This is a genomic window from Pseudomonas oplopanacis (assembly GCF_057128725.1).
Window position 1 is genome coordinate 114,278 of record NZ_JBSKHV010000012.1, and the last position, 99,533, is coordinate 213,810.

The 99,533-nt window shown below is 60.2% G+C and carries 100 protein-coding genes (1 of these 100 cut by a window edge); 42 read left to right on the forward strand and 58 right to left on the reverse strand.

What is annotated here, in order from left to right; all coding sequences use genetic code 11:
- Positions 1-250: the 3' portion of a large-conductance mechanosensitive channel protein MscL gene (gene mscL / locus ACWKV5_RS22185; RefSeq protein WP_483842989.1), read on the forward strand. The gene continues 164 nt to the left of window position 1, outside the view; only the last 250 of its 414 coding nucleotides appear in the window; its start codon lies off the left edge, out of view; its stop codon occupies positions 248-250.
- 44 nt (positions 251-294) lie between these two features.
- Here the strand turns inward: mscL and ACWKV5_RS22190 are convergent, their stop codons facing one another.
- Positions 295-1,071: a ferredoxin--NADP reductase gene (locus ACWKV5_RS22190; protein ID WP_483842990.1), complete on the reverse strand. Its 777-nt coding sequence runs from the start codon at positions 1,069-1,071 to the stop codon at positions 295-297.
- Positions 1,072-1,426: 355 nt separating this feature from the next.
- On the opposite strand from ACWKV5_RS22190, the gene ACWKV5_RS22195 reads away from it, so the two are divergent.
- Together ACWKV5_RS22195 and ACWKV5_RS22200 are read left to right on the forward strand one after the other, a co-directional pair.
- Entirely contained in the window at positions 1,427-2,137 is a 711-nt protein-coding gene (locus ACWKV5_RS22195; protein ID WP_483842991.1) for an autoinducer binding domain-containing protein, read from the forward strand.
- Positions 2,138-2,314: 177 nt separating this feature from the next.
- Positions 2,315-3,439 carry a methyltransferase gene (locus ACWKV5_RS22200; RefSeq protein ID WP_483842992.1) on the forward strand — a complete coding sequence of 375 codons (1,125 nt, stop codon included), beginning with the start codon at positions 2,315-2,317 and terminating at the stop codon, positions 3,437-3,439.
- A 71-nt stretch (positions 3,440-3,510) separates the two neighbouring features.
- On the opposite strand, the gene ACWKV5_RS22205 is transcribed toward ACWKV5_RS22200, so the two are convergent.
- From ACWKV5_RS22205 to ACWKV5_RS22215, 3 genes are all read right to left on the reverse strand, one after another.
- A complete protein-coding gene (locus ACWKV5_RS22205; protein WP_123433487.1) occupies positions 3,511-3,678 on the reverse strand; it encodes a DUF2474 domain-containing protein in 168 nt (55 codons plus the stop codon).
- Between the two features lie 70 nt (positions 3,679-3,748).
- Complete coding sequence (cydB, locus tag ACWKV5_RS22210) at positions 3,749-4,756, reverse strand: cytochrome d ubiquinol oxidase subunit II (protein WP_109786316.1); 1,008 nt, start codon at positions 4,754-4,756, stop codon at positions 3,749-3,751.
- A gap of 3 nt (positions 4,757-4,759) precedes the next feature.
- Positions 4,760-6,196 carry a cytochrome ubiquinol oxidase subunit I gene (locus ACWKV5_RS22215; protein ID WP_483842993.1) on the reverse strand — a complete coding sequence of 479 codons (1,437 nt, stop codon included), beginning with the start codon at positions 6,194-6,196 and terminating at the stop codon, positions 4,760-4,762.
- Positions 6,197-6,678: 482 nt separating this feature from the next.
- Between ACWKV5_RS22215 and ACWKV5_RS22220 the strand changes: the two genes are divergently transcribed.
- Positions 6,679-7,917 carry an MFS transporter gene (locus tag ACWKV5_RS22220; RefSeq protein WP_123433484.1) on the forward strand — a complete coding sequence of 413 codons (1,239 nt, stop codon included), beginning with the start codon at positions 6,679-6,681 and terminating at the stop codon, positions 7,915-7,917.
- Between the two features lie 7 nt (positions 7,918-7,924).
- On the opposite strand, the gene ACWKV5_RS22225 is transcribed toward ACWKV5_RS22220, so the two are convergent.
- On the reverse strand, positions 7,925-8,476 hold the full coding sequence (locus ACWKV5_RS22225; protein ID WP_483842994.1) for a DJ-1 family glyoxalase III: 552 nt from the start codon (positions 8,474-8,476) through the stop codon (positions 7,925-7,927).
- 80 nt (positions 8,477-8,556) lie between these two features.
- Positions 8,557-9,003 carry a DUF4879 domain-containing protein gene (locus ACWKV5_RS22230; protein WP_483842995.1) on the reverse strand — a complete coding sequence of 149 codons (447 nt, stop codon included), beginning with the start codon at positions 9,001-9,003 and terminating at the stop codon, positions 8,557-8,559.
- Between the two features lie 223 nt (positions 9,004-9,226).
- Between ACWKV5_RS22230 and ACWKV5_RS22235 the strand changes: the two genes are divergently transcribed.
- Both ACWKV5_RS22235 and trmA read left to right on the forward strand, forming a co-directional pair.
- Positions 9,227-10,522 carry an NCS2 family permease gene (locus ACWKV5_RS22235; RefSeq protein WP_483842996.1) on the forward strand — a complete coding sequence of 432 codons (1,296 nt, stop codon included), beginning with the start codon at positions 9,227-9,229 and terminating at the stop codon, positions 10,520-10,522.
- Positions 10,519-11,598, forward strand: coding sequence for a tRNA (uridine(54)-C5)-methyltransferase TrmA (gene trmA, locus ACWKV5_RS22240; RefSeq protein ID WP_483842997.1), 1,080 nt, complete (start codon positions 10,519-10,521; stop codon positions 11,596-11,598). Before ACWKV5_RS22235 ends, trmA begins: the two co-directional genes overlap by 4 nt.
- Before the next feature lie 54 nt (positions 11,599-11,652).
- Here the strand turns inward: trmA and ACWKV5_RS22245 are convergent, their stop codons facing one another.
- The 3 genes from ACWKV5_RS22245 to ACWKV5_RS22255 form a co-directional block, all read right to left on the reverse strand.
- On the reverse strand, positions 11,653-12,099 hold the full coding sequence (locus tag ACWKV5_RS22245) for a DUF2442 domain-containing protein (RefSeq protein WP_483842998.1): 447 nt from the start codon (positions 12,097-12,099) through the stop codon (positions 11,653-11,655).
- On the reverse strand, positions 12,096-12,524 hold the full coding sequence (locus ACWKV5_RS22250; protein ID WP_483842999.1) for a DUF4160 domain-containing protein: 429 nt from the start codon (positions 12,522-12,524) through the stop codon (positions 12,096-12,098). Before ACWKV5_RS22250 ends, ACWKV5_RS22245 begins: the two co-directional genes overlap by 4 nt.
- Before the next feature lie 214 nt (positions 12,525-12,738).
- Positions 12,739-12,942, reverse strand: a complete 204-nt coding sequence (locus tag ACWKV5_RS22255; protein WP_123433476.1) for a tautomerase family protein — start codon at positions 12,940-12,942, stop codon at positions 12,739-12,741.
- A 116-nt stretch (positions 12,943-13,058) separates the two neighbouring features.
- Between ACWKV5_RS22255 and ACWKV5_RS22260 the strand changes: the two genes are divergently transcribed.
- The 3 genes from ACWKV5_RS22260 (at position 13,059) to ACWKV5_RS22270 (ending at position 15,412) form a co-directional block, all read left to right on the forward strand.
- Positions 13,059-13,970 carry a LysR family transcriptional regulator gene (locus ACWKV5_RS22260; RefSeq protein ID WP_483843000.1) on the forward strand — a complete coding sequence of 304 codons (912 nt, stop codon included), beginning with the start codon at positions 13,059-13,061 and terminating at the stop codon, positions 13,968-13,970.
- A 141-nt stretch (positions 13,971-14,111) separates the two neighbouring features.
- Entirely contained in the window at positions 14,112-14,552 is a 441-nt protein-coding gene (aroQ, locus tag ACWKV5_RS22265; RefSeq protein WP_483843001.1) for a type II 3-dehydroquinate dehydratase, read from the forward strand.
- A gap of 5 nt (positions 14,553-14,557) precedes the next feature.
- Positions 14,558-15,412, forward strand: a complete 855-nt coding sequence (locus tag ACWKV5_RS22270) for a shikimate dehydrogenase (RefSeq protein ID WP_483843002.1) — start codon at positions 14,558-14,560, stop codon at positions 15,410-15,412.
- Positions 15,413-15,460: 48 nt separating this feature from the next.
- Here the strand turns inward: ACWKV5_RS22270 and ACWKV5_RS22275 are convergent, their stop codons facing one another.
- Both ACWKV5_RS22275 and quiC read right to left on the reverse strand, forming a co-directional pair.
- Positions 15,461-16,138 carry a TetR/AcrR family transcriptional regulator gene (locus tag ACWKV5_RS22275; protein WP_483843003.1) on the reverse strand — a complete coding sequence of 226 codons (678 nt, stop codon included), beginning with the start codon at positions 16,136-16,138 and terminating at the stop codon, positions 15,461-15,463.
- 102 nt (positions 16,139-16,240) lie between these two features.
- Positions 16,241-18,142, reverse strand: coding sequence for a 3-dehydroshikimate dehydratase QuiC (gene quiC / locus ACWKV5_RS22280; RefSeq protein ID WP_483843004.1), 1,902 nt, complete (start codon positions 18,140-18,142; stop codon positions 16,241-16,243).
- Positions 18,143-18,461: 319 nt separating this feature from the next.
- Between quiC and ACWKV5_RS22285 the strand changes: the two genes are divergently transcribed.
- Positions 18,462-19,763 carry an MFS transporter gene (locus ACWKV5_RS22285; RefSeq protein WP_483843005.1) on the forward strand — a complete coding sequence of 434 codons (1,302 nt, stop codon included), beginning with the start codon at positions 18,462-18,464 and terminating at the stop codon, positions 19,761-19,763.
- Positions 19,764-19,812: 49 nt separating this feature from the next.
- Here ACWKV5_RS22285 and ACWKV5_RS22290 read toward each other — a convergent pair whose 3' ends face one another.
- The 3 genes from ACWKV5_RS22290 to ACWKV5_RS22300 all read right to left on the reverse strand — a co-directional run bounded on the left by ACWKV5_RS22290 (position 19,813) and on the right by ACWKV5_RS22300 (position 21,825).
- Positions 19,813-20,691: a DMT family transporter gene (locus ACWKV5_RS22290; RefSeq protein WP_483843006.1), complete on the reverse strand. Its 879-nt coding sequence runs from the start codon at positions 20,689-20,691 to the stop codon at positions 19,813-19,815.
- 123 nt (positions 20,692-20,814) lie between these two features.
- The gene (locus ACWKV5_RS22295; protein ID WP_483843007.1) at positions 20,815-21,591 is read right to left on the reverse strand and encodes an IclR family transcriptional regulator; all 777 of its coding nucleotides are present in this window, start codon (positions 21,589-21,591) and stop codon (positions 20,815-20,817) included.
- Positions 21,592-21,636: 45 nt separating this feature from the next.
- A complete protein-coding gene (locus tag ACWKV5_RS22300; RefSeq protein ID WP_483843008.1) occupies positions 21,637-21,825 on the reverse strand; it encodes a hypothetical protein in 189 nt (62 codons plus the stop codon).
- A gap of 27 nt (positions 21,826-21,852) precedes the next feature.
- On the opposite strand from ACWKV5_RS22300, the gene ypfJ reads away from it, so the two are divergent.
- Both ypfJ and ACWKV5_RS22310 read left to right on the forward strand, forming a co-directional pair.
- Positions 21,853-22,746 carry a KPN_02809 family neutral zinc metallopeptidase gene (ypfJ, locus tag ACWKV5_RS22305; protein ID WP_027924247.1) on the forward strand — a complete coding sequence of 298 codons (894 nt, stop codon included), beginning with the start codon at positions 21,853-21,855 and terminating at the stop codon, positions 22,744-22,746.
- Positions 22,747-23,694, forward strand: a complete 948-nt coding sequence (locus ACWKV5_RS22310; RefSeq protein ID WP_483843009.1) for an alpha/beta hydrolase — start codon at positions 22,747-22,749, stop codon at positions 23,692-23,694. It begins immediately after the preceding gene.
- 114 nt (positions 23,695-23,808) lie between these two features.
- Here the strand turns inward: ACWKV5_RS22310 and ACWKV5_RS22315 are convergent, their stop codons facing one another.
- From ACWKV5_RS22315 to ACWKV5_RS22325, 3 genes are all read right to left on the reverse strand, one after another.
- Positions 23,809-24,402 (reverse strand): HAD family hydrolase, encoded by a 594-nt coding sequence (locus ACWKV5_RS22315; protein WP_483843010.1) that lies wholly within the window; start codon positions 24,400-24,402, stop codon positions 23,809-23,811.
- Positions 24,399-25,268, reverse strand: coding sequence for an acyl-CoA thioesterase II (gene tesB / locus ACWKV5_RS22320; RefSeq protein ID WP_483843011.1), 870 nt, complete (start codon positions 25,266-25,268; stop codon positions 24,399-24,401). Before tesB ends, ACWKV5_RS22315 begins: the two co-directional genes overlap by 4 nt.
- A gap of 109 nt (positions 25,269-25,377) precedes the next feature.
- A complete protein-coding gene (locus tag ACWKV5_RS22325; RefSeq protein ID WP_483843012.1) occupies positions 25,378-25,947 on the reverse strand; it encodes a GNAT family N-acetyltransferase in 570 nt (189 codons plus the stop codon).
- 74 nt (positions 25,948-26,021) lie between these two features.
- On the opposite strand from ACWKV5_RS22325, the gene ACWKV5_RS22330 reads away from it, so the two are divergent.
- Together ACWKV5_RS22330 and ACWKV5_RS22335 are read left to right on the forward strand one after the other, a co-directional pair.
- Complete coding sequence (locus ACWKV5_RS22330) at positions 26,022-26,942, forward strand: histone deacetylase family protein (protein ID WP_483843013.1); 921 nt, start codon at positions 26,022-26,024, stop codon at positions 26,940-26,942.
- A 194-nt stretch (positions 26,943-27,136) separates the two neighbouring features.
- Positions 27,137-28,378 carry a TIGR03862 family flavoprotein gene (locus tag ACWKV5_RS22335; protein ID WP_483843014.1) on the forward strand — a complete coding sequence of 414 codons (1,242 nt, stop codon included), beginning with the start codon at positions 27,137-27,139 and terminating at the stop codon, positions 28,376-28,378.
- A 117-nt stretch (positions 28,379-28,495) separates the two neighbouring features.
- On the opposite strand, the gene rhlE1 is transcribed toward ACWKV5_RS22335, so the two are convergent.
- Both rhlE1 and yedA read right to left on the reverse strand, forming a co-directional pair.
- Positions 28,496-29,830: an RNA helicase RhlE1 gene (gene rhlE1, locus ACWKV5_RS22340; RefSeq protein WP_483843015.1), complete on the reverse strand. Its 1,335-nt coding sequence runs from the start codon at positions 29,828-29,830 to the stop codon at positions 28,496-28,498.
- 78 nt (positions 29,831-29,908) lie between these two features.
- A complete protein-coding gene (yedA, locus tag ACWKV5_RS22345) occupies positions 29,909-30,835 on the reverse strand; it encodes a drug/metabolite exporter YedA (protein WP_483843016.1) in 927 nt (308 codons plus the stop codon).
- Between the two features lie 163 nt (positions 30,836-30,998).
- On the opposite strand from yedA, the gene ACWKV5_RS22350 reads away from it, so the two are divergent.
- Positions 30,999-31,457 (forward strand): Lrp/AsnC family transcriptional regulator, encoded by a 459-nt coding sequence (locus tag ACWKV5_RS22350; RefSeq protein WP_483843017.1) that lies wholly within the window; start codon positions 30,999-31,001, stop codon positions 31,455-31,457.
- A 124-nt stretch (positions 31,458-31,581) separates the two neighbouring features.
- Here ACWKV5_RS22350 and ACWKV5_RS22355 read toward each other — a convergent pair whose 3' ends face one another.
- The 3 genes from ACWKV5_RS22355 to ACWKV5_RS22365 form a co-directional block, all read right to left on the reverse strand.
- Entirely contained in the window at positions 31,582-32,193 is a 612-nt protein-coding gene (locus ACWKV5_RS22355; protein WP_483843018.1) for a 3'-5' exonuclease, read from the reverse strand.
- A 22-nt stretch (positions 32,194-32,215) separates the two neighbouring features.
- Positions 32,216-32,695, reverse strand: coding sequence for a LabA-like NYN domain-containing protein (locus ACWKV5_RS22360; protein WP_483843019.1), 480 nt, complete (start codon positions 32,693-32,695; stop codon positions 32,216-32,218).
- Between the two features lie 138 nt (positions 32,696-32,833).
- Entirely contained in the window at positions 32,834-33,595 is a 762-nt protein-coding gene (locus tag ACWKV5_RS22365; protein ID WP_483843020.1) for a DUF2076 domain-containing protein, read from the reverse strand.
- Positions 33,596-33,773: 178 nt separating this feature from the next.
- Between ACWKV5_RS22365 and ACWKV5_RS22370 the strand changes: the two genes are divergently transcribed.
- Positions 33,774-34,448 (forward strand): YciC family protein, encoded by a 675-nt coding sequence (locus tag ACWKV5_RS22370; RefSeq protein WP_027924259.1) that lies wholly within the window; start codon positions 33,774-33,776, stop codon positions 34,446-34,448.
- 66 nt (positions 34,449-34,514) lie between these two features.
- Positions 34,515-35,591, forward strand: coding sequence for an endonuclease/exonuclease/phosphatase family protein (locus ACWKV5_RS22375; RefSeq protein WP_483843021.1), 1,077 nt, complete (start codon positions 34,515-34,517; stop codon positions 35,589-35,591).
- A 129-nt stretch (positions 35,592-35,720) separates the two neighbouring features.
- Here ACWKV5_RS22375 and ACWKV5_RS22380 read toward each other — a convergent pair whose 3' ends face one another.
- The 5 genes from ACWKV5_RS22380 to ACWKV5_RS22400 all read right to left on the reverse strand — a co-directional run bounded on the left by ACWKV5_RS22380 (position 35,721) and on the right by ACWKV5_RS22400 (position 41,617).
- Entirely contained in the window at positions 35,721-36,557 is an 837-nt protein-coding gene (locus ACWKV5_RS22380; RefSeq protein ID WP_027924261.1) for an ABC transporter ATP-binding protein, read from the reverse strand.
- Positions 36,545-37,348 (reverse strand): ABC transporter permease, encoded by an 804-nt coding sequence (locus ACWKV5_RS22385; RefSeq protein WP_483843022.1) that lies wholly within the window; start codon positions 37,346-37,348, stop codon positions 36,545-36,547. The genes ACWKV5_RS22380 and ACWKV5_RS22385 overlap by 13 nt, the downstream gene beginning before the upstream one ends.
- A 9-nt stretch (positions 37,349-37,357) precedes the next feature.
- The gene (locus ACWKV5_RS22390; protein WP_483843023.1) at positions 37,358-38,344 is read right to left on the reverse strand and encodes an ABC transporter substrate-binding protein; all 987 of its coding nucleotides are present in this window, start codon (positions 38,342-38,344) and stop codon (positions 37,358-37,360) included.
- Between the two features lie 378 nt (positions 38,345-38,722).
- A complete protein-coding gene (locus tag ACWKV5_RS22395; RefSeq protein WP_483843024.1) occupies positions 38,723-40,093 on the reverse strand; it encodes an aspartate aminotransferase family protein in 1,371 nt (456 codons plus the stop codon).
- Positions 40,094-40,126: 33 nt separating this feature from the next.
- Positions 40,127-41,617 carry an aldehyde dehydrogenase gene (locus ACWKV5_RS22400; protein ID WP_483843025.1) on the reverse strand — a complete coding sequence of 497 codons (1,491 nt, stop codon included), beginning with the start codon at positions 41,615-41,617 and terminating at the stop codon, positions 40,127-40,129.
- Between the two features lie 225 nt (positions 41,618-41,842).
- Here ACWKV5_RS22400 and ACWKV5_RS22405 point away from each other — a divergent pair, with 225 nt between their 5' ends.
- Entirely contained in the window at positions 41,843-42,763 is a 921-nt protein-coding gene (locus ACWKV5_RS22405; protein WP_483843026.1) for a LysR substrate-binding domain-containing protein, read from the forward strand.
- 189 nt (positions 42,764-42,952) lie between these two features.
- Here ACWKV5_RS22405 and hrpB read toward each other — a convergent pair whose 3' ends face one another.
- On the reverse strand, positions 42,953-45,469 hold the full coding sequence (gene hrpB, locus ACWKV5_RS22410) for an ATP-dependent helicase HrpB (RefSeq protein WP_483843027.1): 2,517 nt from the start codon (positions 45,467-45,469) through the stop codon (positions 42,953-42,955).
- A 110-nt stretch (positions 45,470-45,579) separates the two neighbouring features.
- Between hrpB and ACWKV5_RS22415 the strand changes: the two genes are divergently transcribed.
- On the forward strand, positions 45,580-45,999 hold the full coding sequence (locus tag ACWKV5_RS22415) for a hypothetical protein (protein ID WP_027924268.1): 420 nt from the start codon (positions 45,580-45,582) through the stop codon (positions 45,997-45,999).
- A 29-nt stretch (positions 46,000-46,028) separates the two neighbouring features.
- Positions 46,029-46,934, forward strand: a complete 906-nt coding sequence (locus ACWKV5_RS22420; protein ID WP_483843028.1) for a cation diffusion facilitator family transporter — start codon at positions 46,029-46,031, stop codon at positions 46,932-46,934.
- On the opposite strand, the gene ACWKV5_RS22425 is transcribed toward ACWKV5_RS22420, so the two are convergent.
- A complete protein-coding gene (locus ACWKV5_RS22425) occupies positions 46,919-47,983 on the reverse strand; it encodes a DUF6515 family protein (RefSeq protein ID WP_483843029.1) in 1,065 nt (354 codons plus the stop codon). The genes ACWKV5_RS22420 and ACWKV5_RS22425 overlap by 16 nt on opposite strands.
- A gap of 435 nt (positions 47,984-48,418) precedes the next feature.
- Here ACWKV5_RS22425 and ACWKV5_RS22430 point away from each other — a divergent pair, with 435 nt between their 5' ends.
- Positions 48,419-48,898, forward strand: coding sequence for an Lrp/AsnC family transcriptional regulator (locus tag ACWKV5_RS22430; protein WP_007894448.1), 480 nt, complete (start codon positions 48,419-48,421; stop codon positions 48,896-48,898).
- Between the two features lie 199 nt (positions 48,899-49,097).
- On the forward strand, positions 49,098-49,307 hold the full coding sequence (locus ACWKV5_RS22435; protein ID WP_027924271.1) for a DUF2788 domain-containing protein: 210 nt from the start codon (positions 49,098-49,100) through the stop codon (positions 49,305-49,307).
- On the opposite strand, the gene ACWKV5_RS22440 is transcribed toward ACWKV5_RS22435, so the two are convergent.
- The 4 genes from ACWKV5_RS22440 to ACWKV5_RS22455 form a co-directional block, all read right to left on the reverse strand.
- Positions 49,302-49,943, reverse strand: a complete 642-nt coding sequence (locus tag ACWKV5_RS22440; protein ID WP_483843030.1) for a pseudouridine synthase — start codon at positions 49,941-49,943, stop codon at positions 49,302-49,304. The genes ACWKV5_RS22435 and ACWKV5_RS22440 overlap by 6 nt on opposite strands.
- 75 nt (positions 49,944-50,018) lie before the next feature.
- Positions 50,019-51,518, reverse strand: a complete 1,500-nt coding sequence (gene amn, locus ACWKV5_RS22445) for an AMP nucleosidase (protein WP_185045067.1) — start codon at positions 51,516-51,518, stop codon at positions 50,019-50,021.
- A 172-nt stretch (positions 51,519-51,690) separates the two neighbouring features.
- Positions 51,691-53,337 (reverse strand): acyl-CoA dehydrogenase family protein, encoded by a 1,647-nt coding sequence (locus ACWKV5_RS22450; RefSeq protein ID WP_483843031.1) that lies wholly within the window; start codon positions 53,335-53,337, stop codon positions 51,691-51,693.
- Between the two features lie 74 nt (positions 53,338-53,411).
- Positions 53,412-55,796, reverse strand: coding sequence for a 7TM diverse intracellular signaling domain-containing protein (locus tag ACWKV5_RS22455; RefSeq protein WP_483843032.1), 2,385 nt, complete (start codon positions 55,794-55,796; stop codon positions 53,412-53,414).
- A gap of 326 nt (positions 55,797-56,122) precedes the next feature.
- On the opposite strand from ACWKV5_RS22455, the gene ACWKV5_RS22460 reads away from it, so the two are divergent.
- The 4 genes from ACWKV5_RS22460 (at position 56,123) to ACWKV5_RS22475 (ending at position 59,655) form a co-directional block, all read left to right on the forward strand.
- Positions 56,123-56,920 (forward strand): hydroxymethylpyrimidine/phosphomethylpyrimidine kinase, encoded by a 798-nt coding sequence (locus ACWKV5_RS22460; protein WP_027924276.1) that lies wholly within the window; start codon positions 56,123-56,125, stop codon positions 56,918-56,920.
- Between the two features lie 32 nt (positions 56,921-56,952).
- Positions 56,953-57,576: a thiamine phosphate synthase gene (gene thiE, locus ACWKV5_RS22465; protein WP_483843033.1), complete on the forward strand. Its 624-nt coding sequence runs from the start codon at positions 56,953-56,955 to the stop codon at positions 57,574-57,576.
- 15 nt (positions 57,577-57,591) lie between these two features.
- Positions 57,592-58,875 carry a glutamate-1-semialdehyde 2,1-aminomutase gene (gene hemL / locus ACWKV5_RS22470; RefSeq protein ID WP_483843034.1) on the forward strand — a complete coding sequence of 428 codons (1,284 nt, stop codon included), beginning with the start codon at positions 57,592-57,594 and terminating at the stop codon, positions 58,873-58,875.
- A gap of 225 nt (positions 58,876-59,100) precedes the next feature.
- Positions 59,101-59,655, forward strand: coding sequence for a tetratricopeptide repeat protein (locus tag ACWKV5_RS22475; RefSeq protein WP_123433439.1), 555 nt, complete (start codon positions 59,101-59,103; stop codon positions 59,653-59,655).
- A gap of 160 nt (positions 59,656-59,815) precedes the next feature.
- On the opposite strand, the gene ACWKV5_RS22480 is transcribed toward ACWKV5_RS22475, so the two are convergent.
- Positions 59,816-60,145 (reverse strand): DUF1820 family protein, encoded by a 330-nt coding sequence (locus ACWKV5_RS22480; protein WP_007894425.1) that lies wholly within the window; start codon positions 60,143-60,145, stop codon positions 59,816-59,818.
- Between the two features lie 134 nt (positions 60,146-60,279).
- Between ACWKV5_RS22480 and miaB the strand changes: the two genes are divergently transcribed.
- The 5 genes from miaB (at position 60,280) to lnt (ending at position 65,705) form a co-directional block, all read left to right on the forward strand.
- Positions 60,280-61,608 carry a tRNA (N6-isopentenyl adenosine(37)-C2)-methylthiotransferase MiaB gene (gene miaB / locus ACWKV5_RS22485; RefSeq protein ID WP_483843035.1) on the forward strand — a complete coding sequence of 443 codons (1,329 nt, stop codon included), beginning with the start codon at positions 60,280-60,282 and terminating at the stop codon, positions 61,606-61,608.
- Positions 61,609-61,836: 228 nt separating this feature from the next.
- Positions 61,837-62,841 carry a PhoH family protein gene (locus tag ACWKV5_RS22490; protein ID WP_483843036.1) on the forward strand — a complete coding sequence of 335 codons (1,005 nt, stop codon included), beginning with the start codon at positions 61,837-61,839 and terminating at the stop codon, positions 62,839-62,841.
- A complete protein-coding gene (ybeY, locus tag ACWKV5_RS22495; RefSeq protein WP_123433436.1) occupies positions 62,834-63,328 on the forward strand; it encodes an rRNA maturation RNase YbeY in 495 nt (164 codons plus the stop codon). The genes ACWKV5_RS22490 and ybeY overlap by 8 nt, the downstream gene beginning before the upstream one ends.
- Before the next feature lie 5 nt (positions 63,329-63,333).
- Positions 63,334-64,173: a CorC family transporter gene (locus ACWKV5_RS22500; RefSeq protein ID WP_027924283.1), complete on the forward strand. Its 840-nt coding sequence runs from the start codon at positions 63,334-63,336 to the stop codon at positions 64,171-64,173.
- An 8-nt stretch (positions 64,174-64,181) separates the two neighbouring features.
- Complete coding sequence (lnt, locus tag ACWKV5_RS22505; RefSeq protein ID WP_483843037.1) at positions 64,182-65,705, forward strand: apolipoprotein N-acyltransferase; 1,524 nt, start codon at positions 64,182-64,184, stop codon at positions 65,703-65,705.
- A 48-nt stretch (positions 65,706-65,753) separates the two neighbouring features.
- Here lnt and ACWKV5_RS22510 read toward each other — a convergent pair whose 3' ends face one another.
- Complete coding sequence (locus ACWKV5_RS22510; protein ID WP_483843038.1) at positions 65,754-66,515, reverse strand: YdcF family protein; 762 nt, start codon at positions 66,513-66,515, stop codon at positions 65,754-65,756.
- Between the two features lie 116 nt (positions 66,516-66,631).
- Positions 66,632-66,952 carry a hypothetical protein gene (locus ACWKV5_RS22515; RefSeq protein WP_483843039.1) on the reverse strand — a complete coding sequence of 107 codons (321 nt, stop codon included), beginning with the start codon at positions 66,950-66,952 and terminating at the stop codon, positions 66,632-66,634.
- 279 nt (positions 66,953-67,231) lie between these two features.
- Between ACWKV5_RS22515 and leuS the strand changes: the two genes are divergently transcribed.
- The 5 genes from leuS to ACWKV5_RS22540 all read left to right on the forward strand — a co-directional run bounded on the left by leuS (position 67,232) and on the right by ACWKV5_RS22540 (position 73,418).
- A complete protein-coding gene (gene leuS / locus ACWKV5_RS22520; protein WP_483843040.1) occupies positions 67,232-69,838 on the forward strand; it encodes a leucine--tRNA ligase in 2,607 nt (868 codons plus the stop codon).
- Positions 69,839-69,926: 88 nt separating this feature from the next.
- The gene (locus tag ACWKV5_RS22525) at positions 69,927-70,532 is read left to right on the forward strand and encodes an LPS-assembly lipoprotein LptE (protein WP_483843041.1); all 606 of its coding nucleotides are present in this window, start codon (positions 69,927-69,929) and stop codon (positions 70,530-70,532) included.
- A 39-nt stretch (positions 70,533-70,571) separates the two neighbouring features.
- Positions 70,572-71,609, forward strand: a complete 1,038-nt coding sequence (holA, locus tag ACWKV5_RS22530; protein ID WP_483843042.1) for a DNA polymerase III subunit delta — start codon at positions 70,572-70,574, stop codon at positions 71,607-71,609.
- Positions 71,610-71,869: 260 nt separating this feature from the next.
- Complete coding sequence (arfA, locus tag ACWKV5_RS22535) at positions 71,870-72,034, forward strand: alternative ribosome rescue factor ArfA (RefSeq protein ID WP_003176285.1); 165 nt, start codon at positions 71,870-71,872, stop codon at positions 72,032-72,034.
- 61 nt (positions 72,035-72,095) lie between these two features.
- Positions 72,096-73,418, forward strand: a complete 1,323-nt coding sequence (locus ACWKV5_RS22540) for a lytic murein transglycosylase (protein ID WP_483843043.1) — start codon at positions 72,096-72,098, stop codon at positions 73,416-73,418.
- A 115-nt stretch (positions 73,419-73,533) separates the two neighbouring features.
- Here the strand turns inward: ACWKV5_RS22540 and ACWKV5_RS22545 are convergent, their stop codons facing one another.
- From ACWKV5_RS22545 to ACWKV5_RS22605, 13 genes are all read right to left on the reverse strand, one after another.
- Positions 73,534-74,484: a S66 peptidase family protein gene (locus tag ACWKV5_RS22545; protein WP_483843044.1), complete on the reverse strand. Its 951-nt coding sequence runs from the start codon at positions 74,482-74,484 to the stop codon at positions 73,534-73,536.
- 175 nt (positions 74,485-74,659) lie between these two features.
- Positions 74,660-75,685, reverse strand: a complete 1,026-nt coding sequence (gene lipA / locus ACWKV5_RS22550; protein ID WP_483843045.1) for a lipoyl synthase — start codon at positions 75,683-75,685, stop codon at positions 74,660-74,662.
- A 1-nt stretch (position 75,686) separates the two neighbouring features.
- Positions 75,687-76,334 carry a lipoyl(octanoyl) transferase LipB gene (gene lipB / locus ACWKV5_RS22555; protein ID WP_483843046.1) on the reverse strand — a complete coding sequence of 216 codons (648 nt, stop codon included), beginning with the start codon at positions 76,332-76,334 and terminating at the stop codon, positions 75,687-75,689.
- The gene (locus ACWKV5_RS22560) at positions 76,334-76,609 is read right to left on the reverse strand and encodes a DUF493 domain-containing protein (protein ID WP_483843047.1); all 276 of its coding nucleotides are present in this window, start codon (positions 76,607-76,609) and stop codon (positions 76,334-76,336) included. The genes lipB and ACWKV5_RS22560 overlap by 1 nt, the downstream gene beginning before the upstream one ends.
- Positions 76,610-76,696: 87 nt before the next feature.
- Entirely contained in the window at positions 76,697-77,854 is a 1,158-nt protein-coding gene (locus ACWKV5_RS22565; protein ID WP_027924295.1) for a D-alanyl-D-alanine carboxypeptidase family protein, read from the reverse strand.
- Positions 77,855-78,034: 180 nt separating this feature from the next.
- Positions 78,035-79,048, reverse strand: a complete 1,014-nt coding sequence (locus ACWKV5_RS22570) for a septal ring lytic transglycosylase RlpA family protein (RefSeq protein WP_483843048.1) — start codon at positions 79,046-79,048, stop codon at positions 78,035-78,037.
- Positions 79,048-80,058 carry a lytic murein transglycosylase B gene (mltB, locus tag ACWKV5_RS22575; RefSeq protein ID WP_483843049.1) on the reverse strand — a complete coding sequence of 337 codons (1,011 nt, stop codon included), beginning with the start codon at positions 80,056-80,058 and terminating at the stop codon, positions 79,048-79,050. The genes ACWKV5_RS22570 and mltB overlap by 1 nt, the downstream gene beginning before the upstream one ends.
- A gap of 17 nt (positions 80,059-80,075) precedes the next feature.
- Positions 80,076-81,179 carry a rod shape-determining protein RodA gene (gene rodA, locus ACWKV5_RS22580; RefSeq protein WP_046028876.1) on the reverse strand — a complete coding sequence of 368 codons (1,104 nt, stop codon included), beginning with the start codon at positions 81,177-81,179 and terminating at the stop codon, positions 80,076-80,078.
- 31 nt (positions 81,180-81,210) lie between these two features.
- A complete protein-coding gene (gene mrdA / locus ACWKV5_RS22585) occupies positions 81,211-83,106 on the reverse strand; it encodes a penicillin-binding protein 2 (protein ID WP_483843050.1) in 1,896 nt (631 codons plus the stop codon).
- A 10-nt stretch (positions 83,107-83,116) separates the two neighbouring features.
- Complete coding sequence (rlmH, locus tag ACWKV5_RS22590) at positions 83,117-83,584, reverse strand: 23S rRNA (pseudouridine(1915)-N(3))-methyltransferase RlmH (RefSeq protein WP_007937439.1); 468 nt, start codon at positions 83,582-83,584, stop codon at positions 83,117-83,119.
- 9 nt (positions 83,585-83,593) lie between these two features.
- On the reverse strand, positions 83,594-84,088 hold the full coding sequence (gene rsfS / locus ACWKV5_RS22595) for a ribosome silencing factor (protein ID WP_123433420.1): 495 nt from the start codon (positions 84,086-84,088) through the stop codon (positions 83,594-83,596).
- Between the two features lie 71 nt (positions 84,089-84,159).
- A complete protein-coding gene (gene nadD / locus ACWKV5_RS22600) occupies positions 84,160-84,849 on the reverse strand; it encodes a nicotinate-nucleotide adenylyltransferase (RefSeq protein ID WP_483843051.1) in 690 nt (229 codons plus the stop codon).
- 1 nt (position 84,850) lies between these two features.
- Positions 84,851-86,122 (reverse strand): glutamate-5-semialdehyde dehydrogenase, encoded by a 1,272-nt coding sequence (locus tag ACWKV5_RS22605; protein WP_483843052.1) that lies wholly within the window; start codon positions 86,120-86,122, stop codon positions 84,851-84,853.
- Between the two features lie 177 nt (positions 86,123-86,299).
- Here ACWKV5_RS22605 and ACWKV5_RS22610 point away from each other — a divergent pair, with 177 nt between their 5' ends.
- Positions 86,300-86,998: a DNA-3-methyladenine glycosylase gene (locus ACWKV5_RS22610; RefSeq protein ID WP_483843053.1), complete on the forward strand. Its 699-nt coding sequence runs from the start codon at positions 86,300-86,302 to the stop codon at positions 86,996-86,998.
- 92 nt (positions 86,999-87,090) lie between these two features.
- Positions 87,091-88,407, forward strand: a complete 1,317-nt coding sequence (locus ACWKV5_RS22615; protein ID WP_483843054.1) for a bifunctional DedA family/phosphatase PAP2 family protein — start codon at positions 87,091-87,093, stop codon at positions 88,405-88,407.
- A 49-nt stretch (positions 88,408-88,456) separates the two neighbouring features.
- Here the strand turns inward: ACWKV5_RS22615 and ACWKV5_RS22620 are convergent, their stop codons facing one another.
- The 5 genes from ACWKV5_RS22620 to ACWKV5_RS22640 all read right to left on the reverse strand — a co-directional run bounded on the left by ACWKV5_RS22620 (position 88,457) and on the right by ACWKV5_RS22640 (position 91,128).
- Positions 88,457-89,026: a hypothetical protein gene (locus ACWKV5_RS22620; protein WP_483843055.1), complete on the reverse strand. Its 570-nt coding sequence runs from the start codon at positions 89,024-89,026 to the stop codon at positions 88,457-88,459.
- Between the two features lie 104 nt (positions 89,027-89,130).
- The gene (locus ACWKV5_RS22625; protein WP_483843056.1) at positions 89,131-89,337 is read right to left on the reverse strand and encodes a hypothetical protein; all 207 of its coding nucleotides are present in this window, start codon (positions 89,335-89,337) and stop codon (positions 89,131-89,133) included.
- 114 nt (positions 89,338-89,451) lie between these two features.
- Positions 89,452-90,042 (reverse strand): LON peptidase substrate-binding domain-containing protein, encoded by a 591-nt coding sequence (locus ACWKV5_RS22630; RefSeq protein ID WP_483843057.1) that lies wholly within the window; start codon positions 90,040-90,042, stop codon positions 89,452-89,454.
- Positions 90,043-90,052: 10 nt separating this feature from the next.
- The gene (locus ACWKV5_RS22635) at positions 90,053-90,763 is read right to left on the reverse strand and encodes an LrgB family protein (protein ID WP_193560097.1); all 711 of its coding nucleotides are present in this window, start codon (positions 90,761-90,763) and stop codon (positions 90,053-90,055) included.
- A 2-nt stretch (positions 90,764-90,765) separates the two neighbouring features.
- Entirely contained in the window at positions 90,766-91,128 is a 363-nt protein-coding gene (locus ACWKV5_RS22640; protein WP_483843058.1) for a CidA/LrgA family protein, read from the reverse strand.
- Positions 91,129-91,323: 195 nt separating this feature from the next.
- Here ACWKV5_RS22640 and ACWKV5_RS22645 point away from each other — a divergent pair, with 195 nt between their 5' ends.
- From ACWKV5_RS22645 to ACWKV5_RS22655, 3 genes are all read left to right on the forward strand, one after another.
- Entirely contained in the window at positions 91,324-91,779 is a 456-nt protein-coding gene (locus ACWKV5_RS22645) for a MaoC family dehydratase (RefSeq protein WP_483843059.1), read from the forward strand.
- Positions 91,780-91,880: 101 nt separating this feature from the next.
- On the forward strand, positions 91,881-93,599 hold the full coding sequence (locus ACWKV5_RS22650) for a C13 family peptidase (RefSeq protein ID WP_483843060.1): 1,719 nt from the start codon (positions 91,881-91,883) through the stop codon (positions 93,597-93,599).
- Positions 93,600-93,626: 27 nt separating this feature from the next.
- Entirely contained in the window at positions 93,627-94,268 is a 642-nt protein-coding gene (locus ACWKV5_RS22655) for an oxidoreductase (RefSeq protein ID WP_123433410.1), read from the forward strand.
- A gap of 117 nt (positions 94,269-94,385) precedes the next feature.
- Here ACWKV5_RS22655 and ACWKV5_RS22660 read toward each other — a convergent pair whose 3' ends face one another.
- The 4 genes from ACWKV5_RS22660 to ACWKV5_RS22675 form a co-directional block, all read right to left on the reverse strand.
- Positions 94,386-94,670 carry a YceK/YidQ family lipoprotein gene (locus tag ACWKV5_RS22660; protein WP_483843061.1) on the reverse strand — a complete coding sequence of 95 codons (285 nt, stop codon included), beginning with the start codon at positions 94,668-94,670 and terminating at the stop codon, positions 94,386-94,388.
- The gene (gene ubiX, locus ACWKV5_RS22665; RefSeq protein ID WP_027924312.1) at positions 94,663-95,295 is read right to left on the reverse strand and encodes a flavin prenyltransferase UbiX; all 633 of its coding nucleotides are present in this window, start codon (positions 95,293-95,295) and stop codon (positions 94,663-94,665) included. Before ubiX ends, ACWKV5_RS22660 begins: the two co-directional genes overlap by 8 nt.
- Positions 95,292-96,641: a UDP-N-acetylmuramate:L-alanyl-gamma-D-glutamyl-meso-diaminopimelate ligase gene (gene mpl / locus ACWKV5_RS22670; RefSeq protein ID WP_123433408.1), complete on the reverse strand. Its 1,350-nt coding sequence runs from the start codon at positions 96,639-96,641 to the stop codon at positions 95,292-95,294. The genes ubiX and mpl overlap by 4 nt, the downstream gene beginning before the upstream one ends.
- Positions 96,642-96,829: 188 nt before the next feature.
- Positions 96,830-98,743: a sigma-54-dependent Fis family transcriptional regulator gene (locus ACWKV5_RS22675; protein ID WP_483843062.1), complete on the reverse strand. Its 1,914-nt coding sequence runs from the start codon at positions 98,741-98,743 to the stop codon at positions 96,830-96,832.
- A gap of 452 nt (positions 98,744-99,195) precedes the next feature.
- Between ACWKV5_RS22675 and ACWKV5_RS22680 the strand changes: the two genes are divergently transcribed.
- On the forward strand, positions 99,196-99,533 hold a 338-nt coding region (locus ACWKV5_RS22680; protein WP_483843063.1), incomplete at its 3' end, for an aldehyde dehydrogenase family protein.

The following is a 99,533-nucleotide window of genomic DNA, read 5'->3' on the forward strand; positions in this document are numbered from 1 at the left end:
TGACCTGGCCATTACGCTCAAGGCTGCCGAAGGCAATGCCCCGGCCGTGGTGCTGGCCTACGGCAAATTCATCCAGAGCATGATTGACTTCGTCATTGTCGCGTTCGCGATTTTCATGGGGATCAAGGCGATCAACCAACTGAAGCGCGAAGAGGCTGCGGCCCCGACGCTGCCGCCGGTTCCGACCAAGGAAGAAGAGTTGTTGAGCGAGATCCGCGATCTGCTCAAGGCCCAGAACGATCGGCCCTGAAGGCTGGTTGAACACAGAAACGGCGCCCTTGAGGCGCCGTTTTTTTACCAGAAGTTTTCCACAGCCACCTGGCCTGGACGGCGGCTGAGGCTCAGGTGCATGTCGCGCTGCTTGAGCAGTTTGCGCGTGTCATCGATCATCTGCGGGTTACCGCAGAGCATGACCCGCGAATGCTCGGGTGTCAGCGCCACGCCCGCTGCACGCTCCAGTTCGCCATTTTCGATCAGCGTGGTGATTCTTCCATTCAGCGCACCAGGATGTTGTTCGCGAGTAACGGTGGCGATGAACTGCAATTTGTGGGCGTTTTCGGCCAGATAATCGCGCCCTGCCAACCCCGCAATCAGCGCCTGATACGCCAGTTCCCGGGCTTCGCGCACACTGTAGACGAGGATGATGCGTTCGAATTTCTCCCACACTTCGAAGTCCTGCAGGATCGACAGGAACGGGGCAACGCCGGTGCCTGTGGATAACAACCAGAGGTCACGCCCATCGACGAAGCGGTCCGGGGTCAAATAACCAAAGGCTTGGCGGTCGACCAGCAAGGTATCACCGACCTCCAGTCGACTCAGCTCGCTGGTGAACTCACCGCCCGGCACCACGATAGAGAAGAACTCGAGAAATTCGTCATGGGGTGACGACACCATTGAATAGGCACGCCAGACCGTACTGCCATCGGTTTTGGTGACCCCTAGCCGGGCGAACTGACCGGCCCTGAAGCGAAAGCCCGGATCTCTTGTGGCTCGCAGCGTAAACAGGTTTGGGGTCAACGGCTGGACGTCGAGCAAGGTCTGGCGAGTGTATTTTTCGGCACTGGCGGTCATGGCACGCTCCATTGAACTGATATCACCAGTGTCGCGCAAACCAGGCGATGTAAACACCCGTGATCTGTAGTGTCTTTGGAAATGAGATCCAATGCTAGTTTGGTATTAGTTGTACAGTTACTTTTGTATTGTCGATCACCCGAATCAAAGTTGTACAACAACGTAATAAGTAGAATGACATACGCCATATGAAGTAATTTTGTGAACCTGAAAAGCTAAGAACCAGATATGCACTTTAGATAATTTTCAAGAGCAAAAAAATTGCAGCGTATTTGTAGGATTACTCCTACACTCGGGGCGTGCTGGATCTCGGATCCAATTTGCACCCCCAAGATATCCGCATGGAGCTACTGCAATGAATATGTGGAAGGAGTCACAGTTAAGACAGATATTTGAAACCAAGGAGATTAAGCCCGCCTATGAGATTTCACTCTTGCTGGCCCAAAGACTCGGCTTCAATTTCTGTGCTTTTTCAATTACATCTCCCGCGTTTATGCCTCATCACGACAACGTAAGTTTTAACAACTACCCAGTCGATTGGAATTCGACATATGAACATGACCATTTCGGCGACATAGACCCAATACTGGCTCATTGTAATCAATCAGAAATGCCGATTCTTTGGGAAGATAAGGTCTTCTCAAAGGCCCCGCAGCTGAGACAGGCGCAAAAAAAACAAGGCTTGCAGTTTGGTTGGTCACAATCGATTCATGACGGCAGTGGTCTGCGCAGCATGTTTAGCCTGGCCAGAAGCAACAACCCGATCACTGCCGATGAATGGTATGGACATCTGGGCTACGCCATTCTAATCAACCGCCATTTGAATGGGCTCGTGGCTAAAAAACTGAATCATCGCCTGCCGTCTGCCTGCACACCCCAATTGTCGACACGTGAAATCGAAATCCTGAAATTGTCGGCCGACGGCAAAACCGCCTACGAATGCTCAAGAATCCTCAGCATCAGTGAACGCACCATCAATTTTCATGTGCACAGCGCAATCCAGAAATTTGGTGTGAACAACAAAATCGCTGCAGTAATAAAGGCTGTGAGGGTTGGCGTTATCTGAATCCATTCAGTACGAAGAAAACCCACGGGTAATCAAGCCGAAAAAAACGTACCATTTGCGGCCCCCTGAGTGATGTCGTCTATAACTTCACGACGCAGTGCACTCGGCCGGTCCCGTCCGCTACAACGCCTCCGGCCGCGGGACACCACACCCGTTGACTACCCAGAGCCCCGCCTCATGCCCCTGCTCGAAACACCCTTCGCCCAACTCGACCTGATCCGCCAGCCAGAACAGCAGAACGAACCGCTGCAAGCGTTCGATGCCGCCGACGAATACCTGCTCAACCACTTGGCCGAACAACAGCCCTCGGCCGAGACTCGGGTACTGGTGTTGAACGACAGTTTTGGTGCGTTGGCCGCCAGCCTCGCGGGCAAGGTCCGGGTGATCAGCAGTGGCGACTCGTTCCTGGCCTTTCAGGGACTGGAAAAAAATCTGATTCGTAACGGCCAGGCGTTTGACGCCGTGCCGAGCGTGCCGGCCAGCGAAGCGTTCAGTGGTCCGTTCGACCGGGTGTTGATCCGCGTGCCGAAAACCCTGGCGTTGCTGGAAGAACAACTGATTCGCCTGCAGGGCCAACTGGCGCCGGGCGCGCAGGTGATTGCGACGGCGATGATCAAGCACCTGCCACGTGCTGCCGGTGATCTGCTGGAACGCTATATCGGCCCGGTACAAGCTTCCCTGGCGGTGAAAAAGGCCCGGCTATTGATCGCCACACCAGAAGCAAAAGCCCCGGTCGTGTCCCCCTACCCTTCGCGCTATCAGCTGGATGAACCAGCCATTGAACTGCTGAACCACGCCAACGTGTTCTGCCGCGAAGGACTGGACATCGGCACCCGGGCCTTTCTGCCGCACCTGCCAAAGAACCTCGGTACTGCGCGAGTGGCCGACCTCGGTTGCGGTAACGGTGTGTTGGCCATCGCCAGTGCGCTGCAAAACCCCGAGGCGCAGTACACGCTGGTGGACGAGTCGTTCATGGCAGTGCAATCAGCCGCCGAAAACTGGCGCGCTGCGCTGGGTGACAGAGCGGTGATTGTGCGGGCCGGCGACGGTCTGGCCGGGCAGGAAGCTCAATCCCTGGACGTGGTGTTGTGCAATCCACCGTTCCATCAACAACAAGTCGTCGGCGACTTTCTCGCCTGGCGCATGTTCCAGCAGGCCCGGGAAGCGCTGGTGGTGGGTGGCGCGCTGTATATCGTTGGCAACCGTCACCTGGGTTACCACAGCAAGCTCGCCCGGCTGTTCCGCGGCGTCGAACAAGTGGCCGCCACGCCAAAATTCGTAATTCTCAAAGCCCGCAAATAAACCGGGGCAAAAAAAACCCTCCGCGCGGGAGGGTTGTGAATCCGTGCCTCCAAGGCAACGGGATGAGATCTTCAGTGTGTGGTCAGGCCTGCCGCATTCATGAACATGCGCATCAGGCTGGCCACGATAAACAGGGCGCCGACGCTACCGGCCCAGATCAGGGCCAGCCATCCAAGCCGCTGCAACAGCGGTTTTTTTTCGGCTTCTTCAATGTCGTGCAGGGAATGTTTACCGGTCATTGCATCAATCCTCAGGTAGATCGATGGCGCCTGTCAGGACGCCATCGCAAGCACGCTCGCTCCCACAGTGTCAGTGATAACCGTCTTCGTGGGTGACCTTGCCGCGGAACACGTAGTAGCTCCAGAAGGTGTAGCCCAGGATGAACGGGATGATGAATAACGTGCCCACCAGCATGAAGCCCTGGCTTTGCGGAGGTGCGGCGGCGTCCCAGATCGAGATCGACGGTGGCACGATGTTCGGCCACAGGCTGATGCCCAAACCGCTGTAGCCGAGGAAGATCAGCACCAGCGTCAACAGGAACGGCGTGTAGTGCGCATTGCGAGCGACGGCGCGGATCAAGCCATACATGGTCACCAGCACCAGAATCGGCACCGGCATGAACCAGAACAGATTGGGCAGGGTGAACCAGCGGGCAGCGATTTCAGCGTGGGCCAAAGGCGTCCAGATACTGACGATACCGATCACCGCCAACACCACGAAGGCCAGCGGCCGTGCCAAGTCGTGCATCTGCTCTTGTAGCTTGCCCTCGGTCTTCATGATCAGCCACGTGCAACCCAGCAGCGCATAAGCCACCACCAGCGCCACACCGCAGAACAGGGTGAATGGGGTCAGCCAGTCCAGCGAACCACCGGCAAACTGTCGATTGACCACCGGCAATCCATCAATGAAGGCACCCAACGCCACGCCCTGGAAGAAGGTCGCGGTGACGGAGCCGCCGATAAATGCCTTGTCCCAGAGGTGGCGCTTGTCGTCGCGGGCCTTGAAGCGAAACTCAAAAGCCACGCCGCGGAAGATCAGCCCGATCAGCATCAGGATCAGCGGCAGGTACAACGCCGAAAGCACCACCGAATAGGCCAGCGGGAAGGCGCCAAACAACGCAGCGCCGCCCAGTACCAGCCAGGTTTCGTTACCGTCCCAGACCGGGGCGACGGTGTTCATCATCACATCACGGTCGGTCTTGCCCGGGATGAACGGGAAGAGAATCCCGATCCCCAGGTCGAAGCCGTCCATGACCACGTACATCATGATGCCGAAGATGATGATCACGGCCCAGATCAGCGGAAGATCAATACCCATGACTCAAATCTCCTTGGTCAGGCTGTGGTCACTGTCGGCGCCATCATCGTCAGCGGCGGACAGCGGACGGGCCGGTGTGCGTTTCTTGCCAGGCCCACCATCGTTGGTTTCCTTGCCTTCGTCGATCTTCGGCCCTTTGCGCACCAGGCGCATCATGTAGCCCAGACCCGCACCGAATAGCGCGAAATACACCACCACAAACAGAATCAACGTGATGCTCATCTGCATGAAACTATGGTTGGAGGAAGCATCCGCCGTGCGCATCAGTCCATAGACCACCCACGGCTGACGGCCGATTTCGGTGGTAAACCAACCCGCGAGGATCGCGATCAGGCCCGACGGCCCCATCCACAACGCCAGGTAAAGGAACGGTCGCGAGGTATAGAGCTTGTCGCGCTTGCGCAGCCACAGGCTCCACAACCCGGTGAAGATCATCAGGAAACCCAGGCCGACCATGATCCGGAAGGACCAGAACACGATGGTCGAATTGGGCCGGTCTTCAGGCGGGAATTCCTTGAGCGCCGGGACTTGCTTGTCCAGCGAGTGGGTGAGAATCAGGCTGCCCAGATACGGAATCTCGACGGCAAATCTGGTCTTCTCGGCTTTCATGTCCGGCCAGCCGAACAGGATCAACGGGGTCGGTTCGTCGCCGATGTTTTCCCAGTGCCCTTCGATCGCGGCAATTTTCGCCGGCTGATGCTTGAGCGTGTTGAGGCCGTGGAAGTCACCGATGACGGCTTGAATCGGCGCTACGATCAAGGCCATCCACATGGCCATCGACAGCATGGTGCGGATCGCCGGGTTGTCCTTGCCGCGCAGCAAGTGCCAGGCCGCCGAAGAGCCGACGAAGAACGCGGTGGCGACGAACGCCGCCGTCGCCATATGCATCAGGCGGTACGGGAATGAAGGGTTGAAGATCACCGCCAGCCAGTCGGTGGGAATCACCTGACCGTTAACGATTTCGAAACCCTGGGGCGTTTGCATCCAGCTGTTGGACGCCAGGATCCAGAAGGTCGAGATCAGCGTGCCGATGGCCACCATGACTGTGGCGAAGAAGTGCAGCTTGCGCCCGACCTTGTTCCAGCCAAACAGCATGACGCCAAGGAAACCGGCTTCGAGGAAGAACGCGGTCAGCACCTCGTAGGTCAGCAACGGCCCCGTCACCGATCCGGCGAAGTCCGAAAAACGGCTCCAGTTGGTGCCGAACTGATATGCCATCACCAACCCGGAGACCACCCCCATGCCGAAGTTGACGGCAAAGATCTTCGACCAGAAGTGATACAGGTCGCGGTAGGTGTCGTTATGGGTTTTCAGCCACAGACCTTCGAGTACCGCCAGGTAACTCGCCAGGCCAATGGTGATGGCCGGGAACAGAATGTGAAAAGAGATGGTAAACGCGAACTGCATTCGGGCGAGATCAAGTGCCTCTAAACCGAACATAAGTCTTCCTCTGTCAGGTAATACGGCTGCTGGCTGGAAGCCTGCACCCAACGGCCCCCACGGGTATGGAGTGCGGCGAATTCGAATTCGTTCTTTTTATTGAAAGCCTCACAACGCAGGGAGTCTGGCCTGGTGGCCGCCGGATCAATTCCTTGGGGGTTTTGATCTGGATCAATCAACGTTGAAAGAGTAGTCCCATTTCCGGGGATGAACCGCGTGGTCTTTTGCCGCGTGACAAGTTGCCTCATGGCCTTTGACATGCGTCGCAACATTTCCCCTGTGGGAGCGAGCCTGCTCGCGAAGCGGTGTGTCAGACACAGGGGTATCGATTGATACCACGCCATCGCGAGCAGGCTCATTCCTACAGGGGGAATTGGGTGTTTTTGCGATCGGTGTCTAGCTAAGTATATTTTCGGTGCCTGCAACTTCTGGTTACAGGTTGGTGATAACCTCGCCCTTCCCTCTCCCAGATTTCCCCGCAGATGCCCAGCCAAGAGCCCTTGCTGTTACGTCATCACCGTCCTTTCATCGCGTTCTGGCTGGCTCGGGTGTTCACCGCCAGTGGTTTTCAGATGCTCACCGTGGCCATTGGCTGGAACCTGTACCAGCTGACCGGCAACGTGCTCGATCTGGGCCTGGTGGGATTGGTGGAATTTGCCCCGCGCGTGCTGTTCATGCTGCACACCGGGCACGTCGCGGACCGTTATGACCGGCGCAAGGTCGCGGCGATCTGCCAGTCGCTGCAAGCGTTGATCGCCCTGTCACTGGCCATTGGCAGTGCCACCGATCACGTCACGCGGGAAATGATCTTCATCCTCGCGTTCCTGCTCGGCGCCGCGCGCTCCTTCGAAATGCCCACCACTCAGGCCCTGCTGCCGAGCATCGTGCCCAGTGCGCTGTTTCCCCGCGCGGTGGCCGCCGCCCAATCGGCGCAGCAGTCAGCCACCATCGTCGCCCCGGCGCTCGGCGGTTTGCTCTACGCCTTCGGCAGCGTCTGGGTGTATGGCCCGACCGTGATCCTCTACATCATTGCCTGCGGGTTGATGCTCAACCTGCCGGCCCGGCAGACGCCGCTGAACAAGGGCAAGGCAACGCTGGATTCGCTGCTGGCGGGCATTCGCTTCATTCGCAGTCGCCCGGACATTCTCGGGGCGATCTCGCTGGACCTGTTTGCGGTCTTGCTCGGTGGCGCGACGGCGCTGCTGCCGGTGTTTGCCAAAGACATCCTGCTGACCGGCCCGTGGGGGCTGGGCCTGCTGCGTTCTGCGCCGGCCGTCGGCGCGCTGTTGATGTCGCTGTTCCTGGCGCGGTTCGCGGTTGAACGCAACGTCGGACGGGTGATGTTCACCGCCGTCGGTGTGTTCGGCGTCGCCACAATCGCGTTCGGGCTGTCGACCTCGTTCTGGTTCTCGCTGGCGGTGTTGGTGGTACTGGGCGCGGCCGACATGATCAGCATGGTGATCCGCGCCTCGTTCGTACAACTGGAAACCCCGGACGAAATGCGCGGCCGGGTCAGCGCCGTGAATGGCCTGTTCATCGGCGCTTCAAACCAGTTGGGCGAATTCGAATCCGGCCTGACCGCCCACTGGTTCGGCACCGTGCCGGCGGTGGTCATGGGCGGGATCGGCACGCTGGTGGTCACCGGGGCCTGGGTGAAGCTGTTCCCGACGTTGGCCAATCGCGACCGCATGCATGTGCCGGTGGAGGAAGTGAAGGTCTGACCGGCTTTTAAGCCAGCAACTCCCCCGCCACCGCCAGGCGCGTGGCTTTGCCGCAGAGTTGTTCCACCAGTGTCAGGGCAAATGCCAAAGCCGCCCCGGAACCCTGGGCGGTCACGCAGTTGCCGTCGACCACCACTGGTTGGTCGACAAAGTTGCAGCCCAACAGCTGATGACTGGCCGAGGGCAGGCACGTCATGCGCCGCTGACGCAACAGACCAAACTGTTGCAGCGCAACCGCCGGCGCTTCGGCGATGCCCGCGAACAAGCGTCCGGCGGCGGCTTGATCCTTCATGAGTTGTTGCAGGGGCTGATGGGCCGCCAGGTGTTGCGCGCCGACTGCGCCGCCCGGCAAGGCGATCAGGTCGAACGGCTGGGCCAGCAAATCAACGAGCATGGCATCGGCCGTGAGCCGGGTGCCACGGGCGCAGGTGAGCATGCGCCGCCCCTCGATGCTGGCCACCACCACTTCAACGTTGGCGCGGCGCAACACATCGACCAGGGTCACTGTTTGCAGGTCATCGATGCCCTCGGCGAGGGTAATCAAAGCTCTAAAGGTCATGGGCGCAGTCCACAGGATGATCTTTAAAGCGTAGTCAGCTTTCCTGACGCTTGTTCGAGCGCAGCCGTTACTTGCTGCCGTTATTTGATATAGAGCTGCGTCGACATCGTGTTGCCCGGCGGGTTGATCGAGGTGTCGCTGAAGGTGAAGTTGCCGCTCTGCTTGCCGTCCAGGTCCAGGACATACAGATAGCCGACGGTTTTTCTCCCGACGGTACACTCCGTCAGATTACCGGTATCAAATGCACAAACCGGCGTGCGGGTGCCGTTCACTTCGAACCCGTCCAATGCGACATACGCCTGACGGCCATAGCCGACCTCCAGCACGTAGACCTTGATGTGCGGTCCGCTGTGGTCGCAGCGCGTCTGGTCCTGCCCCTCGGCGATGTCTTCAAAACCGCAACCGGGCGATTCGACCTTGAGCACTTTCAGCTGGCTCAACGCTGGCGCCATGGCCGCCGAGGCGTTCTGCGCGCCCAACAGCAAGGCAACCACGACGCCAATAGCAGCGATCCCACGCGTTTTCATGCAATACATAACTACCCCCAAAACCAGCGCGCAGTATGGCTCACTTCGCTTGACGGCAAAACATCGACGACGATCGCAGCCATAAGCAGCCATAACCCCACGCTGCTGGTATGATGCGCGGCTTTTTCCGGCCCACAGTAATTTCCCAGGCGCGTTCAGCGGTCTGTGCTTTGCTGTTGAGGTCGATACATTCACGGCGCCGGGCGCGCCACGGGGAGCAGACATGCTGGAAAGGCTGTTTCAACTCAAGGCACACAACACCAACGTGCGGACCGAGATTCTGGCGGGCGTCACGACTTTCTTGGCCATGGCCTACATTCTGTTCGTCAACCCGAGCATCCTCGGCGAGACCGGCATGGACAAGGGCGCGGTGTTCGTCGCCACCTGTCTGGCCGCGGCAATTGGCTCCACGATCATGGGCCTGATCGCCAACTACCCGATTGCGCTCGCGCCGGGCATGGGCTTGAACGCCTTCTTCACCTACACCGTGGTCCTGCACATGGGCCACACCTGGCAAGTGGCGCTGGGTGCGGTGTTTATCTCGGCAGTGTGCTTCTTCCTGCTGTCGATCTTCCGCATCCGTGAATGGATCATCAACAGCATCCCGCTGCCGCTGCGCTCGGCGATTGCCGCCGGTATCGGCCTGTTCCTGGCGCTGATCGCCCTGCACAACGCCGGTATCGTGGTCAGCAACCCGGCGACCATGGTCGGCCTAGGTGACCTGAAACAACCGGCCCCGATCCTCGCGACCCTGGGTTTTGCCCTGATCGTCGCCCTTGAAGCCCTGGCCGTACGCGGTGCCGTGCTGATCGGCATTCTGGTGGTGACCATCATTTCCATCGTGATGGGCTTCACCCCGTTCGGCGGCGTGATGTCGATGCCACCATCGCTGGCCCCGACCTTCATGCAACTGGATATCAAAGGCGCCCTGGACATCGGTCTGGTCAGCGTGATTTTCGCCTTCCTGTTTGTCGACCTGTTCGACAACTCCGGCACCCTGATCGGCGTCGCCAAGCGCGCCGGCCTGATGGGCAAGGACGGCCACATGCCGAAAATGGGCCGCGCCCTGATCGCCGACAGCACCGCGGCCATGGCCGGTTCGCTGCTGGGCACCTCGACCACCACCAGCTACATCGAATCCGCAGCTGGCGTGAGTGCGGGCGGCCGCACCGGCCTGACCGCCGTCGTGGTGGCGATCCTGTTCCTGCTGGCGCTGTTCTTCTCGCCACTGGCGGCTAGCGTTCCTGCATTTGCCACGGCACCGGCCCTGCTGTTCGTCGCCGTACTGATGACCTCCGGCCTGGCCGAAATAGACTGGGACGACATCACCGTCGCCGCACCGGTGGTGATCACCGCGCTGGCGATGCCGTTCACTTATTCGATCGCCAATGGCATCGCCTTCGGTTTCATTTCCTGGACCGCCATCAAGCTGATGTCCGGTCGTGGCCGTGAGCTGAATCCGGCGCTGGTGATTCTGTCGATCCTGTTCGTGATCAAGTTGGGTTGGTTCAACGCATGACTTTTGATTCCCAGGCCTACGCCGTTCAGCTCGAAGAAAAGGTCACGCGCCTGCGTGACCTGCTGGCCCCGTTCGATGCGCCAGAACCGGCGGTGTTCGACTCTCCGCTGAAGAACTTCCGCCTGCGCGCCGAATTCCGCCTGTGGCGTGAAGGCGGGGAGCGGCACTACGCGATGTTTTCCCAGGAAGACAAACGCACGCCGATCCTGATCGAAGAATTTCCGATTGCCAGCCTGCGCATCAATGAACTGATGCCGCAGCTCAAGGCGGCATGGAAAGCCAGTGCCGCCTTGAGCCACAAATTGTTCCAAGTGGAGTTCCTGACCACCCTGGCCGGCGATGCGATGATTACCCTGTGCTATCACCGCCCGCTGGACGAACACTGGCATGCAGCCGCGTCGAAACTGGCTGCCGACCTGAACGTCAGCATCATCGGGCGCTCGAAAGGCAAACGCGAAGTGATCGGTCACGATTACGTGGTCGAGCAGCTTGAAGTCGGCGGTCGCACCTTCAGCTATCGCCAGCCGGAAGGCGCGTTCACCCAGCCCAACGGCACCGTGAACCAGAAGATGCTGAACTGGGCTTACGACGCCCTGGGTGATCGCCCGGACGATTTGCTCGAGCTGTACTGCGGCAACGGCAACTTCACCCTGCCGCTCGGGACTCGCGTACGCAAAGTGCTGGCCACCGAAATCAGCAAGACCTCGGTCAACGCAGCGCTGAGCAACCTCAGCGAAAACGCCGTAGATAATGTCACCCTGGTGCGCCTGTCCGCCGAAGAGCTGACCGAAGCGCTGAACGAAGTCCGCCCGTTCCGTCGTCTGCACGGCATCGACCTCAAGAGCTACGAGTTCGGTAGCGTGTTCGTCGACCCGCCCCGCGCCGGCATGGACCCGGACACCTGCGAGCTGACCCGCCGCTTCGACAACATCCTCTACATTTCCTGCAACCCGGAAACGCTGGCGGCGAACATCGCCCAGTTGCACGACACACATCGCATCACTCAGTGCGCGATGTTTGACCAGTTCCCGTGGACGCATCACATGGAATCCGGGGTGTTGTTGACCCGTCGTTGATGGCTGGTGCCAATACAAACGAGCCGTCATGACGACGGCTTTTTTGTGGGCGAATCAAAGTGCCGTGTCGACCTTGCGCGGGCGCCCGCCCTTTTTGCCATTGGCCCGCGCAGCCTCGGCCTTGGCGACGCTGCTCTGACGCCCATTGCGCGAGGCGATAACGGATGAGGCCATGTCCATCAATGGCTTGCTCGCGGAAATCAAACCGGCGATAGACACCTGCAAATCACTGCCTTCATGGCAGAGCGCGGTTCCCGAAAAGCCCACTTTCAAGTCGGCGAAATCCTCATCGTCAAAGCCATCAAACTCCGGGTAATTTTTCGCCGGCAGGAGCACGCCACTGCCGTCCTCGAAGCTGATGACCAGGCAATGCCCGGTCCACGCCACGGCTCTCGCATTCAAACCGCTGCGACGGCTCAACTCGCCTCGCTGAATGGCCTGTTCCAGCGTTTCTTCGGTGACGGGGCGATCCGCCTGAATGCTCGCTTGTATGGTTTTCATAATTCGATTTCCACTCCCTCGGCAGCCCCCGTCAGGGACAACAGCGTTTTGTTTACGTCGGGCTCGTAACTGGCCGAGCCAATCAAATAAGTGGTGCTGGCGATTCGTTTCATCACGACCACTTCATTGCCCTCCCAATCCCACAACTGATTATCGAGACAGGCGGTGCGCAATTTGCTCCACCAGATGCCGCGTGCTCGCCGTAAATGCGCCGGTTGCCGCAGCGCCTGGCGCAATCCCTCGAGTACAGCTGAAGGGGGGCGCTGTGAATGAGGAACGACATCCCAGAGCTCCACGCCGTTGTGCCAGAAACTGAACTTGAAGCGTGCGCTCCACGCCTGTGTATCGACATGGACATGCGGTGGGCAATGTTCATCGAGCAACATGATGACCAATGAAAAGCCCTTGTAGCGACATACGTTCATGCTAACCCATCCGTTAGGTTATAGAGTGCAAAGATTCTCCATTCCTTGAAGAACCCGATAATTGGCGGCTGATCTGTTTGATGATCGACTGGGTTTCAGCCTAGCGCTTGAACGTTTTTTGACTCGCCCATGACGGCGCCAAAATAGTAAGCAATCCTTTCACTGCGCCCACAAAAAAGCCGCCACGAGGGCGGCTGTCTTGATCCGTAATCCATCAGTCTGCGGACTTCAGGTGCTCGGTAACGGTCAGGCCCGCATGTCCCCAGTTATCCTTGTCCACTTCCTCGATCACTATGTGGGTCAACTCTGGAGGTTTGCCGAGGACACGTTGCAACGTCTCGGTGATTTCGGCGATGACCTGGGCTTTCTGCTCTCGGGTAACACCGTCACGGGTAATACGCACGCTGACGAAAGGCATGATGCTGCTCCTGTCCGGTTATGAAAAAAGACGCCGCGCCAGTAAAGCACTGCCACGGTGATTTCATCTACAGTGACGCCATTGCGTCCCTCATTTGATCCCCGGTGTAATCAATCATGCAGCGTGTCTTTGATGATCTTCAGCTGGGCAGTATCGAGTTGTTTTGCCTCGCCGCCGAGGCCGGCAGCTTTACGGCCGCCGCACTGGTGGCGGGCGTGACGCCAGCCGCGGTCAGCCGCTCGGTATCTCGCATGGAAGAGCGCCTGGGCGTGCGGCTGTTTGCGCGCACCACCCGCAGCGTCAAGTTGACCGACAGCGGGCGCCGTTACTACGAAGAGTGTCGTCAGGCACTGGCGCAGCTGGTCGAGGCTCAGCGCGAGGTCATGGGCCAGCAGCAGCAACCGTCCGGCACCTTGCGCATCAGCATTCCCACGACTTATGCACACCACCGGATCTTGCCGTTGCTGCCGACGTTTCGGGCGCGCTTTCCTGACGTGAAGGTCGAGTCGCATATCAGCAATCGCAACATCGATTTCGTCGGCGAAGGCTATGACATGGCGATTCGCGTGCGGGCCATTCCGGACTCAGGTCTGATCGCCCGACATCTGGAGGACGCCGCGCTGGTGATGATTGCCAGTCCTGATTACCTCACGCGTGCAGGCACTCCGCAAACACTCGACGATCTCGCACAACACGAATGCATCCAGTACGAACTGCCCAGCAGCGGCCGGCGGATCGCCTGGCTGTTCAATGACAATGGCGCACCGCGGGAGATTCTCGCCGAGGGTAGTTTCAGTTGCTCTGACGATGTGCTCGGTGGCGTGACCTTGGCAAAACACGGGGCGGGGCTGTTTCAGACGTATCGGTTTATCGTCGAAAACGAATTGGCCAATGGCTCGCTGGTAGAAGTGTTGAAGCCTTACAGCGGCCGCTCGCGACCGTTCACGTTGCTGTATCCGCAAAGCCGCCATGTGCCCCTGAGGTTGCGCGCTTTTATCGACTTTCTGGTTGAGCACCTGCCTCGCTAAACAGCGAAGCCGTCCGATCACCGCACACAAATCCCCTTCGGGACGTCTCTTCAATTGACCAAACTAACCAGCTAGTACAATTTATCTCCACAGGCTGAAACCTACAGCCGATTCCAAAAATAATAAGTGGAGAGACCCTCGATGCCCCCTATCGTTCTGGTGCTCAACGGCCCGAACCTGAACCTGCTCGGCACCCGCGAACCGGCGACTTACGGCCACGAAACCCTGGCAGACATCTCGGCGCTGTGCGCACGTGCCGCTGAAGAATTCGGCCTGGCCGTGGAGTTTCGCCAGACCAACCACGAAGGCGAATTGCTCGACTGGATTCACGCCGCTCGCGGTCGCTGCGCAGGGATTGTGATTAACCCCGCCGCATGGACTCACACCTCGGTGGCGATTCGTGACGCCCTCGTCGCCAGCGAACTGCCCGTGATCGAAGTCCACCTGTCGAACGTCCATGCTCGCGAGCCTTTCCGGCATCACTCGTTTGTCTCGGCCATCGCCACTGCCGTGCTGGCTGGTTTCGGCAGCCATGGTTATCGCCTGGCGCTGGAACATTTCAGTCTGAAATTGAAGGGGTGAACACGATGACTCAGCACCACAGCGTATTGGCCGGGCTGATCGGCGCCGGAATTCAAGCCTCCCGCACACCGGCGCTGCACGAGCATGAAGGCGAAGCGCAGGGCATGCGCTACCTCTATCGCCTGATCGACCTGGATCAGCTGAAGCTCGACAGCAGCGCCCTGCCCGACTTGCTGATGGCCGCCGAACGAATGAACTTCACCGGGCTGAACATCACCTTCCCGTGCAAGCAGGCGATCATCCCGCTGCTCGACGAACTGTCGCCGGAAGCCCGCGGCATCGGCGCGGTGAACACGGTGGTGTTGAAGGACGGTAAACGCATCGGCCATAACACCGACTGCCTGGGTTTTGCCGAAGGGTTTCGCCGTGGCTTGAAGGACGCTGCCCGAGCGCGCGTCGTGCAAATGGGAGCCGGCGGCGCAGGCGCGGCAGTGGCCCACGCGCTGTTGAGCGAAGGCGTACAACTGCTGAGCATTTTTGACGTGGAGATCAGCCGCGCGCAGGCGTTGGCAGACAATCTCAATCAACATTTCGGTGTTGGCCGTGCAGTGGCCGGGCATGATCTGCAAAGCACAATGGCCCAAGCGGACGGGTTGGTGAACACCACGCCCATGGGCATGAAAAAACTGCCGGGCATGCCGGTGCCGGTCGAGTTGCTTCGCGCAGCCTTGTGGGTGGCGGAGATCGTTTACTTCCCGCTGGAAACCGAACTGCTGCGCAACGCCCGCGCGCTCGGTTGCCGCACGCTGGATGGCGGCAACATGGCGGTGTTTCAGGCGGTGAAGGCGTTTGAATTGTTCAGCGGCGTGGTGCCGGATGCGCAGCGAATGCTCGCGCACTTTCAGAGCATGAACGACTGAGGGGATGCGGTGAGGGGCTGCAGTGAGGCGAAAGCCCCTCACCTGATATCAGGCCTGCAAGTAACGCAACACCGACTCGCAAATCATCGCCCGATGGCGCTGCTTGATGGCTTCGTCCGGCAAGTCGATCTGGAAGATCTCACCGAAGGTATGACGGTTCGACACGCGATAAAAGCAGAACGAACTGATCAGCAGATGCACATCCAGCGGCACAAGCCCTGCGCGGAACAGCCCCTCTTCGGCACCACGACGCAGAATCTCGCCCAGTGCATCGAGGATCGTATTGTTCATCGCCTTGATCGCATCGGAGCGCTTCACGTATTCGGCGTTGTGAATGTTCTCGATGCTGACGATGCGCACGAAATCGACGTTGTGATCATGGTGATCGAAGGTGAATTCCACCAGACGCCGAATCGCCTCCACCGGCGCCAGCTCGGTCAGGTGCAAGCGGTTTTCCGTGTTGCGAATGTCGCCGTAGAGCTTTTCCAGCACCTCGACATAGAGCTGTTCCTTACTGCCGAAGTAGTAATAGATCATGCGTTTGGAGGTGTGGATACGCTCGGCGATTGCATCGACGCGAGCACCGGAAAGCCCCTGTTGGACGAATTCGACAATCGCCTCTTGAAGGATGTTCTCGCGGGTCTTTTCCGGGTTGTTTTTACGGCTCTTGCGGGGCTCGGCGATCGGTTCGACGGGCACTGCGGAGCGTTCTGAAGTCATTGTCATTGCGGGCTCACGGCCATCACTGCACAAGCTGGCGATTATGGGCCGCTGCGCACAGTGAAGGAAGCCGCGCGGCAGCGGTTTGTCCCGGTGTTTACGATTTTCCTACAACTTGGCCTGACGAATGGCACCGCTGCGGGATTTGGCCATCGCCGCCAGTCGAACCGCGACGTTGGCCGCGCCGTAACCGGCATAGCCGTTTTTGCGCTGAATGATCTCAAAGAAGAACCGCCCTTCGAACGGCTCGGTGTACACGTGAAACAGTTCGCCGCCCTGGGCATCTCGGTCGTACAGCACGTTGAAATACGCCAGTTCGCTGAGGAACTCATCGTCGAAGTCGAACCGCGCGGCGAGGTCATCGTAGTAATTGAGCGGGATGTCCAGCAACGGCACGCCCGCCTCTTTCGCACGGCTGACTTGCGCAAAGATGTCATCGCAATCAAACGCGATGTGATGCACACCGGAGCCGCGATAACTCGACAGCGCATGTGAGATCGCGGTGTTGCGGTTCTCGGAAATGTTCAACGGCAAGCGAATCGAACTGTCGCGGCTGCGCAGCGCACGGCTTTTAACCAGGCCATACGGGTCGGGCAGGACCACTTCGTCGTCGGCTTCAAAATCGAGCAGACTCTTGTAGAACAGCACCCAACTGTCGAGGCTGTCGGCAGGCAATGCCATGGCCATGTGGTCGATACGCTTGAGCCCGCCACTGGCAACGCCGGCCGGGTACAGGTTGAAGTCGGTGCCGTAGACATCGGCCTCCTGATCCACTAGATAGATCAGGCTACCGTCCGGTGCGCGCACAGCTGCCAATTCCAGTTCATTGGGGCCGACCAGCCCACGATACGGTTGGCCTTTGTAAGCCACGGCCCGGGCCAGTGCGCTGGTGCTGTCCTTGACCCGCACGGCGGTGGCGCAAAGCGAGGGGCCGTGCGCTTCGAAAAAGCTATGGGCAAACGAATACGGTTCGGAGTTGAGGATCAGGTTGATATCGCCCTGACGCAGCAGGCTCACGCTCTTGGACCGATGCTGCCCGGCCTTGACGAAACCCAGCCGTTCCAGCCAATGGGAGAGCTTGGCGCCGAGGCTTTCATCCACCCCAAACTCGAGAAACTCGATGCCGTTGTATTCGCTGGCGGTGGGTGTCTCGAACAGGATGTCGAGGTTGGGTGCCGGTTGAGCTTCCTGCGCCAGGCGTTGGCGGGTTTTCTCTTCCAGGTACAGCAACGAACGCAAACCGTCGGCGGCGTTGGCCCGTGGCGGCGCAGCGCGGAAACCGTCGTTGAAGATTTCCAGCGACAGCGGGCCGGTGTAGCCACTCTTGATGATCGGCGCGAGGAAACCCGCTAGATCAAATTCTCCCTGGCCGGGGAAGCAGCGGAAATGCCGGCTCCACTCCAGCACGTCCATGGCGAGGATCGGTGCGTCGGCCATTTGCACGAAGAAGATCTTGTCGCCCGGAATCTCGGCGATGGCGCTTGGGTCGCCCTTGAGTGACAGCGTGTGAAAGCTGTCCAGCAAGACACCGAGGCTCGGGTGATCGGCCTGGCGGACGATGTTCCACACCTGTTGATAAGTGTTCACATGCCGGCCCCAGGCCAGCGCTTCATAACCGATTCGCAGCCCGCGCACGCCGGCACGTTCGGCGAGCAGGCGCAGGTCGTCGACGAGGATTTGTTCATCGCCGATGGAATCGGCAGAAGCATTGCTGCACACCAGCACCAGGTCCGTGCCCAGTTCCTGCATCAAGTCGAACTTGCGCTCAGCGCGTTCCAGATTGCGCGGCAGTCGGTCACGGCGACATCCCTCGAAATCCCGAAAGGGTTGAAACAGCGTGATCGCGATCCCGAGATCGGCGCACATCTGTTTGATTTCCCGTGGGCTACCGTCGTAGTAGAGAAGGTCGTTCTCGAAAATCTCCACCCCGTCAAAACCGGCGGCGGCAATGGCTTCGAGTTTTTCCGGCAGGGTACCGCTCAAGGACACGGTGGCAATGGAACGCTGCATGTTTCGACTCCCGGTGGTGGAGACAGTCTTGTTATCGATATCGCACGCTTTATGTCTGCGTTTAACGTGGGGAGAATTATTGGCTGGACGAACTCGTACAGCAATTTAAAGTGTACTACCCGGTTAGTTTTGTGTTCGATTATCGAACACAATGGCCATTGGTGAATTGACGATTTTTTGTCCACTGCGCAACATCGACTCCACATTGAGACCGGACATGCACCGTCGGGCTCGGTTACCAAAGACCCAGAACACCACATAAAAATAATCGGTGGACTACATGACTCCTTCTCAAAGTTCTCCCGTGGAGCACGCCTCCATGACGCCTGCCAGCAGCGGCATCGGCGACAAGATCCGCGGCGCCATGGCCGTCGGCAAAACCCGTTGGGGCATGCTGGCGCTGGTGTTTTTCGCGACGACCCTGAACTACATCGACCGCGCCGCCCTCGGCGTCATGCAGCCCATCCTCGCCAAGGAAATGAGCTGGACGGCGATGGACTACGCCAACATCAACTTCTGGTTCCAGGTCGGCTACGCGATCGGTTTCGTGCTGCAGGGCCGGTTGATCGACCGGGTCGGCGTCAAGCGCGTGTTCTTCTGCGCGGTGCTGCTCTGGAGCATTGCCACCGGCGCTCACGGCCTGGCCACTTCCGCCGTCGGCTTCATGGTCTGCCGCTTCATCCTTGGCTTGACCGAAGCCGCCAACTACCCGGCCTGCGTGAAGACCACGCGTCTGTGGTTCCCGGCCGGCGAACGCGCCGTGGCCACCGGCATCTTCAACGCCGGGACCAACGTCGGTGCGATGTTCACCCCGATGTTGCTGCCGCTGATCCTCCACGTATGGGGCTGGCAGGCCGCGTTCCTGTGCATGTCGGCACTGGGCGGGATCTGGTTGCTGTTCTGGGGTTTGAAATACTTCAACCCGGAAGATCATCCGAGCGTCAAACAATCGGAACTGGACTACATCCAGAAAGAAGTCGAACCGGAACAAGCTCGCGTGCCGTTCTCGAAAATCCTGCGCATGCGTGGCACCTGGGCCTTCGCCCTCGCCTACTCGATGACCGCGCCGGTGTTCTGGTTCTACCTGTACTGGCTGCCGCCGTTCCTCAATCAGCAATACAACCTGGGGATCAACGTGACCCAGATGGGGATTCCGCTGATCATCATTTACCTGACCGCCGACTTCGGCAGCGTCGGTGGCGGGATCCTCTCCTCGTTCCTGATCGGTCGCGGGATGAATCCGATCAAGGCGCGGCTGATGTCGATGTTCCTGTTCGCCTGCTGCATCGTCGGCGTGATCATGGCGGCGGGTTCGAGCAGCCTGTGGGTCGCGGTGTTTGCCATCTCCCTGGCCATCGGCGCGCACCAGGCCTGGACCGCGAACATCTGGAGCCTGGTCATGGACTACACGCCTAAACACATGATGAGCACGGTGTTCGGTTTTGGCGGCATGTGCGCAGCCATCGGCGGGATGTTCATGACGCAGTTGGTCGGCCACATCCTGACCGTCACCAACAACAACTACACCGTGCTGTTCACCCTGATTCCAGCGATGTACTTCATTGCCCTGACCTGGATGTACTTCATGGCACCGCGCAAGATTCCTGCCGTCACCGAGTAAGTTTCCGTCCCCCGGCAGGCCTGATTCCAGGCCTGCCTTTTTGTTTGTCCTACCGGCGACTCTGTTGCCACGCCGCTGCCAACCCACTGCAGCAAATCACCGCGATCCCGACCACAGTGGTCAGGGTCGGCGTGTGGGCAAACAGCAGCCAGCCCAGCAGACCGGCAAACACAATCTGGCAATAACCGAACGGCGCCAGCAACGCCGGCGCGGCGTAGCGAAACGCCTGGGTCAGAAACAAGTGAGCCGTCATCCCGCACGCGCCCAGCGCCACCATCATCAATCCATGCCCAAGTGTCGGCACTTGCCAAAAGAACGGCACCAACGCGCTCATCACCAGGGTGTTGCACAGGCCGGCGAAGAAGTTGCTGGTGGTCGGGCTGTCGATGTTGCTGAGCTTGCGGGTGAGCAATTGATAGAAGCAGAAAAACAGCGCCGAGCAGAGCGGCAGCAGCACTGCTGGTGTGAACAGATCGCCGCCCGGGTGGACGATGATCAACACGCCGGTAAATCCACAGATCACCGCGATCCATTGGCCGCGGGTGACGTGTTCCTTCAGCAACGGCACCGACAGCGCCGTGACCAGCACCGGCGCAAGAAAGTTGACCGCCGTGGCTTCGGCCAACGGGATGTATTGCAAACCGGTGGTGAAAAACAGACTGGTGCCCAACAGGCACAACGCCCGCATCAGTTGCAGCCATGGCCGTTTGGTTCGCAGCACACGCAAACCGGATTGCGGCAGGAAAATCCCCGCCATCAACAAGGTGTGAACCACATAACGTGCCCATACCACCATGACGATCGGATAAAAACCGGAGAGGTATTTGGACAGGGCGTCGTGACTGGAGAAGAGGAAGGTGGCGACGACGATCAGCAAAATCCCTTTGAAGGGCTGGTTTACGCCGGAGAGCGGAGTGCTGACGGTCATGGGGTTCCCTTGTGCCTGGCGAATTCCAATAATTTAGAACCTGGTTCCAGATTCCCATACACGCATAGGCCGAAAGTGTTCGAACATCGCACGATTTCACTGTGGATGGGTGGTGTGTTCGAATCAGCTGAACAACTCTGAAGCAAGGCTCGCCGCCGACAACTCTTCGGTATATCGCATCAACAGCGGCGCCAACTCATGCAACCGCGCGCCCGGCATACGCGCACTGGGCCCGGCGATGCTCAGCACCCCCATCACCCGCCCCTCGCTTGGGTGGCGCACCACGGCAGCAATCGCCGAGGTGCCCACCGCCGAACTCTCTTCAACCCAGGCATAACCCTGCTCGCGCGCCAGACGCAGGCGTTCCAGCAGTTCAATGTTGGAACGCGGCGCGTTCGGTCCCAGGTCTTTGGGGCGCTCACCGCCCTGGCGTTCTACCAGCGACAACGCCTCGGCATCGCTCATGCACGCCAGCCATGCGTGGCCCGATGCGGTGTAGAACAACGGCGCATCGCGGCCCATGTCCGGGTCGTAACGCAGGCCGGACCGGGCACCTTGGGACTTGGCGATCCAGATCTGCCGCTCGCCTTCAATGACGCCCAGGCGCACCAGTTCGCCGGTCTCCTGCGCGAGGCGATCCAGCACTGGCTGTACGATATCGGCGCCGCTGCCCGAAAGATAACGAAACCCCATCGCCACCAGTTTGGTGGTCAGGTGGTAGCGCAGGTTCTCTTGATTCTGTCGCACATAGCCCAGCCGGATCAGCTCGGCGAGCAAGCGATGGGTCGCGCTTTTCGGGATCTCCAGTTGTTCCGCCAGCGTCTGCATCGGCAGACCACGCGGGTCACTGGTAAGGCTTTCCAGCACACTGAAAACACGTTCGATCTGACTGCCGGCCATAGGAGGTTCCACACACAATTTGCCTGATTCTAGAAGACGAACCCGTTAATGCGAAATCTGGAACTCGACGAACGACAGGCTCATTCGATAAAAACCCGGCGCCTGACGGAATTCGATGAGGAGTCCACGTTCATACAAGTCTGGAATACTGCTGGCGAACGCCGGCGATTGCCGGGAATAGCCGAAACCCGGACGACCGGACTGGCGCCGCTCCCCCACACCAGCAACACTCATCCCCACGGACAATCAGAGGATTCCCACATGCTATGGAAAAAAGGCCGACGCAGCGACAACGTGGTGGACGCCCGTGGTGATGATGTCGGCGGCGGTGGTGGCGGGATGCGTTTTGGTGGCGGCAAGGGCCTGAGCCTGACCGCGATCATCCTGATTGTCGGGATCGGCTGGATCACCGGCCAGGATCCGATGCAGATCCTCGGACAACTCACCGGGCAAATGAGCGAGCAGTCGGCGCCCGCCACCAATCAAACGCGCAAGGCACCACCGGCCAATGATGAAGGGGCCGAATTCGTGCGCTCGATCCTTGGCGATACCGAAGACACCTGGGGCCAGATTTTCCAGCAGGCCGGCAAGCAATATAAGAACCCGACCCTGGTGCTGTTCAGCAATCGCGTCAATTCCGCCTGCGGTCTGGCGACCTCGGCGACCGGTCCGTTCTATTGCCCGGCCGACCAGAAGGTCTATCTGGACATGGCGTTCTTCCAGGAAATGTCGCAACGTTTCTCCGCCGCCGGTGACTTCGCGCAGGCCTACGTGATTGCTCACGAAGTCGGACACCACGTTCAGACCTTGCTCGGTGTTTCCGCGAAAATTCAGACCGCCCGCGCCCAAGGCCGGCAGATGGAAGGCGACGGCGGTTTACTTGTGCGTCAGGAACTTCAGGCCGATTGCCTGGCCGGAGTCTGGGCCAACAATGCACAAAAGCGTCTGAACTGGCTGGAACCGGGGGACATCGAAGAAGCCCTGAACGCCGCCAACGCCATCGGCGATGACCGCTTGCAACAGCAAGGTCAGGGCCGCGTGGTGCCGGACTCGTTTACCCATGGTACGTCAGCGCAAAGGGTGCGCTGGTTTAAAACCGGATTTGCACAAGGCCAGGTGGGCCAGTGCGACACCTTTGCGGCGAAAAACCTGTAAATGAATAAGTGGCTGTTAGCTGTACTGTTTACCTGCGCAAGCACCCAAGCCGCCGAACATGCGGTCAAAGAACTCAGCCCCGGCCGGCTGTTGCTCAAAGAAGGCGAGATGGCGGTCAGCCTCGGCGCCGCGCCGGCGAAAATCGAACGTGTGCTGATCATTATCCACGGCCGTCTGCGCAACGCCGGAACCTACCGAGAGAGTGCTGAGCAGGCGGCCGAACTGGCCGGACAAAGCCAGACCACGCTGGTCATCGCCCCACAATTTCTCAATGAAACAGATGTCGCCCTGCATCCCGTGGCGGACTCCGTACTGCGCTGGCAAGGCAACGACTGGATGGCCGGCGGTTTATCCACAGCCCCGTTTGCACTGAGTTCCTTTGGGGCGCTGGATCAGATCATTGCGAGGGTCAGCGACCGCCAACAGTTTCCGGACGTGAAAGAGATCGTCATCGCCGGTCACTCCGGGGGGGCCCAGGTGGTTCAGCGTTATGCCTTGTTGGCTCACGATCAACCAACGGGTGTGAAAGTCCGTTATGTGGTCGCCAACCCCTCCTCGTACGCGTATTTCGATGAGCGACGGCCCGTGGCGTTCGATCACGCGAAATGCCCTGGTTTCAACCGCTGGAAGTATGGCCTGACGGATTTACCCCTCTATGCCAGTGGGCAAACGGCGCCACAGATTGAAGGCAATTACGTCAAGCGTGACGTGACGTATCTGCTCGGGCAGCAAGACACGGACCCGCAGCAAGCGGCGCTGGACAAGGGGTGCGAGGCTGAGGCTCAGGGCACCAATCGGCTGGCTCGCGGGCATTTCTACTTTGACTATTTGCTGCGTCGTAACCCGCGTGGGGTGAACCAGCGACTGGTGGAGGTGCCGGGGGTTGGGCATAACGGGGATGGGATGTTGACGTCGCCGGAGGGGCAGAAGGTGTTGTTTGGGCAGTGAGTTGGGTGGCGCCTGAACTGGCGCTTTCGCGAGCAGGCTCGCTCCCACATTCGACCGCATTCTTCTGGAAGAACTCGGTTAAATGTGGGAGCGAGCCTGCTCGCGAAGGGGTCCTCAAGCCAACAACATTTCCCGCAATGCAACGCAATCCGCCGCATGCCAATCCGTCAGCTCCGGCCACGGGTTATCCGGCAAATTCACCAACACCGTCCGTGCCCCTGCCGCTCGACCGCAATCCAGATCAAACCGGTAATCACCGACCATCACCATCTCGCTCGCCGGCACGTTCCAGGCCTCGGCCAGTTTCAGAAAACCACCGGGATGCGGCTTGGGCGGTGCTTCATCACGCCCCAGCACATCCTCCACCGCGAAGCAGTCGGCCAGGCCGATGGCCTCCAGCGTTACGTGCGCCAACTCCCGGGCATTGCGCGTGAGAATGCCCAGGCGATAACCGCGCCCGGCCAGCTCACGCACCAGCTCTACCGCACCTGGCGCCGGTTTCGAACCCAGCGCCAGATCGCGTTCATGCTCCAGCAGCCACGCATGTTTAGCCGCCGCTTCATCGGCCGGCAACGCGGCGAGGTGGGTCAGGATGTCGTCTTCGGCCGGGATCGCCAATGCCATGCGAATCGCCGCAAAGTCATGCACGGCCACCGTCAGGGTGCCGTCCATGTCGAACACCCAATGACGCACCTCGGCCAGGCTCATGCCCAATCCTTGCGATGACGAATCAGGCCTTCCTGAGTGACCGAGGCCACCAGTTGTCCGGCGCGGTTGAACACGCTGCCACGGTTGAACCCACGGGAATTGCCGGCCCAAGGGCTGTCCATCGCGTAGAGCAACCAGTCATCGGCACGCAGATCCTGATGGAACCACAGCGCGTGATCGAGGCTGGCGACCTGCATGTCCTTGTTCCATACCGTTTTGCCATGGGGCTGCATCGAGGTCACCAGCAGACCGAAGTCCGACGCATAGGCCAGCAAGTATTTGTGCAGCGCCGGCGAGTCGGCCAGGGCACCGTCGGCACGAAACCAGACGTACTTGATCGGGTCGGACGGCAGCGGGTTGTAAGGATCTTTTTCGGTCACCGGGCGGAATTCGATCGGTTTAGGGCACAGCAGTTTTTCGCGCATGTGCTCGGGGATCAGGTGCGCGTGCCTCTTAGTGATTTCCAGCTCCGTCGGCAGGTTTTCCGGTCCGACCACAACCGGCATTTGAGCCTGGTGTTCAAAGCCTTTTTCGTCGTACTGGAACGAGGCGCTGCAGGTGAAAATCGGATTACCCTTCTGGATTGCCGTCACCCGCCGCGTGCTGAAACTGCCGCCGTCGCGCACCCGATCCACCTGATAAACCACGGGCAACGCTGAATCGCCCGGCCGCAGGAAATACCCGTGCATGGAATGCACATGCCGCGCTTCTTCAACGGTCTGACTGGCTGCCGACAGCGACTGACCGATCACCTGACCGCCGAACAACTGGCGAAAACCCAGGTCCTGGCTGCGGCCACGGAACAGGTTTTCTTCGATCGGTTCCAGGGTCAGCAACTCAACCAGATCATCCAACACTTGGCTCATTCAGGCTCTCCTCACGCAAAACATTGCCGCGCAGTCTTGGCTGCGACGGTCGATTCAGTTTCTGGCCCGGGCCAATAAGATGGGGGCCATTGTAAACGTCCGCGGCGGCTTATCCATGCAAGGTTTGCAGCCATTGTTCACGGGTGATGCGATACAGCACATGGTGACGCAGGGGATGGCCGGCTGCGAGCTTCGGATGCTCGAAGTCATCGGCTGAATCATGGTGCATGCCGATCGCCTGCATGACTTTCTCGGAAGGCGTGTTGGATTGCGTGGTAAAGGATACGACTTCTGTCAGCCCCAACCGGTCAAACCCGCAACGCAGAGCGGTCCACGCCGCTTCACTGGCATACCCCAGGCCCCAATGTTCGCGGGCCAGGCGCCAGCCGATTTCGGTCGCGGGGGTAAATGGCGCGTCGAAGCCCACCACACCCAACCCGGTAAACCCGATGAACTGGCCGGTGTCCTTGCGTTGCAGCGCCCACAAGCCGAATCCGTGCTCGGCAAAATGCCCGCGAATACGTCCGATCAGCGAGGCACTTTCCAGGTGACTCAACGGCGCCGGAAAATATCGCATTACCTGCGGATCGGCACACATCGCCGCAAATTCGGGCAAATCCTCATCGCGCCACTGCCGCAACAGCAGTCGCGCACTTTCGAGTTGCAGTATTGGCTCCATTGCGTTCCCCCGTTTCCATGCCGCAAGTCTACATCGCTGGTAGGATCCTTCTCTCATTCCTACATGAAATCATCATGCCGCTGCCGCTGATTTATCACGAAGACTACAGCCCCGAGTTTCCGGCCGATCACCGTTTCCCCATGGACAAGTTTCGCCTGCTGCGCGATCACCTGGTGGACAGCGGCCTGACCCGGGACGCCGATCTGCTGCGCCCGGAACTCTGCCCTGCGGAGATTCTCGCCCTCGCCCATGACGCTGCCTATATCGAACGTTATATGAGTGGCGAGTTGTCCCGTGAAGACCAGCGGCGACTGGGCCTGCCCTGGAGCGAAGCCCTGGCCCGGCGCACGGTGCGCGCGGTCGGCGGTTCGTTGTTGGCGGCGGAACAGGCGCTGGAACACGGTTTGGCCTGTCACCTGGCTGGCGGCACGCATCACGCGCATTACGACTACCCGGCCGGCTTCTGCATCTTCAATGACCTGGCCGTGATCAGCCATTACCTGCTGGAAAGCGGCCGGGTAAATCGGGTGTTGATCTTCGATTGCGACGTGCATCAGGGCGACGGGACTGCACGGATCCTGCACAACACCCCGGACGCGGTGACCGTTTCCCTGCACTGCGAAAAGAATTTTCCTGCACGCAAAGCCGAAAGTGACTGGGACATTCCTTTGCCCAAGGGCATGGGCGACGCCGACTACCTGAAAGTGGTCGACGATGCGCTCAACTATTTGCTGCCGCTCTATCAACCGGACCTGGTGTTGTATGACGCCGGGGTCGATGTGCACAAGGACGACGCCCTGGGCTATTTGAAACTGACGGACGAAGGCGTGGCGGCGCGTGATGAAAGCGTGATGCGCCATTGCCTGGGCCGGGACATTCCGGTGGTCGGGGTGATCGGAGGCGGTTACAGCAAGGACCGCAAGGCGTTGGCGCGGCGGCACGGGATTCTGCATCACAGCGCGCAACGGGTGTGGCAGTCATCAGGTTGTCATTGAACCGTGAGTGTTTACCCACAATGCCTGTGGAACTGCCTGTGGATAACCTGAGTGAAAGGGCCTACAGCCCTTGCGGCGTATAGCCTACACAGCGGTGGTTGTTTTTTAACCACATATTGAAAACACAACAAATCCCCCTGTGGGATCAGGCTGGTAGAATGCCCGGCTTATCCCGCCAGACCGCAGCGCATTCCATGACCCGATCCTCCACTGCCCTCCCCCCTCACGTCGCCATCATCGGCGGTGGCCCCGCCGGCCTGATGGCGGCTGAAGTGTTGAGCCAGGCCGGGATCAAGGTCGACCTGTACGACGGCATGCCCTCGGTGGGACGCAAATTCCTCCTGGCCGGGGTCGGCGGCATGAACATCACCCATTCCGAAGCCTACCCGGCGTTTCTCTCGCGCTACGCCGAACGCGCGCCACAGATTGCGCCGCTGCTGCGCTCCTTTGGCGCCGACGCGCTGTGCCAGTGGATTCACGACCTGGGTATCGAAACCTTTGTCGGCAGTTCCGGCCGGGTGTTTCCAACCGACATGAAAGCCGCACCCCTGCTGCGCGCCTGGCTCAAACGCCTGCGCGATGCTGGCGTAGTTATCCACACCCGCCACCGCTGGCTCGGCTGGAATGCCGACGGCAGCCTGAACGTGTCGAGCCCCGACGGTGAAAAAAGCCTGACACCGGACGCCACACTGCTGGCCCTCGGCGGCGGCAGTTGGTCGCGGCTGGGTTCGGATGGCGCGTGGAGGCTGCCACTGGAACAACGCGGCGTCGGACTTGCGCCGTTGCAACCGAGCAATTGCGGCTTCGAGGTGCAGGCCTGGAGCGAATTGATGGTCAGTAAATTCGCCGGCGCGCCGCTGAAAAACATCGCCATCGGCCTCAATGACGACGTGCCACGGCTTGGGGAATGCGTGATCACGGCGACCGGGATTGAAGGCAGTTTGATTTACGCGCTGTCCGCACCGATCCGTGAAGCGATCAACCTCAACGGTTCCGCGACCCTTCATCTGGACCTGCTGCCGGGCAAGCCTGTGGATAAAGTGCAGGCCGCACTGAGCAAACCTCGCGGTTCACGTTCGATGTCCAAACACCTGCACAGTCAGCTGGGCCTTGATGGCGTTAAAGCCGCGTTGCTGCGAGAACTGACGCCTGCCGCCTGCTTCACCGATCCGGTGTTGTTGGCCAAAGCGATCAAGGCACTGCCGCTGACGCTGGTGAAAACCCGCCCCCTGGACGAAGCCATCAGCAGCGCCGGTGGTGTGATGTTCGAGTCGATGGATGAACGCTTGATGCTCAAGCAATTGCCTGGCGTGTTCTGCGCGGGGGAGATGCTGGATTGGGAAGCGCCGACGGGCGGCTATCTGCTGACCGCGTGTTTCGCCAGTGGTCGTGCGGCGGGAATGGGGATGGTGGGGTGGTTGAACCACCAAGGCTGAAGACCGAGGCGCGTCCTTCGCGAGCAGGCTCGCTCCCACACTGGATCTGTGTCGTCCACAAATCCCCTGTGGGAGCGAGCCTGCTCGCGAAGGCGTCCTGACAGACGCCGCAGGTATTTAAGGCTTACGTTTGCGCGGTCCAGTGTTGAACACCGGCACTTTACGCACAGGCTTGATCGAAGGCTCCGGCGCCGAAGCATCCCCGCTCTCAACCCATTTGCCCAAATTGCGTTTACCGCCACCGGAGGTCTTCGGTTTCTTCGGCTTTTTCGGCTTCTTCACCACCTGACCACTGGCATCGGTGTCCGGCACGCGGTGCTCAGGCTCGAAGTCATGCTCCATCTGCCGAGGCAAGGTCTGGCGGGTCAACGTCTCGATGGCCGACAGCAGATTCACTTCATCGGCGCACACCAGCGAAATCGCCTGCCCGGTGTTACCCGCACGGCCGGTACGCCCGATGCGGTGGATATAATCCTCAGCCACGATCGGCAGGTCGAAGTTGACCACCAGCGGCAAATCTTCGATGTCCAGACCACGGGCCGCGACGTCGGTAGCGACCAGGATCTGCACTTCACTGGCCTTGAAACGGTCCAGCGCGCGCTGACGCGTCGCCTGCGGTTTGTCGCCGTGGATGCCGTCGGCATTGATACCCAGGCCCTGGAGTTTTTCCACCAGCGCGTCGACACCGTTGCGGGTCTTGGCGAACACCAGCACCTGCTTCCACTTGCTTTTACGCAGCAAGTGAACGAACAGTTCCGACTTGCGCTTCTTGTCGACCGTCACTACCCACTGCTTAACCGTGTTGGCCGCCACGTTACGCGGGCTGACTTCGATGCTCAGCGGATCGTTGAGCATCTGCCCGGCCAGGGTGCGGATCGCGTCGGAGAACGTCGCCGAGAACAACAGCGTCTGGCGTTTCTTCGGCAGCGCCTTGTAAATGTTGCCCAGCTCCTCGGAAAAACCCAGATCGAGCATACGATCGGCTTCGTCGAGCACCAGAGTTTGCAGCTGATTGAACTTGAGCGCGTTCTGGCGGAACAGGTCGAGCAAACGGCCCGGCGTGGCCACCAGCAGGTCGACGCCTTTGCGCAACTTCATCATTTGCGGGTTGATGCTGACGCCGCCGTACACCGCGTAAGTGCTCAACGGCAGGTTCTCGGCGTACTGACGCACGGCTTCGTGAACCTGTTCCGCCAGTTCGCGGGTCGGCACCAGAATCAGTGCGCGCACCGAGTTGGCGGTGACTTTCGGCCCTTCCATGGCCAGCAATTGCAGGAGCGGCAACGCGAAACCGGCCGTCTTGCCAGTACCGGTCTGGGCCGCAGCCATCAGGTCGCGACCGGCCAGCACCGCCGGAATGGCTTGCGCCTGAACCGGCGTCGGGGTCTGGTAGCCGAGCGTCTCGAGAGAGCGCAGCAAGGGTTCGATCAGGCCAAGGGTGGCGAAAGTCATGGGATTACCGTAGGAAAATTCAGCGCGGGTTTTTCAAAACAAGTGTGCAACACAAGATGCAATGGCGCGCAGTTTACCCTAATTCACACGGGATTCTGTCGGCACGACTACAGCCGGCTGCACAGGTGCCCGACGCCACTGCGGCAATCCGATCAACACCACGGCGCTGATGATCACCAGCATCGCCAGCCCTTCTTCGATTCCGATGGTCTCGCCCACAAACACGATCCCCAACAACACCGCCACGGCCGGGTTGACGTAGGCATAACTGGTCGCTGCCGCCGGACGCACGTTTTTCAACAGGTACATATAAGCGTTGAACGCGATGATCGAGCCGAAGAACGTCAGATACGCCAAGGCCGCCCAGCCTTCAATCGGTGGCATGGCTTGCAGATGCTCGCCGCTCACGGCACTGCCGATCAGCAGCGCCACGCCACCGACCAGCATTTCCACCGCACTGGCCATTGCCCCCGCCGGCAACGGCACGTGCTTGCTCCAGACCGACCCGAACGCCCAGGACGCCGCCGCAAACACCAGCAACAGCGCACCCAACGGGCTCGATTGCAGGTTCGAACCGAGATTCAACATGGCAATGCCTATCAGCCCGAGCGCAATCCCGGCCCATTCGAGACGGGTATTTCGCGCGCCCCAGAAATAGCCGAACAACAAGGTAAACAAGGGCACCGTCGCCACCGCCAATGCCGCCACACCGGAGGCCACTCCCATGTGTTCAGCGACACTGACGCCGCCGTTACCGCAGGCCAGCAGCAGGATCCCGATCATACCCGCCGCTTTCCACTGCGCCCAGGTCGGTGCCGGCGCCCCGCGCCAGCGCAGGAAGGCATACATCAACGTCCCGGCGAGCACAAAACGGATCCCGGCGAGCAGCAACGGCGGCCAATACTCCACGCCTATGCGGATCACCAGATAGGTCGAGCCCCAAATCACGTACAACGCGAAAAAAGCGGCGATCAACGGTAAGGGGAAACGACGTAAGCCAGGCATGGGCAGCTCGATGACAGAACAATGTGAACCGCTATTCTAGAAAGGCCAAGCGCTAAAAATAAGTTACAAAACCTGTTTATAGCGCCGGTACACTTTTCAAAACACGGAGATCAGCGCTATAAACCGTGCTTTCGAAAGTCAGCCATTTTCAAGGTATACGCCGATGGATAAATACGACCGCATGCTCCTCAGCGCCCTGCTGGAAAACGGTCGTGCGTCCTACGCCGACCTCGCGCGCAAGGTCAACCTGTCCGCCCCGGCCGTGGCCGAACGCGTGGCCAAGCTCGAAGCCAATGGCGTGATTACCGGTTACCAGGCGAAGGTCGACATGGCCAAGCTCGGCTTGCCGATCCAGTGCGTGATCGAACTGCGCCTGAACCAGCATGGTAATCAGAAGACCTACGATGATTTGATCAAAATCCCGCAGTTGACCGAATGCCACCGGGTGACCGGCGATCCGTGCGTGATCATGCAAGCGGCGGTGGGCTCGATGCCGGAACTGGAAGAGTTGATCAACCGGATTGCCAAGTTCGGGTTCAGCAAGACGTCGATTGTGTTGTCCAGCGCGATAGAGAAGCGCGTGCCGTTGGGGCACATCGAAGGCAATGGCAAAACAATCTAAGGCAGAGGGAAATCCCCTGTGGGAGCGAGCCTGCTCGCGAAAGCGGAGTGTCAGTCACCATCAATGTCGAATGATAAATTGCTTTCGCGAGCAGGCTCGCTCCCACAAGGGTTCAGCGGTGGTTTCAGAACCCGCGATGGCGCTTGAGGTGTTCGTTGATCTTCGCCGCCGGTACTTTTTGCAAACCGCACAGCAAATCATGGGACAACTCGCGCAGCCCATGCTTGCGCTGCAACTCTTCCATCAGGTGCGTCGTCAGGTTCGCGGCCATCTCGGCATCGGCCATGGCCCGGTGAGCCTTGCCGGTATCGGGCAAGTTGGCGAACGTGGTGAGGGTGCCAAGCTTGTGGTTCGGCGCAGCGGGCATCAGCCGACGGGCCAATAGCAGCGAGCAGGCAAAGTTCTGCAAACGCGTGCGCTTGATCCGCCCCAGCTCAAAGTCCCAGAACTTCTGGTCGAACGCCGCATTGTGCGCGAGCAATGGAGTGCAGCCGACGAACTCGTTCACCTCGTTCATCACCTGCTCGGCCGAAGGCGCGGTGCGCAGCATGGCGTTGCTGATGCCGGTCAGTTGCTCGATGAAGGCCGGCACGCGTACGCCGGCATTCATCAGGCTTTGGTAACGCTCGACGATGCGCCCCTGTTCAAGGATCACCACGGCAATTTCCGTGGCCCGGCAGCTGCTGCTCGGGGAGATCCCGGTGGTTTCAAAGTCGATGACTGCTATGCGTTCCAAACCTGTTTCAACTCCGTAAAAATCAATTCTTGAGCAGCAACGCGCCTTCGATCGGCACATAACGGCTGGCGGCGCGGATCAGCGAGTTGGCCGTGAGGCCCGGTACGCCATAGGCCACCGCTTGCACCCCGTGCTTGCTGATGATGCGGTCCAGCAGCATGTCGAAATCACCGTCACCGGAGGCCAGCACGATTTCGTCGACGTGATCGGCGGCGTCCATGATGTCGAGGGTGATGCCCACGTCCCAGTCGCCCTTGGCCGAGCCGTCGCTGCGCTGGATGTAAGGCTTGAGCTTCACGGTGAAGCCGAGGTTGCGCAGGATCTGCTGGAATTGCTGCTGTTTGCTGTCGCCACGATCGATCGCGTAGGCGTAGGCCTCGACGATCTCGCCCTGTTTGCTGATGTCAGCCCACAACGCGGCGTAGTTGAAGTGGCAACCATAGGCCTGACGCACGGTGTAATAGAGGTTTTGGACATCGGCGAACACTGCGATTTTTTTCACCGCGGGTTTCCTCTTGGCGCACAGGCGCGCAGGCGAGATCAGGCACCTGGCCCGAAAAGTCGCCCAGTATGCCAGCCCGAAGGATTGTTCCGCGAATAATCGGCCCGGGGCACGGTCGCGCCCCGGACGAATGGCGTCTTAGACGAAGGAATCGTCGTCATCGCCGCCGAAGAATGACGAGTTGTCGTCGCTGTAATCAGTGTCGGCAAAACCGCCCTGATCGTTGGAGTTGTCAGCCATGCGCTGGTCATCACCCCAACCGCCGTTGCTCTGGTCATTGACCTGCGCCGGCTCTTCCTTGATCACTTCAACCACTTCCGGCTGCTGATTGTGATGGAACAGGCTGCTGATGCCTTGTGCCAGCATCACGCCACCCGCGACACCGGCCGCAGTCTTCAGCGCGCCGCCGAGAAAACCACTGCCAGCCGCCGGCGCTTGCTGTTGCGGGGCGTAGTTTTGTTGTGGCGTTGCGGCACCGAAGTTCTGTTGCGGCGGCTGTGAATTGAACGATGGCCGTGCCGGTTCACGCCAGCCGCCCGTGGACGATGGGGCGCTCTGGGTCGGTGCGGGCTGTGGATCGCGAGTACTGCCACCGAAGATGCTCGACAAAAAGCCACCACCGCTCGGCGCCGGTGCCGCTGTCTGCGCCTTGGCCGCTTGCAGTTCGGCCTGCAATTGCTGCACTTGCTGGGTCAGTTGCTTGTTCTGTTCGTCGAGGCTCTTGATGGCGGCTTCCTGAACCAGGATCGCCTGGGTCATGAAATAGCCGGCCGCAGGCTGGCGAGTCAGGTGTTCCTTGATCCGCGCCTCAGCCAGGGCATCGCGCGGGGCTGAATCCGCTTCGGCCTGTTGCAGCCGGGAAAACAGTCCATCGATCAGGGTTTGTTCTTCGCTGTTCATGGCGACCTCGTAGATTGCCGGGAAAATCGTTGTCCTTTTCCAAAGAGGATAAGGTGCTCAACCTTAATGGAGGCTGAAACAAGTTGTTTCAATGAGCTTTACCTAAGGTTTACGTTTGCTTCGGGCGGTACATCATCGGTTACAGTGTGTAACTGCTTATGACCTGCGATACCGACTGATGAATCCGTTTGATGTGCTGCGTGACTCCTTGTATTTCTTCAAGCGCAATCTGGGACAGATCGTGCAACTGTGCCTGCCGCTGGTGATCTTCGAGGCGCTGCTGCAACAAATTGTCGACCACTCCACCGAGCCGGACAGTTTTCCCGGCGTCAGTGTCATCGTCGGCTTGCTGGTTTATCCGCTGTACACCGCCGCCCTGATCCTGTTCCTCGACGCCCGCAGTCGAGGTGAGTCGCCGCGCAACCGTGATCTGCTGACACGCTCGGCGTATCTGTGGCCGCGCTTCGCCTTGCTCACAGCGCTCAATACCCTGCTGATCCTGCTCGGTCTGTCGCTGTACTTCCTGCCCGGTATCTATCTGATGGTGACCCTGGCTTTCGGCGAATACTTGCTGGTACTGCGTGGCATGGCCCCGTTGGCGGCCATGAAAGAAAGCCTGCGCCTGACTCGCGGCCACTTCATGCGCATTCTGGTGTGCATCCTGTGTGTGATGGGGCCGCTGTGGGTGCTCAAGGGCGCCACGCTCGCGGTGTACCCGGACCCGCAGAACCCGGTGATTTCCCTGCTGATCGACAGCGCCCACAGCTTCCTGCAACTGTTCACCAGCGTGGTGTTGTTCCGCTTGTTCATGCTGATCGGCGATACACCCGAGAAGATCGAGGGGCCGCTCTGACCGTGGGCTTCAGCTCCGGTCTCGGTTATGCTCGGGGCCATCTTTTGTAACGCTATAAGCCGAGCCATGACCCGTCTACTGCGCTACACCCTGCTGAGCCTGTTGATTGTGACTGGCGTGATCGCATTGTTGATTTACAACCTGACCTGGCGCCCCGACTCCAAGGAAGTGTTACCGGTCAGTTGCACGACTCAAGCGCCCACCCTGGTGCCCGGTCAGGCATTGAAGGTGATGACCTGGAACGTTCAGTACCTGGCGGGTAAACGCTATGTGTTCTGGAACGACCTGGCACAGGGCACCGATGAAAACCCTACCCCCGAGGACATGGCTTTCAGCCTCGATGAAGTGGCGCGGGTGATTCGCGACGAAAACCCCGACATCGTGTTGTTGCAGGAACTCGATGACAACGCCAAGACCAGCGATTACCAGAACCAGTTCAAGCTGCTGCAAGAGCGGGTCGCCGACCTGTATCCATGCAGCGCCCGCGCCTTCGACTGGAAGGCCGACTTCGTGCCGGATCCGCACATCTTCGGCAGTGTCGGTCGGCAACTGGCAACGCTCAGCCGCTACCAGATCGAACATGCCGAGCGCCTGCAATTGCCGGTCGCATCGGTCAACCTGATCAGCCGCCAGTTCAAACCGAAAAACGCCTTGTTGGTGTCTTATCTACCGCTGAACGACGGCGGTCAGATGGCGGTGCTCAATACCCATCTGGACCGCGTCACCCAGCCCGACGAAACGCTGCAAGCCCAAGTGACGGCTGTTGCCAAGGTCCTCGATAAATTCGAAGGCCGTGGCACGCCGTGGTTGATCGGTGGCGATTTCAATCTGTTGCCGCTCGGGCAGTTTCGCCGACTGCCCGAGGAACAACGCACACCCTACTCGGCCGACAGCGCGCTGCATGTGCTGTGGGACAAGTACCCGATGATCCCGACCAACAACGAAGCCAGCGGCGCCGATCGGTCCCAGTGGTTGACGCATTACCCTAACGATCCGGGCTTGAATGGCCCGGACCGCACGGTTGACTACCTGTTCTACAGTCCACACATCAAACGGGTCGAGGCGATGGTGAGGCAGGACGATACGTTGCGCATCTCCGACCACTTGCCGGTGATTTCACGGTTCCTGCTGCCCGCCAACTGACAATACAAAACCTGTGGGAGCGAGCCTGCTCGCGAAAGCGGTGTATCAGGCAACATCAATGTTGAAGGTACAGCCGCCTTCGCGAGCAGGCTCACTCCCACAGGGATGGGGTTAGACCAGAAAATCGGTTCAATGCACCTCTTCCAGATCGTCATGCAATAGCCCGAAGATCTTGCGCTTCATGTCGATAAACGAGCGTTCCATGACCATGTCCAGCGTCCGTGGACGTTCGATCGGCACGTCCAGAATCTGCTTGATCCGCCCAGGCCTGGCGCCCATCACGTAGACCCGGTCGCCGAGCAAAACCGCCTCGTCGATATCGTGGGTCACGAACAACACGGTCTTCTTGCTGTTGCCCCAGACTCGCAACAACAGCTGCTGCATTTGCAAGCGTGTCTGGCTGTCCAGCGCGCCGAAAGGTTCGTCCATCAGCAGGATCTGCGGATCGTTGGCCAGCGCGCGGGCAATCGCCACGCGCTGCATCATGCCGCCGGACAGCTGCTTGGCGTAGTTATCGGCAAACCCGCTCAAACCGACTTCATTGACGTAATAGTCGACGATCTCCTTGCGCTGGGCAGCCGCCATGCCGCGACGCTTGAGCCCGAATTCGACGTTCTGGCGCACGGTCAGCCACGGGAACAGTGTGTAGCTCTGGAACACCATGCCACGGTCCGCACCCGGCCCCTGGACTTGCTGGCCACCGACGTAGATCTCGCCTTCGGTGGGCTCATTGAGGCCGGCGGTGAGGTACAGCAAACTTGACTTGCCGCACCCCGAAGGCCCGACCAGCACGGCGAATTGTTGGTCCGGCACCTCGAACGACACCTGCTCCAGCGCAGTGAACATGCCGCCGTCAGGTTTCTGATAGCGCAGGCTGACCTTGTCCACTTGCAACCTTGGAGCAGCTTGCACCGGGGCAGCCGAGGGTGTGACGAAGCGAGGGTTGACGGCGCTTACTGAGCCCATGCGGCGATCCTCAGACGTAGGAAACGGAACAGTTGATCGGTGACCAGGCCCAACAGGCCGATGATCGCGATTGCCAGGAAAATCACATCCACTTGAAAACCACGCATGGCTTTAAGGCTCAAGTAACCCAGGCCACTGGAAGCGGCGACCAGTTCGGCCACCACCAGGTAGGTCCAGGCCCAGCCCATGGTCACGCGCAAGGTGTCGAGCACACCCGGCAACGAGGCCGGGGCAATCACATGCAGCACCGCGTCGCGACGGGTCGAGCCCAAGGTGTAGGACGCGTTGATCAAGTCCTTGGAGATGCCTTTGGACACGTCCGCGATCATCACCAGTTGCTGGAAGAACACACCGAAGATGATCACCGAGACCCGTTGCTCCAGACCGATACCGATCCACAGAATGAACAGCGGCACGAACGAGGTCACCGGCAGGTAACGAATGAAATTGACCATCGGCTCCAGGAACGCCTGGACGATACGGAAGCTGCCCATCAGCAACCCCAGCGGCACCGCCACCAGTGACGAGACAATGAAACCGACCATCACCACTTCGAGGCTGGCCCACACATGCAGGCCAAGGGTGCCGTCGCGGCCCAGGCGCACGGCGGCTTCGGCCACCGCACCCGGTGTCGGCAGGAACATGCCCGGCACCACGCCGCCATAGGACAACCCCGCCCAGAGGCCGATCAACAACACCCAGGCCAGGCCGCTTGCGCTCCAGATCAGCTGCACCGGCAGGCCGGTCTTGGGCGTGATGCAGCGGCTCAGCCATGAATTGCGCTTGAACATGCAAACCTCCTACAGCGGGGTGACGAAACGGTTGTCGATCAAGTCGTCATTGCTGACGTTGTAGGGTTTGCCCTGCAATTCACTGGCGGTTTCATTGGCCAGTTTGATCAGCGGTTCGCTGTCGCCCGGCTTGCCCGGCGAGCCGAGGAGTTTTTCGCTCATGGCCTGATCGTAGAAGCGCACGCCTTGCGCGGCGGCAGCCAGTTCCTTCGGATCGGCGAGGTAACCGCCAACGCCTTTGGCCATGATTTTGTAGGCTTCTTCTGGATGGTCCTTGGTGTACTGGACCGCTTTGTACAGACCGGCGACCAGTGCCTTGACGTCTTCCGGCTGCTTCTCGATGACGGCGCAGTTGAGCGCGACCACATCGACAATCACGCCCGGCGTGCTGCTGCTGTCGATCAGCACCTTGCCCTGTTTCTTGTCACGCACCATCGACAGATGCGGCTCCCACGTCACGGCGGCCGGCACGCGACCGGCGATGAACGCAGTGGCAGCATCGTCAGCTGTCATGTTCTGCACGGTGATGTCGCTCATGGTCATGCCGTGTTTCTTCAGCAAATACGACAACCAGAACTGCGAGGTCGACCCTTCGTTCACCGCCACCGCTTTGCCTTTGAGCTCCTGCAGACTCTTGACGTCCTTGCCCACCAGCACGCCGTCGCCGCCATGGCTGTCATCCAGCGCGGCCACTGCCTTGAAGCAGAATTGCGGACGGTATTTCAGTACTTCGTCGATGGTCGACGCCGAGCCTGACAACTCGCCCGAAGCCTGCGCGGCCATGTACATCGACGCCTCCTCGACGACGGGCAACTCGACGGTCAAGCCGTTTTCCTTGAAGTAGCCCAGGTCCTGAGCCAGATAGAGGGTGCCGTAGCCGACCCAGGTGGTGTGACCGATAGACAGGGTGCCGGCCTGGGCGCTGGTGGCGACCGTGGCGGCGATGGCGGTGATCGCCAATGGATGAGCGATGCGGGTTAGCAAGGACTTGATCATGGAGCACTCCCAAAGCTGTTGATTTAGTTTTGATGGGCAGTACGGCCAGCGGCCCTGAAAATCAGCTGTCACCTCAGGTCTCTGATGGACCTTGCGGCGGGCAGCATCGGGCTGACTGGCGAAGTCGATGTTGGCCCAGTGCGGGGAGAAGGAAAATTAGGAAATATGTCGAGGCGAATGATGAAAAAGCTGTGTAGCGCGCACTGGAAAAGGGCGGTGTGGGCGGGGGTGCTCGAGGTGGGTGCAAAAGGTGCGAGGTGCGGTGAATCGGCCATAGCATTCGTGAGCAGGCTCGCTCCCACAAGGGACTTGTGATCGACACATATCCAATGTGGGAGCGAGCCTGCTCGCGAAGAGGCCCGCAAGAGCGCTACAAGATCAAAGTCGGCCGTATTCCTGCGCCGTACGATCAACCGCTTTCAGGGTCTTGCCCACCAGCTCATCAATCTCTTCACGACTGGCAATCAACGCCGGTGCCATGATCATCCGCCCCAGCGTCGAGCGAATAATCACCCCCTCTTCAAAGCCAATCGTGCGGCAACGCCACGCGATGTCGTTCTCGTTGGCAAAGCGCTTGCGGCTGGTTTTGTCCTCGGCCAATTGCAACGCCGCGACCATGCCGACGCCTTGAATATCGCCCACCAACGGGTGATTGCCGAACACCTCGCGCAAGCACTGTTGCAGGTACGGGCCGATGTCATCCTTGACCCGCGTCACCACCCCTTCATCACGCAAGGCCTTGAGGTTGGCAATCGCCACCGCCGCCGCTACCGGGTGCCCGGAATACGTCAGGCCGTGGGCAAACACCCCGCCCTGCTCTACCAGCACGGTGGCCATTTTCTTCGACAGGATCAACCCGCCCATCGGGATGTAACCGGAGGTCAAACCCTTGGCGATGGACAAGGTGTCCGGCTCGAAACCGAAGTACTCGTGGGCGAACCATTCGCCGGTGCGACCGAAGCCGCCGATCACTTCATCAGCGCACAGCAGCACGTCGTACTTGCGGCAGATGCGCTGGATTTCCGGCCAGTAACTTTCTGGTGGGAAGATCATCCCGCCCGCGCCCTGGAACGGTTCGGCGATGAAGCCTGCGACTTTGTCCGCACCCAGTTCGAGGATCTTCGCTTCCAGTTGCTGCGCTGCCCGCAGGCCAAACTCAGCCGGGGTCAGATTGCCTTCGTGGGCGAAAAAATACGGCTCGTCGATGTGCTCGATGTCCGGAATCATGCCGCCCATTTCGTGCATGAACTTCATGCCACCGAGCGCCGTCGCGGCCAGGGTCGAGCCGTGATAACCGTTCCAGCGACCGATCATGATTTTCTTCTCGGGCTTGCCGAGAATTGTCCAGTAACGGCGCACGGTACGGATCAACACCTCGTTGGCTTCAGAGCCGGAGTTGGTGTAGATCGCGTGGCTGTAGTGCCCCGGCAACAGGCTGAATAGCAGCTCCGACAGCTCGATCACCTGCGGGTGAGTGGTGTGGAAAAACATGTTGTAGTACGGCAGCTGCTCCAATTGCTGAGTCGCTGCCGATGCCAGATCCTTGCGCCCGTAACCGAGGTTGGTGCACCACAACCCGGACATGCCATCGAGGTAGCGCCGACCGTCGTTGTCCCACAGGTGCAGGCGTTCGCCACGAACCATCACCCGGGGTCCTTCGTCATTGAGTGCCTTTTGATCGACGAATGCATGGATGTGGTGCGCAGCGTCGGCGGCCTGGTAGTCGCGGGTTTCACGTGGTGTGGTCATCGCCAGTTCTCCGTTTTTTATTAGCGGCTGTTATCAGCGCAGCTGAAACCAGGTGGTCTTCAACTGGGTGTATTTATCGAATGAATGCAGCGACAAGTCACGACCGAAACCGGACTGTTTGCCGCCGCCGAACGGCACGGTCACGTCGAGTGCATCGACGCTGTTGACCGAGACCGTTCCCGCTCGCAATTGCCGCGCCACACGGTGGGCGCGATTGAGGTCATCGGTCCACAGCGACGCCGCCAGACCGTAGACGCTGTCGTTGGCCAGTTGCAAGGCGTGGGCCTCGTCATCGAACGCCGTGACGGCCAGCACCGGGCCGAATACTTCGTCGCGAAACAGCGGCATGTCCGGGGTCACACCGGTGAAAATCGTCGGCTGGATGAAGTTGTCAGAGCCGTTGAAGATCGACTGCCGGCCACCGCACACCTTGGTCGCGCCCTGACGTTCGGCTTGCTGGATGAACTTCATGATGCGCGCGGTCTGGCGGCTGTCGACAATCGCCCCGGCGCCGCTCGACGGGTCCAGCGGATCGCCCGGCAACCAGCGCTCGGCCTGGGCCATGAGGCGTTCGACGAACTCGTCATGAATCGAGCGTTGCACCAGCAAACGCGAGTTGGCCGAGCAGACTTCGCCCTGATTGAAGAAGATCCCGAATGCGGCTTTTTCAGCGGCCAGATCGAGGTCCTGACAATCGGCGAACACCAGGTTCGCGCTCTTGCCGCCGCACTCCAGCCACACCTGCTTGAGGTTCGACTGCGCAGAATATTGCATGAAAAATTTGCCGACTTCGGTAGAGCCGGTGAACACCAGGCAATCGACATCCGGGTGCAAACCGAGGGCTTTGCCGGTCTGCTCACCGAGGCCCGGCAGCACGTTCAATACGCCGGCCGGCAAACCCGCTTCCAGCGCCAGCTCGGCCAGCCGCAGGGCGGAAAACGGTGATTGTTCGGCGGGTTTCAGAATCACCGAGTTGCCGGCGGCCAGGGCCGGTGCGAGTTTCCACGCAGCCATGTCCAGCGGGAAATTCCACGGCACCACGGCAGCGACCACCCCGAGGGCTTCACGGGTGATGGTCGCCAGCACGTTCTGCGCGCTGGGGGCGATCTGATCGTAGAGTTTGTCGAGGCTTTCGGCGTACCAGCGAAACACCCCGGCCGCGCCCGGCACGTCGATGTTGTAGGCGTCCATCACCGGTTTGCCCATGTTCAGCGAATCGAGCAATGCCAGTTCTTCGCGATTGACCATGATCAGGTCGGCCAGGCGCAGCAGCACCTGTTTGCGCTCACTTGGCGAGCGCGCCGACCAGATGCCGGCTTCATATACCTGCCGCGCATTACTGACAGCGGCGTCGACCTCTTCATCGCCACACGCCGTCACGTTGGCCAGGCATTGCCCGGTGGCCGGGTTGATCGCGGCGAACGTCTGGCCGGATTGCGCGGAACGGCGTTTACCGTCGATCACGGCCTGGTCGGGAAACTGCAGCGCTGCGGCTTTGTTTTGCCAATATGCAAGCTCGAACACGTTCAGATGCTCCAAGGGCTTTTCTTGTGAATGGATGGTGGCCCAGCCCCGTGTCCACGAAAAATAGTAAAAATGTTTTCGCAGACCATGAAAAAACTGGGCAGCCAACCTCCCCCAGCGCGCGGTATGTGGTTATTGTTCAAGCACAACAACACCGTCGTCAGAACGGACGCAGTCGGCGCGAATATTGCCTGGATGCCTTGATCATCCACCCCGAGGTTTGCCGTGGCTGCCTACAACTTGCGTCAACTGAAATACTTCATCACCACCGTCGAATGCGGCAGCGTCGCCGAGGCCTCGCGCAAGCTGTACATCGCCCAGCCGGCGATTTCCACGGCGATCAAAGGCCTGGAAGACAGCTTCGGCGTGCAACTGCTGATCCGTCATCACGCCCAAGGGGTGTCCTTGACGCCGAGCGGCGCTCGCTTCTACCGCAAGGCTCAGGAACTGCTGCGCATGGCCAAGGAGTTCGAGCAGAACGCCCTGGCCGACAACGACGTGGTGGCCGGGCAGATCGACATCGGCTGCTTCGAAACGGTCGCGCCGCTGTACCTGCCGCAACTGATTGCCGGGTTCTCGGCGCTGTATCCGGGGGTGAAAATCCGCATTCGCGACGGCGAGCAGCAGGAGCTGGTGCAAGGCCTGACGTCGGGCACCTTCGACCTGGCGATCCTGTACGAACACGACCTCGACGCCACCATCCAGACCGAGCCACTGATGCCGGCGCAGCGACCTTATGCGTTGCTGCCGGCGGACCATCGCTTTGCCCAACTCAAGCAGGTGTCGCTGCGTGACCTGTGCCTGGAGCCGATGATTCTGCTGGACGTGCAACCGAGCCGGACGTACTTCGTCAGCCTGTTCGAGGAATTGAACCTGTCGCCGAACATTGCCTTCAGTTCACCGTCGATCGAGATGGTCCGGGGCATGGTCGGGCAAGGGTTCGGCTTTTCGATCCTGGTCACGCGACCGCACTCGGAATGCACCTACGACGGGCAGAAAGTGGTGTGCGTGGACATCGTTGAAGACGTCACCGGTTCAGGGTTGGTGGCGGCGTGGCTCAAGCGCGGGCAGTTGACCAAGCCGGCGCAGTTGTTTGCCGATTATTGTCGGGAGCAGCTCACTGCGAAAGCTGCGACAAGAGCTTGAGTCTGGTGCCTCCTCTGTGGCGAGGGAGCTTGCTCCCGCTCGACTGCGCAGCAGTCGCAAAACCGTCGCATGCGTTGTATCTGACAGACCTCGGTCGCAGGTTTTGGGGCGGCTTCGCCACCCAGCGGGAGCAAGCCCCTTCGCCACAGGTAATCCCCTTTGCCACAGGGTTAGTGTTTAGCCATAGGATTACTTGCGGGGTTTGATCCGCGCAGTCGCTTCGGCCACCAACGGATCATCGGGCCAGTAGTGCTTCGGATACCGCCCCTTCAAATCCTTCTTCACCTCGGCATAGGTGCTGCGCCAGAAGTTCGCCAGGTCCTGGGTCACCTGCACCGGCCGCCGAGCAGGCGACAGCAGATGCAGCTTGACCACTTGCCGGCCACCGGCAATACGCGGCGTCTCGGCCAGGCCGAACAGTTCCTGCAAACGCACCGCCAGAATTGGTGGTTGCTCGCTGTAATCCAGACGAATCGACGACCCCGACGGCACGCTTAGATGATGCGGCGCCAGCTCATCGAGCCGTTGCGGCAGCGGCCATGGCAGCAGGTTATGGACGATGCTCGACAGATCCAGGTTGGCAAAGTGGCTGAGCCGCGAGACTTTGCCCAGATACGGCATCAGCCAATGTTCGAGGGCTTTAAGCAGCGCGGCGTCGCTGACATCCGGCCATTCACTTTCGCCCTTGCCGGCCATATCCAACTGACGCAACAAGGCCACCCGCGCCTGCCACTGACGCAACTCCGGAGTCCACGGCAACAACTCCAGACCTTTGCGTCGCACCAGATTGACCAGCGCCTGACTGCGCGCAGATTCATCAAGACCGGTCAACGGTTCGCGGCTCAGGATCAGCTCACCGACCTTGCGCTGACGCTCGGCGCGCAACACGCCTTCACGCTCGTCCCAATCCAGTTGATCAACGATGCGCACTTGCTCGGCGAGCACCGAGTCGAACAGCGCCGGATCGAAATCCGTCGCCAGATAAATCCGTTCCTCCCGCTGGCCCTGACGACTGCCGAGATCGGCGATCACCAGCCACGCCTGTTTCATCAAGCTGTCAGCCTCGGCGAACAACGCGGCGCGGCCGTTGGCCAAGCGGTATTCCGCGCCACCGGCACGGCGCTGCTGGGCGACGCGGTCGGGATAGGCCAGCGCCAGCAGTGCGCCGAGCCAGCGCGGATGATCCGGATCGCTGACCGGCTCCGAGGCTTTGCCGCGCAGATAACCACGGTATTGCCGCGCCAGTTGCCGGGCCCGTTGAACGCCACCTTGAGCACCGCGCGCGGCGCGTTCTTCGCCGGACAACAGCACCAAGCGACTGTGCAGATCGGCGCCAGCGCCACGCAAGATATCGCGCTCACCGAGCAACGCCGCGACATCGCAGGCCATGTCAGCCAAGCCCAGCGCCTGACCACGTAACAACAAATGCGCGATGCGTGGATGCGCCGGCAGTTCCGCCATGGCCTGTCCGTGACGGGTCAGCGCTTCACCGTCCAATGCACCCAGTCGATCCAGCAAGTCCTGAGCCTGGGCATAAGCGGCGGCCGGTGGGACATCCAGCCAAACCAACTGACCCGGCGTCACGCCCCAGCGACCGAGTTGCAACGCCAGGCCGGCGAGGTCCGCCGAGAGAATTTCCGCACTGGCGTAGGCCGCCAGTTGCTCGTGTTGATCCTGCGACCACAAGCGATAACACACGCCTGGCTCCAAACGCCCTGCCCGGCCCGCGCGCTGCGTGGCGCTGGCCTTGGAGATGCGCTGGGTGTCGAGGCGGGTCATGCCGCTGCCGGGGTCGAAACGTGGCACCCGCGCCAACCCGGCATCGATCACCACGCGCACGCCGTCGATCGTCAGGCTGGTTTCGGCGATGTTGGTCGCCAGCACCACTTTGCGCTTGCCGGTCGGCGCCGGATCTATCGCCGCGCGCTGGGCATTCAGGTCCAGCTCACCGTGCAGCGGGCAAAGCAGCACCTGCGGGCTATCACCCAAGGCGTCGGCCAATTGTTGATGCACACGACGGATTTCCGCTTGTCCCGGCAGGAATACCAGGATGCTGCCGGTTTCATCGTTCAAGGCTTCGAGGATGGTCTGTACCAGACGCGGCTCAATAAACTCACCGGGCTGGAACGGCCGCCCCCAGCGCATCGCCACCGGGTACATGCGGCCTTCGCTGCGCAAAATTGGCGCATCGTCGAGCAACCCGGCCAGGCGTTCGCCCTCCAGGGTGGCCGACATCAGCAGGATTTTCAGCGGTTGATCGTCGCGAAACAGCTCGCGGCCATTCAGGCTCAGGGCCAACGCCAGGTCGGCGTCGAGGCTGCGCTCGTGGAACTCATCGAAGATCAGCAGGCCAACGCCTTCCAGCGCCGGATCGTCCTGCAAGCGACGGGTCAGGATGCCTTCGGTGACCACTTCGATACGGGTCTTGGGCCCGACTTTGCTGTCGAGACGAATGCGATAGCCGACCGTTTCGCCAACCGTCTCCCCCAATTCACTGGCCAGCCGCTCCGCCGCCGCCCGTGCTGCCAACCGGCGCGGTTCAAGCATCAGAATGGTTTGCCCGGCCAGCCAGGTCTCGTTGAGCAGGGCCAATGGCACACGGGTGGTCTTACCGGCGCCGGGCGGTGCTTCGAGCACGGCTTCGTGGCGTGTCGCCAAGGCTTCACGCAGCGCGGGTAAAACTTCATCAATCGGCAAAGAAATCATGCTGGCTCCCAAACAGAGGCGCGAGTATAACGGCGAACTGCTCGGCGTTTATCACGGTCCTAATTCATAACGACGACGCTTCGTTTTCCAGATGACTCAGGAGATTTCATATGCGTGTTCCCTTTCGCCTGATTGGCGGTGTGTTGGTTGCAACCCTGCTGACCCAAGTGACCGCTTGCGGATCGATTTTCTACCCCGACCGCCGTGGGCAAATCGACGGCAAGATCGACCCGGCCATCGCCGCGCTGGATGCCGTGGGCCTGTTGTTCTACATCATCCCCGGCCTGATCGCGTTTGCGGTCGACTTCGCCACCGGCGCGATTTACTTCGAACCCGGCAAGACTGCTCAGGTCGACCCGGAAAAACTCAAGGAAGCGATCGGTGCCGACGGCAAGGTCGATAACCACAAGTTGCAGACTATTCTCGAAACTGAACTGGGCCGCAGCTTCCCGCTGGACGACCCGCGCTTGATCCAACATAAAGGCAGCACCCAGCAACTGGCCCTGCTCGGCCTGCAACCCGCCGCGTAACCGGTGCACCAGAAGGAAAAGCCGCCCCTATGATTTCCAGCTCCGAACACGCCCGCCTGCTGCGGCTGGCGACCCGTGCCTCGGTGGCGGTGGCGTGTACGCTGATCGTCGCCAAGGCCATCGCCTGGTGGTTGAGCGGCTCGGTGAGCATGCTCGCCGGGTTGACCGACTCGGCGCTCGACGGCGTCACGTCGTTGCTCAATCTGCTGGCGGTGCATTACGCCTTGCGCCCGGCCGATGACGACCATCGTTACGGGCATGGCAAGGCTGAGTCGCTGGCGGGCATGGCGCAGGCGTTGTTCATTGGTGGCAGTGCGGTGTTGATTGCCATGCAGGCGATAGACCGGCTGCAACACCCGGAGCCGGTCGGCGCTCCGTGGATCAGCATCGGGGTGATCGTGTTTTCCTTGGTGCTGACGGTGGCGTTGCTGATGTTGCAGCATCGCGTGGTCAAGGCCACAGGCTCCAACGCGGTGCGTGCGGACTCGCTGCATTACCGCTCGGACCTGCTGCTCAACGGCAGCATTCTGGTGGCGCTGGTGCTGGCCGGGTTTGGCTGGCATCAGGTCGACCCGTGGTTCGGTCTGGGGATTGCCGCGTACATTCTCTGGAGCGCGATTCAGATCGCCCGGGAAAGCTTCACAGTGTTGATGGATGAAGAACTGCCACCGGATGTCAGTCAGCACATGCTTGAACTGGCCTGCAGCGTGCCGGGTGTTCTGGGGGCGCATGATTTGCGCACGCGGATTTCCGGCAACCAGTGGTTCGTGCAACTGCACCTGGAATTGCCGGGGGATTTGACGCTGTCAGTCGCCCACGGCATCAGCGATCAAGCCGCCGATGCCATCCACGCCGCCTACCCGCGAGCCGAAGTGCTGGTGCACGCCGACCCGCAAGAAGTGGTGTTGGCTGCCCGGACTCAGAACTTGACCTGATAACCGCGACTGCCCAGGCAATTGCCTTGGGCTTGTCGGTAGGCTTGCACCACCGAAGGGTCTGGTTGGTAAGTGTCGGCGCGTGGATCAAAACCGCTCTGCTGCACCGCGTATTGGTAGCACTCGTAACCGTCCTGACTGACCTGTTCCGGCGACTGCCCGTTGGCCGGGTACGCCTCGACGTCATAGCCATTGCTGGACGATTGCGGCAGCGGTTGTCCTGGCGGTTCGACCACGACGTAATCCTGAGTGTTCTCTTGATAGGCGTAATACGAACCGGCGGCCAGGAACAGCAATGACCCGCCAATCCACACTTCACGGGCGTAATCGGGCAAGTAACTGACACGGATCCCGCGTGGCGGCTGCACCACCACGTAACGCGGGCCTTGCGGGCGATACCAGTAGCCGCCGGAATAGAAATAATCCCGACCGCCGTAAGGCACACGGTAATCGCGATCCGGGAAGCGATCGATCACCTGACCGGGCCGATACTGCGGACCTGGGCCCCAACCGTTGCCGTGCCCATTCGGGCGACCTGCCCAGTAATGATCATTGGGCCGTGCGCCCATACCGCCGGTTTGCCACTGCTGGTTGTATCCGTTGTTGCGCGGATTGTCCTGATAGTAGCCACGCTGCGGCTGCTGGGTCTGGCGCACGGTATCGGGCCGGCCCTGGATCGGCAGGTCATTGGCGGGTAATTGTGGTGGCGGTGGCGGCGAGCGAACCGGGTTGTTGTAGTCGTGCTGCGGTCGTGGCTGGTTCTGGTTCTGCCATTGACCGTTGTTTTGGTTTTGGCCGTTATGTTCGAACTGGCGGCTGTTTTCGCCACGAATGATCTCGTTGTTCTGCGGACGCGGCTGATTATTCTGCTGATCGTTCTGCGGGCGTTGCTGATTGTTGCCATGCCCCTGACCGTTGCCCTGGTGGCCATCCGGCCCATGCTGCCCGCCATCGTTTCCACGGTTTTGCTGATCATCGGCCAGCGATTGCGCAGCGACACCGACACACAGCAAACCAACACCGGCCAAACGCCAGATGCGCGACTTCATGCTTTTCCTCACTGCGGGTTAGGGCCTGTACGTAAGACTGGAAAAGCACAGGCCGGTTCTGCAACAGGTTATCAGTCGCGAAACTTATTTATTGAGGGCAGAAGAGAAATCGCGGGCAAAAGAAAAGGGAGACCCGTCGGCCTCCCTTTGAGAACTTCGTCCGTGCTCGACGCTTATGACGCCGGCTCACCTCACGCCGTCTTCTGGACAGTGTGTAGCTCGGGGGCCGGCACATCCCCGGTGGGGGTGGCGGCCGCGACTGGCCTGATTGGGCGAGTCGCTGTGGACTGTTTGTCCGAGCAGTGATTCTGGTGATAAGAATAGGCCTGGGGCGCCGGCAGAGGATTGCGAAGATTGCTCAAATAAACATCACTTGCGCAATTTTTAACCCTGGATAGATAATCTGCCGCAATAGTTACGACAAAGGCCTGATTGATGAGCAAACTCGACCGATACGACTTGAGCATTTTGGCGGAATTGCAGCGTGACGCGCGCATCTCCAACCAGGAACTGGCCGAACGCATTGGCCTGTCGCCTTCGCCATGCTCGCGCCGGGTCAAGCAACTGGAAGACGACGGCTACATCACCCGTCAGGTCGCCCTGCTCGACCGCAAAATGCTCGGTTTGAGCCTGACGGCCTATGTGCTGATCGGCATGGACCGACACACCCCCGAGCGGTTCGAGAACTTCGAAGCGGCGATCCGTACCTTGCCGCAGGTGCTGGAATGCAGCCTGGTGACGGGAATGGATGCGGATTATCAGTTGAAGGTGGTGGTGCCCGATATGGACCACTATCAGAAACTGCTGCTGGGGCATCTGACCCGGATTGAAGGGGTGACGAGTGTGCGGTCGAGTTTTGTGTTGAATCAGGTGCTCAATAGCACTGAGTTACCGCTGACTCATCTGCGCAGCTGAGGACGCCTTCGCGAGCAGGCTCGCTCCCACAGGGATCTCACATGCGCTGAAGATCCCTTGTGGGAGCGAGCCTGCTCGCGAAGAGGCCGGCACAGGCGACGAATGACTGCGACACACCGACGCAGGTCAATACTTCGCCAATCCCCCGTGGCGTATACTCGCCGCGCCCTTTTAGCCGCGCCTGCGCTGGAGATGTTCGATGGATCCTGCAGTATTTGAAGAGTGGATGATGACTGGCCTTGTCAGCATCCTGATCATTTTCATGGGTTTCATCGTCTGGGATCTGGCGAAGAAGTCCAAGGCCGGGCGCTTTGGCTCGATGATTCTGTTCTTTGTGCTGGGTCTGGGCGTGGCCGCGTTCGTGATCAAAAGCGTGGTGATCGGCCTGATCGAATCCGGCACGTTATAAACGCGCCGGCACTTCTTTCCACTGGCCCTGATCAAGCCCTTCGATCGTCCAGTCGCCGATTCTGACCCGCACCAGCCGCAATGTCGGCAAGCCGACCGCCGCCGTCATGCGCCGTACCTGACGGTTTCGCCCCTCGCGAATCACCAACTCCAGCCAACTCGTGGGTACGCTTTTGCGAAAGCGTACCGGCGGATTGCGTGGCCACAGCTGCGGCTCATCAAGCTGCCGCGCCTCGGCCGGCAGCGTCATGCCGTCGTTCAGTTCAACGCCATCACGCAAGCGCTGCAATTGCTCGGCACTCGGCTCACCTTCCACCTGCACCCAATAGGTCTTGGCCAGTTTGTGCTTCGGGTCGGCAATTCGCGCCTGAAGTTGGCCATCGTTGGTCAACAGCAGCAAACCTTCACTGTCGCGGTCCAGCCGTCCTGCGGGATAGATTCCGGGAATCTCGATGTAATCCTTGAGCGTCGCCCGCCCTTCGCCGTCGCTGAATTGGGTCAGTACGTCGAACGGTTTGTTGAACAGGATCAGCTTCGGCTCGGCCGGCGGCGCTTTGGCGACACGGCGCGGGGCTGAGGACGATGGCGCAGGCTTCACGCCAGGGCGGCGGGAAACGGGACGTGGTGGACGAGGCATGAGGAAAGGAACATCTAACGGTCAGGGCTGCTAATGCTAGTGCCCTGACCGCTAAATGACCATGACAACTATTTATCAGCGGAACGGAGGCTCGTCGAAGCTGCGCAGTTTGCGCGAGTGCAACGAGTTGAGTTCGGTGCGCAACAGATCCACCGCCTCGATGCCGATCTTTAAGTGCTGGCTGACCGCGCGTTCATAGAAGGCGTTGGCCGAGCCCGGCAACTTGATTTCGCTGTGCAACGGTTTGTCCGAGACACACAGCAACGTGCCGTAAGGCACCCGCAAACGATAGCCCTGGGCGGCGATGGTGCCGCTTTCCATGTCCACTGCGACAGCGCGAGACAGGTTGATCAACGGACGCTCCTGCGCCCAGCGCAGTTCCCAGTTACGGTCGTCATACGTCAGAACCGTGCCGGTGCGCAGGCGTTTCTTCAGCTCGTCACCTTTTTCGCCGGTGATATTGGCCGCTGCTTGCTGCAACGCCATCTGCACTTCAGCCAGGGCCGGAATCGGAATGTTCGGCGGCACGACCCGGTCGAGAATCCCGTCGCGGCGCATGTAAGCGTGCGCCAGCACGTAGTCACCAATGGTCTGCGACTGACGCAGGCCGCCGCAGTGGCCGATCATCAGCCAGCAATGCGGACGCAATACCGCCAAGTGGTCGGTGATGTTTTTGGCGTTGGACGGGCCGACGCCGATGTTCACCAGCGTCACGCCGTGGCCATCGCTGGCGATCAGGTGATAGGCCGGCATCTGGTAACGGTGCCAGACCACGCCCGCGGCAATGGCCGAGGCTTCGCCGTGGTCCATGCTTTTTTCGATGATCACGTTGCCCGGCAAGACCATGCGCACAAAACGCGGGTCGCTGCGCAATTGCTCCAGGCCATGGACGATGAACTGGTCAACGTAACGGTGGTAGTTGGTCAACAGGATCCACGGCTGCACATGACGCCAGTCACTGCCGGTGTAATGCACCAGTCGACGCAGGGAGAAATCCACCCGGGCGGCATCGAACAGCGCCAGCGGCAACGGGTCGGTGTTTTCCCAATCGTACAAGCCATCGGCGATGCCATCGGTGGCGGCCGACAAATCGGTACTCGGGAACACTCGCGCCAGCACGGCAGCGGTCACGCCGGAACCGGCCAGTTCATCGCCCTGCTCGACCACGTAAGGATAAGGAATGTTCTGCTGGCTGACGCCGACTTCGACGGTCACGGTGAAGTCGTGCATCAATGGCACAAGTTGTTCCAGCAGGTATTTACGGAAAGCGGCCGGATGGGTGACGGTGACACTGTAGGTCCCCGGCAGTTGAACCTTGGCGTAGGCACGCGTGGTCTGCGGGACTTCACCCTGGCAGTGATAGGTCAGACGCAATTCAGGATAACGAAACATCGCACGCTGTTCGGCGTCCGGCTCGACACGGTCCTTGAGGTAACGCTTGAGCGCCTGATTGAGCGCGGTGGTTGCACGATTGTGCAAGAGCGCAAGCCGGTCCACGGCTTGCTCGGCGGTTTGAACGACAATAAAAGCTTCGGTCACGATCAGCATCCTGTGTTCTGACTTGCAGACCTTCATCTTGCCTGCATCGTCGCTTCACGGGAACAGTGGTGGCTATACAAATGCCAAGTCCAGCGCTGATCCAATGTGGGAGCGAGCCTGCTCGCGAATGCGGACTGTCAGCCAACATCAATGCTGAAGGTCAAATCGCTTTCGCGAGCAGGCTCGCTCCCACAAGGGTCTGGGTCGCTCACATAAGTGGAGTCGAGCGGGCGACAATCGCCTCTACATCCAGCCCACGCGGCAACGCGCCATAGACCCGTCCCGCCGAACCGAGGCGACTGGCAATAAACGCATCGCTGACCGCCGCATTCCCCGCTTCCAGCAACAGCTTGGCTTGAAGCCCCAAGGCGATGTCTTCCGTCAATTGCCGCGCGCGGTACTGAATGTCGCTGGTGTCCTTGAAGGCCGCCTGCAACTGGCTGATGTGCGCAGCCAGGCGTTTGTCGCCATGACCATCACCCAGTTCGCTGAACAACACATCCAGCACGCCAGGCTCCTTGGACAGCGCGCGCAACACATCCAGGCACTGCACGTTGCCGGAACCTTCCCACGTCGAATTGACCGGCGCCTCCCGATACAGGCGCGGCAGGATGCTTTCTTCGACATACCCGGCGCCGCCCATGCATTCGGCGGCTTCGTTGATCATCGCGGGCGCTCGTTTGCAGATCCAGTATTTGCCCACCGCAGTCACCAGCCGGGCGAATTTCGCTTCATGGCTGTCGTCCAGATGATCCAGCGCCTTGCCCATGCGCAGGCTCAACGCGAGGGCGGCTTCGCTTTCCAGCGCCAGATCGACGAGCACGTTTTGCATCAAGGGTTGTTCGCTGAGCAGCTTGCCACCGACGCTGCGGTGCGCGCAGTGATGGCTGGCCTGGGTCAGCGCCTGACGCATCAGCGCGCTGGAACCGACCATGCAATCGAAGCGGGTCATGGCGACCATCTCGATGATCGTCGGTACGCCCCGCCCTTCTTCGCCGATCATCCACGCCAGTGCCCCACGAAACTCCACTTCGCTGGAGGCGTTCGAGCAATTGCCCAGTTTGTTTTTCAGGCGCTGGATGTAGAACTGATTACGCGTGTCGTCAGGCCGATGGCGCGGCAGCAGGAAACAGGTCAAACCCTTGTCGGTCTGCGCCAGGGTCAGGAAGGCATCGCACATCGGCGCCGAGCAGAACCATTTGTGCCCCACCAGTTCGTAAGCCTGGCCCGGGCCGCTGGCGCCGACCGGATACGCCTTGGTGGTGTTGGCGCGCACATCGGTGCCGCCCTGCTTCTCGGTCATGGCCATGCCGATGGTCACACCGGCCTTGTGCGCCATGCCGACATTGCGCGGGTCGTATTCGGTAGAGAGGATTTTCGGCAGCCACTGCTCGGCCAGATCCGGTTGCAGGCGCATCGCCGGGACGCTGGCGAAGGTCATGGTCAACGGGCAACCGCTGCCGGCCTCGGCCTGGCTGTGCAGATAGCTCATGGACGCGCGGGCCACATGCGCTCCGGACTGCGGATGCGCCCAGGGCAACGACGTCAGTCCGTGCTCGACGGCGGTGCGCATCAATTGGTGATAGGCCGGGTGGAATTCCACCAGATCGATGCGATGGCCATAACGGTCATGACTGACGAACACCGGTTTGTTCTGATTGGCCAGGAACCCGGCCTCCATCAGCGGCCCGCCGGCCAGTGCGCCATAGGCGTCGATCCGCGACTCGGCCCAACCGGCCCCGAACCGCCGCGACCATTCCTGCAGCGGCAGGTCGATGCGGTAGAGGTTGGTGCCGTCCAGCGACGGTGGCTGGTTGGTGACTTCGTGGGTTTCGGCGAACTGATGCAGGTTCATGACGGGGCTCCTTTGGGTCAGCCAAGGGATTCAGTTAAGCACTGCCCCGAGGCTGAACAAAGTGGCATATCCGCCTAACTGTCGGCGCTTTCGCCCTGTCTTGGGCACAACACCCGCCGATACAGGGCGGCCTGCAAGTCTTCGAATTTCACCGGTTTGTTCAGGTAATCGATCATGTCGCCGGTCGGGCAGCGTTCGCGATCGACGCTGAGTGCGACCACGAACACCGGCAACTCGGCGCAACCCGGCAAGTCGCGGATCTGGCAGCACAGAGAGTGGCCATCCTGAGGCGGCAGTTGGCAGTCGAGCAACACCGCGTCGAAGGTTTCACGCTGCAACTGATCGAGCGCAGCCGGGCCATTATCCGCGGACCGCACTCGAAACCCGAGCTTGAGCAACATGCCGCGCATCACCAACTGGTTGACGCTGTTATCGTCGACCAGCAACACGCTGCAATCCTGAGGCAGGCGCAAACGCGCAGGATCGCCACTCATCAATGGCATGGGCGGGCGCTCTACCACCGGCACTTCAAAGTCGACATCCAGCTGAAAACGGCTGCCACTGCCCGGCTCCGAACGGTGCGTCAGGCGCCCACCGAGCAATTCGACCAGTTGCCGACAAATCGCCAGGCCCACACCCAAGCCGCCGTATTCGCGCGTCATCGAACCGTCGAGCTGGAAGAAACGCTGATACATCGTCGCCTCCCCCAGATCAGTGAAGCCGATGCCGGTGTCGATCACTGCAAACGACAACGACAGCCGTCCGTTCTCCACCGGTTTACCCGTCACCCGCAGGGCGAGTCCGCCGACCCGGGTGAACTTGATCGCGTTGTCCAGCAGGCATTCCAGGCACTGCGCCAGTTTGACGCTGTCGCCGTGCAAGCGGTCCGGCAGCCCCGAAGTGACGTCGACTTTGAAGTCCAGCGACTTGCTCGAGGCATTGCCCTCGAACTGCGCCCGCAAGGCATCGACCACACCGCGCAAACTGAACGTTGCCGGGGTGGCCTTGAGCTTGCCAGCCTGCAATTCGGTCAGGGTCAGGATGCCGTTGACCATGCGCATCATGTCCCGCGCGGAACCGGCGGCGGTTTGCTGGTATTGCTCCAGTTCCGGGTCCATCTCGACGGTCTGCATCAACTCCAAAGAACCGATCACACCGTTCATGGGGGTGCGCAATTCGTGGGTCAGGGTGGCGAGGAATTCGTCTTTGAGCTTGTTACTGTGGGCCAGTTGCTGGTTCAGCACTTCAAGCTTCTGACCGGCATCAAACAGCGTTTGCGCCTGCTGCTCGCGCATGGCGTTGATGCGGTCGGCCAGGGCCAGCGACAGCAGGGCGACTTCGATCGCCGAACCGATCTGGCTCGAATACATGGTCAGGAACACGTTGGGCAGGTAACCCAGCACCATCAACGTGTTGACGATGCCGCCGAGCAGAAACGCCGACCAGGCAATGATGAAGTAGCGCGCCACCCGCAGGCCGCGAAGCCAGGCGCACAGCCCGGCGGCGAAAATCACCACGGTGAAGGTCAAGGCCAACGCCGTGGCCAGGCGCAAGGCCAGGGCATAACTGGCCATCAATGACAGCCCGATCACCACCGCGCCGAATGCAATCAACGCCAGCAACAAGCGGTCGAGCCAGCGTCCGTAGGAGCCGGTCTGCAGGAAGCTGCGAGCGAACTGGCTGCCGAACAGCCCTGCGCAGCCGATGAAGAACGGCGTTGCCGCGTTGGCCCACCAGGGGTTGTTCGGCCAGAAATACTCCACAGCCGCGCCGTTGACCGACAGCTGATACAGACCAAACGAGGCGATGTAGAAAATGTAATAGAGGTAACTGGTGTCACGCACACTGAGATAGATGAACAGGTTGTAGACCAGCATCCCCAGCAATACGCCGTAGATCAGCCCCAAGACGTAGAGGCGCACCGGTTGTTCTTCAAGAAACGCGGTGCTCGACCACAAGGTGACCGGCGCCTGGATCGAGCCTTCACTTTGCAGGCGCAAGTAGACGGTTTGCGCCTGGTCAGGGGTGAAACTTAAATCGAACAGGTAGTTGTTCTGGCGGATCTCGCGAGTGGCGAACGGCAGGGCATCGCCGGTCTGCCGCACCAATTGATAGCTGCCGGTTGCATCGGGCAAGTACAGATCAAGGTGATCGAGGGGCGGATAGGCCAGTTCGAGCAACCAGGTGCGTTGCGCAGCGGGGTTGGTCGGGCGGTAATGCAGATCGATTTTCAGCCAGAACACCGAACGCGAGTACCCGGCGTTGAGCGTGGCTTTGTCGTGGGTTTTGAAGTTTCCGGCCGCGGCCTGTGCACGAACATCAGCGATGGTCGCCTGACCACCCGCGTCTTCGTACACTTGCATGACTCGGCCCAGGGGAAGGCTCTGGGTGTATTCGTCGAACTCGACGGCGCTCGCCATGAGGGGCAAGCAAAGCAGCAACATCAGCAAATAGCGCATTTAAGCCCCAGCGTGGCCTGTCCGGTTATCTCAGGAAGCCCCTCATTCCCTTTGAGTAGACGTAAAACCGGTATTACCTGTTATTGGTTTGGATCCACTCTAGCATAGCCGTTGATGGCCATTGAACACCATTGAAAATTTTACTGTAGAGGCTCTAGTACGGGCGTTCCAGCGACAAATTTTGCGCAAAACCAGCTTGGTTGGTCAGGTTGTATCAATGCATCGGCCGTTTTGTTTATTCCTGTAGCCGCCAGACGCAGGCTTCGCCAGCGGCTACAGGGTCCGTCTCATGACTCGTTGGTCGACTGGTGGTAAGCTCGCGCACCATGAATATCTACAGCTCTCGCCCCGTTGTCCTCTGTCTCTCCGGCCACGACCCAAGTGGTGGCGCCGGCTTGCAGGCAGATATCGAAGCCCTGCTCGCCCAGGGTTGTCATGCGGCCCCGGCCGTCACCGCCCTGACCGTGCAAGACACGGTCAACGTCACTGACTTTCGCGTCCTCGACCGTGAGTGGGTGTTGGCCCAGGCCAATGCCGTGCTCAACGATTCCGAAGTCGCGGCGGTCAAGCTGGGCATGCTCGGTTCCCTGGAGATGGTCGACACCGTTGTCGAACTGCTCTCGGCGCACCCGCATTTGCCAGTGGTCTGCGACCCGGTGCTGCGCGCCGGCGGTGGCGGACGACTGGGCAAGGACGAAGTCGGCTACGCCATGCGCGAACGCCTGCTGCCCCTGTCCATCATCGCCACCCCTAACCTTCCCGAAGCGCGCATCCTCGCCGAACTGCCAGAAGGCACGGCCGACGAATGCGCCGAAAAACTGTTGCCGTTCGTCAAACACCTGCTGATCACCGGCGGCCATGGCGACGAACACGAAATCCACAACCGCCTCTACAGCCGCGACGGGCGCCGCGAAACGTTTACCTGCCAGCGCTTGCCCGGCAGCTATCACGGTTCCGGTTGCACGCTGGCCAGCGCCCTGGCCGGTCGTCTGGCCCAGGGTGAAAACCTCGCCAGCGCCGTACAGACCGCGCTTAACTACACATGGCGAACCCTGCGTGATGCGGAGCAACTGGGCAAAGGCCAGTTCGTGCCGCGCCGTCTGCCGCTGGATTTCTGTTCGTAACTTTTGATGCGTAAAGCGCCGAGGCTTGTCCGATGAAACTACGTGGCCTGTACGCCATTACCGATAGCCAGTTGTTGGCCGGTAAATTTCTTTCGTACGTGGAGGCGGCGCTGGAAGGCGGCGTCACCCTGCTGCAATACCGCGACAAGAGCAGCGACGAAGCCCGGCGCCTGCGTGAGGCCGAAGCACTGCGCGACCTGTGCGAACGCTACAAGACTCAGCTGATCATCAACGACGATGCCGAACTCGCTGCGCGCCTGAACGTTGGCGTGCACCTTGGCCAAACCGATGGTCCGCTGTCTCCGACCCGTGCCCTGCTCGGCCCCAAAGCAATCATCGGTTCGACCTGCCACGCGCAACTCGAACTCGCCGAACAGGCTGCAAAGGAAGGCGCCAGCTACGTCGCCTTCGGCCGTTTTTTCAACTCCAACACCAAGCCCGGCGCGCCGACTTGCAGTCTCGACTTGCTCGATCAGGCCCGCAGCACATTGCACCTGCCAATCTGCGCGATTGGTGGCATCACCCTGGAAAACGCCGCGCCACTGGTAGCCCACGGGGTTGACCTGCTGGCGGTTGTCCACGGTCTTTTTGGCGCCGAGAGTACGGCTGAAGTGACACGCCGCGCCCGCGCCTTTAACGAACTACTTAAAATCTGATTTGAGAGCCCGACCATGTCTCGTTCCGAAACCCTGTTTGCCAATGCCCAGAAACACATTCCCGGTGGCGTGAACTCGCCTGTGCGCGCGTTCAAAAGCGTCGGCGGCACCCCGCTGTTTTTCAAACACGCTGAAGGCGCCTACGTCACCGACGAAGACGACAAGCGTTATGTGGATTACGTCGGTTCCTGGGGGCCGATGATCCTCGGCCACAGCCATCCGGACGTGCTGGACGCGGTGCGTAAACAACTGGAACACGGTTTGTCCTACGGCGCCCCGACCGCGATGGAAACCGAGATGGCAGACCTGGTCTGCTCGATCGTGCCGTCGATGGAAATGGTGCGCATGGTCAGTTCCGGCACCGAAGCGACCATGAGCGCGATTCGTCTGGCCCGTGGTTTCACCGGTCGCGACAGCATCATCAAGTTCGAAGGCTGCTACCACGGTCACTCCGACAGCCTGCTGGTCAAGGCCGGCTCCGGCGCACTGACCCAAGGCGTACCGAGCTCGGCCGGCGTACCGGCGGACTTCGCCAAACACACCCTGACCCTGCCATTCAACGACATCGACGCGGTAGCAACCATGCTCGCCGAAGTCGGCCAGGACGTGGCGTGCATCATCGTCGAGCCAGTGGCTGGCAACATGAACTGCGTACCGCCGGCACCGGGTTTCCTCGAAGGCCTGCGGACCCTGTGCGACAAGCACGGTGTGGTGCTGATTTTCGACGAAGTGATGACCGGTTTCCGCGTCGCCCTCGGCGGTGCACAAGCGCACTTCGGCGTGACGCCGGACCTGAGCACCTTCGGCAAGATCATCGGCGGCGGCATGCCGGTCGGCTGCTTCGGCGGCAAACGCGAAATCATGTCGCACATCGCGCCGCTGGGTCCGGTGTACCAAGCTGGCACGTTGTCGGGTAACCCGCTGGCCATGGCCGCCGGCCTGACCACCCTGCGCCTGATCAGCCGTCCAGGCTTCCATGCCGAGCTGAGCGACTACACCAGCCGCCTGCTCGATGGCCTGCAACAACGCGCCGATGCGGCGGGCATTCCGTTCGTGACCACGCAGGCGGGCGGCATGTTCGGCCTGTACTTCAGTGGCGCCGACGACATCGTGACCTTCGATGACGTGATGGCCAGTGATGCTGCCCTGTTCGGCCGCTTTTTCCACTTGATGCTTGAAGGTGGCGTGTACCTGGCGCCGAGTGCTTTCGAAGCCGGCTTCACCTCGATCGCCCATGGCGAAACCGAGTTGAAACTGACGCTGGATGCCGCTGAGCGTGCATTCGCTGCATTGAAATAAACGCTGTGCCGCTGGCGTTGGCGACTGCCAGCGTCAGCTTTTACCTACATTCACACCGTTATTCCTACGCTTCTGCCAATAATCTCCCGCAAATTGGGCGATATATTCCCCGTGCAGCAGAAAAACGAGTAAAGACTTTGTAAGGTTGGCCCTGCTTATTTCATAATGCGCGCTTATTGGATCCCTCGATGGGTCCGCGCGCCCTTCAGAGGTAAGTCGATTCTCATGAACCGCACCGGCCGCGCCCTTGCACTGGGCTGCCTGTTGCTCCTTCAGCCCCTGCTCGCGCACGCACAAGCAGGCGGCAACTCGTTGTTAATCCCAGCGATGGGTCGCTGCACCCTCAATACTCAGCCGCAAGACCTGACGCAAGCGCTCGCCGCCTGCCAGAAAGCGTCGGATGAAGGGGATGCTCAAGCGCAATACGAGTTGGGTGAGTTCTACTACGAAGGCAAAAACGCGCCTCGCGACCTCAATCAAGCCCTCAGCTATTTCGAAAAAGCTTCGCTGCAAGGCCACGCCCAGGCGCAATTCAAACTGGGTACGATGTTCTTCCGAGGCGAAGGCGTTCAGGCCAATAACGTTCAGGCTTACATTCTGCTGAAAATGGCTGCAGTCAACGGCGCTGAAGATGCGCTGGACACCGCCGACGAAGTCACCGAGAAAATGCCACGCGAAGAGCTGGAAGTGGCGACTCAGGTACTGGGACAAATCTTTCGTAAATACCTGATGGAATTGCAGAGTGCGGATGGGCGAACGCCGTTTGCACCATTGCCCTAAACCGCACAAGGTCCCCTGTGGCGAGGGAGCTTGCTCCCGCTGGGGCGCGAAGCGGCCCTAAACCCTCCAATCACAGCCTGCCTGACGCACCGCATTCTCTGGTTTTACGACTGCTTCGCAGCCGAGCGGGAGCAAGCTCCCTCGCCACAGGGGCTCGCGCTTACTTCTCAGGCATCGGCATCGGAAACGGCATGACATTGCCGACCGCGCCACGGGCTTCGCTGATTTTCGGCGTACCCAGTCGCTCTACCTCGTCGATACGCACAATCGAATGCATCGGCACAAAACTGCGCACCACGCCTTCGAACTGAGCCTTGAGCTTCTCTTCGCTCGGATCGACGACCACTTGCGTGCGCTCGCCAAAGACGAACTCTTCCACTTCCAGGAAGCCCCACAGATCACTTTGATAGATCTGCTTGGCATACATTTCGTACACCTGGCCCTGGTTGAGGAAAATCACCTTGTAGATTGGAGCTTCACGTTTGGTCATGGTGGGCGAGCAACACATCGGGGATAAAAATGAGGGCGCGAACTATAGCATAGCCACCGGACGCACAGCGGTAGGAACCTTGGGACATGTTCCCTATAATGCGCGGTTCTTTGAATCACGTGATGACTCTGTCCATGGCCAAGAAGCTTTACATCGAAACCCACGGTTGCCAGATGAACGAGTACGACAGCTCGCGCATGGTCGACTTGCTGGGTGAACACCAGGCCCTGGAAGTCACTGCTCGCGCCGAAGACGCCGACGTGATCCTGCTCAACACCTGCTCCATTCGCGAACGCGCCCAGGACCGGGTGTATTCCCAGCTCGGCCGCTGGCGTGAACTGAAACTCGCCAACCCGGACATGGTGATCGCCGTCGGCGGTTGCGTGGCCAGCCAGGAAGGCGCTGCCATTCGTGATCGCGCACCGTATGTCGATGTGGTCTTCGGCCCGCAGACCCTGCACCGCCTGCCGGAAATGATCGACGCTGCACGCGCCACCAAGCTGCCGCAAGTGGACGTCTCGTTCCCGGAAATCGAAAAGTTCGACCATTTGCCCGAGCCACGCATCGACGGCCCGAGCGCTTATGTGTCGGTGATGGAAGGCTGCAGCAAGTACTGCACCTTCTGCGTGGTGCCCTACACCCGCGGCGAAGAAGTCAGCCGTCCGTTTGACGACGTGATTGCCGAGATCATCCACCTGGCCGAAAACGGCGTACGCGAAGTGACGTTGCTGGGCCAGAACGTCAACGGTTATCGCGGGACCACGCATGACGGTCGCCTGGCGGACCTCGCCGAACTGATCCGCGTGGTGGCCGCCGTCGATGGCATCGACCGGATTCGCTACACCACGTCGCACCCGCTGGAGTTCTCCGACAGCCTGATCCAGGCCCACGCCGATGTGCCGGAACTGGTCAAGCACCTGCATTTGCCGGTGCAGTCGGGTTCGGACCGGATTCTCTCGGCGATGAAGCGCAACCACACCGCGCTGGAATACAAATCCAAACTGCGCAAGCTGCGGGCCGCCGTGCCGGGCATTTGCATCAGTTCGGACTTTATCGTCGGCTTCCCGGGTGAAACCGAGAAAGACTTCGAACAGACCATGAAGCTGATCGAGGACGTCGGTTTCGACTTCTCCTATTCGTTCGTCTACAGCCAACGCCCGGGCACCCCGGCGGCTGACCTGGTCGATGAGACGCCGGAAGAGTTGAAGAAAGAGCGTCTTAACGCCCTGCAGCATCGTCTGAACCAGCAAGGTTTTGAAATCAGCCGACAAATGGTCGGCTCGATCCAGCGGATCCTGGTGACCGATTATTCGAAAAAAGACCCTGGCGAGCTGCAAGGCCGGACCGAGAATAACCGTATCGTCAACTTCCGCTGCGACAATCCAACCTTGATTGGCCAGTTCGCCGACGTGCACATCGACGCCGCACAACCGCACTCGCTGCGGGGCTCACTGCTTCAGTAACACCACCAGTCAAAGTGTGTGCGAGCCTTTGTGGCGAGGGGGCTTGCCCCCGTTGGATCGCGAAGCGGTCCCAAGATTTTGCGACTGCTTCGCAGCCGAACGGGGGCAAGCCCCCTCGCCACAGGTCAAGTGTCGGAATTCGGCATCTTATTTAAGAGCTTTCGCACCCAGCCCACTGGCGTTATCCTTGATTTCATCTTAATTGCCCCAGGGCGGCTAAATACGACCTTGAACGCACCCATAGAACCGCATCGTTTCATCCTCGAGCCCTTTGAGGCTCGCCGCTTCGCCAATCTGTGCGGGCAATTCGACGAGCATTTGCGCTTGATCGAACAGCGCCTGACCATCGAGATCCGCAACCGCGGAAACCAGTTCGAATTGATCGGCGATCCTAAACACACCACCTCCGCGGAAAACCTCCTGCGCCGTCTGTACCGGGAAACCAAGGGTACCGAGCTGTCGCCGGACATGGTTCACCTGTTCCTGCAGGAATCGGCCGTCGAAGAGCTGGACAATGTGTCCCCCGCCGAACCCTCCGTCGCCTTGCGCACAAAAAAAGGCATGATTCGCCCTCGCGGCTTGAATCAGCTGCGCTATGTGAAGGAAATTCTCGGCAATGACATCAACTTCGGCATCGGCCCTGCCGGTACCGGCAAGACGTATCTGGCCGTGGCCTGCGCGGTAGATGCGCTGGAACGCGAGCAGATTCGCCGCATCCTGCTGGTGCGTCCGGCGGTTGAAGCAGGCGAGAAGCTCGGCTTCCTGCCCGGCGATTTGTCGCAGAAGATCGACCCGTACCTGCGCCCGCTCTATGACGCGCTCTACGAAATGCTCGGCTTCGAACACGTCGCCAAGCTGATCGAGCGTCAGGTCATCGAAGTCGCGCCGCTGGCTTACATGCGCGGTCGTACGCTGAACAACAGCTTCATCATTCTCGACGAAAGCCAGAACACCACCGTCGAGCAAATGAAGATGTTCCTGACCCGTATCGGCTTTGGCTCCACCGCGGTCATCACCGGTGACATCACCCAGGTCGACCTGCCGAAAGGCACCAAATCCGGATTGCACCATGTGATCGAGGTGCTCAAGGACGTGCCGGGCATCAGCTTCACCCATTTCATGCCCAAGGACGTTGTGCGCCATCCACTGGTGCAGCGCATTGTCGAAGCCTACGAGCGCTTCGAAAATCGCGTGACCGAAGAAGCACCCAAGGACAACCGCCGCGATGCTTGAGCTTGATCTGCAACTGGCTACACAAGCGTCCGCCCCCAGCGAAGCCGAGTTCCGCCAATGGTGTGAACTCGCCCTGCGCCAGCGCACTGCCGACTCCGAAATGACCATCCGCCTGGTCGACGAAGCAGAAGGCCGCGAGCTGAATCACACCTGGCGGCAAAAGGATTACGCCACTAACGTTCTGTCGTTCCCCGCCGACGTGCCCGACGAGTTCCTGGATATCCCGCTGCTGGGTGACCTGGTCATCTGCGTGGCCGTGGTCGAGCGTGAAGCCGCCGAACAAGGCAAGGCATTGAAGGCCCACTGGGCTCATCTGGTGATTCACGGCTGCTTGCATCTGCTCGGTTACGACCATATAGATGACGACGAAGCCGAAGAAATGGAAGCACTGGAACGAACGTTGCTTGCAGAGTTGGGCTACCCCGACCCATATGCGGACGACGAAACCGAAACATCCCCTATCGTTACAACAAAGGATTCAGAGTAATCGCTATGAGCGAAGATCGATCGAGCAACGGGCAGAAGTCTTGGCTGGGTAAGCTCACCCAGGCTTTTGCCCACGAGCCGAAAAACCGTCAGGAGCTGCTGGAGCTCCTGCGCGATGCACACCAGAACAAACTGTTGGACAGCGAAGCGCTGGCCATCGTCGAAGGCGCCATCCAGGTTGCCGACCTGCAAGTACGGGACATCATGGTCCCGCGCTCGCAAATGGTCAGCATCAAGGCGACCCAGACCCCTCGCGAGTTTCTGCCTGCCGTGGTTGACTCGGCCCACTCCCGCTACCCGGTGATCGGCGAAAGCCACGATGACGTGATGGGCGTGTTGCTGGCCAAGGACTTGCTGCCGTTGATCCTCAAGGAGAACGGCGACAGCTTCAACATCAAGGACCTGCTGCGCCCGGCCACGTTCGTGCCCGAGTCCAAGCGCCTGAATGTGCTGCTGCGCGAATTTCGCGCCAACCACAACCACATGGCCATCGTCATTGACGAATACGGCGGCGTGGCTGGCCTGGTGACCATCGAAGACGTGCTGGAACAAATCGTCGGCGACATCGAAGACGAGCACGACGTCGAGGAAGACAGCTACATCAAGCCGCTGCCCAGCGGCGACTTCCTGATCAAGGCCCTGACGCCGATCGAGAACTTCAACGAGTTTTTCGACAGCGAATTCTCCGACGATGAGTTCGATACCGTCGGCGGCCTGGTGATGAGCGCGTTCGGACACTTGCCGAAACGCAACGAAATCACTGAAATCGGCCCTTATCGCTTCCGCATCCTGAACGCCGACAGCCGTCGGATTCACCTGCTGCGCCTGACTCCAATTGCACGCTAAGGATTGAAATGCACCGTCTGACCCGTCCCGGCTGGCCCGGTAATCTGCTGGCCGTGGTGGCCGGTGCACTCACCACCCTGGCGTTGGCGCCGTTCGATATCTGGCCGCTGGCGTTGCTGGCGGTCGGTTTCTTTTACGCCGGTTTACGCGAACTGAGCCCACGTCAGGCCCTGGGCCGTGGCTGGTGTTTCGGTTTCGGTCTTTTCGGCGCTGGCACCAGCTGGATCTACTACAGCATTCACAACTTCGGTGGCGCTTCGGTGTTGCTGGCGGGCTTGCTGATGCTGGCGTTCACCGCCGCGATTGCCTGGTTCTTTGCCCTTCCGGCCTGGATTTGGGCGCGCTGGCTACGCCGCAACGAAGCACCGCTGGCAGATGCCCTGGCGTTTGCAGCATTGTGGGTCGGCCAGGAAGCGTTTCGCGGCTGGTTCCTCACCGGTTTCCCGTGGCTCTATTCCGGCTACAGCCAGCTCAACGGTCCATTGGCCGGGCTCGCGCCTTTAGGCGGGATGTGGCTGATCTCCTTCACACTCGCCCTGACGGCCGCACTGATCTACAACGCGTTGCGCCTGGTGCGCACCGGGCGTAAAGGGTTTATTGCAGCGGGCGCGTTGTTGCTGGTCGGCCCGTGGGTGGCCGGCCTGGCCTTGAAAGAACACGCCTGGACCAGTCCGGCGGGTCCGGCGCTCAGCGTCGCGGCGATTCAAGGCAACATCGAACAAAGCATGAAGTGGGACCCGGCGCAGCTCAACGCGCAATTAGAGCTGTACCGCGACATGAGCTTCAGCTCCAAACGCGTCGATCTGCTGATCTGGCCGGAAACCGCGGTGCCGGTGCTCAAGTCGTCCGCCGAGGGCTACCTGACGATGATGGGCAACTTCGCCGCCGAGCGTAATTCGGCGTTGATTACCGGTGTGCCGATCCGTCAGGAAGTGCGTCACGAGAAACGCTTCTTCAACGGTATTACGGTCGTCGGTGAAGGCGATGGCACTTACCTCAAGCAGAAACTGGTGCCGTTCGGCGAATACGTGCCGTTGCAGGATGTACTGCGCGGCCTGATCGCATTCTTCGACCTGCCGATGTCCGATTTTGCCCGTGGGCCGGCCGACCAGCCGATGCTGCAGGCCAAGGGTTATCAGATCGCGCCGTTCATCTGTTACGAAGTGGTCTACCCGGAATTCGCCGCCAGCCTTGCGGCGCGCAGTGATTTGCTGCTGACCATCAGTAACGACACCTGGTTCGGCACCTCCATCGGCCCGTTGCAACATTTGCAGATGGCGCAGATGCGCGCGCTTGAGGCGGGTCGCTGGATGATCCGCGCCACCAACAATGGCGTGTCCGGGCTGATTAACCCGTTTGGCCAGATTACCGCGCAGATCCCGCAGTTCGAACGCGGCATCCTCTACGGCGAAGTGGTGCCGATGCACAACCTGACGCCGTACCTGCAATGGCGTTCGTGGCCGCTGATTATCGTTTGCGTGTTGTTGTTTGGCTGGGCCTTGATTGCCAGCCGGATGGCAAAAACCGTCTGAAGCTCACCCTCCACTGTGATGAGGGGGCTTGTCCCTCATCACAGTGGATCAGCGGTAAAACAGCGAATATCCGACCTGCCCCACCGCCTCATTCATCAATTGCCCGGACTGCCAGATCGACTTGAATTCCGGCATCCAGCCGCCCAGCGGCCGGGCATTGTCCACGCCTAAAAACCCCACCGGCGCAGGCACCACTTCAAATCCGGCCTTCTGGAAACTCCAGACAGAGCGCGGCATGTGCCACGCCTGAGTCACGACCACCACCCGCTTGATGCCCTGAGGCAATAATACTTCGGCACTGAACTGCGCGTTTTCCCACGTCGTTCGGCTGCGCCCTTCCTGCCAGCGTACCGTCACACCAAAATCATCGAGCAGCGAGTCCGCCATCATCTTCGCTTCAGAGGGCGGCGTACCGTAATGCAGGCCGCCACTGGTCAGGATCGGCAAGCCGGAAGCCTTGGCCAGACGCGCCGCATAACGCTCACGCTCCAGCCCCACGCCCGTCGGCTGGTCGGTGCCCCACGCCACGTCGCCGCGCTCACGCCCGGAACCCAACAGCACAATCGCGTCAGCACGCTGGCCCAGGGTCGCCCATTCGTCGCGTGCCAGTGGCGGTTCGCGTTCGAGCGCCTTGGCGCTCCACTGCACCACCACGGGCAAACTCATCAACCAGAAGCCACCGAATCCCAAGACAAAGCACACACTCGCAAGCCTTGGTCTTGAGCGGCGCAACCACCACGCAAGGACCAGCAGCAGCAAAAGAATGCCGGGAGGTAACAGAAGTTGTTTTACGAAATATCGAAAAGGCATCGAGCATCTCCAGAGATGCCCGAAGCCTAAAGGGGTTGACGCAGTGCGACAACAGATATGGAAGGACTATGCTTCACAAGAGTTAAAAAGAAGCCGGGCCATGACCTCAAGTGCCCTTACTTGAATTGCAGAGACCGGACCTTTACCGCGTCCCTGCCTCGTACTTTGTCCTTGAGCCAGATGATTTTGGCCGAACGTGGTGCGTCGAGTTGCTTCACTGCTGCTGACAAGCATCCCTGTGTTTCACGTTCACTGCGATCCAGATAGGCTTTGACCAATTCAAACTCTGCGGGGCTGAGGCCGCGCAGTTCCAGCTCCAGGGGACGCTCATCGCGCAGCCGGCCAGCAGTTTTTGCAGCGTCCAGGGCCATTCCCAGACGATCGATCAGTCTTTCGTACAGCTCCGGTTTTGTGGCTTTTTGCTGTGACTCAACCATCCCTCACCTCATTGAAGATAAGACTCGCTCCCCATTTAGAGCTTAGCTTCCATGAACAAACCGGCTGAACACTGCGACCAACGGCCCTCGCAGCCGTTTTTGCGAGACGCGCGAGCGTAATCAGGGTTTCCCTCGGTAGAGTGCGGTCATGTATGCTACGGCGCTTCCTGTAACTCCACTTCCAGCTCGTCTGGGCACCGAAACGCCGATTTGGCGTGATCACCGTCCAGCGTTGCATTGAAGAGGATTAGGCCACCCCTATTCAGTTCAAAAGTAGCCATGCACGAACAATATCAGCCCCGTGAAATCGAAGCCGCCGCCCAGTCGTTCTGGGACGAGCAAAAGTCCTTTGAAGTCAGTGAACAGCCAGGCAAGGAGACCTTCTACTGCCTGTCGATGTTCCCTTACCCCAGCGGCAAGCTACACATGGGGCACGTGCGCAACTACACCATCGGCGACGTGATCTCCCGCTACCAGCGCATGCAAGGCAAGAACGTTCTGCAACCCATGGGTTGGGACGCCTTCGGCATGCCAGCGGAAAACGCCGCGATGAAGAACAACGTAGCGCCCGCGAAGTGGACCTACGAAAACATCGCCTACATGAAAACCCAGCTGCGCAGCCTGGGCTTGGCGGTGGACTGGTCCCGCGAAGTGACCACCTGCAAGCCTGATTACTACCGCTGGGAACAATGGCTGTTCACTCGCCTGTTCGAAAAAGGTGTGATCTACAAGAAAAGCGGCACCGTGAACTGGGACCCGGTCGACCAGACCGTTCTGGCCAACGAACAGGTGATCGACGGTCGCGGCTGGCGTTCCGGCGCGCTGATCGAAAAGCGCGAAATTCCGATGTACTACTTCAAGATCACCGCTTACGCGGATGAGCTGCTGGAGAGCCTTGACGAGCTGACTGGCTGGCCTGAACAGGTCAAGACCATGCAGCGCAACTGGATCGGCAAATCCCGCGGCATGGAAGTGCAGTTCCCGTACAACGTCGACTCCATCGGCGAAGCCGGCGCGCTCAAAGTCTTCACTACCCGTCCGGACACTTTGATGGGAGCGACTTACGTCGCCGTGGCCGCTGAACACCCGTTGGCCACCCTGGCCGCGCAGAACAGTCCTGAGCTGCAGGCGTTCATCGCTGAATGCAAGGGCGGCAGCGTCGCTGAAGCCGACGTCGCCACCCAGGAGAAGAAAGGCCTGCCGACCTCGCTGTTCGTCGAGCACCCACTGACCGGCGAAAAACTTCCGGTATGGGTCGCCAACTATGTGCTGATGCATTACGGCGATGGCGCGGTAATGGCTGTCCCGGCGCACGACGAACGTGATTTCGAGTTCGCCACCAAGTACAACCTGCCGATCAAGTCCGTGGTGCGCACCAGCTCGGGTGACACCAACCCGGCTCCGTGGCAGGACGCGTATGGCGAGCACGGCACGCTGATCAATTCCGGCGAGTTCGACGGCCTCGATTTTGCCGGCGCGTTTGACGCCATTGAAGTCGCGTTGATCAAGAAAAACCTCGGCGCCTCGCGCACCCAGTTCCGTCTGCGCGACTGGGGCATCAGCCGCCAGCGCTATTGGGGTTGCCCGATCCCGATCATCCACTGCACGACCTGCGGTGATGTGCCGGTGCCGGAAGACCAGTTGCCTGTTGTGCTGCCGGAAGACGTCGTACCCGACGGTGCCGGTTCGCCACTGGCGCGCATGCCCGAGTTCTACGAGTGCAGCTGCCCTAAATGTGGCCAGCCTGCCAAGCGTGAAACCGACACCATGGACACCTTTGTCGAGTCCTCGTGGTACTACGCCCGTTACGCCTCGCCGCACTATGAAGGCGGTCTGGTGGAAAAATCCGCGGCCGACCATTGGTTGCCGGTGGATCAGTACATCGGCGGCATCGAACACGCGATTCTTCACCTGCTCTACGCGCGCTTCTTCCACAAGCTGATGCGCGACGAAGGCCTGGTGAGCTCCAACGAGCCATTCAAGAACCTGCTGACCCAAGGCATGGTGATCGCCGAGACTTACTATCGTCGCGAAGCCAATGGCGCCTACACCTGGTTCAACCCGGCGGACGTCGAACTCGAGCGCGACAGCAAGGCCAAGGTCATCAGCGCCAAGCTGATCGCGGATGGCCTGCCGGTGGAAATCGGCGGCACCGAGAAGATGGCCAAGTCGAAAAACAACGGCGTTGACCCACAGTCGATGATTGACCAGTTCGGCGCCGACACCTGCCGCCTGTTCATGATGTTCGCCTCGCCACCCGACATGAGCGCGGAATGGTCCGACTCCGGAGTGGAAGGTTCGCACCGTTTCCTCAAGCGCGTCTGGCGCCTCGCTCAAGCCCACGTCACTCAGGGCCTGCCGGGCAAACTGGACGTCGCCGGCCTGAACGATGAGCAGAAAGTCATCCGCCGTTCGATCCACCAGGCCATCAAGCAGGCCAGCCACGACGTCGGCCAGAACCACAAATTCAACACCGCCATCGCCCAGGTGATGACGCTGATGAACGTGCTGGAAAAAGCCCCGCAAGGTACCGAACAGGATCGGGCACTGGTCCAGGAAGGTCTGGAAACCGTGACGCTGCTGCTGGCGCCAATCACACCGCACATCAGCCATGAGCTGTGGAATCAACTGGGTCACGCTGGCCCGGTAATCGACGCCGCCTGGCCGGTGCTGGACGAAAACGCGTTGGTGCAAGACAGCCTGACGCTGGTCATCCAGGTCAACGGCAAGCTGCGCGGCCAGATCGAAATGCCGGCCAGCGCGACGCGCGAAGAAGTCGAAGCCGCGGCCCGTATCAACGAGAACGTGCTGCGCTTTGTCGACGGCCTGACTATTCGCAAAGTGATCGTCGTGCCCGGGAAACTGGTCAACATCGTCGCCAGCTAATTGGATCAGGCGCCGGGCCATGCCCGGCGCCGAGTAAAACCTTTCGGGCCGCAAGATCGGCCCACATGGTTTCAAGGGGAGCAACAAAATGATCAAACGCAATCTGCTGGTGATGGGCCTTGCGGTCCTGTTGAGCGCCTGCGGTTTCCAGCTGCGCGGCACCGGCACCACTGAACTGGCGATCAAGGAACTCGACCTGAGCGCCCGCAACGCCTACGGCGACACCGTGAAGCAAATGCGTCAGGTGCTGGAAGGCAGTGGCGTCAAGGTCTACACCGGTGCACCTTACAAACTGGTGCTGACCGATGAGCAGGAAAGCCAGCGCATCATCAGCTACGCAGGCGGCGGCCATACTGGCGAGTACCAGATCACCACCGTTCTGAACTACGACATTCGTGGCGTGCATGACCTGCCACTGATGAGCGACAAGCTCGAAGTGCAGAAGATCTTCATTCACGACGGCAACAACCTGGTGGGTTCCGACCAGGAAGCCAGCACTGCCCGTGCAGATACCCGTCGCGAGCTGATTCAGCGCATGATGCTGCGTCTGCAGCAGATTACCCCGGCGCAACTGGACCAGCTGCAGCAGACCGCCGAAGCCAAGGCCAAGGCCGAAGCCCAGGCGCTGGAAGCCGCACAGAAGGCTGAAGCGAATACTCCGCGCCAGTCGCCTGTCCAGATCCCGCAACAGTAAGACTTTCGGGGCGCTCCGGCGCCCCGTTGGCCCTCTCTTATGAAACTTGCCCCCGCCCAACTCGGTAAACACCTGCAAGGTGCCCTCGCGCCGGTCTACATCATCAGCGGCGATGACCCATTGCTGTGTCAGGAAGCGGCGGATGCCATTCGTGCCGCCGCTCGCCAACAAGGCTTCGATGAACGCCAGGTCTTCGCCGCCGACGCCAGTTTCGACTGGGGCACGTTGTTGCAGGCCGGTGCGAGCATGTCGTTGTTCGCCGAAAAACGCCTGCTGGAACTGCGCCTGCCCTCCGGCAAACCCGGTGACAAGGGTGCTGCGGCCTTCATCGAATACTGCTCGCGCCCGGCCGAAGACACGATACTGCTGATCAGCTTGCCCAAGCTCGATGGCAGTGCGCAGAAGACCAAGTGGGGCAAGGCGCTGGTCGAAGGTCAGCACACTCAGTTCGTGCAAATCTGGCCGGTGGATGCCAACCAGCTGCCCAGCTGGATCCGCCAGCGTCTGTCCCAGGCCGGATTGTCGGCCAGCCAGGACGCAGTCGAACTCATTGCAGCCCGTGTCGAGGGCAACCTGCTCGCCGCCGCGCAGGAAATCGAAAAGCTCAAATTGATGGCCGAAGGTGGGCAAATCACCGTCGAAACCGTCCAGGCCGCCGTGGCCGACAGTGCACGTTTCGATGTATTCGGCCTGACCGACGCCATCCTTAATGGCGAAGCGGCCCACGCACTGCGCATGCTCGAAGGGCTGCGTGGCGAGGGTGTCGAACCGCCGGTTATTCTATGGGCGCTGGCCCGGGAACTGCGCCTGCTGGCCAACCTGTCGCTGCAATACAGCCAGGGCGTGCCCCTGGACAAAGCCTTCAGCTCGGCCCGACCGCCGATCTGGGACAAGCGCAAACCCCTGATGAGCAAAGCCCTGCAACGTTACTCGGCGCAACGCTGGGCGCAGTTGTTGCTGGAAGCGCAGCGGATTGATGCGCAGATCAAGGGGCAGGCGGCAGGTTCGCCGTGGATGAGCCTCAGCCGATTGTCACTGTTGATGGCCGGTCAACGCCTGACATTACCCGCCGAATAACCCGCAGCCTTTGTGGCGAGGGAGCTTGCTCCCGCTGGGTCGCGAAGCGTCCCCTAAACCCGTCACCCAACTTGTTCAGGTAGAACGTATTCAACGGGTCTGCGGCTGCTGCGCACCCGAGCGGGAGCAAGCTCCCTCGCCACAAGATAGCGTTCAGCCAGGACAATACCCAAAAATCCTACAACCTGTGGGGACTAGACATAACCCCAACTTCAGCCGATGATTTGCCCCGCAAAACCCACTCACTCGCGAGAATCATCATGAGCAAAAAGCCATCGAAGCATGGCCCCAACAAGGCCAAATCCATCATCGCCCAGCCACTGTTCCGCAGCCGTCAGGAACGAGCCGGCAAGGGCAAAGGCAGCTACCGCCGCGAAGCCTTCCAGTCTAATAGCTGGGAGGCTTCTTACTTTCTGGCTGCGTAAAGCAGAACACCCCTTCTACATGTTAAGGTCTGTACCTGATTCGTATCTTCTGGACCTGTGCATGCCCCTTAGTCTTTCCCGTCGTTGGCCCGTTCGCCAACTGATCGCTGCCTCCAGCCTCATTTTGCTTGTCGCCTGCGCGGAAAAACCGACCGCCGCCGACGCCCAGCCGCTGCAAACCCTTCCCGTCGCGACAGCCCCTGCGGTCATTCCGCCCGTGGTGCCGGCCGGAGAAAACCTCGACATCCAGCCCGCCCAGACGTTCGCCGAATGGCAAGCGGGTTTCCGCAAAGACGCGCTGGCCGCCGGTATCCGCGCCGATCTGTTCGACCGCGCCTTTGCCGATGTCAGCTTCGACCCGAGCGTGATCCGTGCCGATCGCAGCCAACCGGAATTTTCCCGTCCGGTGTGGGAATACCTCGACGGCGCCCTTTCTCCCCTGCGAGTACGTAAAGGCCAGGCGCTGCTCAGCGAAAACGCGGCCATCCTGCAAAGCATCGAACAGCGTTATGGCGTCGACCGCCAGGCACTCGTGTCGGTGTGGGGCATGGAGAGTAACTTCGGTCAGTTCCAGGGCAGCAAGTCGGTCATCAACTCGCTGGCGACGCTGGCGTACGAAGGCCGGCGCCCGGGCTTTGCCCACGATCAACTGATCGCCGCCCTGCAAATCCTGCAACAGGGCGACATCACCCCCGAGAAGATGCTCGGTTCCTGGGCCGGCGCCATGGGCCAGACCCAATTCATCCCGACGACTTACAACACCCACGCTGTCGACTTCGATGGTGACGGTCGCCGTGACATATGGAACAGCTCCGCCGACGCCCTGGCCTCGACCGCGCACTACCTGCAAAGCTCCGGCTGGCAGAAAGGCCAGCCGTGGGGCTTTGAAGTGCAACTGCCGGGCAGTTTCAACTACGTCCTGGCCGATGGCACGATTCGCAAAAGTGTCGCCGAATGGTTGCAACTGGGAGTTTCGATGCCCGCTGGCGCTCGGGTCCCGCCAGGCTCGGAACACCTCTCCGCGGCCCTGCTGCTGCCGGCCGGCTACCGTGGTCCGGCATTCCTGGTGCTCGACAACTTCCGCGCGATCCTCAAGTACAACAACTCGTCGTCCTATGCGTTGGCGGTGAGTCTGTTGTCCGAACGTTTCAATGGTGCGGGGCTGATCAGCGGCACCTGGCCCAAAGATGACTTGCCATTGAGCCGCACCGAGCGCATGGAACTGCAAAGCCTGTTGAGCGCCCAGAACTACGACGCGGGCACCCCGGACGGCATTATCGGCGCCAATACGCGCAAAGCGATCCGCAGTGCACAGCAGTCGTTTGGCTGGCCGGCGGATGGGTATCCGACGCACAAGTTGCTGGAAGGACTGCGGAACCGCTAAACGCTTCGCGAGCAGGCTCGCTCCCACATTGGATCTGTGAATGACACAAAACCTGTGGGAGCGAGCTTGCTCCGGGCGGCGTTCCGACGATGACCGACTGCCAGGCGACGAAACTCTAGCGCCTGACCACCACATCCTGCTCCAACACCAATTCTTTCTTCCCCGCATCCAATCGAACCAAAGCCCCCATCGGCAATGTCAGGTTCGGATCACAATGCCCGCTGCGCCACCCGGCCAGCACCGGAATCCGCAACGGCTCGAAGGTCTGTTTGAGCAACCGTTCCAGCGCGGCCGCATCAACCCCCGCCACATCCCCCACCAGAACCCCGCGCAGCTTGCCCAGCGCACCCGCCAGCCGCAGATGGGTCAGCAGCCGGTCAATGCGATACAGCGGCTCATTGACGTCCTCGATCAACAGGATCACGCCCTCGGCCTCCAGCTCGTAAGGCGTGCCCATGGTCGCGGCAATCATCGACAGGTTACCGCCCAGTAAACGCCCGTGAGCGATGCCAGGCTCAATCGTGGTCAACGGCCAGGCCACCGGGTGCGAAAGCACGCTGCCGGCCTTCACCTGACCCCTGAGCATGTTGAAAAACGAAGACTCGGTAGGCTTCTGCTTGTCGCCCAGCAAATCGGCATTGAGCAGCGGACCATGGAAGGTCACGAATCCGGCATAACGACTGATCGCCAAATGCAGCGCCGTGATATCGCTATAGCCGATGAACGGTTTGGCGTTGTTTTGCAGCAGTTCGAAATCGATACGGTCGAGCAAACGCGGCGTGCCATAACCACCGCGCAGGCAAATGATCGCATCCACCTCGGGATCCGCGAACGCCGCGTGCAGATCATTGAGCCGCACCTCGTCACTGCCGGCCAGATAACCCTCCTGCTCATACACCCCGGGAAACACCCGCAGCGCGTAGCCGCGAGCGCGCATCCAGGCGATGGCCTTCTCAGTGTCCAGTCCGGCAGGGCCGGCGGGTGCAATCACGCCGATCAACCCTTCCGACGGCAAGGCCGGAACAGGTGTATGCGGATACAGCGTGTGGGTCGGTCGAACGGTCATCCATGAATCTCCCTGCGCGAAAATCTTCAGCACACAGTAGTCAGGAACGGGGACAAACAGAAGAGGCTCAGTCGCCCGCAGGTTGCAGGAAAACACACTGGCTGGCGTAGGCCAGGCAAAAAAACGCCCGCAAAGCCTGAAAAGCCATGCGGGCGCCTTTTAAGTCATCGCCAAATTACAGGGACGATATCAGCTCGGCTTTAACCAGCTTCGCTTGTTCGTCGGCGTGGTACGAGGAGCGTACCAGCGGGCCCGACGCGACGTTCTTGAAGCCCATCTTGTAACCTTCCTCGGCGAACCAGGCGAAGGTGTCCGGGTGCACGAAACGCTGCACTGGCAAGTGGCTGCGGGACGGTTGCAGGTACTGGCCGAGGGTCAGCATGTCGATGTCGTGTTCGCGCATGCGCTTCATGACTTCGATGACTTCTTCGTCGGTTTCGCCCAGGCCCAGCATCAGGCCGGACTTGGTTGGAATGTGCGGCATCATCTGCTTGAAGCGTTGCAACAGGGTCAGCGACCACTGGTAATCCGAACCCGGACGCGCAGCCTTGTACAGGCGCGGCACGGTTTCCAGATTGTGGTTGAACACATCTGGCGGCTCGGCGGCGGTGATTTCCAGTGCTACGTCCATACGGCCACGGTAATCCGGGACCAGGGTTTCGAGCTGTACGTTCGGCGACAGCTTGCGGATCTCGCGGATGCAGTCGGCAAAGTGCTGGGCACCACCGTCACGCAGGTCATCGCGGTCAACCGAGGTGATCACCACGTACTTGAGTTTCAGGTCGGCGATGGCGATGGCCAGGCTTTGCGGCTCGTTGGTGTCCAGTGGTTTCGGACGGCCGTGGCCGACGTCACAGAACGGGCAGCGACGGGTGCAGATGTCGCCCATGATCATGAACGTCGCGGTGCCGCCGGAGAAGCACTCGCCCAGGTTCGGGCAGGACGCTTCTTCGCACACGCTGTGCAGCTTGTGTTTGCGCAGCAGGGCCTTGATGCGGTCGACTTCCGGTGAAACCGGGATGCGTACGCGAATCCAGTCGGGTTTCTTCGGCAGTTCGGTGGTCGGAATGATCTTCACCGGGATACGTGCAACCTTCTCGGCGCCGCGCAGCTTGACGCCGGCTTCAACCTTGGCACGCGGGGCCGGACGCTCAGTGACATCGAGCGTCGGGATCATGGTTTGCACTGCATCAGTAGTCATATCAATCGATTCCGCCCGTTAGGGTCGTCTGCTCAGCATAGTCGAGGTGTTTGACGAGCTGCGCGCGCAGCCGGGCACTTACCTCGGCAAATTCAATCGGTCCTGCGTGATCGCTCAGCTGGGTCATCGCCAGCCCGGCGTAGCCGCAGGGATTAATCCGTCGAAACGGTTCCAGGTTCATGTCCACGTTCAGGGCCAGGCCATGAAAGGAACAACCGTGGCGGATCCGCAGACCCAGGGAGGCGATTTTCGCCCCGTCGACGTAGACACCCGGTGCGTCCGGCTTGGCGGCGGCAATAACGCCGTAACTCGCCAGCAGTTCGATCAGGCACAGTTCCATTCGGGTGACCAGGTCACGTACGCCAAACCCCAGCTTGCGTACGTCCAGCAGCAGATAAGCCACCAGTTGGCCAGGGCCGTGATAAGTCACCTGCCCGCCTCGGTCGACCTGCACCACCGGAATATCCCCCGGCAACAACAAGTGCTCGGCCTTGCCGGCCTGCCCCTGGGTGAACACCGGTGGGTGCTCGACCAGCCAGATCTCGTCGGCGGCCTCGGTGCCGCGTTCGTTGGTGAAGCGTTGCATGGCATGCCAGACCGGCTCGTAAGCCATCTGGCCGAGCTCACGAAAGCCCAGCGTGCCAGACATCACAACACCATGTGCACGAAGCCGGTAGCCCGCAGTTCGCTGTTGATGTCGTACAGCTGTTCTTGGCCGGTGGCAACGATGTGCAACTGAATAGTGGTGTATTTGCCGTTGCTGCTTTGGCGTTCGTCTACACGCTCTTCATTGATTGTTGCGTGTTTCCTGACGATGTCGATGATCGTGTCCTTATTCCCCACGCCGGTGTCGCTGATCACCTTAACCGGGTAATCATTGGCAGGGAACTCGATCTTTGGCGCCTTTACTTCGGTATCGGTCATGGCGTAACGGCCTCGTAAGCGTAAGCCGTGGCGACGGGCATGACCCCGCGCCGGATCAGCGCGGAGTCATGCAGGTGCACACTGTATTCAGTTGAAGATGCTGTAGAAGAATAGACGGATGCTATCCCACATGCGGCGGAAGATACCACCTTCCTCGACAGCGTCCAGGGCGATCAGATCGGCGCTGTGCACCACTTTGTCGTCCAGTTTCACTTCCACTTTACCGATCACGTCGCCCTTGGCGATTGGCGCAACCAGCTGCGGGTTCATGGTCATGCTGGCGGCGAGCTTTTTCAGCTGGCCTTTTGGCAGGGTCATGGTCAGGTCTTCAGCCAGGCCGGCCTTGACTTGATTGGTCGCGCCTTTCCAGACAGGGGCCTGAGCCAGCTCGGCGCCTTTCTGATAGAAGGTCTGGGTTTCGAAGAAACGGAAACCGTAAGTCAGCAGTTTCTGGGTTTCGGCGGCGCGCGCCACTTCGCTGTTGGTACCGAATACCACGGCGATCAGGCGCATGCCATCACGTACAGCCGAAGACACCATGCAGTAGCCGGCTTCGTCGGTGTGACCGGTTTTCAGACCGTCGACCGTCTTGTCGCGCCACAGCAGCAGGTTGCGGTTAGGTTGCTTGATGCCGTTCCAGAAGAACTCTTTCTGCGAGTAGATCGCGTAGTGAGCCGGGTCTTCGTGGATGATCGCGCGAGCCAGCACAGCCATGTCGTGAGCCGACGAGTAGTGCTCAGGGTTTGGCAGACCGGTCGGGTTCATGAAGTGGGTGTTGGTCATGCCCAGGTCGGCCACGGTTTTGTTCATCACGTCGGCGAAAGCGTCTTCGCTGCCGGCGATGTGCTCGGAGAGCGCAACACTGGCGTCGTTACCCGACTGAATGATGATGCCGTGCAGCAGGTCGCTGACAGTGACCTGCGAGCCAACCTTGATGAACATCCGCGAACCACCGGTACGCCAGGCGTTTTCGCTGACGGTCACCGGGTCGTTTTCGCCGATCTGGCCACGACGGATTTCCAGGGTCGCGATGTACGCGGTCATCAGCTTGGTCAGGCTGGCCGGCGGCAGGCGCTGATCACCATTGTTCTCGACCAGCACGTTGCCGCTGCTGGCGTCCATTAGCACATAGGCCTTGGCGGCCAGTTGTGGGGGTGATGGCATCACCTCGACCGCGAACGCCGCGGGCGAGAGGAGCAGCGGGACTAACAGGAACAGGCGTTTGGCAAAGGTGGTGATGTTCATCCGTCTCTCGAAATCGCTAATGGAAACTGCCCAAGGGCAAAACTAATCAGACAGCTTTCTAACGAGCTGTCGCGTGTTCAGTCGTTCACTCTTTAACCCTTGCCGGGCTTTTGTTCTCATGAGCCAACAACCAGGTCCGCCCCCCAAACCGCAAGCGAACCGTCAATCAAGTACTACGTATTACTCGGCGGTGACCACGCTCGGCGAGCCGAGGTTGGCCATGCGCACGCTGTTCTGCACTTGCTGGATTTCACCCGGAGAACCGATCGGCCCCAGGCGCACCCGATGCAGTGTCTGTTGGTTGCGCACTATCGAGCTGATGAACACCGGAGCGCTCACCATCCCGCTGAGCTTCGATCTCAGGAGTTCTGCAGCGTCCGGGTTGGCGAACGCGCCCACCTGCAGATACTGGCCAGAGGCTGGCACAGAAGCGTTTTTTTTTGCATCAAGCTGAACTGGCACAACGGCCGCGGCGTGTTGCTGCGGTGGCGGCGTCCATTGCTCGACGGTGCCGGCCGAGGCCGTAATCACCGGGGCGCTATTTTGCGCGACTTGCGGCTCGTTGAGCATCAAAGGCGCCGGACGGCCTTTTTGCGCCCACCACTGTTGCGGATCGATGCCCTCGACCTTGACCCGCGCGGTGCCGATTTCGGCGTAACCGAGTTTTTTGGCGGCGGCATAGGACAAGTCGATGATGCGGTCCGAATAGAACGGCCCACGGTCGTTGACCCGCAGGATCACGCTCTTGTTGTTGTCCAGGTTGGTCACCCGAACGTAACTTGGCAGTGGCAATGTCTTGTGTGCTGCACTCATGCCGTACAGGTCATACACCTCGCCATTGGCGGTGTTCTGGCCGTGAAACTTGGTGCCATACCAGGACGCCGTGCCCGAGGCGACGTAGGTCTTGGATTCTTGCAGCGGGAAATAGGTCTTGCCCAGCACCGTGTACGGGTTGGCTTTGTAAGGACCGCTGTGCAGGGTCGGCGTGGCGTCCGGGATGCGCGATACGTCGACATCCCACCACGGCGCGCCATCTTTGTGGGCACGGTTGATGTCCAGCCCCGGCGTAGCACGCACGGCGGTGGACGGGGATTTCTGAGCCGGCGCGCGACTGGTCGAGCAACTGGCAAGCAGCACCGCCAACGCGGCGAAAGCCATGAGCTTCAGGGGTTTATTCATAGGCAATGCCCGCATTACTTGACGCCCCGTGCTTGGACCAGCTGTTCAGACAGTTGATGTACGGCCATGGCGTACATCACGCTGCGGTTATAACGCGTGATCGCGTAAAAGTTCTTCAGGCCCATCCAGTACTCGGGGCCATTGTCACCTTCCAGGCGGAAAGCCGTGACCGGCATATCATCGCGCAGCGCATCATGACTTGACCACCCCAGCGCCCGCAACTCCCCTGCGGTTTTAACCGGCTCGATGCCCGTGGTCAAACCGTCGTCCACCTGATCACCCCGAACGTCGGCGCGGCTGACCACCGGTTCGCCGGCCACCCAGCCGTGACGCTTGAAGTAACTGGCAACGCTGCCAATGGCATCGTCCGGGTTGTTCCAGATATTAATGTGGCCGTCGCCGTCAAAATCCACGGCGTACGCGCGAAAACTGCTCGGCATGAACTGCGGCAAGCCCATGGCACCGGCGTAGGAGCCCTTGAGGGTCAACGGATCGACCTGCTCTTCCCGGGCCAGCAGCAAGAATTCACGCAGTTCCTTGCGGAAAAACTCGGCACGGGGAGGATAGTCGAAACCCAGGGTCGACAACGCGTCGATCACCCGGTAATTGCCGGTATTGCGGCCGAAAAAGGTTTCAACGCCGATGATCGAGACAATCACCTGCGCCGGCACACCGTATTCCTGCTCGGCACGCGCCAGTACTGCTTCGTGCTGACGCCAGAAGTCCACACCACGGGCGATGCGCGCGTCGGTGATGAACATCGGCCGGTATTCGTTCCACTGCTTGACCCGTTCAGCGGGTTTCGAGATGGCGTCCAGAATCGACTGCTTGCGCTCGGCTTCGCGGAACACGCCCATCAGCTGCTCACCGGCGAAACCGTAATCGCGGGTCATTTCACCGACGAATTCGGCCACCTGGGGTGAGCCTTCGTAATCGCCGGCCAACGCGTCCTGCGCTGTGCCAAGGATGCTTACCAGGCCGACCCATGGCGCGTATCGAGTCGCCCAGCCACGCATTACTTGCATTGAAATCTTCACCTTATTCAAACTTGTGCGATCCACTTACGATGGGTATGGATCGACATCAAAACCCCAAACGCTGACAGCAGCGTTACCAGCGAAGTTCCTCCGTAGCTAATGAACGGCAACGGCACCCCCACGACCGGCAACAGGCCACTGACCATACCGATGTTGACGAAAACGTAAACAAAAAACGTCATCGTCAGGCTGCCTGCGAGCAATTTGCCGAACAAAGTCTGGGCCTGGGCGGTAATCACCAGCCCCCGACCGATCAACAGCAAGTAGATCAGCAGCAACGCGCAAATGCCCACCAGGCCAAACTCTTCGCCCATCACCGCAATAATGAAGTCGGTGTGGCTTTCCGGCAGGAAGTCCAGGTGCGACTGGGTGCCCAGTAGCCAGCCCTTGCCGAACACACCGCCGGAACCGATGGCGGCTTTCGACTGAATGATGTTCCAGCCAGTCCCCAACGGATCACTCTCCGGGTCGAGGAACGTCAGGATTCGCTGCTTCTGGTAGTCGTGCATGATGAAGAACCACATCGCCACAGCCACCGGAACGGCAGCCGCCAGCACACTGATGATCCAGCGCCATTTCAAGCCACCCATAAACAGTACAAACGCACCACCGGCCAGGATCAGCAGCGATGTCCCCAGGTCCGGCTGACGCACGATCAGGATGAACGGCAAGCCGATCAGGAACAGACTGACCGCCACGTGCTTGAGCTGCGGCGGCAAGGTGCGCTTGGACAGGTACCAGGCGATGGTCGCCGGCATCAGGATCTTCATGAACTCCGAAGGCTGGAAGCGAATCACCCCGGGGATGTTGATCCAGCGTGTGGCGCCCATGGCGTTGTGGCCCATGACGTCCACCACCACCAGCAACAGCACGCCGAGCACATAACCAACCGGCACCCAACGCGCCATGAATCGCGGTTCGAACTGCGCAATGACGATCATCGACACCAGGCCGATGCCAAACGAAGTCGCTTGCTTGGCCAGCAGGTCCCAGCTTTTGCCGCTGGCCGAATACAGCACGAACAGGCTGCCGGCCGCGAGGGTCAGCAGCAGAATCAACAACGGGCCATCGATGTGCAGGCGCTGCAACAGCGTGGCACGACGACGCATCACATCCTCGCTGGAGAGCATGCGATCAAAATTATTCATCACGGGCTGTAGCCTCTGCGCTGATAGGGCTGGCGTACTCGGCTTTCAGACGTCCGTCCTGGTCCAGGAGCCAGGCGTCCATGACTTGACGCACCACTGGCGCGGCGACGCCGGAACCGGACTCGCCGTTCTCGACCATCACCGACACCACGATTTGCGGGTTGTCGGCCGGCGCGAAGCCGACAAACAAGGCGTGGTCGCGGTGACGCTCCTGAACCTTGGAACGGTCGTACTTCTCGCCCTGCTTGATCGCGACAACCTGAGCCGTACCACTTTTACCGGCGATCCGGTATTGCGCGCCAATCGCTGCCTTGCGCGCAGTACCGCGAGCGCCGTGCATCACCTGCTGCATGCCGTGGTTGACCTTGGTCCAGTCCGACGGATCGCGCAGGACGATGTCCGGCATCGGGTTTTCATCCTTGGGCCTCTCGCCCTCGACGGTCTTGGCCAGGTGCGGACGGTTCCACACCCCTTTGTTGGCCACCAGCGCCGTGGCCTGGGCCAGTTGCAGCGGCGTGGACTGCATGTAGCCCTGGCCGATCCCGAGAATCAGGGTTTCACCCGGGAACCAGGCCTGGCGACGGGTCGCACGCTTCCATTCGCGGGACGGCATCAGGCCCGGCGATTCTTCAAACATGTCCAGCGAGACCTTCTGGCCAATGCCGAACTTGCCCAGGTACGACGACAACCGATCGATCCCCAGCTTGTGCGCCAGATCATAGAAGTAGGTGTCGTTGGACCGCATGATCGCCGTGTCCAGATCCACGTAGCCGTCGCCGGTACGGTTCCAGTTACGGTACTTGTGATCGTAGTTGGGCAGCATGTAGTAACCAGGGTCGAACACGCGGGTCGAAGCCGTGACTACGCCGGAATCCAGACCGGCAATCGCCACCGCCGGTTTGATCGTCGAACCTGGCGGGTACAAACCGCGCAGCACGCGGTTGAACAGCGGCCGGTCGATGGAATCACGCAGTTCGGAATAGGCCTTGAAGCTGATGCCCGTCACGAACAGGTTCGGGTCGAAACTCGGCTGACTGACCATCGCCAGTACTTCGCCGGTTTTTGGGTCCAGTGCCACCACAGCGCCACGACGACCGCCGAGTGCCGTTTCAGCGGCTTCCTGCAATTTGATGTCCAGGCTCAGGACGATGTCCTTGCCGGGAATCGGATCGGTACGCTTGAGCACCCGCAACACGCGGCCCCGAGCATTGGTCTCGACCTCTTCGTAACCGACCTGACCGTGCAACTCCGGCTCGTAGAAGCGCTCGATGCCGGTTTTGCCAATTTGATGGGTGCCGCTGTAACTCACCGGATCCAGCGTCTTGAGCTCTTTCTCGTTGATCCGCCCCATGTACCCGACCGAATGCGCAAAGTGCGCGCCCTGCGGATAGTGACGAACCAGCTGCGCGACCACTTCCACCCCCGGCAGGCGGAACTGGTTTACGGCAATTCGCGCGATCTGCTCTTCGGTCAATTCGAACATGATCGGCACCGGCTCGAACGGCCGACGCCCCTGACGCATGCGTTTCTCGAATATCACCCGATCCTCGGGCGTCAGCTCAAGCACCTGGACAATTACGTCGAGCACTTGCTGCCAATCGCCGGAACGTTCGCGGGTCATGCTCAGGCTGAAGCTGGGCCGGTTGTCGGCGATAACCACACCGTTGCGGTCGTAAATCAACCCACGGGGTGGTGGAATCGGCTGCACATGGACGCGGTTGTTTTCCGACAGCGTCGAGTGGTACTCGTACTGGATGACCTGGAGGAAATACAACCGCGCGATCAGCACACTAATAAGCGTCACGACCGCAATGGCACCGAACACGACACGGCCACGCACCAGACGGGCGTCTTTTTCGTGGTCCTTGATACGGATCGGCTGAGACATGGGGGCAGAACTACTTGTGGTAAGGGTGGCCGGACAAGACTGTCCAGGCACGATACAGCTGTTCGCCGATCAGGATTCGCACCAGCGGGTGCGGCAACGTCAACGGCGACAATGACCAGCGCTGATCGGCTCGGGCACAGACTTCCGGCGCCAGCCCTTCGGGGCCGCCGACCATGAAATTCACCGTGCGCGAGTCCAGGCGCCAGCGATCGAGTTCGACCGCCAGCTGCTCAGTGCTCCAGGGTTTGCCGTGGACTTCGAGGGTGACAACACGCTCATTCGGCCCGACCTTGGCCAGCATGGCTTCGCCTTCCTGACGGATGAAGCGCGCCACGTCGGCGTTCTTGCCACGGGTGTTGAGCGGTATTTCCACCAGTTCCAGCGCCAGCTCGGACGGAAGACGCTTGGCATATTCATGCCAGCCTTCTTCCACCCACTTGGGCATCCGTGAACCGACGGCGATCAGTCGCAGTCGCACAGCGGGCCCTTATTGCTGGTCTTTGTTGAGCTTGATGAAATGCTCGTGGGTGTTTTCCGGGCTGTGGTGAGCCGCGTTCAGCGCACGGCTCTGTTCAGCGCCGGACCACAGACGTTCCAGGTCGTAGAACTGGCGAGCGGAGGCGGTCATCATGTGAACGATGACGTCGTCCATGTCCAGCAGGACCCAGTCGCTGTCGCCCTTGCCTTCTTCACCCAATGGCTTGACGCCCTGGGCTTTGACGGCTTCGCGAACCTTGTCCAGCATCGCGCCGATCTGGCGATTGGAAGTACCGGTAGCGATGATCATGAAGTCAGTGATGCTCTGCTTTTCACGAACGTCGATGACCTGAATGTCCTGGGCCTTGACGTCTTCCAGGGCGGCTACGGCAACCTTGACCAGTTCTTCACCGCGCAGCTCCGGCCCGGTTGGAGCCTCTACTGGCAGTGGAGCGCTTTTGAATGTGCCTTTGCGCTTTACTTTAGCTACGTCTTTGTCAGTCATATAAAACTCGTTTTGCTCGTATGTTCGGGGGCTTCGATACACGTGATCACGTGCTTGAAGCGCGCCTCTTTTCAGTTCGACGCACGGTAAAGTCCGTGCGCATCGATGTAGGCCAGGACCGCGTCGGGCACCAGGTAACGTACCGACTTACCGCTGGCCAGCAGTTGACGGATCTGGGTGGCGGATACCGCGAGCGGTGTCTGCCAGACGAATGCAATCTGTCCGCTCGGCCCTTTGAGGGCCAGCGGGTCGCTCACCGAGCGCGCTGCCAGCAGGTTGCGCAAGGCATCCGGCGGTTCGCTGTCGGCATCCGGGCGTTGCAGCACCAGGATGTGGCAATGCTGGAGCAACTCTTCCCAGCGGTGCCAAGTGGGCAGGCCGCAAAATGCGTCCCAGCCCAAAAGTAGAAAAACCTGGGTCTGGACGGCCAGTTCGGCACGCATCAGTTCCAGGGTATCGATAGTGTAGGACGGTTTGTCCCGCTGCAATTCGCGGGCATCCACCACTAACGGTGCCACACCGGCCACCGCGCACTCGACCATCGCCAGACGGTCTTTGGCCGAGACCTGCGGCGTACCGCGGTGCGGCGGCCTGGCACTGGGTGTCAGGCGCAACTCATCGAGCGCCAACGACTCGGCGACTTCCAGCGCACCACGCAGATGGCCGATGTGCACCGGGTCGAACGTGCCGCCCAGCATGCCGATGCGCCGAGGTTCAGGCTCGTCTGCGGTGGCTGGGGCTGTCGGGTTGAAGTCGCCCAAGTCAGACCGACGCCTGGCCGCGCAACTGGCCATCACCGACCACGATGTACTTCTCGCAGGTCAGACCTTCGAGGCCCACCGGGCCGCGGGCGTGCAGCTTATCAGTAGAAATGCCAATCTCGGCACCCAATCCGTATTCGAAGCCATCGGCGAAGCACGTCGGGGTATTGATCATCACCGACGATGAATCGACTTGCGCGACGAAACGCCGCGTGTCGGCGAGGTTTTCGCTGACGATCGAGTCAGTGTGATGGGAGCCGTGCTTATTGATATGTTCGATGGCCTGGTCCAGCCCGTCGACCACGCGGATCGACAGAATCGGCGCCAGGTATTCGGTGGTCCAGTCTTCTTCTGTGGCCACCACCGCATCGATGATTACCCGCGTGCGTTCGCAACCACGTAGCTCAACGCCTTTTTCGCGGAACTGGGCAGCCATCGACGGCAGGAAATCCCTGGCAACGGTTTGATCCACCAGCAGCGTTTCCATCGCGCCGCAGATGCCATAACGATACGTCTTGGCGTTGAACGCGATGCGCTGGGCTTTCGCCAGGTCGGCGTGCTCGCTCACGTAAACGTGGCAGATGCCGTCCAGGTGCTTGATCACCGGCACGCGCGCATCACGGCTGACGCGTTCGATCAGGCCACGGCCGCCACGGGGCACAATGACGTCGACGTATTCGGGCATGGTGATCAGCGCGCCTACGGCGGCACGGTCGGTGGTTTCGACCACTTGCACCACGGCGGCCGGCAATTCGGCTTCGGCCAGGCCGCGCTGGATGCAGGCGGCAATGGCACGGTTGGAATGAATGGCTTCGGAACCGCCACGCAGGATCGTCGCGTTGCCGGACTTCAGGCACAGGCTGGCGGCGTCGATGGTCACGTTCGGCCGGGATTCGTAGATAATCCCGATCACGCCCAACGGCACGCGCATCTTGCCCACCTGAATACCCGACGGGCGGAAACTCATGTCGCGAATCGCGCCGACCGGGTCCGGCAATGCGGCCACCTGGCGCAAGCCGACGATCATGCCGTCGATGCGTTCCGGGGTCAGCGCCAGACGTTCCAGCAAGGCAGCTTCAAGACCATTGGCGCGACCCGCGGCCAAATCCAGTTCGTTGGCCGCCGTCAGCTCGGCGCGTGCAGCGTCCAGCGCATTGGCAGCAGCCTGCAAGGCGCGGTTTTTCTGCGCGGTGCTGGCACAACCGATGACGCGAGAGGCTTCGCGGGCAGCGCGACCCAGGCGGGTCATGTAGTCAAGAACGGACTCAGTCATTGTCTGCTGTGGTCTTGGTAAAGAGGAAAGCGGCAGATTATAGCTGTCGCGTCTCCTGACTAACAGCGGTGACGGGCGGATGGTCGAAATCGAGGGCAATTTGCCGACGTTCAGCCGGGATTAAGCTGCAAATTGTTATCATCACCGCTCAATCAGCCCTGATAAACGCCGTTCATCATGTCCAACCTGACTGTTCGAGCGTCCGCTGCGAGCCTGCCCACGGGGCTCCCGGATGCGTTTTTCGACCGCGACGCACAAACGCTGGCCCGGGATTTACTCGGCAAAGTCATCCGTCACCGGGTCGGCGACCTGTGGCTCAGCGCCCGGATTATCGAAACCGAAGCCTATTACTTCGAAGAAAAAGGCAGCCACGCCTCCCTCGGCTACACAGAAAAGCGTAAGGCTTTGTTTCTGGATGGCGGGCACATCTATATGTATTACGCCCGCGGCGGCGACTCCCTGAACTTCAGCGCTCAAGGCCCCGGCAATGCGGTACTGATCAAATCCGCCTATCCGTGGGTCGATGAATTGAGCGGGCCGGCGAGCCTGGCGCAGATGTTATTGAACAATCCCGACGCCCAAGGCCGCCCTCGTCCTTCGCAAAAGCTGTGTGCCGGTCAGACATTGCTGTGCAAGGCGCTGGGCTTGAAGGTGCCGGTCTGGGATGCCAAGCGTTTCGATCATGAGGTGTTGCTGGTTGAGGATATCGGCCCGGCGCCTGCCCACGTCATTCAAACCACGCGCCTGGGCATCCCCCATGGGCGCGATGAACACTTGATGTACCGCTTCGTCGATGCGGCTTATGCGCCGTATTGCACGCGGAACCCGCTGCGACGAGGGCAGGTCGAAGGTCGCGATTATTTTCTGCTGCCTTGAAGATGGGTATCCCCCCCTGTGGGAGCTGTAGTGTTTTGAATATTGCGTTCGTCCCCCCATGGGACCAATGAACATTTGATGGAGTTGTTTTTATGGGCCCATGGCTCGATAGCGTGACCGGTTGGTTGACGGTCAACCCGCAATGGCTGGCGGCAGCGGTGTTCATCGTGGCCTTTGTGGAATGCCTGGCGATTGCCGGATTGATTGTGCCCGGCACGGTGTTGCTGTTCGCCGTGGCGGTTCTGGCCGGCAGTGGCGCGTTGTCGTTGAGCGAAACGCTGCTGTTGGGGTTCCTCGCCGGCGTATTGGGCGATGTCGTGTCCTACTTCATCGGTCGACACTTCCATCAAAACATCCGGCGCCTGCCGGGGTTGCGCCATCATCCGGAATGGATTGCCGGAGCCGAGGCGTATTTCCAGCGCTATGGTATCGCCAGCCTGCTGGTCGGGCGTTTCATCGGCCCCCTGCGGCCGATGCTGCCGATGGTCGCCGGTATGTTCGACATGCCCTTCCCGCGATTTTTCGCTGTCAGTCTGTTGGCTGCCGCTGGCTGGAGTGTGGCGTACCTGCTGCCCGGCTGGGCCACGGGCGCCGCGATTCGGTTGCCGTTGCCGGAAGGTTTCTGGCCCGAGGCGGGCGTCGTTGCTGGCGCCATTGCGGCCATGGTTGGCCTGAGCATTACCAGCAGCATGCGCCGTCATCGCAAGGCGACGATGCTGATTGCCGGGATGAGCTTGCTGATTCTGCTGGGACTGTTTATCGGTTATCCACACCTGACCGCGCTCGATCAGGGCGTCATGACCCTGGTACAGGAACATCGCAGCCCGATGCTTGATGAAGTGGCAGTGCTGTTCACGCTGATCGGCGAGTTCCGCAACATGCTGGTGTTCAGTGCGTTGCTGGTCGCACTTCTGCTGATCACCCGGCAATGGCGACAAGCGATCTTTGCCTGCAGTGCCCTGCTGTTCACGGCACTGGGCAACACCGTGACCAAGCATTTCTTCGCCCGCCTGCGCCCGGAAGTGCTGAGTGATCCGCTGACCAGCTACAGCATGCCCAGCGGTCATGCCTCAGGCTCTTTTGCGCTATTCCTGACCCTCGCCGTACTGGCCGGTCGCGGACAACCACCACGGATGCGCCTGACCTGGCTGCTCGTCGGTTGTATACCTGCGCTGGCGATTGCCCTGTCACGGGTGTACCTGGGCGCGCATTGGCCGACGGATGTACTGGCCGGCGCGATGCTGGCTGCGTGCGTGTGCGCAGCGAGCTTGTGGGTGAGCCAGCGTCAGGCGCCGTTAAACGCCATGCCGCCTAAAGTCTGGTGGCTGGTACTGCCGGCGTTGGTGGCTTTGTTTGCGTTCTTTGCGTTGCGGCATTTGCCGCATGCGATGTTGCGGTACGCGTATTGATTGATAACGATGAAACGCGCCATTCATTGCACGAATGAATGGCGCGAGTTCACGCCTCTACAGCGGCGGACGCCTGAACAACCTTGAGTGCAAAGGTGGCAGGCTTGTTGTTAAAGGCATCATGCCCTGTACGGTTAGGATCTATATTTTTGAAGATTATCTTCCCGCCATCCTCGGCGCGATATAACGCTCGCCCATTCACCTCACTCACGATGTAAACATAAGAGGGCCCTGGGACAAGATCCGCAAACCCGGCTTTAGGCGCACCGTGTTTACTGATTGAAAAAAAGTCAGACTCCGCCTTGTCACTTACAGACACATGGTGAGTATCGGCCTCTATTTTCAAGCGCCATCCTTCATAAGTCCCTCGCAAAACGACAGTGACAGCATAATTGTCACCGTGCGGAACAAACTTGAACAACAATGGAGAGTCACCTTCATGATCGGCGAGCGTGATAATACTCGAAGCGCCCCTGTCAGCCAGGGCGACCTCAACATCCAATTGTTCGCGCCTGGTAATTCGCGGATCACTGAGCCTTGTCTTCAGGCGCTGCTGATTCAGGACCAACGGCAACCCATTAACGTAAAGATTAGCTGTAAATGTTTTATTTTCTTCCATGACCCTATAAACCCCTTAACCTTATTAGATTCGACACTATTTACCACCCACTAACAAAGTGGGAGCACCGCCAACAAAAAGAATAACGAAATATAGAAAACCTGCTAAACCTGAGGCATGGCGGCCACTGGCACTTCCTTCAGCAAAGGCTTTAAACGCTTGCGCTTACGGCGCGCAAGCACCATCAAATCAGCATAAACGCCAGCGGCATCTATCACCTTATCAACGTTATGATCGACCGCCGCATGTTTCAGAATATACTTACCCGCAATATCATCCCAAAATGCCCATTCGTCCTCATAAATAGTCATAACCTCATCCTTATTATTAATCAGTTCACCCACTCTTTGCGGGCAATTTGAAATTAAGACAAAGACAAAATCAAAACAATGATGGCAAACGAACCAAGTTAATACAAAGTGCAACTAAGCAAACAACTCACCCTGCAACTCATCCAGCAGCGCCTGAATTGCATCCAGTCGCTGTTGCGGATCATCGAGTTGCAGCAGGTCGATCTTGTCCACTTCGGCAAACGGCAGTAGATAAGCGAGCTGATTGGCCAGTGACTGCTGCCCGGTTGCTTCGGTCCCCATGTTCAAGGCCTCGACCATCGGGTGCTCTGCCAACGCCTTGAGCAGCGCCACCAGATCCGCGTCTTCATCCTGCAGCGGTTGTTCAGGCTCATCTTCCAGCCATTCGACTTCCGCAAGGGTCAGTTGATCGCGCTGAACCTCGGTGTGCAAGACATGAAACCGCCGCCCGCCCTGCACCCGAATCCCCAGCAGGCCGTTGTCCTGTTGCTTGAAATCGGTGATCAGCGCTTCGCAACCCACCAGCGCATAACCCGCCGGCGCAATGCCGACTTCCTCGCCATCGAGGATGCACACCACGCCAAAGCCGCCACCCTGTTTCATGCAGCGGCTGATCATGTCCAGGTAGCGCGCCTCGAAGATCTGCAAGTCGAGGATGCAGCCAGGAAAGAGCACTGTGTTCAGCGGGAAAAGCGGCAAGCTCATAGACATTTCCTTACACCACCATCGACACCGCCAACGGCAGGAACACCGCCGTGGCCACGCCCATCAGACTCATCGCCAGCGCCGCAAAGGCGCCGCACTCTTCACTTTCCTGCAAGGCCACCGAAGTGCCGACCGCATGGGCGGTCATGCCCAGCGCCATGCCGCGCGCCTCGGGACTGTGGACACCGAGACGGGTCAACAGGCTCGGGCCGAAGATCGCACCGATCACGCCGGTGATCAACACGAACACCGCGGCCAGCGCCGCGACACCGCCGATCTGCTCGGCTACCAGCATGGCAATCGGAGACGTCACCGACTTGGGTGCCATGGTCATCAGGATCATATGCTCGGCACCGAACCACCAGCCCAGCAACACGCCCATGCCCGTGGCGACCACGCCACCTATCACCAGCGTAGTAAATATCGGCCAGAACAACTGCCGAATCCGCCGCAGATTGAGGTACAGCGGCACCGCCAGCGCCACCGTCGCAGGCCCGAGCAAGATGCTGAGGATCTCGGTGCTCTTGCGGTACTCGGCGTACGTCAGGCCGCAGGTCACCAGAACACCGATCACCACCAGCATCGAGACCAGCACCGGTTGCAGGAAGATCCAGCGGGTTTTCTCGAAAGCGGCCAACACCAACTGATAAGCGCCCAACGTGATGCCGATGCCAAACAACGGATGATGAATCACCGAGTCGAGCGCGCCGTGCCAATCCAGGATCATTGGTCATCTCCGCGAGGGGCGTGGGGTTTGACCATGCGCTGCATCAGTACCCCGGCGAAAGCCATGGAAAGCACCAGCGACAACACCAAGGCGCCGACGATGGCCCAGAAGTCAGCGGCAATGTCCTTGAAGTACACCATCACGCCCACGGCCGGCGGCACCAGCAGCAACGGCAAATAACGCAGCAGACTGCTGGCCGCCAGGCTCAACGGCTCGCCGACTTGTCCGCGTGAAATCAGGTACACCAGCAACAACAGCAAACCGATAATCGGCCCCGGCAGCACCGGTAAAAACAAGTGGTTGATGGCTGTGCCCAGCAATTGGAACAGCACCAGCCAGGTCAGGCCACGTAACAACATCCGGCATCTCCCGCACTCGCCCCACAAAGCAGGGGCCGAGCATTATAAGCACGTCAGCGCTATGGATCGGCATTCGCCAAAAGCATGGACAGTTGACCGGAGCCATTTGCCATGTTGATCTAAAGTGGTTCACAGGGAGGTCAAATCCCCCCACCCGAAAAACTATAAATCCGATGAAACCCAAGGAGAGTCTCAATGCCCTATGTTCCCGTTGCAGAGCTCAAAGATTATGTCGGCAAGGAACTCGGACGTTCCGAATGGCTCACCATCGATCAGGAACGCATCAACCTGTTCGCAGAAGCCACAGGTGATTATCAGTTCATTCATGTCGACCCGGTCAAAGCCGCGCAAACGCCATTTGGCAGCACCATCGCCCATGGATTCCTGTCGCTGTCACTGATCCCGAAACTGATGGAAGACATCCTCATCCTCCCCGAAGGCGTGAAGATGGTGGTCAACTACGGTCTCGACAGCGTGCGTTTCATTCAACCGGTCAAGGTCAATTCGAGAGTGCGTCTCAAGGTCGAACTCAGCGACGCCACCGAAAAAAAACCCGGTCAATGGCTGCTCAAGGCCACCTGCACCCTTGAGATAGAAGGCTCGGAGAAACCGGCCTATATCGCTGAGTCACTGTCCCTCTGCTTCGTGTAATCCTCCCGGATGCGAAGCAGCTCACGCTGTTTCGCGACCCTCTCTATATATACGACACATAGCTGCGGCATACTCGGTCGCCTAATTGCCCGGATCCCGCTATGCGCTCACTTGCACTCCTTGCCTTGACCCTGTTGCTCACCGCTTGCGGTAACGGCGAATCGCCGCTGCCCCCCGATGCCCGCTTGCCGGATGGCGGGCGCTATCGCGGTGATCTGGTCAATGGCTTGCTGCAAGGCCAGGGCCGCATCGACTACCCGAACGGCAGCTGGTACGCCGGCGAGTTCGATAAGGGCCAATGGCATGGCCAGGGCGAATGGCATGGCAGCAACGGCGAGATCTATCGCGGGAATTTCAACCAGGGCCTGTTCGACGGCCAGGGCACGCTGACCACACAAGGCAGCAGTTACACCGGCGGTTTCAAACTCGGTCGGCGCGAGGGCGAGGGCACGCTCAAAGAAAACGGCATGACCTATCGCGGCGAATTCAAGGCCGATCAATATTCAGGGCTCGGTCATCTCGAACTCGACGACGGCAGCTCGTACCAGGGCCAGTTCGCCCATGGCAAACCCAACGGTGAAGGCCAGCGCGGCGACGCCAGCGGCAATCAGTTCACCGGGCATTTCGTCGATGGGCAACTGGAAGGCAACGGGACCTTCAACAGCGCCGACGGCGACATCTATGTGGGCGGCTTCAAGAACAATCAATTGCACGGCAAGGGCCGCTACGAAAATGCCGACGGCGATGTCTGGCTCGGTCAGTTCAAGGAAGGCTCGCTGAACGGCAAGGGCGAGTTGATCGGTGCCGATGGCAGCCACTACATCGGCCAGTTCAGCGACTGGCGCTTCACCGGCCAGGGCCGTTTGAACCTGCCCGATGGCAGCTTTTATATCGGGCAATTCGACAGCGACAGCTATTCGGGGCGCGGCACCCTGGTGCTGACTGACGGCACCGTGCAAAGCGGCACGTGGAACAATGGCCAGCGTGTGCGTGACGCCGATGGCAAGTTGCTGCCCGACAGCCTGGAACTTGGCTTGCTGGCCCAGGGCCGCTTGCTCGACGACGCCCTGTTCAACGTGCCGGCCTCGACGCCGGCCGTCGAGTTGTACACCCTGACCGTCGGCGGTGACGGCAAACAAAGCGTGTTCCTGCGCGAATCCGATTACGTCAGCAATATGCTCAGCAGCCGCTTCGGTGCATTCGGGCAGATACGCCTGGTGAATCATCGCGACCACCTCGTCGACCGGCCGATGGCCACCCGGGAAAACCTGCGCCGCGCCGCGCTGACACTGGCCGAGCGTAGCGGCCCGGAAGATCTGATCTTCATTTACCTGACCAGCCACGGCACCGCCGAACACGAACTGGTGCTCGACCAGCCGCGCATGGAGCTGTCCGATCTGCCGGCCGATGAACTCGCCGCGGTGCTGGCACCGTTGAAGAATCGCGACAAGATCATCGTGATTTCGTCCTGCTATTCCGGCGGTTTCATTCCGGCGTTGAAAGACGAACGCACCCTGATCATGACGGCCTCGCGGGCGGACCGTGTGTCCTTCGGCTGCTCCGAGGAAGCCAACTTCACCTACTTCGGCGACGCGCTGTTTGCCCAGGCGCTGAACCAGACCGACGACCTGGAGCAAGCCTTCAAACTGGCCAAGGCCACCGTCGCCGAACGCGAACTGGCGGACAGCTTCGAAGCCTCTGAACCGCAGCTCTGGGCACCGAAAACGGTCATCTCGCACTGGCAGTTGTTACGCAAGCAGCAGGCACGAAAAGCGCTACAAAGTGTCTCTATCGACAGCAAGGATGCAAAGAGCAACTAAGCTGAACAGTATCAAGGGGGAAACACTATGTACTTGACGCCTCAGCATGTATTGCTTGCCGGAGCTACCGGGTTGACCGGTGAACATCTGCTTGATCGCCTGCTCAACGAGCCTACGATTTCAAGGGTATTGGCCCCCTCACGCCGTCCACTCGCCAAACACCCACACCTGGAAAACCCGGTTGGCGATCCGGCGGTGTTTCTGCCGCAGCTGAACGGTCGTGTCGATATCGCCTACTGCTGCCTTGGTACCACGATCAAACAGGCAGGCTCCGAAGAAGCGTTTCGTGCGGTGGACCTGGACATGGTCGTGGCGTTTGCCAAACGTGCGCGGGAAATGGGCGCACGCCACCTGATCGTGATCAGTGCCCTGGGCGCTGATCGCAGATCCTCGATTTTCTACAACCGGGTCAAAGGCGAGATGGAACACGCATTGCGCGCGCAGGACTGGCCGCAACTGACCATTTGCCGCCCTTCTCTGTTGCTGGGAGATCGCATCGAGCCTCGCCTGGGCGAGAAAGTCGCCGGCCCGCTGTCACGCCTGATCCCGGGCAAATACCACGGCATCGAAGCCTGCCAACTGGCCCGGGCGATGTGGCGGTTGGCGTTGGAAGAGCAGGATGGGGTGCGGATTGTCGAGTCGGATGAGTTGCGCAAGCTCGGCAAGTAACTGTGGCGCCTGAAAGGACGCCTTCGCGAGCAGGCTCGCTCCCACACTGGACTGTTACAAATCCAATGTGGGAGCGAGCCTGCTCGCGAAGGGCTCACCCAGATTCAGAGTCGAACGCTACAACCCACCCGTCGCCTGAAAACTCACCCCGATCACCGTCAGCAATGACAACGGCAACAGCAGCGTGTCGAGCAATGCGCTGGCTGGCAGGTCCAAGCCGGGGTAACTCGGTGCCTCAGCGCCAAAGTGGTCCTTGGCACAGCACCCGCCATTCATGGCATACACATCCAGACGCGTCCCCGCATACACCAGCGGTGCACCGGGCTTGGAGGCATCAAGGGTGCGCGCCGTGGCGCAGCCGGTCAGTTGCAATACCAACAAGAGGGTGAGTAGCTTATTCATCGCTGCTCAAATGGTGTTCGCCCCAGCGTGGCAGCATGTCTTGCGGGATGTTCAACAGATTGAGAATCCGCGCTACGACAAAGTCGATCAGGTCATCGATGGTTTGTGGCTGATGATAGAAACCCGGCGAGGCCGGCAAAATCGTCACGCCCATGTTCGACAGCTTGAGCATGTGCTCCAGATGGATGCTTGAATACGGCGCCTCACGCGGCACCAGAATCAACTGGCGACGCTCCTTCAAGGTCACATCGGCAGCGCGTTCGATCAGGTTGTTGCAGGCACCGGTCGCGATGGCCGACAGCGTCCCCGTGGAACACGGCACCACCACCATCGCCGCCGGTGCACCGGAGCCCGAAGCCACCGGCGACATCCAGTCTTCCTTGCCATACACCTTGATTTGCCCGGCCGCAGCGCCGGTGTATTCCGTGAGGAAGGCCTGCATCATCTGCGGTTTTGGCGGCAGCGTGACGTCAGTCTCGGTGGCCATCACCAGTTGTGCCGCCTTGGAAATCAGGAAGTGCACTTCGCGATCTTCACGCACCAGACAATCGAGCAGGCGCAAACCGTACTGGGCGCCGGAAGCGCCGGTCATCGCCAGTGTGATGCGATCCGGGCCGCTGCTCATTGCAGCGCCTCGGCGAGTTTGCCGTGCAGGCCGCCGAAGCCGCCATTGCTCATGATCACCACGTGGGTGCCGGGCTGGGCCTGGCTTTTCACACGCTCGATGATGCCTTCCAGCGAATCGCTGACAATCGACGGTACGGTGCACAGCGCGGCAGTGCCGGCCAGGTCCCAGCCGAGGTTGGCCGGTGCGTACCAGATCACCTGATCGGCATCGACCACGCTTTCCGGCAAGCCGTCGCGGTGCGCGCCAAGCTTCATGGAGTTGGAGCGCGGCTCGATGATCGCGATCAACGGCGCATCGCCGATGTGTTTGCGCAGGCCATCGAGGGTCGTCGCAATGGCAGTCGGATGGTGAGCAAAGTCGTCATAGATGGTGATGCCGCGCACTTCGGCGACTTTTTCCATACGGCGCTTCACGCTTTTAAAGGCGCTCAACGCGGCGATACCCATGGAAGGCACCACGCCGACATGACGCGCAGCTGCCAATGTAGCCAGGGCGTTGGCCACGTTGTGCTGACCGGTCATGTCCCACTCGACCACGCCCTGGGCGACACCTTCGAACATCACTTCAAACTTCGAACCGTCTTCGCTCAGCAGTTTGACCTGCCATTGTCCGCCCGCTCCGGTGGTCTGCACCGGGGTCCAGCAGCCCATTTCGATGACACGCTGCAACGCCGGCTCGGTGGTCGGATGGATCACCAGCCCTTCGCTTGGGATGGTTCGCACCAAATGGTGGAATTGCCGCTCGATGGCTGGCAGATCGGGGAAGATGTCCGCGTGATCGAACTCAAGGTTGTTCAGGATCGCCGTGCGCGGGCGGTAGTGAACGAACTTGGAGCGTTTATCGAAGAAGGCGCTGTCATATTCGTCGGCTTCGATCACGAAGAACGGCGTCCCACCCAAGCGAGCGGACACCGAGAAGTTCTGCGGCACACCACCGATCAGGAAGCCCGGGCTCATGCCCGCGTGCTCCAGGACCCAGGCCAGCATGCTGCTGGTGGTGGTCTTGCCGTGAGTACCGGCGACAGCCAGCACCCAGCGACCTTGCAGCACGTGATCCGCCAGCCACTGCGGGCCAGAAACGTACGGCAGGCCTTTGTTCAGCACGTATTCGACGGCCGGGTTGCCGCGCGACATGGCATTGCCGATAACCACCAAGTCCGGGGCCGGATCGAGCTGGGAAGGATCGTAGCCTTGGGTCAACTGAATGCCCTGAGCCTCAAGCTGAGTGCTCATCGGCGGATAGACGTTGGCATCGGAGCCGGTCACGTGATGGCCGAGTTCCTTGGCCAGAACCGCCATCGAACCCATGAAGGTGCCGCAGATACCCAGAATATGAATGTGCATTAGTCGACCTCGTAAAACATGGCCGCAGGTTAGCGTAGGGAGGCGAAAATCGCACCTTGTGTTTCGGATTTGAAGATGCCTTCGCGAGCAGGCTCGCTCCCACAGGGACTCAGCGGCGCTCGCATAATGTGTGTCCGCTGAAGATCCAATGTGGGAGCGAGCCTGCTCGCGAATGGCCGCGACGCGGTTTAGCGCTCGATACCGTGCTTACGCAGCTTTCTATAAAGCGTATTACGACTGACACCCAACTGCTCAGCCGTATGGGTCATATGCCAACGCGTATGCTCCAGTGCATTCAACAACGCCAGCCGCTCGGCATCGTCCAACGGATGCTCGGACGGTTCTTCGACCGCCACTGCAACCGCCGGCCGCGCCTGACGAATCATCGCCGGCAAATCCTCCAGCCCGATCCGCCCGCCGTCACACAACGCCGCCAATGTGCGCAGCACATTGCGCAACTGCCGCACGTTGCCCGGCCAGGCAAAGCCCAACAAGGCTTCCCGCGCCGGCCCGTCGATCAGTACCGCTTCCCCGCCCGCCTCTTCCGCCAGCAAGAAATCAAGCAATTGGGATTTATCGCTGCGATCACGCAACGCCGGCAACGCGACTTCCAGCCCGTTGAGCCGGTAATACAAATCCTCACGGAAGCTGCCGTCCTGCACCCGATCCAACAGATTACGGTGCGTCGCGCTGATGATCCGCACGTTGACCGCCTCCGGTTCACCGCCGATCGGCACCACCTGTCGGTCTTCCAACACCCTTAACAGCCGAGTTTGCAAGGCAAGTGGCATGTCGCCGATTTCGTCGAGAAACAGGGTCCCGCCATCGGCCTGCTGCAACTTGCCCCGCATGCCTTCCTTGCGCGCGCCGGTGAAGCTGCCGCCGCGATAACCGAACAATTCACTCTCGATCAGGCTTTCGGGAATGGCCGCGCAATTAAGGGCAACGAAGGCTTTCTCCGCCCGTTGACTGGCGTGGTGCACGGCTTTGGCGAACGCCTCTTTGCCGGAACCGGTTTCGCCGTTGATCAGCAGCGGGACATCGCGTTCGAACACCCGCAGCGACTTACGAAAATCTTCCTGCAGTGCGGCATCACCGATGCAGATGCCCGACAGGCGTGGACGTTCGGTAATCGCCGGGCTTTGCACCACCGGCACCGGAATACTGCGTGGCTGCCCGCGCAAAACGGCAAACAGGCTGCGACCGTCACGGGTGCGCAGCGGCCAACTGGCGCTGGCGTTCACACTGGCGCGACCGAGCAACTCATCCAGCGAGCAATCGAAAAACGCTTCCACCGGTTTGCCCAGCAAGCCGCCGCGAATATGCCCGAGCAGGTTTAGCGCACTTTGATTGACCGCACAGATCCGCCCTTCCCCGTCGAACGCCAGCAGCCCTTCGCTGAACAGCCCGACAGACTCGGCCTGCAAGTGAAAACGCAGCAGCCATTGATTGTCGAAGTAGCGTAGGAAATAGCAGCTCTCGATCATCTTCGCCGACAGATTGACCAGGGCCATGGTGTGGAATTGACTCTGGCGCGAGACATCGTGGCGCGCCGATGACACGTCGAGCACCGCCAGCAATTCGCCATGGGGGTCAAACACCGGGCTCGCCGAGCACGTCAGGCCGGTGTGGCGACCGCGAAAATGTTCGTCTTGATGGATGGTCAGCGACTGACGCTCCACCAGGCAGGTGCCGATGCCGTTGGTGCCTTCGCAGGCTTCACTCCAGTCGGCGCCAAGCCAGAGGCCGGCGCGCTCGAAAATCTTCCGTTCGGCAGGGGCGGTGACGCAATTGAGGATCACGCCGCGAGCATCCGTCAGCAGCACCGCGTGGCCGGCGCCGGAGAGTTGTTGATGGAGGCTGGTCATTTCATTGCCGGCGATGTGCAGCACTTGCTGCAAGCGTTCGCGGCTTTCCAGCACACGGCCGTGTTCCAGCACCGTGGGCGCGATGGTCAGGGCCGGGTCGAGGTGATAGTCCTCAAGACAGCGCAGCCAGGAACGGGCAATGGAGGGATCGCTGCCGGGGCCATGCAGGTGCGATTTGCCCTGGGTGACGGTCAGGACCTGCCGGGCATGGCGACTCAGATGGTTGTCGTGCATTTCTTATTATTCTCCCCGATAACTGTGCTGAACCCCCATCAAGAGGTTGGCACACACCTTGTGGCGAGGGAGCTTGCTCCCGCTCGAGTGCGAAGCGCTCGCCAAAAATCATGACCGGCAGACATTTTGGGGCTGCTTCGCAGCCCAGCGGGAGCAAGCTCCTCGCCACAGAGGATTACCCTGTGTGGCAATTTGAGGCCCAGCATCCTCCAGCCATCGACGCATTGCAATGCTGGCAAGACCCGTCAGTCACACCCTGTGCCACAAGCGGTACAAAGTGTCACGGAGGCTGTACCGAAAGCGTCACAGCGCGCATCCGCCGGTCCGACAAAAATCACGCAAGGCCTTGATTTGCCTGACCTGCAAGGCAGTGGCCCGACCTTTGCTCTACGCTTATAGCAAGCGCACTTGCGCGTTTCTCTAATAAGTACAAAGCCAAGGAGAACATCATCATGCGTTACGCTCACCCCGGTACTGAAGGCGCTATCGTTTCGTTCAAGAGCAAATACGGTAACTACATCGGCGGCGAGTTCGTCGCGCCTGTCAAAGGTCAGTACTTCACCAATACCTCGCCAGTGAATGGCCAACCGATTGCCGAATTCCCCCGTTCCACCGCCGAAGACATCGACAAGGCCCTGGACGCTGCCCACGCCGCCGCCGATGCCTGGGGCGCCACGTCCGCCCAGGCACGTTCGCTGGTGCTGCTGAAAATCGCCGACCGCATCGAGCAGAACCTGGAACTGCTGGCAATCACCGAATCCTGGGACAACGGCAAAGCCGTTCGCGAAAC

What these genes read in the sequence shown, in the direction of transcription:
- ACWKV5_RS22190 (WP_483842990.1), bottom strand. Translation starts at nt 1,071, where the DNA reads ATGACCGCCAGTGCCGAAAAATACACTCGCCAGACCTTGCTCGACGTC.
- ACWKV5_RS22195 (WP_483842991.1), top strand. Translation starts at nt 1,427, where the DNA reads ATGAATATGTGGAAGGAGTCACAGTTAAGACAGATATTTGAAACCAAG.
- ACWKV5_RS22200 (WP_483842992.1), top strand. Translation starts at nt 2,315, where the DNA reads ATGCCCCTGCTCGAAACACCCTTCGCCCAACTCGACCTGATCCGCCAG.
- ACWKV5_RS22205 (WP_123433487.1), bottom strand. Translation starts at nt 3,678, where the DNA reads ATGACCGGTAAACATTCCCTGCACGACATTGAAGAAGCCGAAAAAAAA.
- cydB (WP_109786316.1), bottom strand. Translation starts at nt 4,756, where the DNA reads ATGGGTATTGATCTTCCGCTGATCTGGGCCGTGATCATCATCTTCGGC.
- ACWKV5_RS22215 (WP_483842993.1), bottom strand. Translation starts at nt 6,196, where the DNA reads ATGTTCGGTTTAGAGGCACTTGATCTCGCCCGAATGCAGTTCGCGTTT.
- ACWKV5_RS22220 (WP_123433484.1), top strand. Translation starts at nt 6,679, where the DNA reads ATGCCCAGCCAAGAGCCCTTGCTGTTACGTCATCACCGTCCTTTCATC.
- ACWKV5_RS22225 (WP_483842994.1), bottom strand. Translation starts at nt 8,476, where the DNA reads ATGACCTTTAGAGCTTTGATTACCCTCGCCGAGGGCATCGATGACCTG.
- ACWKV5_RS22230 (WP_483842995.1), bottom strand. Translation starts at nt 9,003, where the DNA reads ATGAAAACGCGTGGGATCGCTGCTATTGGCGTCGTGGTTGCCTTGCTG.
- ACWKV5_RS22235 (WP_483842996.1), top strand. Translation starts at nt 9,227, where the DNA reads ATGCTGGAAAGGCTGTTTCAACTCAAGGCACACAACACCAACGTGCGG.
- trmA (WP_483842997.1), top strand. Translation starts at nt 10,519, where the DNA reads ATGACTTTTGATTCCCAGGCCTACGCCGTTCAGCTCGAAGAAAAGGTC.
- ACWKV5_RS22245 (WP_483842998.1), bottom strand. Translation starts at nt 12,099, where the DNA reads ATGAAAACCATACAAGCGAGCATTCAGGCGGATCGCCCCGTCACCGAA.
- ACWKV5_RS22250 (WP_483842999.1), bottom strand. Translation starts at nt 12,524, where the DNA reads ATGAACGTATGTCGCTACAAGGGCTTTTCATTGGTCATCATGTTGCTC.
- ACWKV5_RS22255 (WP_123433476.1), bottom strand. Translation starts at nt 12,942, where the DNA reads ATGCCTTTCGTCAGCGTGCGTATTACCCGTGACGGTGTTACCCGAGAG.
- ACWKV5_RS22260 (WP_483843000.1), top strand. Translation starts at nt 13,059, where the DNA reads ATGCAGCGTGTCTTTGATGATCTTCAGCTGGGCAGTATCGAGTTGTTT.
- aroQ (WP_483843001.1), top strand. Translation starts at nt 14,112, where the DNA reads ATGCCCCCTATCGTTCTGGTGCTCAACGGCCCGAACCTGAACCTGCTC.
- ACWKV5_RS22270 (WP_483843002.1), top strand. Translation starts at nt 14,558, where the DNA reads ATGACTCAGCACCACAGCGTATTGGCCGGGCTGATCGGCGCCGGAATT.
- ACWKV5_RS22275 (WP_483843003.1), bottom strand. Translation starts at nt 16,138, where the DNA reads ATGACAATGACTTCAGAACGCTCCGCAGTGCCCGTCGAACCGATCGCC.
- quiC (WP_483843004.1), bottom strand. Translation starts at nt 18,142, where the DNA reads ATGCAGCGTTCCATTGCCACCGTGTCCTTGAGCGGTACCCTGCCGGAA.
- ACWKV5_RS22285 (WP_483843005.1), top strand. Translation starts at nt 18,462, where the DNA reads ATGACGCCTGCCAGCAGCGGCATCGGCGACAAGATCCGCGGCGCCATG.
- ACWKV5_RS22290 (WP_483843006.1), bottom strand. Translation starts at nt 20,691, where the DNA reads ATGACCGTCAGCACTCCGCTCTCCGGCGTAAACCAGCCCTTCAAAGGG.
- ACWKV5_RS22295 (WP_483843007.1), bottom strand. Translation starts at nt 21,591, where the DNA reads ATGGCCGGCAGTCAGATCGAACGTGTTTTCAGTGTGCTGGAAAGCCTT.
- ACWKV5_RS22300 (WP_483843008.1), bottom strand. Translation starts at nt 21,825, where the DNA reads ATGAGTGTTGCTGGTGTGGGGGAGCGGCGCCAGTCCGGTCGTCCGGGT.
- ypfJ (WP_027924247.1), top strand. Translation starts at nt 21,853, where the DNA reads ATGCTATGGAAAAAAGGCCGACGCAGCGACAACGTGGTGGACGCCCGT.
- ACWKV5_RS22310 (WP_483843009.1), top strand. Translation starts at nt 22,747, where the DNA reads ATGAATAAGTGGCTGTTAGCTGTACTGTTTACCTGCGCAAGCACCCAA.
- ACWKV5_RS22315 (WP_483843010.1), bottom strand. Translation starts at nt 24,402, where the DNA reads ATGAGCCTGGCCGAGGTGCGTCATTGGGTGTTCGACATGGACGGCACC.
- tesB (WP_483843011.1), bottom strand. Translation starts at nt 25,268, where the DNA reads ATGAGCCAAGTGTTGGATGATCTGGTTGAGTTGCTGACCCTGGAACCG.
- ACWKV5_RS22325 (WP_483843012.1), bottom strand. Translation starts at nt 25,947, where the DNA reads ATGGAGCCAATACTGCAACTCGAAAGTGCGCGACTGCTGTTGCGGCAG.
- ACWKV5_RS22330 (WP_483843013.1), top strand. Translation starts at nt 26,022, where the DNA reads ATGCCGCTGCCGCTGATTTATCACGAAGACTACAGCCCCGAGTTTCCG.
- ACWKV5_RS22335 (WP_483843014.1), top strand. Translation starts at nt 27,137, where the DNA reads ATGACCCGATCCTCCACTGCCCTCCCCCCTCACGTCGCCATCATCGGC.
- rhlE1 (WP_483843015.1), bottom strand. Translation starts at nt 29,830, where the DNA reads ATGACTTTCGCCACCCTTGGCCTGATCGAACCCTTGCTGCGCTCTCTC.
- yedA (WP_483843016.1), bottom strand. Translation starts at nt 30,835, where the DNA reads ATGCCTGGCTTACGTCGTTTCCCCTTACCGTTGATCGCCGCTTTTTTC.
- ACWKV5_RS22350 (WP_483843017.1), top strand. Translation starts at nt 30,999, where the DNA reads ATGGATAAATACGACCGCATGCTCCTCAGCGCCCTGCTGGAAAACGGT.
- ACWKV5_RS22365 (WP_483843020.1), bottom strand. Translation starts at nt 33,595, where the DNA reads ATGAACAGCGAAGAACAAACCCTGATCGATGGACTGTTTTCCCGGCTG.
- ACWKV5_RS22370 (WP_027924259.1), top strand. Translation starts at nt 33,774, where the DNA reads ATGAATCCGTTTGATGTGCTGCGTGACTCCTTGTATTTCTTCAAGCGC.
- ACWKV5_RS22375 (WP_483843021.1), top strand. Translation starts at nt 34,515, where the DNA reads ATGACCCGTCTACTGCGCTACACCCTGCTGAGCCTGTTGATTGTGACT.
- ACWKV5_RS22380 (WP_027924261.1), bottom strand. Translation starts at nt 36,557, where the DNA reads ATGGGCTCAGTAAGCGCCGTCAACCCTCGCTTCGTCACACCCTCGGCT.
- ACWKV5_RS22385 (WP_483843022.1), bottom strand. Translation starts at nt 37,348, where the DNA reads ATGTTCAAGCGCAATTCATGGCTGAGCCGCTGCATCACGCCCAAGACC.
- ACWKV5_RS22390 (WP_483843023.1), bottom strand. Translation starts at nt 38,344, where the DNA reads ATGATCAAGTCCTTGCTAACCCGCATCGCTCATCCATTGGCGATCACC.
- ACWKV5_RS22395 (WP_483843024.1), bottom strand. Translation starts at nt 40,093, where the DNA reads ATGACCACACCACGTGAAACCCGCGACTACCAGGCCGCCGACGCTGCG.
- hrpB (WP_483843027.1), bottom strand. Translation starts at nt 45,469, where the DNA reads ATGATTTCTTTGCCGATTGATGAAGTTTTACCCGCGCTGCGTGAAGCC.
- ACWKV5_RS22415 (WP_027924268.1), top strand. Translation starts at nt 45,580, where the DNA reads ATGCGTGTTCCCTTTCGCCTGATTGGCGGTGTGTTGGTTGCAACCCTG.
- ACWKV5_RS22420 (WP_483843028.1), top strand. Translation starts at nt 46,029, where the DNA reads ATGATTTCCAGCTCCGAACACGCCCGCCTGCTGCGGCTGGCGACCCGT.
- ACWKV5_RS22425 (WP_483843029.1), bottom strand. Translation starts at nt 47,983, where the DNA reads ATGAAGTCGCGCATCTGGCGTTTGGCCGGTGTTGGTTTGCTGTGTGTC.
- ACWKV5_RS22430 (WP_007894448.1), top strand. Translation starts at nt 48,419, where the DNA reads ATGAGCAAACTCGACCGATACGACTTGAGCATTTTGGCGGAATTGCAG.
- ACWKV5_RS22435 (WP_027924271.1), top strand. Translation starts at nt 49,098, where the DNA reads ATGGATCCTGCAGTATTTGAAGAGTGGATGATGACTGGCCTTGTCAGC.
- ACWKV5_RS22440 (WP_483843030.1), bottom strand. Translation starts at nt 49,943, where the DNA reads ATGCCTCGTCCACCACGTCCCGTTTCCCGCCGCCCTGGCGTGAAGCCT.
- amn (WP_185045067.1), bottom strand. Translation starts at nt 51,518, where the DNA reads ATGAAGGTCTGCAAGTCAGAACACAGGATGCTGATCGTGACCGAAGCT.
- ACWKV5_RS22450 (WP_483843031.1), bottom strand. Translation starts at nt 53,337, where the DNA reads ATGAACCTGCATCAGTTCGCCGAAACCCACGAAGTCACCAACCAGCCA.
- ACWKV5_RS22455 (WP_483843032.1), bottom strand. Translation starts at nt 55,796, where the DNA reads ATGCGCTATTTGCTGATGTTGCTGCTTTGCTTGCCCCTCATGGCGAGC.
- ACWKV5_RS22460 (WP_027924276.1), top strand. Translation starts at nt 56,123, where the DNA reads ATGAATATCTACAGCTCTCGCCCCGTTGTCCTCTGTCTCTCCGGCCAC.
- thiE (WP_483843033.1), top strand. Translation starts at nt 56,953, where the DNA reads ATGAAACTACGTGGCCTGTACGCCATTACCGATAGCCAGTTGTTGGCC.
- hemL (WP_483843034.1), top strand. Translation starts at nt 57,592, where the DNA reads ATGTCTCGTTCCGAAACCCTGTTTGCCAATGCCCAGAAACACATTCCC.
- ACWKV5_RS22475 (WP_123433439.1), top strand. Translation starts at nt 59,101, where the DNA reads ATGAACCGCACCGGCCGCGCCCTTGCACTGGGCTGCCTGTTGCTCCTT.
- ACWKV5_RS22480 (WP_007894425.1), bottom strand. Translation starts at nt 60,145, where the DNA reads ATGACCAAACGTGAAGCTCCAATCTACAAGGTGATTTTCCTCAACCAG.
- miaB (WP_483843035.1), top strand. Translation starts at nt 60,280, where the DNA reads ATGGCCAAGAAGCTTTACATCGAAACCCACGGTTGCCAGATGAACGAG.
- ybeY (WP_123433436.1), top strand. Translation starts at nt 62,834, where the DNA reads ATGCTTGAGCTTGATCTGCAACTGGCTACACAAGCGTCCGCCCCCAGC.
- ACWKV5_RS22500 (WP_027924283.1), top strand. Translation starts at nt 63,334, where the DNA reads ATGAGCGAAGATCGATCGAGCAACGGGCAGAAGTCTTGGCTGGGTAAG.
- lnt (WP_483843037.1), top strand. Translation starts at nt 64,182, where the DNA reads ATGCACCGTCTGACCCGTCCCGGCTGGCCCGGTAATCTGCTGGCCGTG.
- ACWKV5_RS22510 (WP_483843038.1), bottom strand. Translation starts at nt 66,515, where the DNA reads ATGCCTTTTCGATATTTCGTAAAACAACTTCTGTTACCTCCCGGCATT.
- ACWKV5_RS22515 (WP_483843039.1), bottom strand. Translation starts at nt 66,952, where the DNA reads ATGGTTGAGTCACAGCAAAAAGCCACAAAACCGGAGCTGTACGAAAGA.
- leuS (WP_483843040.1), top strand. Translation starts at nt 67,232, where the DNA reads ATGCACGAACAATATCAGCCCCGTGAAATCGAAGCCGCCGCCCAGTCG.
- ACWKV5_RS22525 (WP_483843041.1), top strand. Translation starts at nt 69,927, where the DNA reads ATGATCAAACGCAATCTGCTGGTGATGGGCCTTGCGGTCCTGTTGAGC.
- holA (WP_483843042.1), top strand. Translation starts at nt 70,572, where the DNA reads ATGAAACTTGCCCCCGCCCAACTCGGTAAACACCTGCAAGGTGCCCTC.
- arfA (WP_003176285.1), top strand. Translation starts at nt 71,870, where the DNA reads ATGAGCAAAAAGCCATCGAAGCATGGCCCCAACAAGGCCAAATCCATC.
- ACWKV5_RS22540 (WP_483843043.1), top strand. Translation starts at nt 72,096, where the DNA reads ATGCCCCTTAGTCTTTCCCGTCGTTGGCCCGTTCGCCAACTGATCGCT.
- ACWKV5_RS22545 (WP_483843044.1), bottom strand. Translation starts at nt 74,484, where the DNA reads ATGACCGTTCGACCGACCCACACGCTGTATCCGCATACACCTGTTCCG.
- lipA (WP_483843045.1), bottom strand. Translation starts at nt 75,685, where the DNA reads ATGACTACTGATGCAGTGCAAACCATGATCCCGACGCTCGATGTCACT.
- lipB (WP_483843046.1), bottom strand. Translation starts at nt 76,334, where the DNA reads ATGTCTGGCACGCTGGGCTTTCGTGAGCTCGGCCAGATGGCTTACGAG.
- ACWKV5_RS22560 (WP_483843047.1), bottom strand. Translation starts at nt 76,609, where the DNA reads ATGACCGATACCGAAGTAAAGGCGCCAAAGATCGAGTTCCCTGCCAAT.
- ACWKV5_RS22565 (WP_027924295.1), bottom strand. Translation starts at nt 77,854, where the DNA reads ATGAACATCACCACCTTTGCCAAACGCCTGTTCCTGTTAGTCCCGCTG.
- ACWKV5_RS22570 (WP_483843048.1), bottom strand. Translation starts at nt 79,048, where the DNA reads ATGCGGGCATTGCCTATGAATAAACCCCTGAAGCTCATGGCTTTCGCC.
- mltB (WP_483843049.1), bottom strand. Translation starts at nt 80,058, where the DNA reads ATGCAAGTAATGCGTGGCTGGGCGACTCGATACGCGCCATGGGTCGGC.
- rodA (WP_046028876.1), bottom strand. Translation starts at nt 81,179, where the DNA reads ATGCGTCGTCGTGCCACGCTGTTGCAGCGCCTGCACATCGATGGCCCG.
- mrdA (WP_483843050.1), bottom strand. Translation starts at nt 83,106, where the DNA reads ATGTCTCAGCCGATCCGTATCAAGGACCACGAAAAAGACGCCCGTCTG.
- rsfS (WP_123433420.1), bottom strand. Translation starts at nt 84,088, where the DNA reads ATGACTGACAAAGACGTAGCTAAAGTAAAGCGCAAAGGCACATTCAAA.
- ACWKV5_RS22605 (WP_483843052.1), bottom strand. Translation starts at nt 86,122, where the DNA reads ATGACTGAGTCCGTTCTTGACTACATGACCCGCCTGGGTCGCGCTGCC.
- ACWKV5_RS22610 (WP_483843053.1), top strand. Translation starts at nt 86,300, where the DNA reads ATGTCCAACCTGACTGTTCGAGCGTCCGCTGCGAGCCTGCCCACGGGG.
- ACWKV5_RS22615 (WP_483843054.1), top strand. Translation starts at nt 87,091, where the DNA reads ATGGGCCCATGGCTCGATAGCGTGACCGGTTGGTTGACGGTCAACCCG.
- ACWKV5_RS22620 (WP_483843055.1), bottom strand. Translation starts at nt 89,026, where the DNA reads ATGGAAGAAAATAAAACATTTACAGCTAATCTTTACGTTAATGGGTTG.
- ACWKV5_RS22625 (WP_483843056.1), bottom strand. Translation starts at nt 89,337, where the DNA reads ATGACTATTTATGAGGACGAATGGGCATTTTGGGATGATATTGCGGGT.
- ACWKV5_RS22630 (WP_483843057.1), bottom strand. Translation starts at nt 90,042, where the DNA reads ATGAGCTTGCCGCTTTTCCCGCTGAACACAGTGCTCTTTCCTGGCTGC.
- ACWKV5_RS22640 (WP_483843058.1), bottom strand. Translation starts at nt 91,128, where the DNA reads ATGTTGTTACGTGGCCTGACCTGGCTGGTGCTGTTCCAATTGCTGGGC.
- ACWKV5_RS22645 (WP_483843059.1), top strand. Translation starts at nt 91,324, where the DNA reads ATGCCCTATGTTCCCGTTGCAGAGCTCAAAGATTATGTCGGCAAGGAA.
- ACWKV5_RS22650 (WP_483843060.1), top strand. Translation starts at nt 91,881, where the DNA reads ATGCGCTCACTTGCACTCCTTGCCTTGACCCTGTTGCTCACCGCTTGC.
- ACWKV5_RS22655 (WP_123433410.1), top strand. Translation starts at nt 93,627, where the DNA reads ATGTACTTGACGCCTCAGCATGTATTGCTTGCCGGAGCTACCGGGTTG.
- ACWKV5_RS22660 (WP_483843061.1), bottom strand. Translation starts at nt 94,670, where the DNA reads ATGAATAAGCTACTCACCCTCTTGTTGGTATTGCAACTGACCGGCTGC.
- ubiX (WP_027924312.1), bottom strand. Translation starts at nt 95,295, where the DNA reads ATGAGCAGCGGCCCGGATCGCATCACACTGGCGATGACCGGCGCTTCC.
- mpl (WP_123433408.1), bottom strand. Translation starts at nt 96,641, where the DNA reads ATGCACATTCATATTCTGGGTATCTGCGGCACCTTCATGGGTTCGATG.
- ACWKV5_RS22675 (WP_483843062.1), bottom strand. Translation starts at nt 98,743, where the DNA reads ATGCACGACAACCATCTGAGTCGCCATGCCCGGCAGGTCCTGACCGTC.